This is a genomic window from Metaplanococcus flavidus (genome assembly GCF_042675885.1).
Lineage (GTDB): Bacteria > Bacillota > Bacilli > Bacillales_A > Planococcaceae > Planococcus > Planococcus flavidus.
Genome location: NZ_JBHTKI010000017.1, coordinates 1 through 84,030, shown reverse-complemented (window position 1 = coordinate 84,030; position 84,030 = coordinate 1). Strand labels below are relative to the sequence as shown.

The window sequence follows — 84,030 nt, the reverse complement described above, 5'->3', positions numbered from 1 at the left end:
CAAGCACGCCGCTTTAGCAGCTGCCTAAATTTAAAAAACGGAAAAAATGATCCGAAAAATCGTCTGCACTTTTTAAAAGGGCGATTTATGAAATTGATTCATATAACTTAAATATTAAGAAGAACTTGTGTCATTTTCGTCGTACGCGTATAGTGATAAGGTGTAAAGACACCAAGTCGAATGCTTAGGACAAGGGGAATGGAAATGACCACAATTACTGATACTGAAAAAAATACCGCGCCAATTTCGCGCAATAAATTACTTTGGGTTGCCGGTCTCGGTTGGCTGTTCGATGCGATGGACGTGGGGATTCTATCCTTCATCATCGCGGCACTCCAGCAGGATTGGAATCTGACGACAGATCAAATGGGCTGGATCGGCAGCATCAATTCCATCGGGATGGCTGTAGGGGCATTCGTTTTCGGAATTTATGCAGACCGGGTCGGAAGAAAAAAGATTTTCATCATTACGTTATTACTGTTTTCACTGGCGAGCGGTATTTCCGCTTTCACGACCACACTTGCCGCGTTTATGATTCTGCGGTTTTTCGTCGGCATGGGGCTTGGCGGGGAATTGCCGGTGGCGTCGACGCTTGTATCTGAAAGTGTCCCGGCTAAAGAACGCGGAAGGGTCGTCGTTTTGCTGGAAAGTTTCTGGGCCGCTGGTTGGCTGCTGGCAGCCATCATTTCGTATTTTGTTATTCCGGCATCAGAATACGGTTGGCGCATCGCGTTATTGATCACAGCTTTGCCGGCTCTCTATGCGCTTTATCTGCGGATCAATCTTCCCGATTCACCGCAGTTTACTGCGAAGAAAGACGTTCTTCGTTCCATCAAGGTCAACATCAAGGATGTCTGGTCGAAAAAATATGCCAAAGCCACTTTGATGCTTTGGATCGTTTGGTTTATGGTCGTGTTTTCCTATTATGGAATGTTCTTATGGCTGCCAAGTGTCATGGTGCTGAAAGGCTTTACGCTGATCAAAAGTTTCCAATACGTGCTGATCATGACTTTGGCGCAGCTTCCGGGTTATTTTACGGCAGCCTGGCTCATTGAAAAGATTGGCCGGAAATTCGTTTTGGTCACTTATCTCTTCGGTACAGCTGCCAGTGCGCTCGCTTTCGGCAATGCCGAATCGCTGGCGATGCTGATTACGGCAGGGGCATTCCTGTCATTCTTCAACCTCGGGGCCTGGGGAGCACTGTATGCTTATTCGCCTGAACAATATCCGACTGTCATCAGAGGAACCGGGACCGGAATGGCGGCGTCATTCGGCCGCATCGGCGGAATTTTCGGGCCGCTGCTTGTCGGCTTCATGCTGACAGCGGGTTATGGGGTCAATGTAATCTTCGCGATTTTCTGCGGTGCAATCATTATCGGTGCGCTGGCAGTTGCATTCCTGGGAGTTGAAACAAAGCAGAAAGAATTGGATTAAAAGATTTCACGGCGGCTGTCGGCGGTTTTTCAATTGCTGGCAGCCGCTTTTTATTATTTAGAGAAATAAGCAGGAAAAACAGCATTGATAGCCAATACTTATTAAATGGATTAAATAGAAAAGAGTGTGGGATTATGGAATGGAAAGTATACCCTGATTCATTTGAGTTCAGTAAAAAGGTGGAGCCCCTTCTTTATGAAAATGAAGACCAGTACAGTTTGTTCCTTGGGATACTCAGCCAGATTCAAAATGGCCGCTACGAAGATTATTTTTTGGCATTGGCAGAAGAGGCGGGGGAAATTCTTGGAGTTTGTCTCATGACGCCGCCGCACCCGTTGCAAATCATCTTCTTTAAGGAAGATACCGATTTAGAAGAAACTCTTGCGCTTCATTTGAAAAAAGCGGAACTGGAAATACCGGGGGCCATAGGAGACAAAGAACATGCGGAAAGATTTGCAGGAGCATGGACTGCCTTGACTGGGGCAATAGTAGAACTTCAAATGGACGAAGGTCTGTACCGGATTGATGCGGTGGTTCGGGGTCTTGAAAAGAGCCCCGGAAGCTGGCGGGTTGCGAACAAACAGGATGCGGAATTGCTCGAGGAGTGGTATCTCCTGTTTGAAAAGGAAACAGGCATTGGGGCTTCCAGCCACCGGGACGCTTCGATGAAAATCGAACAATTTCTGGAGGATAAAGAAGTTTATGTCTGGGAAGTTGATGGGCAAATCGTCTCCTGCATGAAAAAATCGCGTCCTTCAAAACACGGCATCACGGTTTCTTTCGTATTTACGCCGAAAGAACATCGGCGTAAAGGGTATGCGCGCACAATGGTGGCGGAAGTGACGGAAGAATTGTTGCTGGAATTCAACTTTGTGATGCTTTATACCGATTTGAAAAATCCTTCATCCAATAAAATCTACAGCGAAATTGGTTATGAGCAAATTGCCAATCCGGTGCATTTGCGATTCAGTTAAGACTGTTATTGAGAATGACAGATGAATATGCTTCATTTTAAGGAACTGAGTTTATAGCGGGGATGGTCGCTGTTTCAGGAAAAGTTGAAGACAGAGATTATAATTCACTGAGCAGGCGTTTGAAGGAATTGATCGTCTCCAACAAATCACTTGGATCAGGAGAAATGTGAATTAGCAAAAGCGGTGCCTTATGGGTGCCGTTTTTGTTTAATCAGTACCAATTTCAATTAAACTAAGCAGGAAATAGAGGGTAATTGTTTTTATATACACAATTAACGAAATCTTAAAGCATAATACAGGGCTAAAAAGGGTAATAAAAAAGACAGTAGGAAAGTTGCAGGAAGGGGCAGTGGGAATGATCCGTTTTGAACGAGTGACCAAGCAGTTTCCGGATGGGACGGAAGCGTTAAAAGATATTTCGGTAGTATTTCCCACCCATAAGCTGACTGTCGTGATCGGACCAAGCGGTTGTGGAAAAACAACGCTCATGAGAATGGTCAATAAATTGGAAACGCCGACGAAAGGCGATATTTTCATAGATGAAAAACCGATTACTGGACTTGAAGAAGTACAGCTGCGCCGGTCGATCGGTTACGTCATTCAGCGGATCGGACTGTTCCCGCATATGACGATAGCCAAAAATGTTTCCCTTGTTCCCCGTTTGCTCGAATGGCCTGAAGAACAAACCGCCAAAAGGGTCGATGAATTATTGAAACTGGTGGGGCTGGCTCCGGATACTTATAAAGAGCGATATCCGCTGGAATTGAGTGGAGGGCAGCAGCAGCGAGTGGGAGTGGTGCGCGCTCTGGCGGGGAACCCGAATATTATTCTTATGGATGAACCGTTCTCTGCACTTGATCCGATCAGCCGGGAGCAATTGCAGGACGATTTAAGGAAACTTCAGCAGGAAATTCAAAAGACAATTGTTTTTGTGACCCATGATATGGATGAAGCATTGAAAATTGCGGATTCGATCATCGTTATGCGTGAAGGGAAAATCGAGCAGGTAGGCACGCCGCAGGAATTGATCAGTAATCCTGCCAATGACTTCGTGGAAAGTTTTATCGGGTTGGATCGGATCAACCGGCAACGTTCATTCGGCGAACGGAAACTTAAGGAATTTTTGGGCGTGTTTGCTGAGAATCCGAAAGAAGGCGCCTTGCAGATCTCCGGAGAAGCGACAATTGATGAAGCGTTCACCGAAATGGAAAAAAGTGGATATTCGTTTTTACAGATTATAGATGGTGGGAAAACATTGGCTTATGCCAATGATCGCGATTTGGTCAAGGCAGCTCTCCGGAAAGAGGAGGCTGAAACAGTATGAGAAACTTTTTTGATACGCTGGTCAGCCGGCAGGATATGATTCAAAGTGCATTTCTGGAACATATCTATTTATCGTTTGTAGCAGTGGCCATTGGCATCGCCATCGCTTTGCCCACGGGAATTATCATTGCCCGTTACCGTCGATATGCGGAACCGATCATTGGTGTGACTGCCGTTTTTCAGACAATACCGAGTCTTGCGTTATTCGGTTTTTTGGTGCCCATCCTCGGAATCGGCTCTCCGACAGCTTTGATCGCACTTATCATTTATGCACTGCTGCCGATTCTGCGAAATACTTATACCGGCATCACTGGAGTTGATGGCTCCACAATTGAAGCGGGACGCGGCATGGGGATGACCCGCACCCAAATACTCAGGCAAATTGAATTGCCGCTGGCGCTGCCGTTCATCATGGCCGGAATCCGGACGGCAACCGTATTGACAGTAGGAATTGCGACATTGGCGACTTTTGTGGGCGCTGGCGGTCTCGGAGATATTATTTACCGGGGGCTGCAATCCTATAATAATTCATTGGTTCTGGCGGGCGCTTTGCCCGTGGCATTACTCGCGATCGGCTTTGACCTGATTCTCAAAACGATTGAGAAAAGGGCGACGCCGAAAGGTTTGAAAAATTAAAAGGGGGAATTGACGATGAAAAAAGAATTGACTGTAATGTTGGCAGCTGGGGCATTGATCTTGTCCGGATGCGGGGGTACCGGAAGTGGTGATACCTCCGATCCGATTATCATCGGAGGCAAGCCGTGGACGGAGCAATACATTCTGCCGCATATTTTGGGGCAGTATATAGAAGCGAATTCTGATTACACGGTGGAATACGAAGATGGACTCGGTGAAGTGTCCATTCTGACGCCTGCACTCGAGCAGGGCGATATCGATCTTTATGTTGAATACACGGGAACAGGTCTGAAAGATGTGCTGAAACAGGAATCCGAACCGGGCCAGTCGTCTGAAGAAGTTTTGGAGCGCGTCCGTGAAGGGTACGAAGAAGAGCTGGATGCGACGTGGCTGGAGCCTCTCGGTTTTGAAAATGGCTATACATTGGCCTTTTCTAAAGACAGTGGATTTGATGCAGAAACGTATTCAGACCTGGCAGAAATTTCCCAGTCGCAGGACTTGAGTTTTGGAGCTCCTCACCCGTTTTATGAACGGCAGGGTGATGGCTACGACGATTTGATCACGACGTATCCTTTTGAATTTTCAGCGACCGACAGTTTTGACCCGGCAATTATGTACGAAGCGGTGAACAATGGCGAGGTCGATGTCATTCCGGCCTTTACGACCGATAGCCGAATCGGGCTGTTCGACTTGGAGACGACAGAAGATGACCTGTCATTCTTCCCGAAATATGACGCAGCTCCAGTAGTGCGGATGGAAACATTGGAAGAATATCCGGAGCTCGAGGATCTGCTCAATGAACTGGCGGGGCAAATCAGCGAAGAAGAAATGCTGGCGATGAATGCCCGTGTTGATGTGGATCAGGATCAACCGCAGGATATCGCGAGAGATTTCCTGGTTGAAAAAGGGTTAATTGAAGAATAATTACAGGCAAATAGCCAAATCCCGCAAACTACTTTGCGGGATTTTTTATGGTGTCCAAGTAAGAATTCGAGTACAATTAAATTGAATGAATAGTCATTCAATTTCGAATGACATTACATTGATTGAATAAAAGAAAACTTATGATGGGGTGGATAGATATGCGTGAAGTGGTAATTGTTGAAGGAGTAAGAACGGCAGTCGGACGGAGAAAAGGTTCGTTTTCGGAAACGCGTCCGGATGAACTGGCGGCGCTGGTGCTGACGGAATTGGTCGAGCGGGCTGGTGTCAGCAAAGGGGATGTGGAAGATATTATCTTGGGCTGCGTTTCACAATCCGGTGAACAGGGAGGCAATATTGCGCGGACAGCGTCGTTGATTGCCGGGTTCCCGGATTTTGTTCCAGGCGTCACGATTGACCGCCAATGTGGTTCAAGTCAGCAGGCTATTCATTTTGGTGCCCAGGCAATTCTGGCGGGCGATATGGATATCGTCATCGCCGGCGGTGTCGAAAGCATGACGCGGGTGCCGATGTTTTCAAATATGCAAGGGGCCAAGCCAAGCAATAAGCTGACGGAGAAATACGAAATCATCAATCAGGGTTTATCTGCTGAACGAATTGCTGGAAAATGGGGTTTGAGCCGCCAGCAATTGGACGAGTTTGCGCTGCAGAGCCATAAGCGTGCGTTGGATGCCATCAATTCGGGCCGTTATGATAAAGAAATTCTGGCTGTCGAAGTGACAGATGAAAACGGCGGCAAACACTTGGTTGCAAAAGACGAAGGGCCTCGCCCGGAGACGTCAATGGAAGTTCTTGGCGGCCTGAAAACGGTGTTTGATGAAAGCGGTGTCATTACTGCGGGCAACGCCAGCCAAATGAGTGACGGCGCATCAGCGGTTTTATTGATGTCACGTGAAAAAGCGGAAGAGCTCGGGGTAAAACCGAAAGCACGTATTATTGCCCGTGCAGTCGTCGGTTCGGATCCGACGTTGATGCTGACGGGGCCGATTGCTGCTACTAAAAAGGTGTTGGCAAAAGCGGAGCTCGAAATTGGGGATATGGATCGCTATGAAGTGAACGAAGCGTTTGCGCCTGTTCCTCTGGCTTGGTTGAATGACATCGGGGCCGATTCTGAAAAATTGAATGTCAACGGCGGAGCGATTGCGCTTGGCCATCCGCTCGGAGCAACCGGCACGAAGTTGATGGTGTCTCTATTGCATGAATTGGAGCGTACCGGCGGCCGTTACGGGTTGCTGGCGATTTGTGAAGGTATGGGCATGGCGAACGCAACGATTATCGAAAGACTATAAAAGACCGGGGGAAAAAAGATGAAAACCAGTGAAGTGAAAGCAATCATCACCGGCGGAGCGTCAGGACTCGGGGAAGCCACCGTCCGCCGCATCGTCGAACGCGGTGGGAAAGCTGCGATTTTCGATTTGAATGGTGAAAAAGCAGCAAAGCTTATTAAAGAACTCGGCGAGGAATCGGTGTGGTATGCGGAAACGGATGTCACCGATGCTGCACAGGTTGAAAAGCAGACAGCAGCAGTTATCGAACGTTTCGATTCGGTGAATCTTGTCGTTAATTGCGCAGGAATTGGAACACCTGGAAAAGTCGTTTCCAAGGGTGAACCACAACCACTGGAGCAATTTGAAAAGGTCATTCGCATCAATCTGATTGGCAGTTTCAATGTGCTTCGCGTGGCAGCGGCCGCTATGCAAAAGAATGAGGCGAATGAAAACGGCGAACGTGGAGTCATCATCTCGACTGCATCTGTCGCCGCATATGAAGGACAAATCGGTCAGGCGGCCTACAGCGCTTCAAAAGGCGGCATCGTTTCAATGACTTTGCCGATTGCGAGGGAATTTGCCCGCGACGGCATTCGCGTCATGGCGATTGCACCTGGGTTGATGAAGACGCCGATGTTTGATGGTCTGCCGGAAGCGGCCATCGCGTCACTCGAATCTGCTGTTCCGTTTCCCGCAAGACTCGGGCGGCCGGCTGAATACGCGCAATTGGTGGAAAGCATCATCGAGAATCCGATGCTGAACGGCGAAACGATCAGGCTGGACGGAGCAATCCGGATGCAGCCGAAATAGGGGGATGGAATAATGGGAAAATATCGATTTGAAGAAGATGAACACGTGATGTTCCGGAAGTCTTTACGGAAATTCCTTGAAAAAGAAGCGGTGCCGCAATACGAGCAATGGGAAAAAGACCGGCTGATTCCGAAATCATTCTGGAAGCGCCTCGGGGAAATGGGTTTCCTGTGTCCGCAAGTGGAAGAACAATACGGCGGGCTCGAGCTTGATTTCCGCTATGCCGTGATCATTGGCGAAGAAATGGAACGCGTAGGCGCCAGCTTAACAGGCGTCGGTTTGCACAACGACATCACAGTGCCGTATATCGAAGCCTACGGCAATGAAGAACAGAAACAGCGCTGGCTGCCGGGTTGCATTTCTGGTGACTTCATCACCGCAATTGCCATGACGGAACCCGGAGCGGGGTCGGATCTGGCGAACATTTCGACCACTGCCGTGCGTGATGGCGACAATTACGTCGTCAACGGCCAAAAGACATTCATTACCAACGGCATCAATTCAACGCACGTCGTCGTCGCAGTGAAAACGGACACTAAAGCGGAATCGAAGCATCGAGGTATATCACTGCTGATGATTGAAGAAGGGATGCCGGGCTTTACGAAAGGCCGCAAACTCGATAAAGTCGGACTTCACGCACAGGATACATCCGAATTGTATTTTGAAGATTGTGTCGTGCCGGTCGCAAATTTGATCGGTGAAGAAAACAAAGGCTTTACTTATTTGATGGAGAAACTTCAGCAGGAACGTCTCGTTGTCGCGATGGCGGCCCAAACCGCTTCGGAAGATATGCTCGAAATGACAGTCGACTACGTGAAATCCCGCCAGGCATTCGGCAAGCCGATCAGCGCTTTTCAGAATACCCAATTCAAGCTGGTTGAAATTGCGACCGAAGTGGAGCTGGGCCATTCATTTTTGGAGTCATTGATCGAAGAGCATATGGCCGGCAAAGATATTGTTTCCAAAGTATCGATGGCGAAATATTGGCTGACAGACACCGCCAAAAGAATATCCGGCGAATGCATGCAATTGCACGGCGGCTACGGTTATATGGAAGAATACAAAATCGCCCGCCGCTACCGGGATATTCCGGTGGCAGCCATCTACGCCGGATCCAATGAAATCATGAAAACCATCGTCGCCAAGCGGATGGGTTTGTAAAAATATGTAAATTATCAATTCGTATCCACGGCAATTGAATAGGCGAGGAATAGCTTTGTCTGCTAATAGTTCATTGCCGAATTAACCATAACAATTAAAATTACAATCGAGCCAAGGAATAATATATAGCTTCCAATTTTAATATCTTTTGACCAATCTTTTATCCCCATTAAAAAGAAGAAACTGCTTAAAGAAATACCAAGATATATAGTTAGCTTCTGGGATGGTTCATTATTGGAGCTATGTATTCCGAATATTAGTGTTGATACAGCTGCAAGTACAATAAAAATTTTTAACATAATAAAATCTCCTTAATCTTAGTAATACCAAAACTCTATCATAAAATTGTTTCGGTTTCAGTGGAGTTAATTTCATGTTTTCTCATTAACAAACCGAAGATTGCAGTGGTCTTTTTTCTTTTCCATCGATTTGGGAACAATTAGTCTTCGTTCCATTTCGGAAATGCGCCGGCGCTGGATGACGCCTAGATATGGAGCAAAACAGCGAAGAGTTGGGCGAAGGTAGTTCGGCCGACTCTTTGCGACGAAGCAGCGCAGCGATGCAGGAGCAAAAATAATAATCGTGCTCCTGCAGTGCTACGCACTTCGTCGCAAAGACATTATCCTCGCAAGCTTCGGTTAATGTCTTCGAAGCTGTTTTGCGGAATATCGATTCTTTAATAGTAGGAAAATCCGAAATCCGCAATTCTTATGCTTGACAGAATAAACAAACTAATTTAATGTAAACTACAACTTGTTGGAAGAGCGGCAAGTCTAATTCGAGAGAAGAGCCCAGAAAAGATGAGAATAGCAGAGAGCAAAATCGAGGATTGAGACGAGTAGGCAACGGTATCTATTTAGAGAGTCAGCGGCTGGTGAGAGCTGATTGGATCCCTTGCGCGAATGGACTTAGGAGAGCTGGCCTGAAAATGGAAATGAGTAAGGCAGACGTATGCCCTGCGTTAAAGGGAAAGGCGTAAAGCCTGTTTGAGTGAGTGCAGAAATGCATTAATGCGTGGTGGTACCGCGGTTTTTTAACCCGTCCCCGCAACCGGATACAGATCCGGTTGCGGGGATTTTTGTATTCAAAAGAGCTGAGGAGAGATGAAAATGAGACGAGAAGAGAGTTTGAGTGAGCACAGAATGTACAATAAATCGCTGGAAATATTGGATGGACAAATGACTGATGGTGAAATAAAAGGGTTTCTTGAAGCAATGCATCAAAGAGGGGAAACGGCAAATGAACTGGTAGGACTGGTCAAGGCCATGAGGTCAAAAGCAGTGACACTGCCCGAAACCAGCGGATCACTGATTGACGTGTGCGGCACCGGGGGGGACCGTTCATTCAGTTTTAACATCAGTACGCTGACGGCTTTTGTCCTGGCGGGTTGCGGCATGAAAGTCGCGAAACATGGAAATCGCAGCGTTTCGAGTAAAACCGGCAGCGCCGATGTTTTGGAAGAGTTGGGCATCGGGACGACAGCAGGCACGGCAACCATTCCGGAGTTGATCGACAAGACGGGAATCGCATTTTTATTCGCTCCGGCAATCCATCCTGCTCTTGGGAAATTGCGAACAGTGCGGAAGAGCATTGCGACGCCGACCATTTTCAATCTGGTCGGACCGCTCGCCAATCCGTTGCCGATCGAAGTGCAGATGACCGGCGTTTACCGCCGGGATATGCTGGAGCCGATGGCAGACGCACTTATGAGACTCGGCAGAAAACGCGGAGTGATGGTGCACGGGGCTGGCGGAATGGATGAACTTTCTCTGGCGGGCACCAATGAATTATTGCTGTTTGATGAAAATGGCAAAAAAGCGATTCAATTTCATCCCGAAGAAGCCGGATTGAAACTTGCGCCAATCGAAGCTGTCAGAGGCGGAGATGCCAAACGCAATGCCGCGATTTTTCTGGAAGTGCTCGATGGCAAAGAGAGTGCGTATCTTGACACCGTAGCGTTGAATGCCGGTGCGGCACTTTTCGCCGCCGGCAAAGCAGGCACGATTGCCGAGGGCGTTCATGTGGCCAGAAAATCAATCGTCTCGGGTGAAACGGCGCGCGTATTCAATGCGCATCGCCAGGCTGTGGGGGTGCTGGTATGACGATATTGGATGAAATCATCGCGGCGAAACGGAAGGAAATAAAAGAATATCAAGGTGTTGAATCAACTTCAGTAAACGGTTTTCCGGGAAAATTCCGCCTGGCGGAGCGGCTGAGAGATGGACGCGGTGTCATCGCGGAAATCAAACGGGCGTCCCCTTCGAAAGGGAACATCCGGATCGACGTTGATGTTGCTGAGCAGGCGAAAATATACGAACGGGCCGGAGCCGCAGCAATTTCCGTCTTGACGGATGAATTGTATTTCAAAGGTTCGATGGCTGATCTGGAAAAGGTGGCACGACTGGTGTCGGTGCCAGTGCTGTGCAAAGACTTTATCGTCGACAGCGTCCAGATTGACCGTGCGAAAAATGCCGGTGCCACAATCATTTTATTGATTGTTGCGGCATTGGAGCAGCGGGAGCTTGAAAAGTTGTATTCATACGCTCAGGCGAAGGGGCTGGAAGTGCTCGTTGAAATCCACGACCGCGAGGAGCTTGATGTTGCTCTTAAATTAGGCGCTGAACTGATCGGGGTTAATAATCGCAATTTGAAAACCTTTGAAGTTTCGCTGGAGCGGACAGCGGAAATTGCTGGACATTTTCCGGACAGCGGGGATTCGCTGCTGATCAGTGAAAGTGGAATCTTTTCCGAAAGCGATGCCTCGTATGCATTCAATAAGGGAGCTTCCGGCATCCTGGTCGGTGAAGCGCTGATGCGCTCGGCGGACGCAGGCGCGTGGATTGAGTCTGTCACTTCTTCGGAGGTGGAGAAATGACAAAAGTGAAAATTTGCGGGTTGCAGGAAATCGAGCATGTACGTGCGGCATCTGAAGCCGGCGCGGCAGGGTTCGTCTTTGCGCCAAGCCGCCGGAAGGTTTCCATCGAACAGGCTGCTCGCCTGGCGACGGAACTGCCTGACTCGGTAGAGAAAATCGGTGTGTTCGTCAATGCTGACCTGGATGAAATTTTGGAGGCGATCCAAAAAGTTCCGTTAACGATGGTGCAACTGCACGGTGATGAAACGGACGATTTGATTCGCAGCATTCCTGTTAAGGTGATTCAGGCGTTTTCGATCCGTGATGCAGATGATGTAAGGAAGCTGGAGCAGTCGATTGCAGATTATGTGCTGGTCGACGCGCCGGGAATACAACATCGCGGTGGAAGCGGCAGAAGGTTTGACTGGACTTTACTGGAACAGGCTGTCATCGAACCAGGCAGGCTGATAGTGGCCGGGGGATTGGACACAGGGAATGTGGAGGCGGCAATCAGCTCGCTTGCTCCATACATGGTGGATGTTTCCAGTGGTGTCGAGACGGACGGAAAGAAAGACGCCGAAAAAATAAAAAATTTTATAAAAACTGTAAAGGGTGATTCGATGCAGCATACAACGGGAACAAAAGAAGAAACAGGATTTTTTGGACGTTTTGGTGGACAATTTGTACCGGAGACATTGATGCGGGCAGTGAAAGAATTGGAAGCGGCTTATGCAGAGGCGAAAGAGGATTCTGACTTTCAGGCAACTTATCATCATTATCTGAAGGAATATGTCGGCCGCGAACAGCCGCTCACTTTTGCAGCAAGACTTACGGAAGCGTGGGGTGGACCGAAGGTATATTTGAAACGGGAAGACTTGAATCATACCGGCGCCCATAAAATAAACAATGCAATCGGTCAGGCTTTATTGGCGATTCGCATGGGCAAACGGAAAATCGTTGCAGAAACCGGTGCTGGCCAGCACGGTGTGGCAACAGCCACAATCTGTGCGCTGCTGGATCTGGAATGCGTTATTTTCATGGGCGAAGAAGATATCAGAAGACAGCAACTGAATGTATTCCGGATGAAACTGCTGGGCGCGAAAGTGGAAAGCGTCACAAAAGGCAGTGCTACATTGAAAGACGCGGTCAATGAAGCCTTGCGCTACTGGGTGTCAAATGTAGGAGACACCCATTACCTCATTGGTTCAGCACTTGGTCCGCATCCATTCCCGACGATGGTCCGCGATTTCCAAAGTGTCATCGGCAAGGAGACGCGCAAACAAATTGTGGAAAAAGAAGGGCGTCTGCCGGATGTTATTTTGGCGTGTGTTGGTGGAGGGTCGAATGCAATCGGCATGTTCCACCCGTTTGTGAATGATGAAGGTGTCCGGCTCATTGGCGTTGAGGCGGCAGGTGAGGGTGTCGATACGAACAGGCACGCTGCGACGCTGACCAAAGGGACGGAAGGTGTGCTTCACGGAGCCTTTATGAAATTGTTGCAGGATGACAACGGACAGGTTCAGGAAGCGCATTCGATTTCAGCAGGACTGGATTATCCGGGAGTTGGTCCGGAGCATGTACACCTGGAGGATATCGGCCGGGTCGAGTACAAAGCGGTAACAGATGACGAAGCGCTGGCTTCTGTCATTACCCTGTCGAGACTCGAAGGGATCATTCCGGCGCTTGAATCCGCGCATGCGGTAGCGGAAGCGGAAAAAGTGGCTGCCGCCATGGGCCCGGAAGAAATCTTGGTAATTTGTGTATCCGGCCGGGGCGATAAAGACATGGCGACCTATGCGGAAAAATTGGAGGGACTGGCATGAAACGATTACAGACTTTGAAGGACGACGGCGGCAAGGCATTCGTCGCTTATATTATGGCGGGAGACGGCGGCTTGGACCGGCTCCGCGGCCAGGTTGAATATTTGCAGGGCACGGGCGTAACGGCAATTGAAATCGGTATTCCTTTTTCCGATCCGGTGGCTGATGGACCGGTGATCGAAGAAGCCGGCAATCGGGCACTCAGCGAAGGCGTGACACTCGATAAGGTTTTATTGGAAATGAAGAGCTGGAATTTCGAAATGAAGATTCCGTTGATTGTCATGACGTACTTGAATCCGGTGCTCCGTTACGGTGCGGAGCGTTTTGCTGCAGCCTGCCGTGATGCAGGAGTTTCGGCGGTCATCATTCCGGATCTGCCGTTTGAGCATCAGCAGCTCGTTGCACCCTACTTAAAAAATGCAGAAATCACTCTGATCCAACTGGTGACGCTCACTACCACTGAAAATCGGCTGCACGATATTTTGAATGCGGCCGAAGGGTTTGTCTATGCCGTCACCGTGACCGGAATTACCGGTGTGCGCGATGAACTGACCCAGGAAGTGAAAGAGTTCATGAAAGTTGTGCGGGCAGAGAGCCCGGTACCGGTGTATGCGGGGTTTGGCATTTCCAGGCAGGAGCATATCGACTTGCTTCGCGACGATGTCGATGGCTTCATCGTCGGTTCGGCGATCGTCAAAGCGTTTCATGACAATAAAATCGGGGACATCGAACCCCTGATCGATGCAGTGACCCGCAGCAACCCGGTATAATGGGTGCTGGAGGGATGTACGATGTTCAAACCAGTCACAGCTGATTTTTTTGATTTGCCGACCTTGGAATTATCGCGGAATCTGCTCGGACAGATTCTTGTCCACGAGATGCCGGGCGGGATTGTTGCCGGCCGCATTGTCGAAACGGAAGCTTATATGGGAGCGGAAGACCGGGCAGCACACAGTTTCGGCAATAGAAGAACCAAAAGGACAGAAATCATGTTCGGCAAAGCCGGACTTGTTTATACGTATCAAATGCACACTCATACCCTGATCAATGTAGTCAGTGGCCAGGTTGACACACCGCGTGCCATTCTCATACGTGCAGTGGAACCGGTTGAAGGCATAGACCTGATGGCGGAACTCCGCGGTCGTCACCTGCCGATCAGGCAATGGACGAGCGGACCCGGAAAACTGACAAAAGCGATGGGCATTACTATGGATTATTACGGCCACCATTTTACGGAGCAACCCTTATATATAGCGCAAGGGGATCCGGTTCATGCCGTTTCAGTCGGACCTAGAGTCGGCATCGGCAATTCGCAGGAAGCCGTCGATTATCCTTACCGGTTTTGGGAACAGGACAATCCTTACGTATCAAAATTCCGTTGAACTCCATGTTTAGTAATATTTATCCGTGGAATAATAAGGGAGAGTTTAAAACCAAAGGAGTGAAAGATAGTGGCAAAAATCGCAACGCTAATAACGAATATGTTTGAGGACGTAGAATATACCGATCCGTCGAAAGCATTCAATGATGCGGGTCACGAAATTTTCACGATTGAAAAAGAAGCTGGCAAAGAAGTGACGGGCAAACAAGGGGAAGCTGTCGTGTCGATCGACAAAGGCATTGATGACGCCGACCCGAATGATTACGATGCCTTGTTCCTGCCAGGCGGGTTCTCTCCCGATCAATTGCGTGCAGATGACCGCTTCGTCAACTTTACGAAAGCATTCATGGACGCGGAAAAACCAGTTTTCGCCATTTGCCATGGACCGCAATTGCTTATTACGGCAAAAGCGCTGGAAGGCCGTGATGCAACAGGTTACAAATCTATCCAGACGGATATGGAATATGCTGGTGCGAAAGTGGTCGATCAGGAAGTGGTTGTTTGCCAAAACCAATTGGTGACAAGCCGTAATCCGGATGACATTCCAGCGTTCAACCGCGAGTCATTGCGCGTACTGGAAGAATATTCATCTAAATAAAACCAATTAATTAATGACCCCGTCAGTTTCGGCTGTCGGGGTTTTTTAATGGGGAAATTAGGGGGCGAAAACAAAAGCTCCGCACTCCGATCCTTCTTGCTTAAATAAGTGGATACTTATACAATAAATGACGAAACTCTTGAAAGCAGGTGCATTTAATGGATTATTTGTCCATGGAATCATATTTAAAGGCAATCAGCGATCATAACCGGATGCTGATCCTGAAATACTTATCGACCGAATCGCTTTGCATCTGTGAATTTACGGAATTACTGGATATGACGCAGCCGGCAGTCAGCCAGCATATGCGGAAATTGAAAACAGCCGGGTTGGTCACCGAAGAAAAGCGGGGACGCTGGACGATTTGGTCGCTCGATGTACGGCATGCACTTTATCCGATGCTGATTCACCTGTTGAGTTTGTTGCCGGAGCCGGAAGTTACTGTGGAATCTTTGGTAGCGGGAGGAAAGAAAGTGGTTTGTGATTAGTAAGATGTGCTGGGATGGGGAAGTTGGGCGCACTCTCCAAACGAAATAAAAAAGTCGTGCCTCTCCATTTTGGGAAGAAACACGATTTTTTTAATCCAGAAACTTGGCCATATAAATCTCGTCGTAATATTTGCCGTTGATGACCATGGAATCCTGGCGAATGCCTTCGGATACATAGCCGGCTTTTTCAAATAATTTTCTGCCCGGCTTGTCATTTTCGACAACTGTCAATTCCAGCCGGCTGATATTTTTGGATGCGGCCCATTCTTCGCCTTTTTGCAGAAGTTTGGTGGCAATTCCTTTTCGCCGGGCGTCCGCCTGGACTCCGATACAGATTTCTGCGCGGTGAGCCGCGCGCTTGGCGGCATTGCCGACTACAGTCAAAAAGCCGACATGTTCGCCGTTCAAAATTGCGATAAAGATGGTGGAATGTCCGCTTTGGCGCCATTCGATTATTTGTTTCCGGACTTTTTGGGTGGACTGGATGCGTTCATCCTTGCCGTATAGCATAAAGTCAGATTCGGCTTCAACTGTTTTCATAAGGGCGGCGAGAGAGCGGGCGTCGCCGTGTTCGGCGTTGCGGATCAGCAAAATATCTTCATCCCCTTTGCCATTATTGGCGTGGGATCCTTTGGAAGCATCGATTCTTTCAAATACGACGTGGCGATTCGTCTCCACTTCACTGACAAAATAACCTGCATCCATCCATGCATGGAAATGCTTGGCGGGTGCTTTGGTTTTTTTCCACCAGCTCCTGTTCAGATAAGCGGCATTGGGCAATTGTTGGCCCATAATCTGTTCAATTTCGTTAAAGCTGAGTTTAATTTTTGCATTAGTGGCAGATGAAAAGTAATTTGCTAACGGAATGTATTTCTTTTCCAAAATTATAGTCAATATTTTCACTTCCCTTCAGAAATTTTTGGATTAATTGTATTAATTATACCATTAGTACTATTACAAAGTATATTATTTTGTTCATTAATGCTAAAAAACTTTTATTCTGAATAAAAAGATTTTATTTTTTATTATTTTTTTCAAAATTGTTCCAACCTAATTACTAAATTTACAATTTAACCTATTTTAGTAATAAAAAAGGCTTAGTCATATAATACTATCAAAAAGTTTTTGATACCACATTTTTTTCAACTAATTAAAACAATGTCTCACAAACCTTCACGCGACCAGTTTATTCTGTTCCATTTATTATGAAAGTTCAGCTGTGCAGGCAATTATGGTAGAATTACACGGAAACCAACTTTGATCAGGAGGCATAAAAATGTCAAAAGTTTTAGTATTAGGCCATAAAAATCCGGACACTGATTCGGTATGTTCAGCTATTTCATATGCGTATCTAAAAAATGAAACAGGAATGGAAGCGGAACCGGTCCGCCTCGGCGAAATGAATAACGAAACGATTTTCGCCTTGAAGGAATTCGGATTCGAAGCTCCGCGCCTGGTAAGACGTGTTTCTGAGGAAGTTTCTCAGGTGATACTCGTCGACCATAACGAGCGCCAGCAAAGTGCCGAGGATATTGATGAAGTCCAAGTGATTGAAGTGGTCGATCATCACCGGATCGCTAATTTTGAAACGACGGATCCGTTATTCTTTCGCGCCGAACCTGTCGGCTGCACGACGACCATTCTTTTGAAGTTGTTCAAGGAAAATGATGTGGAAATACCTGCAAATATTGCCGGGTTGATGCTGTCCGCCATTATATCCGATTCGCTGTTGTTCAAATCACCGACCTGCACAGAGCAGGACGTGCGCGCTGCGCGTGAATTGGCTGAAATTGCCGGAGTGGACGTCGATGCATATGGTTTGGCGATGCTGAAAGCCGGAGCGGATCTCAGCAATAAAACACTGGAAGATCTGATTTCCCTCGATTCGAAAGAGTTTGAAGCGGGAAGCCACCGCTTTGAAGTGGCGCAGGTTAATGCGATTGATGTTTCAGAAGTGCTCGGGCGGCAGGATGAACTGGAAATTCTTATGGCACAGTCAATCACCAACAAGCAACTTGATCTTTTTGTTTTTGTTGTAACAGATATTTTGAATAATGATTCGGAAGCGATTGTTCTTGGCAGAAGATCCGATATTATCGAAGGAGCATTCAAATCGAGTGTAGTGGATAATCGGGTGCTGCTCCCAGGAATTGTGTCACGCAAAAAGCAGATTGTACCGGTCATTACTGAAGCCTTAAGCTGATTCCCATGAGGGAGTCAGTTTTTTTATTGGGAAAGATGGATAGCGCAGGTTCTTAGAAAAAATTGCGGTGTCCAGACTCCAGCGGCCCAGCCCCTCGAGCCGCTTCGGACTTGCCAGTAATGGCAAAGAACGCCATTACTTTCAAGCCCTCCAGCGCTTGTCGGGGCTTAACGGGCGCCGTCGCTTTTCTATTGTCCAGACTCCGGCGGCCCAGCTNGCTTAACGGGCGCCGTCGCTTTTCTATTGTCCAGACTCCGGCGGCCCAGCTCTTCGGGTCATAAGCCAGCCCAACTCCGCGGCGCAGCGCCACTTCGTTGGTCCGTCTTATGCCTTTCAGAGCTTAACGGGCGCCGTCGCTTTTCTTTTCTGCAGGCAGAAAGATTGAGCGCGGCATTTTTGCTTGATATAGTAAGTGGCGAGGTGAATATAGATGTTGAAAATTGAGATCTGGTCTGATTATGTGTGCCCCTTCTGTTACATAGGCAAACGCACATTGGAACAAGCACTTTTAAAGACTGGTTTTAATAATCAGGCACAAATTACATTCAAAGCTTATCAGCTGGATCCGGCGACACCTGAAAATTCAAGCATTCCCGTATATGAAAGTCTGGCCGCCAAATTCGGTCAATCCGTAGAGCATGCAAAGGAAATGACGAAAGGCGTGGCTCTTCATGCGCAAAATGTCGGACTTGAATATGACTTTGACAATATGGTCCAGGCGAATACGCTTGCGGCACACCGTCTCGTGAAATGGGCGGAAACGAAATCATTGGATGCAGCTTTGACTGAGCAGCTGCTGAAATCCTACTTCATCAATGCTGAACATATAGGTGAGCAGGAAATCTTATTGAATAATGCAGAGGCAGTCGGTTTGCCGCGCAATGAAGCGAAAATCGTCCTGGATTCTGAAGATTTCAAGACGGACGTCGAACAGGACATTGCGGAAGCAGGCCAATTAGGCGTGCAGGGCGTTCCATTCTTCGTTATCAATCGTAAATATGCCATTTCTGGTGCGCAGCCACTGGAAGCTTTCGTCGATTCGCTCAAGCAGATCGCTGATGAAGAAGGCTTAAGGCCGGCACTGAAACCGCTTGGTGATAAAGAAACCAGCTATTGTACAGGAGATTCCTGCAACTCGGAGTGAGTGGAGCAGGCAGTTTAATTGACTGAGCTTCCATAAGTAATTAAAATTAGAAAGTCTTTAATTTGAGATAAATAATATCAGGAAATAAAGGAGTTTTGTTTTTCGTGAACGTTTTAGTAGTAAAAGCCAATAACCGCCCCGCATCAGAGGGCATTTCAAGTAAAATGTACGACGTATTTATGGATAATGTGGGAACGGACGCGAACGTTAAAACGTTTGATGTCTTTAAAGAAGATATGCCTTATTTCGGACAGGATTTCTTCGACGCTATGCAAAAATCAGCACAAGCCGAAGAATTGAACGATATTGAACAACGCATTTTGACTGCAGCCAATAAAGCAATGGATGCTTTTCTTGATGCCGATGTAGTGGTTTTCGCGTTCCCATTATGGAATAAAACTATCCCTGCGCCGCTTCAGACTTTCATCGATTACGTCTACCGTGCAGGCGTAACTTTCAAATATACGGAAGATGGCCCGCAAGGTCTTGTACCGGAAAAGAAAGTCATTATTTTGAACGCACGCGGAGGCATTTATTCGTCTCCGGAAATGGCACCAAGTGAAATGAGCGTCAATTATATCCGCATGATCATGAATTTCTTCGGTATCGAAGACATTGAAGAAGTAATTATCGAAGGCCACAATATGTATCCTGATAAAGCACAGGAAATCATCGAAGACGGCATGAAACGTGTCGAAGAGATGGCTCAATCATTTGAAAAAGTAAGAGCTTAATAAACATTCCCCCAAAACCCGGAAGCGCATTTGCGTTTCCGGGTTTTTCTTTGCGCTTATTTTCCGGGAGGAAGGGTACATAGGAGTTAAATAACAATATTAGGAGGTATTACGCGGCGATGAATAATGAAAATTTGAACATTTCAGAATCAAAAGAATCCTATTGGCGAGACTTCAAGGACATTCCCGATTACCCGCAACTGCAAAAAAACGAGTCCACGGAAGTAGGGGTTGTCGGCGGCGGTATTGCCGGAATCATCAGTGCTTATTTATTGGCGAAAGCAGGAAAAAAAGTGACCTTGATCGATGCGGGCAAACTGGTGGATGGCGTTACAGGCTATACGACCGCAAAAATTTCAGCACAGCACGATCTCTTTTATGCTCCGTTGATCAAAATGTCCGGGGAAGTTGAAGCAAAAAAATACTATGATGCCAATTTGGAAGGCCTGGAATTTATAAAGAATACAGCTGAAGAACTCGGCATCGACTGTGACTTCGAACATCAGGATGCTTTCGTTTACGCAAATACGGAAGCCGGGGCGAAAAAAATCGAGGAAGAAGCGGAAGCTTATGAACAGCTTGGTATTCCGGGGGGCTTAGCGAAGCAGGAAGTGGAATTGCCATTTGCCGTGAAAGAAGCCATCGTTATGCGCAACCAGGCACAATTTCATCCTGTGAAATTTTTGGCGGGGCTCGTAAAAGAATTTGAACGCCTCGGCGGAACCGTTTACGAAAAAACACGTGCGATTAAAATTCTCAGCAAAAAAAACCCGGTGATCCAGACGGAAAACATGTCCCATTTATCATGCGATAAAGTGATTGTCGCAACACATTATCCATTCAATGACGCAGACGGGATGTATTTTGCGCGACTGTCGGTTGAACGCTCCTATGTGTTGGCAGCAAAAGTGAAAGGCGACATGCCGAAGCATATGTATATCAGCACCGATATGCCAAGCCGTTCATTGCGCTATACCACAGATGATAACGGAGAGCGACTCTTATTGATTGGCGGGGAAGATCATGGCTCCGGTAAACATACAGGCGATACGATGGAAAATTACAAGAAGCTGGCTGAATGGGGAGACGAATATTTTGGCGTGGAAAGCATCCCTTACCGCTGGTCTGCCCAGGACATGACGACACTCGATAAACTTCCTTACATCGGCACCAGCACCGTGGGTTATGAAAATATTCTCGTGGCAACAGGCTTCCACAAATGGGGCATGGCTCATGGCGCTCTTGCCGGAATGCTGTTGCGCGACCAGGTTCTTGGCAATGAAAACCGCTATGCGTCCCTTTACGATCCAACACGTACGAAGATGAAGGCGGTCGATATGGCAAGTTTCGTGAAAGATAATGCCTCGGTGGCTAAGGAACTGGTCACAGGCAAATTGAAAAAACCGATGAAAACGCCCGATTCCCTTGGCAAAGGGGAAGGGGCGAGCGTTAAAACCTCGAAAGGTGCAGGTGGCGGCTACCGCGACCAATATGGCCAATTGCATCTCGTGGATACCACTTGTACCCATATGGGCTGCGAGACGAAATGGAACGACGCCGAGCGCTCATGGGATTGTCCATGTCACGGCTCCCGCTTCTCCTATAAGGGCGAAGTGCTGGAAGGCCCGGCCGTCAAACCGCTCAAGCGGATTGAGGAGTAGGTATTTGAATAGCGACAAAAAAGGAGCTGCAGATTCATTGCAGCTTATTGAGAAAGGAATATGGAAACCGATATTCCGCAAAACAGCTTCGAAGGCAGTATCCGACGCCTGCGAGGATATTGCCTTTGCGACGAAGTGCGTAGCACTGCAGGAGCACGATTTTAAGGCTGCTCCTGCATCGCTGCGCTAGCTTCGTCGAAAAGACTCGGCCGAACTACCTTCGGCCAACTCTTGGCTCGCGCTGAGCTAACCCGGTCTCGTTTCACTTCGTCCGAGTGGATCTTGCACTTCGTCGGCATTCGCCTGCTCCCCTGGGCGTCTGCGCTGTTTTGCTCCATATCTCAGATTACCTTCTATTAAAGAATACACATTCGGTCAAACCTTTGCGACGAAGCGCAGGCACTGCAGGAGCATCGGGTTTCGAAGCAAGCGAGTAGGCTTAGGCCGCTCCCCGTGAAAGCGTCCGCCTAGAGCGAAATGATTAGAGAAGTTATTGGTTTCTCGACAGCCAAAACAGGAGCTGCAGATTTAACTGCAGCTCCTGTTTCTGTGTTTTTATAAAATTACGCTGGATTGGCTTGGAGTTCCAATGAAATCTTGATGTCTTCGCCTACCAATACGCCGCCTGTTTCAAGAGACTGGTTCCAGGTAAGGCCGAAATCTTTACGGTTTACTTTACCTTCGCCGCTGAATGCTACAACTTCGACGCCCCATGGGTTAACGCCTTTACCGCCGTATCCCACTTCAAAAGTGGCAGGACGCGTAACACCTTTCATCGTCAAATCGCCTGTCAATTCATATTCGTCGTCGCTTTTTTAGCGATTTCGTTTGCTTTGAATGTAATGTGCGGGTGTTGTTCAGCATCGAAGAAGTCTGCTGAACGCAAGTGGTTGTCGCGGTCTTCGTTGTTTGTGTTGATGCTTGCCACGTCGACTTTGAAATCGATTAAAGCGCCTTGAAGATCCGCTTCGTCAGCTTCCACTGTTGCATCGTATGATGCGAAAGAGCCTTTTACTTTTGATACCATCATATGTTTTACCGAGAAACCAATTTCGGAATGTACTGCGTCTACTGTCCACTTTTTCATGTGTAATTTCCTCCAATATTTTTATTTCTAAGCTTACTATAAATCAATAAAACTTTGATGTCAATATACTTTAATTAATTATTCTCGAATTCGAGATAAATATTTTATTGGACTTTTGGACGTAACTGGTCATAAAAGCTTGTCAAATGCTCAAAAAAAACAGATACTATTAGAAGTTAAAAGTTTAGAAGGGATTTGCTTGGAATGACGAAAGAAAGATGGTTATCAGACCTTCGCCGATTTGTGGCGGACAGCCACGTGAAAATCGACGAGCCGCTCTATCTCCATACTCTTACAAAAATGGGCGGACCGGCTGATATTTTTGTATCGCCTACGAATGAAGATGAAACTGCTTACACAGTAAAATATGCTTATGAAAATAATATTCCTCTATTGCTGCTCGGTAACGGCTCGAATATGGTCGTGCGGGACGGCGGCGTGCGTGGAATTGTCCTGAACCTGAAAAGCCTCAATGAAATTCGTATTGACGGACTCGAAGTCTATGCGCAGGGCGGAGCGAACATTAAAAAAGTCTCCAAAGCTGCAGCCGACAATATGTTGACGGGCTTTGAATTTGCCTGTGGCATACCCGGTTCTGTCGGTGGTGCGATGGCGATGAACGCAGGGGCGTACGGCGGTGAGATCAAGGATATAATTATTCAGGCTACGGTTTTGACACCAGAAGGTGAAAAGCTTTTCTTATCAAAAGAAGAACTTGAAATGGATTATCGCAAAAGCGTCATTACAAAGGAAGGATTCTATGTCCTTTCTGCGGAATTTGGTCTTGAAAAAGGAGATCAGAATGTCATCGATGCAAAAATGGCGGACCTTACCTATCAGCGGGAGTCTAAACAACCGCTCGAATTCCCTTCGGCGGGCAGTGTATTCAAGCGTCCACCGGGTAATTTTGCAGGCAAGCTGATACAGGAAAGCGGCTTGCAGGGTAAAGGTTTCGGCGGAGCGGAAGTTTCGACGAAACATGCAGGCTTTATCGTCAACAAAAATAATGCAACTGCAAATGATTATATCCAGACAATAGAAATGGTGAAATCTGCAGTATTTGAAAAGTTTGGCATCGATTTGGAACTTGAAGTAAAAATTGTCGGCGATGACACAGTGTGAGTGAACAACGGGGATCCTTGAAACAGAGGTTCCCGTTTTTTTAATGGCCTAAAAATATGCTATAATTGAATAGTAAAAAACCCGGGGAGCTGATGGAGATAGACTATACAATTAACGGAATGATCCTTATATGCGGCGTTTTTCTCCTTATGGGTGTGCTGATGACAAAAGTTTCAGCACGCGCCGGAGTCCCATCCCTCGTTCTCTTCATGATCATCGGAATGATCCTCGGCAGTGATATTTCAGGACTTATTTATTTCTCCAGCGCAGAAGTTGCCCAACTGGTCGGCGTCTTTGCTTTAATTATCATCCTGTTTGAAGGTGGACTTCAAACCCAATGGAAAAATATACGGCCGGTTCTTGGCGGCTCACTCGTTCTAGCGACACTCGGAGTATTAATCACAACTTCAGTGGTCGCAGTTGCTGCTTATTACGTCCTTGGCATCACAGTTCTTGAAGCCCTGCTGCTCGGTTCGATTGTTGGTTCCACCGACGCGGCCGCTGTTTTCTCGGTGCTCGCTGGCCAAAATATAAAAGGTAGAATCTCTTCGACGCTTGAAGCGGAATCGGGCACCAACGATCCGATGGCGATGTTCCTGACAATCGCTTTCATCCAGCTGATTCTTATTCCGGAGTCCTCTGTCTTTACGATGCTCGGCAGTTTTGTTCTGCAGATGGGTGTCGGGGGGATTCTTGGGATTGTTCTCGGCCTTTTCGCATCGTGGACCATAAATCGAATCAAATTGAACGCATCCGGACTTTATGCGGTGCTGTCTGTTGGCTTTGCTATTTTCATCTACAGTTTTACCGCGATTCTTGGAGGCAGCGGCCTGCTGGCAGTATACCTTGCGGCGCTTGTCATCGGAACGCGCGACTTGACGCACAGTTACTCGATCATCAGTTTCAATGAAGGACTTGCATGGCTTATGCAGATTCTGATGTTCATTATTCTTGGGCTTCTTGTTTTCCCTAGTCAATTGGCTGATTGGGACTTGATCTGGAGAGGTCTGATCCTGTCACTCGTATTAATCTTTGTGGCTCGTCCGATTGCAGTCTTTGTCTCGACGGTCTTTTTCGATTATTCATTGAATGAAAAATTGTTCATGTCCTGGGCCGGTCTTCGTGGTGCCGTACCGATTGTACTCGCGACCTTCCCAATGCTCGCTGGTCTGGAAAACAGTTTCCTGTTCTTCAATGTCGTATTCTTTATCGTTCTGACTTCGGCTTTGCTGCAGGGCTCGACAATTCCATACGTTGCCAATAAGCTGAAACTCAACGGCAGACCATCTCCTAAACGCATCCATTCACTGGAACTGGTGTCGATGGACAAAGCGAATGCCGAAATGCTGGAAGTCGAATTGACGAGCAAGTCGCCGTTCGCCGGCCAGCTTGTGCAGACGATCGGCTTGCCGAAACAAACCTTGATCAGCGCAATCATCCGTTCCGGCAGACTCGTGATGCCAACAGGTACAACAAAACTTAAAGTCGGAGACGTGTTATACGTTTTGACGGAGAAAAAACAAGTTTCAAAAGTGAAGATGGTCCTCGGCGAAGAGGACATCGTAAACTAGCCCGCAAATTTGCGGGCTTTTTTTATATAGAAGGAATCTGTGGGCTTCAGGTCGAATAAAAATAAGATGTTGAAAAGGGGGCGTAAGAAGAATGGATAAAAAGCCGAAAAAGAGAAAATGGCTCAAATGGGTGCTGGGAACAATAGGAGTCTTATTGGCAATCGCCATTATCGGGCTCATTTATGTTAACGCTTACATAGGGAAATCTGAACCGGTGATTAGTGGAGAGATGAAGGTTTCCATATTGGATGAAAATGTTACGGTAGTGCGGGATGGTATCGGCGTGCCGCATATCGAAGCGCAGTCGGATGCTGATTTATATCGTGCGCAAGGGTACGTCGTCGCGCAGGACCGGTTGTTCCAGATGGATATGTCACGCCGCCAGGCAAGCGGTCGTCTTGCTGAGGCGGTTGGAGCTGCGGCTGTCGATACGGATAAATTTTTCCGTACATTCAGTCTGCGCGATGCTGCCGAAAAATCATGGGAAGGATACGATGAAGAATCGAAGCAGGTACTCGAATGGTTCGCAGAAGGAGTTAACGCCTTTATTGGCGAGGCAAAGGAAAATGATACCTTGAGCTACGAGTTCAGTCTGCTGGGCTACGAGCCGGAGGAATGGACGCCGGTCGATTCGCTCGCCATCGGGAAATTCATGGCATATGACCTTGGCGGCAACTGGTCATCGCTTGCGGTGCGTCACTGGGCGCTCGGTGAGTTTCCGGAAGACAAGGCGAAAGAATTGTTCATCAAATATCCGGAAGACGCGCGGTCGGTCATTGAAGCCAACATCGGCCAGCAGGTAAAAGTGGCCGGAGAGTTCGACGCGTCGCTTGTGCCGAATGAATTCAATGGCAGCAATAACTGGGTCGTTTCGGGCGACAAGACAGAAAGCGGCATGCCAATCCTGGCGGATGATCCACATCTCGGTTTGAGCACGCCTTCGATCTGGTATCAGATGCATTTGAAATCCCCGGAACAGAATGTCAGCGGCGTCATTTTCGCCGGAGTGCCAGGCATTATTCTCGGGCACAATGAAGAAGTGGCATGGGGCGTGACCAACGTAGGCCCGGATGTCCAGGATCTCTACATTGAAACGCCGAATCCTGAAGATCCGACTCAATTCCGCTATGACGGCGAATGGGAGCAGGCGGAAGTCCGTGAAGAGCCGATTCACGTGAAAGACGGTGAAACCATTGATTTCGAAGTGGTCGTAACACGCCACGGCCCGATCATTTCAGATCTGCTTTATGACGAAGAAGAACCGGGAGCACTATTCTCGATGCAATGGACGGCGCTTGAGCCGACACTGGAATTACAGGGAGTGCTGGCATTTAACAAAGCATCCAATTGGGACGAGTTTGAAACCGCATTGGAAGATTTCCAGGCACCCGCACAAAACTTCGTCTTTGCCGCAACGGACGGTACCATTGCCTATAAAGCAAATGGCCGTATTCCAATCCGTAAATCAGGAGATGGCCAATTGCCGGTGCCGGGGGATTCCTCCGATTACGGGTGGGAAGGCTATGTGCCGTTTGATGAACTGCCGACAGTTGTGAATCCGGACAGCGGTTTTATTGCCACGGCAAATAATGAAATAGTGGATGATTCCTATGAATACCATATCACTGATTTTTGGGCACAGCCTTATCGTTATGAACGGATTGCGGAAGTGCTGGAAGCATCCGACCAATTGACGCCGGAAGATATGATGGAGCTTCAGATGGATAAGAAGAATCTGTATGCCGAGGAATTTCTGGCAGAAATGATGGACGCAGTCAGAGCAGAAACGGATGAATACGAAGAAGTTCTTGCGCTGCTGGAAGATTGGGATGGAGTGGATCACGCCGACCAGCCGGCGCCGCTCATATTCCATAAATGGATGAAACAGCTGCCGCATACGCTGCTCGCGGATAGTTTCCCGGAAGATGTCTATGACTTGATGCCCGGGAAAAACCACATTACGGATCAGATGATGCGTGATTCGTTTGCCGGCGATGAGGGTGTCTGGGTCAGTGAATACGGAGGCGCGGAGAAATGGCTGACAGATGCGCTGGAAACAAGTTTGGCTGAAATTGAAGACGACTTTGGCGGTGATCCGGGAGACTGGCAATGGGGAGATTATCATCAACTGACATTCCCGCATCCCCTTGCCGGTGCTTCACCGATATTCGAAGGTTTCCTGAATCCGGATCCGCTGCCGCTTGGCGGTTCGAATATTACGGTGCAGGCAGCGGCTTTCGATGAGGAAGGCAATGTCGACCACGGTGCTGCATGGCGTTTTGTCGCCGATCTGTCCGATTTATCGAGTGCCCACCATATTGTCGGACCGGGGCTCAGCGGTCACATGAAATCGGATTTCTTCCATAACCAGGTCGATAAATGGGCACATGGCAATTATCATGAAACACCGATTGACGGTTCGGCAGAAGGCTCGACCTTAACACTCATTGCTGAGTAAGTTATAATGGCTAAATCAGTGGAATTAAAGAATAATGTATATAATCACTTCGGCGCTTTGGACAAGGGCAAAGATTATGCTTCTGCGCACTGCTCGTCGCAAAGGAGGTGCCATCTTCGTATGGCACACCTTGGCTCCCGCAATAAGCCGAGAAGAGCACTCGTCTTATTGCTTCGCTCAGTCCTGAGGCGCGCCGGCGCTCAGAGAAGTCTCTAGAGATATGGAGCAAAACAGCGAAGACGCCCAGGGGGCCAAGCGAAGTGCTGAGATCCACTCGGGCGAAGTGTAACGAGCACGAGTTAGCTCAGCGCAAGCCCCCAGGCAAGCGCAGCTGTTTTGCGGAATATCGACTACTAAATTTATTTATTTTAAACTTATTTTTAAAAAAGATATGGGGTTTTTGATGTGAAAAGGATGTTGGCAGTAGGATTCGGCGGAATGGCCGGCACGCTGCTTCGTGTCTGGATATACGCAGCGGTTCCGGGGGCTTTCAGTCTGTGGGCCGTCAATATTATCGGCAGTTTCCTGATCGGCTTTGCAGTTATGAAACTCAGCGGAAAATCAGCGGAACTGCGGCTGTTCATCTCGACAGGCTTATTGGGCTCATTCACCACCTTTTCGGCCTTCTCGAATGATTGGTTCCGGGAACTTGAGTCTTCGGTCGTGGCCGGTGCTGTTTACGGTGTGGCAATGACCGCAGCGGCGGTGGCAGCAGCAATAGCCGGATTATGGCTTGGCCGGAAAGGGGTGAGGGAATGAGCCTGATTGAAATCGCGCTTGGTGGTTTCCTTGGCGCCATGGCCCGCTATTTGTTCTATCTGGTTATGGAGAACCGCTGGCGGCAACCGAAAATCGCCACTTTACTGGTCAATGTTCTGGGTTCGTTCGTCATCGGCGCTTTTGTTGCCAGTGGCAATCTGTCAGTTTTCTGGCTGACCGGATTTCTTGGTGCGTTTACGACGTTTTCGACGATGGCGCTGGATGCGGTAAAGGATTTCGAGGACGGCAATTGGCTGGCAGGCATTTCTTATCTGGCAGCGAATCTGATTGGCGGCTTGGGATTGTTTGTCCTGGCGTATACAATATTTTAATTAAGAAGAGGCTGAAAACGGATGAACGCATCCGTTTCCAGCCTCTTTTATTTAACGATTATTACAGGGGCATGCACACGCTTAGCCACTTTATGGCTGACACTGCCGAGCACCATTTCCTGAAAACCATTGAGTCCCCGGCTGCCGATAAAAACGATGTCGTAGCTGTTTTCATTGGCGTGGCGGATGATTGTCGGTCCCGGAGTGCCGTGCAGCGTTTTGGTTTCGAAAGGAATATTTGCAGCACTGAAAATTTCTTCAAGCGGCAGCAGCAGTTGGCGCCGGTGGTAATGCATTTCGTCGACTTGTTTGTCATGCATCACTTCTGTTCGCGCTTTTTCATAATCCACTACATAAAGCAAGGTCACGGCAGCATCCTGAAACATTTTTGCCATTTTCAACGCTTCAGCCGCAGCGCGTTTCGAGTGTTCTGAACCGTCAGCCGCCAATAGTATCTTTTGGTACATCCCCATTCCCCCTTCATCTGGAAAACCTTAGAAAGGTTATTCGACAACAAAGCGGATATTTCCTTTTTTCGACTGGATTCAGAACAATCAAATGGACGTTTGACTATTGTGAGCAGGAGGATTACACTAAAGAAAACAATCAAACGATGGTTTGATTGATTCAGGGGGGCACAATATGAAAGAGATTTGCGAAGTATCAAAAGATCATCCTGAAAAAGTGAAGAACGTTCAAAAGCAAATGACGGACCTGTCGGATGTCGCAACTCTCTTCAAGGCATTGGCGGACGAGACACGTCTGAAAATCGCTTTCGCGTTAACAATAGAAGAAGAAATGTGTGTCTGCGATATTGCGGCAGTCATTGATGGCTCCACAGCTACAGCTTCCCACCATCTGCGCTACCTGAGAGACCGGAAACTGGCAAAGTCTGAACGCAAGGGCAAGCAGATTTTTTATTCACTGTCAGACAGACACGTACACCAGCTGGTGACCATTGCACATGAACATGCGAAAGAGGGTGAGGAAATTGGTTAAAACCTATCGCCTTGAAAATCTGTCCTGTACAAATTGTGCCGCTAAATTCGAAAAGAATATCCGCAGCCTGCCTGATATCAAAAAAGTCGATTTGAACTTCGGTGCATCCAAGCTGACGGTGGACGGGGATGTTTCAATCGAGGAACTGGAGCGAGCCGGTGCTTTCGACCATATCCGGGTCTATCCGGAAAAAGCGAGAGTCGAACACACCCCTATCTATAAACGCCGCCAGACAATCGAAACGGCAATTTCATTCCTGTTGCTGATTGCCGGAGTTATCCTGTCTTTCCAGACAAGTGAAGGAGATCCATGGGCAATCGGGCTGTTCGGCGGTTCGATGTTGATCGGAGGCTACCATATGTTCCGTACCGGGCTGATGAATCTCAGCCGCTTTGAATTTGATATGAAAACATTGATGACGATTGCGGTCATCGGAGCAGCAATTATCGGTGAATGGCGCGAAGGCGCGGTGGTCGTGTTTTTATTCGCGATCAGTGAAGCCCTTGAATCCTTCTCGATGAACAAAGCGCGCCAGTCAATCCGCGGACTGATGGATTTGGCGCCGGCGCGTGCATTGATCCAGCGGGGCGGCGAACTGCTGGAAATGGATACGGAAGAAGTCCGGATCGGCGACGTGCTGATCGTTAAACCGGGTCAGAAAATCGCTATGGATGGCGTCGTTTTACGCGGTAAGTCTGCTGTCAATCAAGCGGCCATCACCGGCGAATCGATTCCGGAAGTCAAAACGCCGGGAGCCGATGTTTTTGCGGGCACGATGAACGAAGAAGGCGCACTTGAAGTGACTGTCACCAAACGGGTGGAAGATACAACGATTGCGAAAATCATCCACCTCGTCGAAGAAGCTCAGGCGGAAAAAGCGCCGTCGCAAAAATTCGTCGATCAATTTGCGAAATATTATACACCGGCCATCATCGGCATCGCATTTTTAGTGGCGTTGGTTCCGGGGTATCTGACGGGTGACTGGCAACTGTGGGTTTACCAGGGATTAGCTGTCCTGGTCGTCGGCTGTCCGTGTGCACTTGTCGTCTCAACGCCGGTCGCTATTGTTACGGCAATCGGCAATGCGGCGAGGCAAGGGGTCCTCATCAAGGGTGGTATTCACTTGGAGGAAACAGGGCGCATCAATGCCGTTGCGTTTGATAAAACCGGCACGCTGACAAAAGGCTACCCTGAAATGACGGATGCTATTCCGGAGAAGGGCTACACAAAACAACAGCTGGTGCAGCTGGCGGCTTCAGCCGAAGCGATGTCGCAGCATCCTTTGGCTCGTGCGATCGGAAAAGAAGCTCCGCACATCCTTCCTTCCGAAGGTTTCCAGTCGATTACCGGCAAAGGTGCTTATGCAGAAGTTGAAGGGCAGAGAATCCACATCGGCAGCCTGCTGTGGGCGGAAGAATTCGGCTTGCAGATTCCGGCACATGGCCATAAACTTCAGCAAAGCGGAAAATCGGTCATGGCGGTATTCACGAAGGAATCGCTGATTGGAATTCTTGCCGTCGCAGATGCCGTCCGTACTGAAAGCCCAGGCATCATACAAAAGCTGAAAGAGATGGGTATCGGCAGCACCATTATGCTGACCGGTGACCATCCCGCAACAGCAAATGCCATTGCAGCAGAAATCGGTGTGACTGATGTCCGTGCAGGGCTGATGCCGCAGGACAAACTGTCTGCAGTGCGCGAACTTCAGCAGCAATACGGCCGCGTCGCGATGGTTGGCGACGGCATCAATGATGCACCGGCCCTTGCAGCTTCGACAGTGGGCATTGCAATGGGCGGCGCCGGTACGGATGCGGCGCTTGAAACAGCTGACATTGCGCTGATGGCTGATGATCTTGAAAAACTTCCATATACCATTCGACTAAGCCGCAAAACATTGCGTATAATAAAGGAAAATATCATGTTTGCTTTGGGACTGAAAGTTATTGCTTTGCTGCTGATCATTCCGGGCTGGCTCACTTTGTGGATTGCGATTTTCGCGGACATGGGAGCGACCCTGCTTGTAATTCTGAATGCTCTGCGCCTGGTGAAAGTTCAAAAGTAAGCTATGCATGCTTGGAGGATTTGTATTGAAATTAACTGAGTGGACAATGGAAGAACAGGAACAGTTGATTCATTTTATGACGACGAACTCCTGGCCCTATCATGGCCAGGAGCATCCTGTCCGTGCGTTAATACAAAAGACGATCGAAGAAGGCGGCTATCAGTCTGATCAGGTGACAACATTTTGGGTGGAAAATGATGAAGGTGAGCAAGTAGGCCTTGTGAAAATATTTGATCTGCAGGATGACATCCCGCTATTCGATTTGCGCATTGCTGATCCTTACCGCGGCAAAGGCTACGGGCCAAAGGCGCTAAAAATGACCGCCGATTTTGTTTTTTCGCTTCCTGAAAAGAAAATCCGGCTGGAAGGCCATACGCGACACGATAATTTTGCGATGCGCAAAGCTTTCGAACGCACTGGTTTCGTTAAAGAAGGCCATATTCGCCAAGCCTGGTTTTCCACCAAAGAAAATCGCTATTTCGATGCGGTCACTTACGGCATGACCCGCGAAGACTGGCAGCAGGGGATAACGACGCCGGTCCTGTGGGAAGATACTATAGTGGAGCCATCAGTGCCGCTATTCAATCCGGTACTGCTCGATTTTCCGGAAAGCTTTGAATCCTCCCGGCTTTTGATCCGGGCGCCGCGCCGGGAAGATGCAATCCATAGTTATGAAGCCATCAAGCATTCAATCGACTCGTTGCGGCCCTGGATGCCGTTTGCCCAGAAAAAGCCGGATCTGAAACAGATTGAAGCGAACCTGATCGAAGCGGCTGCTGATTTCCAGCTTCGCAAAGATTTGCGCCTCCACTTTTTCCTGAAAGAAACCGGGGAATTCATCGGGTCAAGCGGCCTTCATCGCATCGACTGGGAAGTGCGGAAATTTGAAATCGGCTATTGGGTCGACAACCGGTTTGAAGGAAAAGGCTATGTGACGGAAGCGGTCGAACGCATTACGCGTTTTGCGTTCGAGGAACTTGGGGCAAACCGGGTGGAGATCAAATGTGATCCGGATAACGTCAGAAGCCGGGCAGTTGCTGAACGGCTGGACTTCAGGCTCGAAGGTATCCTGCGCAATGAAACGATTTCCCGAGTGGACAACAAAGTGCGCGATACATGCGTTTATTCGAAGATTAGCGAGTAACAAAACTGAATGGGCCGGTATATATTTTATTCGGACCGATAAAAGTGCAAAAAAAGAGACGGTGAGGATTGCCCTCGCCGTCTCTTCTTCTATACGCCTTTCCTTCCGGAAATTAAGTTCACGATTAAAATAATAGCTGCTACGATTAATAGAAGGTGAATTAATCCTCCGGCAACGTCCATTAAAAATCCAATCAACCAAATTGCTAAAATAACTATAAGAATAATCCATAAAATACGAGCCATGTGTTCTCACCGACCTTTCTGCTTAGATAGTAATATGTACCCCTGAAAAATACCGAGCAAACCTTTCCTTTTAAAAAAACTCAGCTGATCGCTGAATAAAGCTCAGTTGTTCGCCGGCGGAGGGTATAGTAAACTGAGGATAGCTACGTTAGGGAGGAACGAATTTTGCCTACTCCAAGTATGGAAGACCATATTGAAATCATATACTCATTAATAGAACAGAAAGGCTATGCCCGTGTATCGGATATAGCCGAAGCTTTATCGGTGCTGCCGTCATCAGTAACGAAGATGGTGCAGAAGCTTGATAAGGACGGTTATCTGATCTATGAACGCTACCGGGGGCTGGTGTTGACGCCGCAAGGCCAGAAGTTGGGCAAACGGCTTGTCAAAAGACACGACCTGCTGGAGCAGTTCCTTCGTTTAATCGGAGTCGAAGAAGAACGCATCTACGATGATGTGGAAGGAATTGAACATCATCTGAGCTGGAATTCGATCAATCGCATTGCTGATCTTGTGCAGGTGCTGGAAGAAGATCCGCAATTGATCGAAAAGCTGGAAAAACTCAAGAATGAAGAAAAGAACAGTTAAACAAAACAGGAGGTTTCATTATGCCATTGCATCCAGGTGAAAAAGCAGTATTGAAAGTAAAAGACCGTTCAAGTTCCCAGTGGATCTTAACAGACGGTTCGGGCGATGAAGTTCTGATGAATGAATCGGAAATCGAAGAAGGTCAGGAAATCGGGGAAGAGATTGAAGTTTTCCTTTACCGCAACCGCCAGGGCGGCGTATCGGCAACGCCGATGATTCCGCATATTCTGCCAAGCGTCTACGGCTGGGCAAAAGTGCTGAAAATCTCCAAACGTGAAGGAGCGGTAGTGGATATCGGTACAACTCGTGAAGTGTATTTATTGCCGGCAGATCTGCCGCAATTCGAAGAGCTATGGCCGCAGCCGGGCGACCACATTTTCATGACTTTGCGGACTGACCGTTTCGGCGATTTATACGGACGTATGGCAACAGAAGAAAAGGTCAATGAACTATTTGTTCCTGCGCCGACTTCTGTCTATAATCAGGATTTGAAGGCTCGTGCATACCGCTTGCTGCCGGTTGGGACCTTCATGATTTCCGTTCCTGAAATGTACAGAATCTTTGTGCATGAAACAGAGCGGGAAGAAGAACCGCGCCTTGGCGAAGAAAAAACGGTCCGAATCATTGGCGTCAAAGACGACGGCACATTGAACGGTTCCCTGCTTCCGCGCAAACAGGAGCGTTTATCGGATGACGCAGAAACCATCTTGCGTTATTTGACTGAATCGGGCGGCCAGATGCCGTTCAGTGATAAATCCTCGCCCGATGAAATCCAGGAAATGTTCGGTATGAGCAAAGCAGCATTCAAGCGTGCTTTGGGCAGACTTTATAAAGACCGCAGGATTGTTCAGGAAGAAGGCTGGACGAAACTTCAGCAGCATTGATGCAACCTTTCCGGAGCGGATTCGTATTATTCCTATGAAAGGGGCAATAAAAGATGAAAAAATTGATAGCAATCATAGCAATGATCTTAATCGTATCAACACTTACTCCAGCGATGGCAGCGGCAAATGTCGGCATTAATGAAAAATTGGGTGTGCCGATCGTCGTTTATGGAGGAAATCTCACTGAAGATGAAAAAGCAAGTGTCTCCGATAGCCTGAGTGTTGGAGACGAAGCTGAAGTGGAAGAAATCGAAGTGACCGGTGAAGATCTTGTCACTTACATCAAAGACGGAAACCCGCAATCGCGGATGTTCTCGTCAGCGAAAATTACAAGGGAAGATGAAGGCGAAGGCCTCGTCATCCAGATTGTGACACCGGATAATATTACGCTGGTAACGACCGAAATGTATGCTAACGCAATGCTGACGGCGGGAATCGAAAATGCGACAGTGGAAGTCGCTGCGCCCAAAGCGGTAACGGGCCATTCCGCATTAGTGGGCATTTACAAAGCTTATGAAGTGAACGGTGAACAGCTGGACCCGGAGCGGACAGACGTAGCCAATGATGAGTTGGAAGTGGCCACGGAACTGGCGGAAGATGTGGATGAAGCGAAAGTCAGTGAATTGCTGACCGAGATCAAAAAGCAGATTGCCGAACAAAATCCCGCTTCACGCGAAGATGTGGAACAGATTGTCGAAGAGCAATTATCGAATCTCCAAATCGAGTTAAGTCCGGAAGACCGCCAATTATTGATCGATCTGATGGACCGGATCCGCCAATTGGACATCGACTTTTCGCAATGGTCGACTCAGCTCGAAGATTTGAGTAAGACGATCGAAGATAAAATAGGCGACATCGTCAATGACGAAGGCTTCTGGAACAGCGTTAAGGAATTCTTCAGAAATCTGGCGAACACTGTTCGTTCGTGGTTTAATTAAGCAAATATAAGGAGCGGACAGCCTCGGCTGTCCGCTTTTGTATTTTTAGCAACAAACAGCAAGCCGTTTTCTTGCGGCAGGTTCAAGGGAATGATATTATTTAATTAATATCTCGAATTCAAGATAATTAGAGGAGGTTTTTATTTATGAAACTGGAAGGCATTCACCACGTTTCCGCCATTACTGCCAATGCGGACAAAAACCATGATTTCTTTACACGAATTCTCGGCATGCGGCTTGTGAAAAGGAGTGTAAACCAGGATTCGACTTCATCCTATCATCTATTTTATGCGGATGCGGTCGGTACTCCGGGAACCGATATGACCTATTTTGATATTCCGATGGCCGGACGCACTTATCCTGGCGTTTCCAGCATCAGCAATACTTCATTTCGCGTGAAAAGTGAAAGAGCTTTAAAGTATTGGATTGACCGCTTTAAAGAATTCGATGTGCCGCACGGCGAAATCCAAACGAGGTTCAATCGTCAGACTTTGACTTTTGAAGACTTCGAAGGTTCAAGGCTGATGTTGACGGTTGATGATGGAACAGGCATTGAGTATGGTATTCCGTGGACCAAAGCAGGAATTCCGGAAGACTATGCCATTGTCGGATTGGGCAATGTGCGGTTGACGGTGCGAAAAAAAGACCGGACAGCAGCGGTGTTGACGGAGATTATGGGATTTGAGCCTATTGGATCTTATCCTTCAGAAACAGAAGGAATGGAAGAAATTTTTGTCTATTCGACAGGAAAAGGCGGCCCCGCCGGCGAAGTACATGTAGAGGAACGCCCGGATCTTCCGCCGGAACGTCCTGGGCGCGGCAGTGTGCATCACGTCGCCTTCCGCGTCAAGACCTTCGAAGAATACAGTAAATGGAATAAATACCTTCGGGACAACGGACTCATGACTTCAGGGGAAGTGGATCGGCATTACTTTAAAGCCATTTATTTCAGGGAGCCGAACGGCATCCTTTTTGAGTTGTCTACAGACGAACCCGGTTTTGCAACAGATGAACCACTTGAAAGTCTGGGGGAGAAATTGGCGCTGCCGCCATTCCTGGAGCCTAAACGAACTGAGATAGAAGCTTCATTGCGTCCGTTGAATATCAACAAGCAGTAAATGAGGAGGATAAAAATGGATTTTAAAATGATAGAGCTTGGTCAGGAAGAATTTGCATTCCGTAATGAAGAAAATGGCATGGTCAATGGGGAAATCACTTGGACCCAATTGGCCGATGTGATGATTATTGAGCATACTTATGTTAACGAAAGCATGCGCAATCAGGGTATAGCAAAAAAACTGGTTGACCGCGCTGTCCAGTATGCCCGTGAACAAGGATATAAAATTGAACCAGTCTGCTCATATGTGGTGGCAGTCTTTGAACGCTCCGATGAATATGAGGATGTGAAAGTGTAAATATAGAAAAGTGACGGCGCCCGTTAAGCGCTGAAAGGTATAAGACGGAGCAGCGGCGCGGCGTTTTTTGCCGCAGAGCTGAACCGGCTTATGACCCGAAGAGCCGGGCCGTTGGAGTCTGGCTGTGAAAACACAAAAAAGCAATCCGCCATTCATATGGTTTGGATTGCTTTTTCTATGTTTCAATTATGTAGTTTTTCATAAGTACCTCCAATTTCTTATAGGAATGTCATAAGGAAAACGATACCAGTTAAAATTGAAGCTCCACCTACACCGTACATGAAATCTGATTGGCTAAATACTAAGTTTTTTTCCATTTTATAGAACTCCTTTCAAATGTTTGTAATTTTGTTTGTTACTAAATAAATACCCGGGTAAAAGCAAACTAAACATGTTTTAGTATTTTTTTTAAGGGAATTCTATTCTTATGTAACTATTTATTGTAGCTGTCGTATATTGACCAGAGCGGCTTACAAAAAAGAAGGAGGTTGGCAAAATGAATAATGGTAGCATCAGCAGAACAGGAGAAAGAGTTCTTGGTATTATTGGTATTGTCTTTAACGTTATCGGAATTATTCTATTGGCATGGTTGATCACAAGCATAAACAACTTGGAAGGAACTGCCGAGTTTGAAGAGTTCCAGCAGGATTTCATGAATGATCCCGCTTTTGAAGGGAATCCTGAAGAAGCTCAGATGGTTATGGACCTGATGAGGGAAGGTGCAGGTGTCGTCGGTTGGGTAATAGTTGCGATATTGGTGCTCAGCACTATTTTAGCGATTGTGGCAGTGATGAACTTGAAGAAAACCCGCAGTGCGCAACTTGCAGGGATATTCTTTATACTTGCCGGTTTATTGGCAGGTGTTTTATCACCGACATCAATTCTATTCTATATCGCAGCAATCATGTGCTTTGTTCGCAAACCGCCTATGCGTGAGGACGAGCTGCACAGAAAAGACGACAGATTATACCGTGACGACAATGACGGCAGAAAAGATGATCCGGTTTACCGCGAAGACACTGTCGGCAGAAGAAGTGATTCGGTCAACCGTGAAGACGAAGCTACAAGAACTAGAACAGATGATACGCTCCGTACAGAAGATGCACGACGCGACGATGATTCACCTTATCGTCCATTATAATGAAGTAATTTAAAAGCACCTGCTCACAGAGCGGGTGCTTTTAAATTGTAAACGTATTTGGCTGTCTGGAGCGGATGGCCTTCGAATAGTTCTTCAAACTCTTCGACAAATTCAAAACCGTTGGCTTCATAAAAGCTGCGGCCTTTTTGATTTTCACATTCCACATATACAAATAGGTTGGACCCGTCAAGAAGATAGGTCAAGCCGCTGTTGAGCAGCATTTTTCCGTAGCCATGGCGCTGATGTTCAGGCTTCATGTAAAGAGCGATCAATTCGGCGTCGCCGTCATCGTCAAGCTTGGTGAAATTAGCAAAGCCGACCGGTTCCCCTTCATGTTCAGCCAAAAGCAGAATCGTTTTTTTCAGCCGCATTTCCATCATTGGGACGGAATACGATTTATCTAAGAAGTCTTGCTGTATATTCAATGGGATTATGTCCTGGTAAGTGTCAGTCCAGCTGATATGGGCAATTTCCTGAACAGCTGATATATCTTTTGAAGTACCTGTACGAATCATTCAATCACCTCTGAAATTCTTTTCGTCATCATATCAAAATTCACCATGAATAGCCACTGTTGTGGAATAATAGAGTCTAAAGGGGGGATCAATTTGGCTTGGGAATTATACGAATTCAAAAATCTTACTGTGCTGGAACTTTATGAGATGCTGAAGCTGCGTGTGGATACCTTTGTGGTTGAACAACATTGTCCGTATCCGGAACTGGATGATCTCGACCAGCAATCGATTCATCTGGCATACAGGGAGAATGGTGAAATTCTCGCTTATGCAAGACTTGTTCCGGGAGAAATTAAATACGGTGTGCCATCAATTGGGAGAGTCATCGTAAGCCAGGATGCCAGAGGGCGGGGTCTTGCGAGGGAGCTTGTCCAAAGAAGCATCGATTTCATTTTTACAGAATGGCGATCTGCTGAAATCCGGCTGCAAGGGCAATTGTATTTAAAAGGATTTTACCAATCATTCGGTTTCGATCCAATTTCCGATGTGTATGATGAAGACGGCATTCCGCATCTGGATATGAAGCTGAAAAAAACGGATGCCGGAACGGTTAAATCAAAAGAATAAGGGTATATGTTGTAGAAGACATTATATAGAAGAGGAGTGATCAGATGGCAAAAGGGAAAGGCAGAGGACTGCTGTTGGCAGGTCTGGCTGTGGGAGCTTACAGCTACTTTAAAAACCCGGAAAATCGCGAAAAAGCAACATTGGCTTTCAATAATGCGAAAGAGAAGGTGAATTCATATATGGAATCCCAAAACCTTGAAGAAGATCAAAAAAAGGCTCATGATGGATCCAAGCCTGATGAACCCCGTGAAAACAAAATGGTGTCAGAAGGCGCAATGACGTCGGTGCAATATTATAATGAAGAAGAGCAGCAGGAAGAAGACAAAACAAAATTATCGCCAAACGATACAAGCAAGGAAAAGGCGGAGGATACTGAATCCGTTTCCCCTGACCCAAAAATAAATACCGATAATATCTAAAAGGGTGGTCCATGGACCACCCTTTATTTTTGGTTTCATTTCCGCAAGGTGGCGAAGTTCACTGCAGCGGCGCTTAACAATAACACCCCGCTGGTGACAAATCCGCGGTCAGCGGTGAGCGCCATTGCGCCAGTGAATGAAGAGCCTGCGACTACACCGATTGAGAAGAAGGCATAAAAATAACCGTAAGCTTTGCCCCGGGAACGCTGTGTCGTAGAATCGATCAGCAAGGAATTGATGGACGGAAATAATAATGCAAAACCGATGCCGTAGCTGATCATACTTACATAAAGCAGTGCAGGAGCGGAAACGGCACTCAACAGGAACAGTGCGCTGCCCATGATGAGAAATCCGGTTATCAAAGTGAAGACAGGTTTAACCGCATCGAACAGGCGGTTTATCGGAAGCAGGAACACCAGGATAGCTGCAATGCCGAAAACACTCAATAACAAACCACTCATTTGCTGGGGCAAGCCGAGACCTGATACTTTCAACGGCAGCATATAAGCCAGAACGCCTTGTGAAAACATCAGGAAAAAAGCACCCATGAACGCGCGCAATAAACCGGAGTTGTGAATGATCATATTGAGAGTAAGAGGCTCAGGAGGCAATTCTTTCTTCTTTATAATATTGCGGCTCAAAATGAAAAACGATAGAAGGCCGAGCACCAGCAGTATGCTTCCGGTAACCGCCATGGTGTCAGGTACATTGGTGCGGCTGGAAAGAATGGCCCCATAAGCCGGACCGATAATTGCGGCAAGGCCGACAAAAGCGCCGGATACAGCAGCTCCTTTACCGCGGCGGCTATGGTCTGTGCGATTGGCTAAATAGGTGAAGGCAGCAGGTACGATCAGCCCCGCCGACAAGCCGTGCAGAAAACGGATGGCAAGAAGGCTGTAGGGTCCTTCTGCCAACGAATATGTAAAGAGGAAAAAAGCCGTCAGCAGCAATCCCGCCACAAGAATTGCGAAAGGCCCTTTTCTATCAGAGAAAATGCCGGAAACAACATTTCCGAACGTGTTGGAAAGGGAATACATGCCGACCGCCAAACCAGCCAGAAACGGGGTTGCCTGCAACTCGATCGCAAAAGGGCTGATGATCGGCAATTGGGCAAAAAGATCAAAAAAGGCAAAGAAAATAATGGCGTAGATGAAAATGCGCATTGCTGTTCCTCATTCCGTGGAAATAATAAATGATTAATGGATTAAGATTCACTGTTAAAAGGGTAAATAGAAATAATGAAGCTTATCTTAGTCGGATATTCTTATAAGTCGCTTCGGCGCTTTGGACAAGGCTCCTGCAATAAGCCGAGAAGACCACTCGTCTTTTGCTCCGTCGGCCTTCGCCTGCTCCTGAGGCGCGCCGGCGCTAATAGAACTCTCTAAAGATATGGAGCAAAACAGTGAAAGATCCTGGGGCAAAGGGTTAAATAAGCATGCTCCTGTCTCTGTCCCTGCAACGCTGCGCTAGCTTCGGGACATGAAAGTGCGTTGCATCGCTGACGCTAGCTTCGAGACATGAAAGGGCGTTGCATCGCTTCGCTGCTTCGTCGCAAAGACTTGACCTCGCAAGCTTCGGCCAAAGTCTTAGCAAGCTGTTTTGCGGAATATCGTTATAAAAAATTAGTAATTCAATTAATACATTATACCATTTGGAGGTAAAAAGATGAAAAAGGCAATGTTTATACTGAATCCATCGGCAGGAAAAGAGAAAGCTGCCGATTATAAAGAAAATGTGGAAAAAACACTTAAAGAAATGGGATATATTGTCGATACTAAAGAGACAGCAAAACAAAGCGACGCTACCCGCTTTGCAAAAGAGGCATGTGAGCAGAGATATGATTTCGTAGTGGCAATGGGCGGCGACGGCACGATCAATGAAGCGGTATCGGGTCTGGCGGAGCAACCTCATCAGCCTTTATTTTCTTTGATCCCGCTTGGAACCGTCAATGATTTTGCGCGTGCACTCGGTATTTCTTTAGATCCTGAAGAAGCGATCGAAGCTTTGAAGAGTGGCACGGAAAAAGCCGTTGATATTGCAAAAGTCGAGGATATTTATTTCATGAATATATTGGCAATCGGTGATATAGCGGAATCCACTTCTTCCGTCTCACCGGAACAAAAGACCCGACTCGGTGCAATGGCTTATTTTATAGAAGGAATTAAAGCAATCACTTCAGAAGAAGAAACGCATTTCGAAATTGAGCACGATCATGGAGTTTGGGAGGGTGATGCAAAACTGGTTCTGGTTGCTTTGACCAACTCGGTGGGCGGATTCGAAAGACTTGCGCCGGAGGCTCTGACAGATGATGGCTTGCTTCATCTGTATATCGTGGAAAATGCCAAGCTTGCAGGTTTCATCCGAATCGCAGGAGCATTGTGGAGAGGCAAGCTGGAAGAGGACCCGGCTGTTGAAGCCATCCACACCACAAAAGTTTCCATTAAGACAATAGAGCCTTTACTTTGTAATATTGATGGCGATGAAGGCATTGTAACTCCATTTAAAATTGAAGTTCTGCCACGCCATATCCGGGCTCTCATTCCGCCTGAAAAAGAAGAATTAGAAGAGTAGAATAATGAATTTCCTGTTTCACTGACAATACAAGTGATTTCAGTTATATTAAAAGTGTGTTACTTTTAGAAAGAAAGAGAGATTTTTTATGATAATTGCGGTATCTTTAGTATATATTTAGGGAAGATATTTCCTATAAAATTGTTTGGTAGTGCGTAGGTAGTAGATCATATTACTTAAAAAATTTTATATATTTGAGCATAACTATGTCCTTATTTATTGTTTCAGTATATAGTTAATAAAGTGAATGTAAAAACTTGTGAAAAGAAAGACGGGGAAAAAATGAATATAATTGCTGTACCAACAATTCAAGAAACGATTTCCAAGATTTTCATGGCCGAAAGTGAAAGTCTTAACCAATACGATGGCCTGGAAAGGTTTTTCGAAACCGAAACCCAGTTAATCTACGAAATCCATCACTTAGAAAAAGAAAAAGCAAAAGAGACGCTTCGTGCTTTGATCGATATGATCTCATTGCATGCAGGTAAAGATACGATCCGCGCGATCCGTAACTATTACATAGTTCTTTCTTCCGTCATGGCACGCAAACTTTTTGAAATGCGCGTACCGCCAAAAAAAGCTTTTGCCTTCAATAATGCCTGTATCGAATTAGTGGACAATCGTATGAATGATTCGGAGTTCCTGTATGTAGCTGACGAACTGATCGAATTCTTCATCTCTGTTATTTCGGAACGCAAACAGCCTTCGTTTGGACACCAGACGGTAAACAAAGTTGTTATGTTCATTAATGACGAAGTGGAACGCGATTTATCCGTTGAAGACGTTGCCAAGCATTTCCACATCTCCACGAGCCATCTGTCACGGATTTTCCGTGAACATGCTGGAATCACATTAGTGGAATACCTCAATGTGCGCCGGGTTGAAGAATCGCAACATTACCTTCGCCATTCGGACAAAGGTATCTCAGAGATTTCAAAACAATTCCATTTCTGCAACCAAAGTTATTTCACCCGCATATTTAAGAAATATACGACGGTTACGCCGAAGCAATTCCGCGACAGCCAGCATATTCCTTATTTCAGATATACATTGCCAAACGCTAAGTAAGGAGAAGAAATTCTCCTTTTTTTTATGGATTTTTCTGTTTTAAAGTAGCTAATTGTCCAGACTCCAGCGGCCCAGCTTTTTCTCTTTCGTAAACTGCATTATTGCTGCTGCTCCTGCATCGCTTCGCTGCTTCGTCGCAAGAGATGGCCCCAAAAATTTTGGGTCATCTCTCACTATCGCTCTTCGGATGACGCCACAATGCTGTCAAATCCTTTCTGGAATCTGAAATCCGGACTTTTCACAGTTTGAATTATGCTTATCGTATGCGGTATACTTCTTTATAGTTTAAAAAGGTGAAGGTGACTAATTTGAAAAAGAAATTATTGTTAATGTCGATGCTTACGCTTGCGGTGCTTTTTCTAAGCGGCTGTGCGGCTATTGAAAATAAAGAAGGATTTTTCTATAGCATTTTTGTGGCACCATTTGACTTTTCCCTGGATTATCTCGGGAATCTGTTTAATGGCAGCTATGGACTGGCTATTGTAGCCATCACAGTTATTATCCGTCTCGTCCTGATGCCATTCATGCTGCGTACATATAAGCGCCAGCAGGGAATGAAAGTCAAAATGGACGCAATGCGTCCGGAAATGGAAGATATCCAGAAGCGGCTGAAAGAGACGAAAGATAAAGAAGAACAGATGGCGCTTCAACAGCAAATGATGGGACTTTATAAAAAGTATGAAGTCAATCCATTGAACATGGGCTGCCTGCCGGTAATTATCCAAATGCCGATTGTTATGGGGCTGTACTTTGCGATTCTCTATTCGCCGGAAGTACGGACACATGAATTTATGTGGTTTAACCTGGGTGAACCCGATATTGCTATGACGCTCATTGCGGGTGCCGTTTATTTCTTCCAGGCAAAAGTTTCACTATGGACAATGCCGGAACAACAGCAAAAACAGATGAAAATGTTCATCTATATTTCTCCGGTCATGATCATGTTCATCTCATTCACTTCAATGGCTGCCTTGCCGGTTTATTGGACAGTTGGGGGTATCCTGCTGATTATCCAGACATTCATCGGCCGGAAATTTTATTCCAACCATCCGGAAGTTGCTTTGGAAGCGGTTGAAGGTGAAGAGGAAGAAGAGAAAGAAAAAGTGGATTTGGAAAAGAAAAAATAATGGGAGTTTGCCGGCATCGGATGCCGGCTTTCTTTTTGGGGGTGTTGGAAAGATGAGTTTAAAAATGCTGCAAGGAATTGGAATAGCCACATTAAGCATATTGGCGGTGGTTTTCCTGTTTATGGGGTATATGGATATCGCAGTGCTCTTTATGACAGTATTGTTTGTGATGACCAATACATTCCGGTATCGCCAGATGAAAGCACAGGGCATGGACCGGGAAGCAAAATGGATGCTCGGGATGGCCGTCATCTTCGGAATTCTATTTTTTGTTGTGCTTGGAACAATTCTTTTCTAATAAAAATCCTTCGAACAAAAACAGCGCGTCCCGATTTGGGGCGCGCTGTTTTTCTTTATGCGATACTATTGTATTTAGCCGGGCCTTTTTAAACTGCAGTTGCGGTATTTTGTAATTGCTTTTTGTCCTGCTCGCATTCTTCAAGCAATTTGTCCAAACGATCCATGAGACTGAGAAGGTCGCTTTGTGAAATTTGTTTCATTGTCGCTCAACTCCCTGTAGCGTGTGATACCTATTTATTCGAGGTACATATATCGTTTGTGGGGGTGGGTGAAATTAATAAGAGAATTTTTTTCGGGTCACAATCACCAAAACAACGGCCGGAAATGAGAAAGCAATCATCCCGAGAAACGATAGACCCGGTGAAATTTCATAAAGGAATCCCCCGATGAATGTCAATAGCGCGACGCTCAGGCTCATGGCCACCGCAGCATACATTCCTTGGGCCGCTGGAATATGAAGTGGATCGAGCTTTTTGAATATATAACGTATGAATGCAAAATGGGCGACTCCAAATGATAAGGTATGCAGCACCTGTGAAAAGATGAACACCCAAACAGATGGAAACAGGAAAATGAGGATCCAGCGCAATGTGGAACCAATGCCTGCCAGGAGAAACATCGATGAAACACTCCATCTGTCAAACCATGTGTCTGCCTTGGCAAAAAAGATGATTTCAAAAACGATAGCGACATTCAGGATGATTCCGATGTAGAAGCTGTTGACGCCGATGTCCTGCAAATAGATAAAGCCGTAATTATAATAGGCGGCATGCGCGCCTTGCAATAGGATAGAAACCGATAACACCGTCAGGAAGGCTTTGGATTTCAGCAATTCCCTGACAGCGTCTTTGCTCCGTTTGTTTTTCGGTTCCGGCTTTATTGACAACGGGGCGGGTGAAATGGCTGATTGGGTAATTGCCATGAACAGCAGTCCTGCCATCATGAGCCAAAGGATGGCTTGCTCCTGCCAAAGTGCCGTAGCCGCGCCAACGATGAGTAATGCAACCGTGTAACCGAGAGAACCGAAAGAGCGGCTTTTGCCGTAATGGATACGGTCAGTCTGCATCAGCACCGTTGCGCCGCTTTCCATTGCAGGCAAAATATTCGGATAGATAAAGCTGAACAGCACGGTGATGGCAAATAGCAGCGCGTATGAATTTGCTGGTATGTAAAGCGCCGCACTTACAAGTGAGGCGATTGCAAGAATCTGCATGAGTCGGCCGAGTGGGAACAGGCGTGTCAGCAGAGGAAAGAAAAGGAGAGTGGATAAGGAGCGGGCTATCATGCCGGCACCCATGATGATGCTGGCAGCTGAAACACTGAGCCCTTTATCGTTCGTCAGCCAGCCTGTCCAATAAGGAAGGAAAATTCCCCAGGTAAAGAAAAAAGCGAAGAAATTTAATGACAGCCATCTTTGATTGTTCATGATCGTTACCTCTAATCTTTCAAAAGTCATTTCAAGTATAACGAAAGTTCATTGATATAGGGAGAATTTCAGGCATAAAGGTGATAGAATAATAAAGAACTTGAGAGAAAGAAGGAGAACTATGCAATCTCGTTATTCAATGAACAAACAAAATAAAAAGCCTTATATAAAATGGATCCTGATGGCCGGAGCTCTGCTCATTGCTGCGTCCATTACGGTTTGGCTGTATCTTCACGACTGGAATATGGAACGCAGTCTTGCTGCTTTAACTGGAGAAATTGCGGAGCAGCCAGCGCCCGAACAGAGTGAAGAAGTGCAGGAAGAGGATAACATTGTTCCTGAAGAGAACGCGGAAGATGCTGAAGAAAATCTTCCGGTCACTCCCGGTTCTGAGGAAGAAGCATTGGAAGAAGAAACCAAAGATGCAACGGTGTATCCGGAATCGATTGAATTGCCGGAAGAACCGACTTATATTAATGGGATCTTGATTGCGAACAAACAGCATCCGCTGCCTTCCGATTATGCTCCTGGCGTAGATCCGGAAGCAAAAAGCGCTTTTGATGCGCTGCGGGCGGAAGCTTTGGAGTCGGGAATTGATTTGACTGCCTTCAGCGTATTTCGTGATTTTACTCGCCAGAAGCAATTATACGAAGGGTATGTTGCAAAAGACGGCGAGGAAAAAGCGGACCGTTACAGTGCCCGTCCCGGGTTTTCTGAACACCAGACCGGACTGGCCTTTGATATCGGTGGAACCGGACAGGAACAGCACTGGGCAAAAGCCAGCTTCGGTGATACTGAAGCCGGAAAATGGGTTGCCGAAAATGCGCATCGGTTCGGATTTATCCTGCGATATCCCGAAGGCAAAGAACAAGTGACGGGATATATGCATGAATCCTGGCATTTCCGTTACGTCGGAACACAAGTGGCTACGGAAATTTTTGAAGCGGATATCACATTGGAAGAGTATCTGGAAGCGGAATAACAACTTATTTCCCGGGAAATATATATAGTAAAAGGCACCAAGGAGTAAGCAATGCTTACTTCTTGGTGCCTTTTTGGTTTTTACAGAATCGGTGCCAATAAACGTGCAATGGACTCTTTTGTTTTGATCAATTTTGTTCTCTCATAATAGATTTGCATGGTCAATTCCATCGACAACTCCATGTCCTGATGGAATAGCCGGCCGAGTTCTGTAGAAATATCTTCGTCATAAATGAAAGCATTCACTTCGAAATTTAATTTAAAGCTCCGGACATCGATATTGGCCGTTCCAACAGTGGAGGCTTTGCCGTCCACGACAATCATTTTGGTGTGAAGGAAGCCATTATCATAGATGAATACTCGTGCACCCGCCCGCAGCAACTGGCCGGCATATGAATAGGTAGCCCAGTAGACAAAAGGATGGTCGGGTTTATTCGGGATCATGACCCGAACATCGATTCCTGATAAAGCAGCCACGCGGATGGCATCATAGAAGCTCACATCCGGGATAAAATAAGGGGTTTGAATATAAATATATTTATCGGCCATGTTTATGAGTTTCATATATCCGTCTTTAATCTGTTCCCATTCCTCATCCGGGCCGCTGGAAACGATTTGCATGCTGGTGGTTCCTTTTTCGGCGATTGCCGGAAAATAAATTTCGTCATATTCAATATCCTGGCGGGTGGAAGCCTGGTTCCAGTCACGTATGAAGCGGGTTTGCAACGGGTGCAGCGCACCGCCTTCGACACGAAGATGCGTGTCGCGCCAATAGCCGAATCTCCTGCTGAGTCCGATATACTCATCGCCAACATTGAAACCGCCAATATAACCGATGCATCCGTCAATTACGACGATTTTTCTGTGATTGCGGTAATTCAGACGGGGATTGATCAATGGCATAATGGAAGGGAAGAAAGTTTCCACTTCTCCGCCATACTTAATAAATTCTTTGAAATGCCTTTTGCTTAAAGTCCGGGATCCCATATCGTCATAGAGCAGCCTCACTTTTACGCCTTGTTTCACTTTTTCGACCAGTGCATCCATAATCCGGTTACCTAATTCGTCAAGCCTGAAAATGTAATATTGGATATGTATATGGTGTTTTGCGTTTTCAATGTCAGCCACTAAGGCATCGAATTTCTCCCGGCCATCATTGAAAATTTTGACGTCATTGTTTTGTGTCAGAACCGCGCCATTGTTCCGAAGGTGGAGATAGATCAAGTCTTTGTATTCCTTCGAAGTATGGTTTCTGAAATAGAATGTATTGTCATGCAATTCATTCATCTGATGGGCGATCAAATTCTCGATACCGACCCTGGTACGTCCCTCCCATTTGAACAAAGTCTTTTTCCTCAATTTCCTGCCGAGCAGCAAATAGATGAAGAAACCCGCTATAGGGATGAAAAATAGCACCAAAAGCCATGCCCATGTTGAAGAAGCATCACGCCGTTCCAGGAAAACCAGTGCTGCGGCAAGAAAAATATTCAGTATGAAAATGGTGACGGTTAAAAAGCTGACGATAGTGAAGGTCATAATATTACCCCTTTTTACAAAATGCATTGTGTTTACAGTATAACCCATTAAATTCTTTATAAGAAGATGGGGATTTGAGCAACAAGCTTTGCAATAAAACAAAAACCCGCTTCGTAAGAAACGGGTTTACCGGTTAATTGATTTGTTCCTGCTCCTTCAATTGTTCCACGATGCCTTCAACTTCGGTGCGGCTCATTTTCTCTCTGCCGGACTTTAATGCTCTCAATGTGCTGTGGGCGAGAGCCAATGGAACTTTACAGAACATGAGAATGCGTTTGTTCCGAATCGATTTCACATACAAATCGGCCTGCGCCAAGTTTTCATTGGCATAGTTGAACATATCGTCCCGGGTCCAGCCTTCAGGCACGAAGCTCACTCCGCGTTCGCGGTCTTCATCGAGATTTCGAAGCATATTGACAGCCTGCAGCCCGCGGCCGAAACCGATGGCAAGTTCAGGGTCGGTCTCGGTGTTATCGTGCCATTTCCATAAATCCGACAACATCGTTCCAACGAGCCCTGCAACATAATAAGTATAGTCGTCCAGATCTTCCCGGGTATGGATGACAAATTTCCGGTCAACCCATTTCGCCATGCCTTCTGCCATTTCCGCTGTGGATTCCAAAACTTTCGGTGCAATTTCAGGAGGGCACACGCTGATCCAATCAGCCAGACGGAGACTGACTTCCGGAAGTATATGCTCGTATGGTTTCAGCATTGCTTCATAAGCTGCCCGGTCGAACGGCATGTGAAGCATTTTGCTGGTTTCACTTAATAACCGGCTTTTTACTTCGTCTTCCAGCTCCGGATGATCTTCGATTTCGTCGATTGCACGCATGCAAAGATAAGCTGAGCCGACAGTCTTTTTCAAAACGGGTTCCAAAAAGCTGATGGGAATGAAAAAAGTGCGGCTCGTTTCTTTCAGCATGACCATTGACTCTTTTTGCAGATTCGCAACTTTGCTCATCTCACATTCCTCCTTCTCAATCGATATTCATAGATTATGTATGTATGTTTCCTGACTTCTTCATCTGTATGGATAGAAATTACCTTCTCCTTAAATATAAACCATCTGAGTAAAAAAACAAATGATAATGCGGTTTTGGTGCAGCGGGAAAGAAAAATCCCTTTCCAAAACGATTGTTTGGAAAGGGATGATTATTCTGGGTGGAAATAATTCCATGCTTCCTGGATGCCTCCAGCGCAAACTTTTGAAGCTCTGAAAATCATCGGGCTGTCAGGGCTTTCACGCAGTTCAGGCTGGGCATTTCCGACGATTACAGAAGGAAGTCCCATTGTCAGCATTTCTTTATCATTTCCTGAATCACCTGCAACCAGCATTTTCGCTTCGTGCGCGTTGAATTTGTCAAGAATATATTGAAGGGCTGCACCTTTTCCGCTTTCTGCCGGCAGGATATCGAGATCGCGGCCGCCGCTGAAAATCAGCTTGTGCGGAATTCCTGCTGAAGCCAGTCGCTGTTCAAATTCATGTACTGTGCTGCTATTATCCGCATAAAACGAACAGCGGTTATTGATAGGAAGGTCCTGCTTTCTTAATCCTTCAAAAGAAGAAGCAAGTTGATCGATTGTATCCGGCTGCCAATGCCGCAACATTCTGTTTTCCCAGTCGAGATCTTTTTCAAGAGTGGAACCCAAATGGATTTCTGTGCCCACATCTGTAATCAGCACATCTGGGGCGGGGAGATTTTCTTCTTCAATCAATGACATAGCCGATTGAAAATGGCGTCCGGTGATATAGATAAGTGAAACATCGTACTGCTGAACGGCATAAAATTCAAGAAGATTGTCCAGGCCTTTTCTGTCACCGACTAATGTTCCGTCCAGATCGGTTGCTAACAAATGGGTTGCGTTGTTCATTGTTTACCACCTCATACATTTTCAATACTCTATCTGAAATCGATTTCCAATTAAAATCTTTCTGGGCCACTTCCACAGCCTGGCGGCTAAGTCTTTGTGCCAGCAGGGAGTTAACCGAGATGACTTCCATCGCCACCGCAAGGTCGACTGCGTTTCTGGTTTCCACGAGCAGACCGGTTACGCCGTCCTGCACGACATTTTTAAGGCCCCCGACACTCGAAGCGATGACCGGGCTTCCGCATGCCTGCGCTTCTGCGGCGACCATTCCGAATGATTCATAAAAACTTGGTACAATTGTCGCTGTAGCGGAATTGAAAAGAAGCGCCAGTTCCTCCTGGGATTTGGGTCCAAGGAATTCCACGTGTTCTTCAATGCCGCGCAAGGCTTTTTTGATTTTATGGTTTTTCGGCAGCTTGGTTACGGGATCGATTGCATCGGGTTCGCCGCCTGCAAGCACCAGGCGGGGCCGGGAAGTTTCTGACGTTTTTTCAGCGAGTAGTTTAAAGGCATTGAGCAAGGTGAAAATGCCTTTGGTTTCTTCCAGTCTTCCGGCGAAGACGAATAGAGGGCTGGAATAGCCGAGCTTCTTGCGAATATGGGTCCGGCTGCCGCGTACTCTGAATACTTCGTCAACACCGATGGGGATTACGTTAATGGGAGAAGGAGAATTGACCTGTTTTTTGATCAGGTGTTTTTCGCTGTTAGTCGTTGCCAATACCTGATTGGCTTTTTGCAGAATTACAGTCTCAGCTTGAGTGCGTGTATCATCTTCAATTCCCGTCGCTTCTTCTTTAGCCCAACCAAGTGAATGGGACGTATGGACGAAAGGCAGGTTAAACTCTTCTTTCAATCTTAAACCGATCAACCCAGACAGCCAATAATGCGTATGGACAATATCATAGGTATCGAGCGGCAATGCATCTTTCATTTCATCGTAAAATGCGGAAAGCATCGAATGCATTTCGTTTTTAGAAACAAACCCTTTGTAGCCGGCTTCAATTCGTATGACACGGCAGGATTTGCCGAATTTTTCGATGCGCGGGGCAGAATCTTCACACCAATGTGTGACAACATCCACTTGAACCCCTTTATCTTCCAGTGCAAGTGCCAATTGTTTTACATAATTATTCTGGCCTCCGGCTTGCTTACCACCCAACTTTGCCAAGGGATCTCCATGATCCGAAACAAATAGCACTTTCTTAATCATCGAGTTCATCTCCATTCTCTATTTATGAATCAATTGCTAAAATAATTTGGAACACGTTCTTTGTTTACCCCAAGTTTTAACTCTATAAACATATATTTAGAAAATTAATATTCTTGTAAAAACTTAGAGGACCAGCAGGAAAAGCGCCAGTGTGTACTGGCGCTTTCAAGGTGTTTCTATTAATTGAATAAAATATTATATAACTATTACTAAAACTGCGATAAATTTATTTAGCTAAAAATTTTCCGTGGGAAGGAACGGCTTTGTCCTGGAAATTCTTTGCCAGGTCGACAAGCCCTTCCGCCAAGGCAGAGCCGTATATCGGTTTTCCGTGGCCGGTTACCGCAATAGCTGGCTGTAATCGAGCTAGTTTTACTACGGATTCCCAGGCAGCCCGCCAATCAGTGGTCAGATAGACAGGTGGTCCGCAAACTTCTTTTTTCTGCGTCAACACTTTATAGAGGGAATCCTGTTTGACTGTGACGAATGCGTCTCCGGCAATCAGCAGCTTACCGGCTTTTCGGAACAACGAAACATGGCCTGCAGAATGTCCTGGCGTATGGAACCATTCCCAGCCCGGCATTCCAGGGACCGAGCCGTCTGCCGGCAGTTCTTGCAAATGTTTCGAAATATCGATTGCTTCTACCGGAAATGCTTTAGAAATCTTGGCGACAAGTCCGCCTTCGACCGATGAATCAGGCTGCGGATAATCGGTGATGCCTTTTAAATAGGTGAATTCCAGTGGATGTGCATAAACCGGCACCGGATATTGTTCAAGAATGTCCACGATACTGCCGACGTGATCAAAATGGCCGTGGGTAAGAATGATTGCCTTCAGATTGTGATCCGGGCCAAAACGGTTTTCAGCCTCCTGCAGAATTTTAGCGGCGGAACGAGGCATGCCGGCATCGACCAGAATGTAATCACTGCTCACCTTCGGATTGCCGATGAAAAAAAGATTGACGATCTGGTTGGTGTAGCAATAGACATCCGGTGCGACCTCGACCCCTGCACCACTTTTTATGGAAGTCATCGGCATGATGGCTTCGGTACTTTTACTTTTTTCCATATTAACTTCCTCCTGTCTTCATATCGTTTCTATTTCATGCTTTACCCCCAATTGAAGAAATCGAATCAGAACATGCCTGTTTCGGGAGAAGTTGAGTCTCCTGCAGTTGTGCTTTAAAATGAAATTCAGATAGAGTGAGGAAAAGGTGAAACTATGAAATCAATGATCATTATCGGTGGTGGAATTCTTGGCGCATCAACCGCTTACGAGGCAGCAAAGGCTGGAGCGGAAGTGGTCCTGATCGACCGCGCGGATGCCGGCCAGGCTACCGGAGCCGCAGCAGGAATCGTGTGCCCATGGATTTCCCAGCGCCGCAATAAAGCCTGGTATCATCTGGCGAAAAGTGGTGCAAAATATTATCCGGAATTGATAATAGAATTGGAAAATCTCGGCGAGAGTGACACGGGTTATAAACAAGTTGGCATCGTCAGCATCCATGAAGACAGCAAATTGGACAAAATGGAAGCGAAAGCGCGTGAACGAAAAGAAGATGCGCCGGAAATGGGGACCATCGAGCGGCTGAGCGCGGAACAGACGAAAGTGTTATTTCCGCATGCGGGCACAAACTACGGCTCTCTTTATGTAAGCGGAGCCGCACGGGTGGATGGCCGTGCCGTAAGAGATGCGCTGATCAGCGCGGCCCGGAAGCTCGGTGCCGAAATCGTAGAAGGAAATGCACGGCTTCTGGTTGAAAACAATGAAGTAATTGGTGTAGCCACGGAACACCGGAAATTTTACGCCGACAGCATCGTATCAGCGGGCGGGGCGTGGGCGCCGGAACTGTTCGAATCGATCGGCCTTGCGATGGACGTCGTGCCGCAAAAAGCGCAGATTCTCGAGTTGCAGCTTGAAGAAACGGGGTCGGGCGACTGGCCGGTGGCGATGGTGCCTTTCGGGCAATATATTGTGCCGTTCGCGGATGGCCGTATCATCGCGGGGGCGACCCATGAAAATAACGCCGGTTTTGATGCCAAACTGACGGCGGGCGGCATCCATCATATCCTCGATAAAGTCCTGGATGTGGTGCCCGGTTTGGCTGCTGCCGAACTGAAGGGGGCGAGCACGGGATTTCGGCCCTCGACGCTGAGCGCATTGCCGTTCATCGGCCCGGTTCCTGGACACGCCAATCTGTTTGCAGCGAACGCACTCGGTTCTTCCGGTCTGACAGCTGGACCGTACCTTGGCGCACAGCTTGCAAAACTGGCGCTGGGGAAAGGGACCGACATCGAATTGAGTGATTATGCCATTGAAGGAGCATTTCAGAAAATTATAGAATAAAATGAAAAACCCGCCAATTGGCGGGTTTTATTTTGCATTAATTTTATTGTAGACATCCAGGATAAAATTTTTATAGGGCAGGTCGGGCATTGGCTCAATATTATCTTTGGCGATTTGCGAATGTTTTAAAGCCATTTCATGATTGTCTTGTTTTTCATAAATCAACGCCAGATAAGCATCTTTTTCATAATTCATGGATAAGTCGTAAGGGTGATGGAGGAATTCCCAAATTTTATGGCGTTCCAGCCAGTATAGGGCCTCATCTTCTTTTCCCATTCCGTATAAGGATTTTCCTTTCTCAAGAAAATACTGCGAGGTTTCTTCTTCTTTATATTTCTCCAGATTCTTATCGATAATAGTATTAGCTTTTTCGTAATCATGTGCAAAAGAGTTCAAGTAATGTGCTTCCAATAAATCCAGGGTCATATCAATATCCTGATCATCCGAGAAATCAGCGAACAGCCTCAGTTTATTGACATAGTAATCCTTTCCGGCTTTGTCGCCGGTTAAAATTGCGTGAAAACTCATCACGCGATAAAGGTCGTTTATCCTGTAGAATATTTGATGTTCTTTGGAATAAGAAATGGCTTTTTCTATGATCCGCAAAGCATTTTCATCATCACTAAGAGCAAGGTAGAGAATTGCTTCTGAATAGTCAAAGTCCAGTTTCTTTAACGAATCGAGGACTACATCCCGTTCTTCAAAGGACTTGCGGGATTGCTGAAGCATTTCCAATGATTCAGCATACTTGTGGTCATTGAATTTCAGCATCGCTCGAAACATATGGATGTCAGCGCTGTTATTCATCAAATGCAGATCTTCATACATTTCTTCAGCCTGGTGAAGAAACACTTTCCATCCTTCTTTTTTGGCATAATAAAGACCGCGGCTGTAGATTTCAAGGAGACGTGCAGATTCGTAGCGATGAGGCAATTTGTTAGCGTACGGATTCATCTTGTCGATAATAGTGTCAAAGCCTAAGGATAAATCTTCCAGGGTTTTTTTATAAAGGTCTTCAATTTCCTCCAGTAATTCCCGCAGTTCAGCTGTCGGAACTTCTTCCAGCAACTCATTCCTATCAACACCCAGACGCTCTGCGATATAAGCCAGACTCTCCATAGATGGGTTGGCTTTATTGTTTTCGATGAGGCTGAGCATGCCTTTGGAGAGTTCGGTCCCGGCAAGCGTCTGCAATGTAAGGCCTTTTTCTTTGCGTAATTTTCGGATGCGTTCACCTAATGAAGCCATATTTTCACCTCTTTAAAATCTATATAAGTTGATCTAAAGAATCAATATAAAAACACTTCGGCGCTTTGGACAGGACAAAGATTATGCTCCTGCGCACTGCTCGTCGCAAAGGTGTGCCATCTACGTTTGGCGACCTTAGCTCCCACAATAAGCCGAGAAGAACACTCGTCTTATTGCTCCGTCGGCATTCGCCTGCTCCCTGTGCCGCGCCGGCGCTTGAAGAGTGACTTTTGCGCAGTCAGTCTCAAAGATATGGAGCAAAACAGCGAAGACGCCCAGGGGACCAAGCGAAGTGCTGAGATCCACTCGGGCGAAGTGAAACGAGACCGAGTTAGCTCAGCGCGAGCCAAGAGTTGGCCGAAGGGAGTTCGGCCGACGCTTTGCGACGAAGCTAGCGCAGCGATGCAGGAGCAGCCTTAAAATCGTGCTCCTGCAGTGCTGCGCACTTCGTCGCAAAGACAGTATCCGTGCAGGACACGCCTACTGTCTTCGAAGCTGTTTTGCGCAATATCGGTTCTGAAGAATTATTAGTTGAACTTATATAGTTTAATTATATTAAACTTTTGCTTGCAATGCTATAAAAATCGTGATATATTTTGTTTAATTAAATTAAACTTTCGAAAACGGAGAGTGAAATCAATGAGTGAAGCAGCAAAGCTCAGACGCGCCACCTACCACCTGTACACGTTTACAATCAGCAAGCTTATCTCAACGTTTGGCAGTTCTGTTTATACGTTCGGCATCAGTTTATATGTCCTGGCACTTACCGGCTCGGCCGCCAGCTTTGCCATCAACCTGATTTGCAGCATCCTGCCAAGAACTCTGTTGGCTCCTTTTGCAGGTTATGCAGCTGACAATTATTCGAAAAAAGCGATTGTCATAATTGCCCAGTTTGCCAGTGCCCTGTCTGTTGCCGGTCTGCTCTTCTACAGCATCGTCGCCGGTTTGTCGCTGCCGGCGATTTACACAGCAACTGTGCTCATTTCTGTCAGTTCCATGTTCGCAAGCGTCACGTTTTCGTCATCCATCGCCAACCTGATCGATTCGGACCGAATCCAGAAAGCGATGGGCTTCAATCAATCGGCCATCGCCATCGCAACTATCGGTGGACCGGTAGTCGGGGGGATCCTGTTCGGATTTGTTTCCATGAACGTCTTTCTGATTATCCAGGTGACCGCTTATTTATTGGCGGTGGCTCTTGAAGCGACGATGGATTTCAAACTGTTTACGAACCGCATTGCCGATACGGCCGGAGAAACGAAGAAATCGATGGTTGCGGGAATGAAGGAAGGTTTCTCTTATTTGAAATCGAACCGTGTGGTGATGGTGATTGTCACAGTCGCGGTTGGTGTCAATTTCTTTTTTTCCGCATTGATGATCGGATTGCCATTTATCGTGGTTCAGGAACTCGAAATCCAGGCAACTCATTTCGGGTTTATCGAAGCAATGATTGCTGCCGGGATGCTGGCGTCGTCCATTTATTTCTCGGTGAGAAAAGAAGTGAAATTCCCTTTGCAATTCGCAAAAAGAGGGATTCTTGGCATGTCAGTTTTATTGGCGGGAATGGGCTTGCCGCTCGTGATCGAATTTACGTATGCAGCAGCTGTGGTTTATTATCTGCTTCTTATGCTGATATTTGGTATCACCAACGTGTTCGTCAACACACCGATCGGAGTTATGATGCAAAAGGATGTGGAGGAAGAATACCGCGGACGCGTCTTCGGAATTCTGGAATCGATGGCAATGGCGATGATGCCACTCGGCTATTTGCTGTATGGGCTGCTGTATGATGTAATGCCGGCCGAATATGTCGTCATCGGCAGCAGTATTTGCCTGATCGTATTGACCAGTTACCTGATGAGACCGTCCATTTTGAAACAAGCGCATCCTGAACTGGATAAAAGTGCATTTCCAGTCGCCGCGAAACTTCAGGAATAGAATTGGAAGCAATTAATTGCGAAGAGGTTGCACAGGTTTACGATTATCCAAAAGGGGAAAATCCACAAAGACATAAAAATCTGGAAAGGATGATACCCAATGGATAAAGGTAAAGTGAAAAAAGTCCCTGCCCAAGAGCAGGAGCGCCAGCCGGGCTTTGAAAAAGAAATGGATCCCGCACCCGACTTCAACAAGAACTTAGCGGGGAAAGCACAGCGCCTTCCCGGCAAAAAAGCATTAATTACCGGCGGTGACAGCGGCATTGGCCGTGCAGTCGCAGTGGCATATGCAAAAGAAGGCGCGGATGTCGCCATCATGTATCTGGATGAACATGAAGATGCGGAAGAAACGAAGAAATTGGTCGAACAGGAAGGCCGGAAATGCCTCCTGATTGCCGGTGATATCGGAGAAGAAGACTTCTGCAAAGATAGCGTCCAAAAAGTGGTGGATGAATTTGGCACACTCGACATTCTCGTAAACAACGCTGCAGAACAGCATGTGCAGACTTCGCTGAAAGATATAACGGCAGAACAGCTGGAACGCACTTTCCGCACCAATGTTTTCAGTATGTTCCATTTGACGAAAGCGGCACTTGAACATATGAAACGCGGTGCATCCATCATCAACACGACGTCGATCACCGCTTTCCGAGGCGAGCCGACACTTATCGATTATTCTTCAACAAAAGGAGCAATCCTGGCATTTACCCGCGCGCTATCGGGTTCGTTGGCAGAAGAGGGCATTCGCGTCAACGGTGTTGCACCGGGTCCAATCTGGACGCCGCTTATTCCGGCATCATTCCCGGCAGATCAAGTGGAAGGCTTCGGCACCCAGACGCCGCTCGGCCGGCCGGGACAACCGGATGAACTTGCACCGGGCTATGTATATCTAGCGTCAGACGATTCTTCTTATGTGACAGGGCAAGTATTGCATATCAACGGTGGAACGCCTTACTGAGAAAAAATAAAAGCAAGCACTCCGGTCACGCCGGGGTGCTTGCTTTTTTTGCAGCTAAAGTTTTCGCGGAACCGCGGTACAGCACAATCAGCAGAATGCTGGCAATCGACAATGCACCGGACAGGAAATAGATCGAGCCCGCCTGCAACGTCAGCAGCCATGTAAAGAACAGGGGACCGATGATGCGCCCCATATTATCCATCGAATAAGTCATTCCGGCAGCTGTCCCGTATTTGCCTCCGGATTCCTTCGTAGTCAAAGATACAAGCGCGGTCCGCGACAGCGCGTTGCCCGCGGTGAAAATACTCAATGCCACACCAGCGAATATCAGGCTGGAAGTGAAAGGGAGAAGCAGCAATCCTGCTGCGGCGATGATTTGGGCCCCGATGATCCATTTCGTTTCAGCGCCATCTTTTATTCTGCGGACAACTCCGCCCTGAATCGCAGCATCCACAAAACCGCTGGCGATGAATAAATAACCGAGCTGCAGTGGTGTGATTTCAATCTGGTTAATCTGGAACAGCTGAAATGTCGATTCCAGGCCGGCCAGAAGGAAAGTCACCATGAACGACATCAGGAACAGATAACGGATCCGGAATTGCCATAAAGTGCTGGCGCCTTTTGGCAGCAGAGCACGCTTCGTGGCATCGCCCTGCCGCACAGGTTCTTTCAAAACTAAACTGGCGTAAATCATGAGCAACAGGACCAAGCCGGCAGACACCGTAAACGGCAATGTCAGCGACACGGTTCCAAGCAAACCGCCGATTGCCGGACCGAAAATGAAACCAAGGCCGATCGACATCCCGAGAAGGCCCATGTATTTATTGCGCTCCTCATCTGTTGTGATATCGGCTACATATCCCGTCACCGCTGTGTAAAGGGCGCCAGAAAACAGGCCGCCGATGATGCGCGCCATATAAAGAAGGGCGAGATTATCGAGAAACAGCGAGAACAGGAAAAAGCTCAGGCTGAAGCCTGCGAGTCCGGTCAGGATCAATTTTTTTCTGCCGGTGCGGTCTGACAGTTTCCCCCAGAGCGGAGCGGTAAAGAAGGAGGATAACGCATATATGGTAATGAGGCCGCCGACGTGGATTTCACTGTAACCCTGCTGGACGATCACCTCGGGAAGGATGGGTATGATAATGCCGAATCCCAGATAGACGAAAAACTGGACCGACATCAGCAACAGAATAGTCTTCTTCATAAAATAATTTCCTGCTTTCTAATAAGGCTGTGCTATCAGTTTACATCTGTTCGGTTCGCAGGTAAATGGAAGGAATGAAGATGGTGCTTTTATTAGACGGAAGCAATCGCACTTCAAAGTGGTATTTCCGCACCTCACCGCGAATATTCCGCACCTGACGTCAAATGAATCCGACAAAAAACCCGCTCTCCAAATTAAAGGGAGCGGGTCACACATTATTTTTCCAATTTAACTCTTTGAAGCCGCAGTGCGTTCATGACAACAGATACAGAACTGAATGCCATCGCCGCACCCGCAAGCCACGGAGCCAGAAATCCGGCGGCGGCAATCGGTATGCCGAAGGAATTATAGGCAAGTGCCCAGAAAAGGTTTTGTTTGATGTTCTTCACCGTCATTCGGCTCATGCGCACAGCGTCGACCACGCGCATCAAATCGCCTTGCATCAACGTAATGTCTGATGCTTCTATGGCAATTGCTGTACCTGTGCCCATTGCCATGCCGATATCGGCAGTGGCAAGAGCGGGGGCATCATTCAAACCGTCTCCGGCCATCGCGACTTTACGGCCTTCTTTTTGAAGATTTGCAATAACATCCGCTTTTTCGGCTGGCAGCACACCGGAAATGACATTATCGATGCCCACCTGGCGTGCAATTGCCTGAGCGGTCCGTTCCTGATCGCCCGTCAGCATGACGACGCGTAAACCAAGTTTCTTCATTTCACCTACCGCTTCAGCGGCATTGTCTTTGATGGTGTCGGCAACTGCGATCAAGCCGGCGAATTTGCCGTCGACCGCCATATACATGACCGTTTTGCCGTCCTCTTCAAGTGAGGCTGCCCGGGAATCGTCAATTGTGAGGGATTCCATCAATCTGCGGTTGCCCATCAGAATTTCCCTGCCTTCGACTTCAGCGCGTATGCCGTGGCCCGGCACCGCTTCAAAGCGGCTGACGTTTCTATTGGCAACGCCGTAATCAGCGATTGCCTGCGCCACCGGATGCTCCGATTGGCTTTCTGCGCTTGCTGCGAGATTTTTCAATTCTTCCGGGTCAAAACCGTCTGCTCCAATAAAATCAGTGACGACGGGGCGGCCATTTGTGATCGTTCCCGTCTTATCGAGGACGATTGTATCGATGTGTTTCGTGTTTTCAAGCGATTCCGCTGTTTTGAAAAGGACGCCCTGTTCAGCTGAACGGCCAGAACCGGCCATGATTGAAGTTGGTGTGGCGAGCCCGAGAGCACATGGGCAGGCGATGACGAGAACTGCGATCGTACTTTCAAGAGCAGCCGCGAAATTACCGGGTGCCACAAGAAAATACCAAACAATGAACGTAACAATCGCTATTCCGACGACAATCGGCACGAAAATGCCTGAAATCTGGTCGGCAAGCCGTTGAATCGGCGCTTTCGAACCTTGCGCCTGTTCGACAACCCGAATGATATTCGACAATACGGTATCCTTTCCGACTTTATCAGCTCTGACACGCAAAGATCCATTGGAATTGACTGTAGCGGCATAAACCGGATCGCCGGATTCTTTATCGACCGGCAGGCTTTCACCCGTCAGCATCGATTCATCGACTGCGGAATTTCCGGATATGACAGCTGCATCGACCGGAATGGATGCGCCGGGTTTGATCAATAGAATGTCACCGGTGCGGACTTCGGATATCGGTGTAATGACGGCTTCACCGCTGCGCTCGACCAAAGCGGTTTCCGGCTGCAGTTTCATTAATTTCCTGATGGCATCGGAAGACCGGCCTTTGGCGCGCGCCTCGAAAACTTTGCCGAGCAGGATCAGTGTAATCAAAATCGCACTTGTCTCAAAATACAACCCCATTGCATGGGTACTTCCGAGATGGGCAAAGACCAAATAGACGCTGTAAAAGTAAGCGGCCGATGTTCCAAGTGCAACAAGCACATCCATATTGGCGCTTCTGTTCCTTAATGCGAAATAGGCGCCTTTATAGAATGTAGCGCCGATCCAGAATTGAACCGGTGTAGCCAAAGCCCATTGCACAAAAGGGTTCATCAGAAATTCAGGTACATACATCCATGACGTGAAAGTGAAATGGCTGAACATTGTCCACAGAAGTGGAAGTGACAACGCTGCGGAAATCCAGAACATCCGTGTTTTTTTGCGGATTTCCTGTGTCTTATAATCTTCCGCCTCTTCGTTTTCCTGATTGAGGACGGCGTCATAGCCCATGGACTGAATTTTTTTGACAAAATCTTCGGGTGTTAATGTGTTCGGATTGTATGTGACATGACCGGTTTCCATCGCCAGATTGACATTGGCGAGGTTGACCCCATCCATTTTGTTCAATACTTTTTCGATGCGGGCAGAACAATTGGCGCAGGTCATGCCCTGGATGGTGAAATCCACTTCATCCTGGCGCACCCCGTAGCCCAACTGTTCCACTTTCTGTTCCATGTCTTTTAAAGATGCCTGTTCGCCGTCGTATACCACAGAAGCTTTTTCAGTGGCGAAGTTGACTGTTGCTTCACTGACGCCCGGCATTTTACTCAAGCCTTTTTCGACACGGTTGGCACAGGCGGCGCAGGTCATGCCGGTAATTGCCAATTCAGTTTGTTTTTCGGACATTGTAAACCACTCCTTATACCTTACAGGGGTATATATCACTTTAAAAAAATAACTGCGTTTCCGCAGTTATTATTTTGTCGATACTACATCGTAGCCCTGATCTTCAATCGTTTCTGCAACCTTAGCAGCTTCAAGCGATGGATTCGAGTAGGAAACGTCAACTGAACCGTTTTCAAGCGAAACATCCACTTTTTCAACGCCATCCAATTTCATCACGCTGTCAGTTACCGCTTTTACACAATGCTGGCAGCTCATGCCGCTAACTTGTAAATTCATTGTATTTGTCATATTAAATTCCTCCTTATTATTTTCGCATCATTTTTTGGATTGTGATTAATAACTCATCCAACACTTCTTCGTCGCCGTCTGACAGACGGTCTACGACACAGCCTTTCAAATGGCCTTCAAGCAATAGCTTTGTCACACCGTTCAAAGCGGACTGGGTAGCGGCCAACTGGGTAATGATGTCGTCACAATAGACATCTTTATCGACCATTCCCTTGATGCCGCGGATTTGGCCTTCAACGCGGCTGAGACGATTTGTCAGGTCGCGTTTGACTTCGGGAGGGTGGTGGCTTTTTCTGCACGCTAAATCAGCAACGGGAACTTCTTTCATTAATTCGCTCATTGGCTAATCCTCCATATCTTTTGATATGTCTAATATACCCCTGTTAGGTATACAGGTCAACAACTTTACATTATTGCAACTTTGTAATATAAATGAAAAGTTTAAAAGCTTGAAAAGATGGTATTATATACATAGACACAGAAATGTCAACTATTTCAATGTTTTGATGAATCTATTATGGATTTACATACGTTAATATAAATAGATGGAATACAGAGAGGTGATATGGATGGCGAAACAAGCAGAAGTTCGCAATATCGTTTCAAACTTATCGAAACTGGGAATCCAAGCGAAAATCACTAAATCACGCACTGAATTATTGAAAGCGTTGGCATTGCCCCAACCCCCGCAAACCCAATCCTAATATAAAAACTCCGACGCGTCTCGCGTCGGAGTTTTTATTGGTCGTCTTTATCGCTGCCGAACATATACGTTTTATGATGGAATTTCATGCTGAAGACGATGCCGATTGCCATCATATTCCCGATCAGCGAACTGCCGCCGTAACTGATGAACGGCAGCGGGATGCCGGTAATCGGCAACAGCTGGATCGTCATGCCGATATTCTGGAAAACGTGGAAAGTGATCATGGCGATAATACCTGCACAAACATAAGTGCTGAATGTATCTTTTAATTGCAGCGTAATTTTCGTCAAATGATAGATCAGCATGAAAAACAGGATAATTACGGTACTGGCCCCGATAAATCCGAAATCCTCTGAAATGACAGTAAAGATGAAATCGGTGTGATTTTCAGGAACATACACTTCGCGCCCCTGATAACCTTTGCCGAATACCTGGCCGGAGCCGATGGCATTCATGGCGGCAATCAGGTTATATGCATCTCCGTCTGCGTATGAATACGGGTCAAACCATGTATAGATTCGTGCGAATGCATAGCGCTGGATGCCGAATGTATTAGTTAAGAATTCCTGCATATTAATTGCCATCCACAAGAGGGTCACGCCAATAACAGCCACGCCGCCGAAGCTCGGTAAAATTATTTTCCATGAAATTCCGGCTACCACGATGATCGCCAGGGTAATGGCGATAAAAACAAGAGCTGTCCCCATATCCGGCTGATCAAGAATAAACGCTAAGGGAATCAGCAGTAAAACTCCGATTTTCCCCAATAATATCAAATCGGTTTTAATAGTTTTTAGCGTGAATTTTTCGTGATGTGATGAAATCATTTTTGCCAGTGCTAATATATAGAAGGTTTTCATAAATTCAGCGGGTTGCATATTGAGCACGGGCGTGCGGAACCAGGCTTTGGCACCATTGATGGGTTCGCCGATTTGTTCGGGTCCTGCCGGAGCAATCATCAAAATAAATAGTGACAGAATCCCTAGTCCGTAAAGGTAATAGGCCATTTTCTTGTATTGCTCCGGATCGAAATACATCAGTACACCGATCATGCCGATGGAGAGTATGTAGAACAGTCCTTGTTTTGGCACAAAGTTTGTAAGATATTGTCCTGAGGTCTGCGCAGAAGAAATCGCAACCAGGCTGACGATGAAAAAGAGGAATAATATGAAAGCGAGCGACCAGTCAATCCGGTCGGCAAAGCTTTTATTTGTCTGCATATAGGTTCACCTGTACTTTATATTATTGAGAGTCGGAATACATTATAACTTATTCTTGTAATTTGTGCGCATTACAAAAGTAATGACGCCTATTAAGCCCGGAAGTTTCATATTTACCAGGTCAGCACGTATAATGAAGTGAAGAATGGAGTGAAGGCAATGGTGAAGAAAGTGAATAACATGGAACATTATGTTCAGCATTTATATATCTATTTGAATGATGCTGATCAATTTGCTTTGTTCAGCGGTCTGACCTTCGCCCAGTTCATGGACGCCATGAAGATGCCAAAGAATCTGCTGCTGTTGAAGCATTCCTATGACGATGCTTCATATAATATGCACACGCAAATGGAGTTTGCTTCGCAGGAGGAATTCCCGGCGCTGCGCAAATCCAGGACCGCAAAAGAAGGCGAATTCTGCTGGATCGATTTCCGCAGCGAAAAACAATTGAATTCCCTGACACCTCAGGAACAGGCGGAACTATTGTATATAGGCCATAAGAAAGAGGCTGTGCGTTCGCCTTTTTATTCAACTTTACTGAACGAATTTGTCTATTTATCCACTGAGGATGAACAGACAACCAAAATATATTTCCGCAACCTGGAGCGGATGAACGAGCTGGTGGGCAATTATTTTATCCAGTCGATCAGGCGGGAAGACCACGGCCAGAATTTTTGGCGGCGGAAAGTGAAGGATATGATTCCTGAACTGCCGGATGAAATCCTGAAATCACTGAAAAATTTATACCGCGAAGGCATCCTGATTTCGCTCGCCGATCCGGAAAAAACAAAGAATACGGTTGAATTGCATATCCGTCAGGTGGAAGAAATCTCGTTCATGGATGATTTTTGGTCGGATATCGATAACTATACAAATCAGGAAATTATGCAGAAATTCGTCTATGACCGCAAACTCAAGCAATGGAGTTAAGAAACACGCATTTATATGATGAAAGGCTGCCGGAAGCCGGCGGCCTTTTCTTTTGGGGTTCGACTGTATTTTCCGGCCCTTGCAGGAAATGATTTTCGTCTAATCGGGTTCGTGATAAACTAAAGCATATTGGAAAACGAAATGGGGTATATTGGGATGAAAAAAAAGATTGGTTTATTATATGGTGGAAAATCCGCAGAGCATGAAGTTTCCCTTTCAACAGCACAGGCAGTTACAAAAGCCTTGAATTTTGATAGATACGAAGTTTATCCGGTTTATATCACCCAGGAAGGGGAATGGCGGAAAGGCGCATCTCTTGAGGGGCCGGCCGGCAGCATCGAACAATTGCAGCTGGAACAGGACACCTCTGCACCAAATGACATTTCAGGCTTCCTTCCCGTCGAGCAGGAAAAAGGTCTCGATGTTATTATTCCATTACTTCACGGACCGAACGGAGAAGATGGAACCGTACAGGGGTTGCTGGAAGTCATGAACCTTCCGTATGTTGGAAATGGTGTTTTAGCGTCATCAGCCGGTATGGACAAAGTTGTGATGAAACAGTTATTTGAAATAGCCGGTTTGAAACAGACGCCTTATGTGTATTTTATAAGAAGAGATTGGAAAAATGGACAGGCGGACTTGGTGCGGAAAACCGTTACCGAATTGAACTGGCCGGTCTTCGTTAAGCCGGCAAACCTGGGCTCGAGTGTGGGCATCAGCAGGGCTGAAAACGAAGATGAACTTATTGCGGCGGTTGATGAAGCGCTGAAGTTCGACCGGAAAATCGTAGTCGAACAGGGCGTCGACGCCCGTGAAATTGAAATAGGGGTGCTCGGAAACGATGCACCGGAATGTTCGGTTGCAGGTGAGATCAAGCCGTTAAAAGCATTCTACGATTATCAGGCGAAATATAAAGACGGCAACACGGCTATGATCATTCCAGCCGAACTTGCTGATGAAGTATACGAAGAACTTGTGGAGTCGGCGAAAAAAGCGTTCAAAATCCTGGATTGTTCAGGTTTGGTGCGCGCTGACTTTTTTGTAACAGCGGAGAACGATATTTTAATTAACGAAGTCAATACACTTCCTGGCTTTACGCCGTTCAGCATGTTCCCTCTATTATGGGAAAATACAGGGGTGGCTTATCCGGATCTGATTGGAAAACTGATCGATCTTGCCATTGAACGCTATGAGGAAAAACAATTATTGCAAGTAAAAATGGATTGAGTGGAGATACCGATGAAAAAAAAGATTGAACAAGTAGCCAAATGGCTGGGTGTAAAAACGAATCTAAAGGACATTGAGATTACGGGGGTATCCATCAATACCCGGACGCTGCAAAAAGGAGATCTTTTTGTGCCATTCCGCGGCGAGAAGGTTAACGGGCATCTCTATGTCCGCCATGCGATCGAAGCCGGAGCTTCTGCAGCTCTTTGGCAGCGGGATGAGCCATCGCCTCCGGATGATCTGCCGATTCTGATTGTGGACGACTGCCAAAAAGCACTGCAGGAAATGGCACGTGCTTATCGCGATGAATTGTCTACGACAGTCATTGGCATTACCGGCTCCAATGGCAAGACTTCGACGAAAGATCTGGTTGCCAGCGTATTGAAACCTTATTTCAAGGTGCAAAAAACCCAGGGCAATTTTAATAATGAACTGGGCTTGCCACTGACCATCCTTTCATTGGAAGAAGATACGAAATTTGCAGTGCTGGAAATGGGTATGAGCGGTTTCGGACAGATCCAGTTTCTATCGGAACTGGCGCGCCCGGATTACGCAGTCATCACGAATATCGGTGAAGCACATATGCAGGATCTCGGTTCCCGTGAAGGGATTGCCAAGGCGAAATTTGAAATTACTGCAGGGCTTGAAACGCATGGAAAATTATTCTACGATGGCGACGAACCGTTGCTGAAACCTTTTGTCGAAGATTTTCCGCAGGCGGTATCGTTCGGTTTCGATGATAATAATGAATTGACCGTAACGGATATTCGCGCTACAGAAAACGGAAGCACCTTCATGGTCAGTGGAATTATAGATGCCACATTTACTATTCCGGTCCTGGGTGACCATCAAGTGAAAAATACGTTGTCGGCAATCCTGATTGCGCTGGAAGCGGGATTAACCGAGGAAGATATCCGGAAATCACTCCAGGACGCTGCTCTGACGGATATGCGCATGCAAATGATTCATGCAAAAGGCGGTTCAACATTTATCAACGACGCCTATAATGCGGCACCTTCTTCGATGAAGGCGGCTTTGAACTTCATTCGTGAAACGACGATGAAAGAGGATAAATGGATTGTTCTGGGCGATATGCTCGAACTTGGGGAGCATGAACGCGAATATCATGAGGCGATTGCCAAATCCATCAATTCTGAGATTAACGGTATTTGTCTGTATGGTCCGAAAATGGAGTGGCTTTATACCAAACTTCAAGGAACGTATGAAGGAAAGTTGATCTGGAGCAAGGACGATTATCAACCGATTATCGATTTACTGAAGGGCTCGATTTCAGCAAGATCTGTCATTCTCGTGAAGGGATCGCGCGGAATGGCTCTTGAGAACATCATTGAACCTTTTACCGACAACTGATTGAAAGAAGGTAGCCCGTTGAAAACAGGAGTTTTAATGATTCATGGATTTACTGGAGGACCTTTCGAAGTGCAGCCGTTCGCCGAGTATATAGAAGAAAAAACCGACTGGCTTGTGAAGATTCCGACGCTTCCCGGCCACGGCGGAAGTCTGAACCTCAAGAATAAATCTGCTGAATCGTGGATGATGGCCGCTGAACTCGCATTAAAAGAGTTGAAAAAACAAGTGGACCGCGTAATCATCGTAGGCTTTTCAATGGGTGGCCTCATTGCCATGTATTTGGCATTGCGTTATAAAATTGAGAAATTGGTGCTGTTGAGCGCCGCCGTCAAATACATTAGTGCAGGCCAGATATTGGACGAAATTCGTGTCGCTGCGACCGATGCTGTCAAGGGGCGGCTCGCTCAAAATCCGTTGTTTCATCTTTATGAATATAAATTATTGAATACACCGGTCAGCTCGGCAATTGAATTTTTGCGCGTCGTGAAAACGGTTGAACCATATTACGATAAGCTGACGCTTCCGGTGTGCATCGTTCAGGGCGCAAAAGATGGCATTGTGCCTGTGACAGCGGCTGAACATATATACAATCACCTCGGATCTTTGGAGAAAGAAATTTATCATTCCGAGAACGGCAAGCATCTGATCTGCTACAGTGATGATTGCGATGAATGGTTCGGGCATGTTTTGGGTTTTATGAAAGGTGACGGCGAATAAACTGATTAATGGAACCTTTGCGTATTGATTGCAAGTGGTCTTGAAGCATGTTATTCTATTTGGAGCAATGGATACATTTTTGAAGCACTCTTCCCTGTGAAGAGTATTTTTTTGAGCAAAACGGTTTGTTCTACTTATAGGGCATCAAAACCCGCCGATCAGACCGCTCGGCAACGCCCGAGCTTTTTCTGTTCACACATCCCTCTGAACTTAAAACTACAGAGTATGATTTTCGACGTGAAACTTCCTCATAAAGGCTCGACTTTGTCGCTATTTCATCTAAAATGTACACCATTTGTAAATAAGATGAAGACAAAAGGAGATTGAAAAAATTTGGTAAAATTTTCAGAGTTAAATATTAGCGAAACAACTTTAAAGTCCGTAAAACGCATGGGGTTTGAAGAAGCAACACCTATTCAGGAAGGTACAATCCGCTTAGGAATGGAAGGCAAGGACATTATCGGACAAGCCCAAACGGGAACTGGTAAAACAACTGCATTCGGTATTCCGTTGATCGAAAAGATCGACACTAAAGACGGCAATGTACAAGGATTGATCATCGCGCCAACACGCGAATTGGCAATCCAGGTTTCTGAAGAGCTTTACAGACTGGGCCAGGATAAAAACGTGCGCATTCTATCAGTTTACGGAGGCCAGGAAATCAGCCGCCAAATCCGTGCGCTGAAAAACCGTCCACAAATTATCGTTGGTACACCAGGGCGTCTTTTGGACCATATCAACCGCCGCACGCTTAAATTGGACAACGTTAACACATTGATCCTTGACGAAGCGGACGAAATGTTGAACATGGGCTTCATCGAAGACATTCAAACAATCATGGCAAGTGTTCCTGATACTCGTCAGACATTGTTGTTCTCAGCGACTATGCCGGATGCTATCCGCAGAATTGCAGAGAAATTCATGAAGACTCCAGAAATCGTTAAAATCAAATCAAAAGAAATGACAGTTGAAAACATCGAGCAATTCTATGTTAAATCTGTGGAACGCGAAAAATTCGATGTTCTTTCACGTCTTTTGAATGTTCAACAACCTGAATTGGCAATCATTTTTGGACGCACAAAACGTCGGGTTGATGAATTGGCAAAAGCTTTGAATATCCGCGGCTATGTAGCTGAAGGAATTCACGGTGATTTGAGCCAGGCAAAACGTATGTCTGTGTTGAAACAGTTCAAAGCAGGCAAAGTCGATATTTTGGTTGCAACTGACGTAGCAGCTCGCGGACTTGATATTTCAGGCGTATCACACGTATACAACTTTGATATTCCTCAAGATCCGGAAAGCTATGTTCACCGTATCGGCCGTACTGGACGTGCAGGTAAAAAAGGAGTGGCAGTCACGTTTGTAACGCCACGTGAAATGAGTTACTTGGCAATTGTTGAACGTACTACGAAGAAAAAAATGGAAGCATTGGTTCCGCCGACTGCTGATGAAGCCGTACTTGGCCAAAAGCGTGTCGCAATGGAACAATTGCTTGAAATGACAGAGAAAAACAATCTTGGAGACTATCGCGAATTCGCGACGCAAATGCTTGAACAGCATGATGCAGTCGATTTGATTGCAGCAGCTCTGAAAACAATGACAAAAGAGCCGGAAGATGTTCCGGTTTCAATTTCCGAAGAGCGTCCATTGCCATCACGCGGTGGCGGAGGCTACAAAGGGAAATCGGGTGGATCACGCAGCGGAAGCGGCGGAGGCTATAAAGGCAACCGTTCTTCAGGCTCAGGTTCAGGCTCAGGCCGACCAGCTAGCCGTGGCGCAAGTTCAGGCGCAAGCCGTCGTCGCGAAGGCGGCAGCGGTGCAGCTGGTGGAGGGCGTCCAGGACGCACTCGCCGTCACGAATCTTAATACTGAATGATTGAATAGCCCGTCAGCAGGCAACTGCTGACGGGCTATTTTTTTATAGAAATAATATTTCTGCAGTACGGTGGCTCTGAATCTCTTCATTAAAATGTAATCAGCGAAACATTCTTCCTATTGAATCGTATAGAAGAATGTGAAAGACTGAGAATAAGAAGAATGAAATGGGGAGAGGGACATGAATGACCAGCCAAAAAACAGAATTTCAAGAAAAGGGTTAACTGTATGGAGGATGTACGGAATGATCGAAACCTTTGTCCTGGCCCTGCTGGCAGGTGGAGCAGCAGCGCTGACATTTTTCTTTGAATGGCCTGCCTGGCTTTATGCCATATACGGGGGTGCACTCCTGTTGTTTGCCTTTCTGCTGATTTACCTGTTTCCGAAAATTCGCTGGCAGCGCTGGCGCTACGAAGTGCGTGAACAGGAAATCGAGCTGCAGCATGGCCTTTTCATCGTAACGCGCACTTTGGTGCCGATGGTTCGGGTTCAGCATGTCGATACGGAGCAAGGGCCGATTCTGCGTCGATATGATTTGGCTGAAATTTCCATTTCCACTGCTGCTACCACACATACCATACCGGCTTTGGTCACGTCGGAAGCTGACGAGCTTCGGGGCATGATTTCCGCATTGGCAAGGGTGGCGGAAGATGATGTCTGATATCCGTTATAAATTGCATCCCGTTTCAGCATTTATTAATTTCATGAAAAGCCTGAAAGAGCTGATCATCCCATTTATCGTGATTTTTGGAGTCAATATTTTCAGGGATGGCGGTCTCACTGCGATGTTCACAGGCGGCTGGGTCAGCTTACTGCCTCTGTTGATCGGTCTGGTGGTAGTGTTTTTCTCGCTGATTATCGGAATCATCAAATGGAAGAGGTTCGTTTATTGGTTTGAAGATGGGGAATTGCGGATTGAATATGGCCTTTTTGTAAAGAAGAAACGATACATCCCTTTTGAGCGGATTCAAAGCCTTAACTATACAGAAGGTATTTTTCACCGTCCGTTTAATTTGGTAAAGGTTCGTGTGGAAACCGCGGGTTCCGGCAAAGCCGGAGAAGCGGAAGCCGAATTGACGGCAATCCGCCGCGAAGATGCAGACCGCATCGAGACAGAAATGGAACATGCCAAACACCATCGGTCAACTCCGGTCGTCATGGGGCCGCATGAAGCACAAACAGAAATTTCGGAAGAGGTTGAAGTTCCGCAGAAGAAAGAACTGAAAACCCTTTACCGCATGTCGATGAAGGAATTATTGATACTGGCAACAACATCCGGCGGAATAGGGGTCGTTATTTCGGCAGTGGCGGTCTTCTTATCGCAATTCAGTGAATTGATTCCTTACGAATCAATCTATGAAGAAGTCATGTTGTTCCTGCGGTTCGGTTATCTGATTGTGGCTTTGGCTGTATTTGCAGGTTTGCTGATTGCATGGATAATTTCGGTAATCCTGACGCTGCTGGCAAATTACCAGTTCACCATCCAGGTGGATGAAGATCATATCTTCATCACGCGTGGTCTTCTTGAGAAGAAGAAAATATCGGTGCCATTCAAGCGCATCCAGGGAATAAAAGTTTCGAGGAATCCGCTGCGGGAATTATTCGGCTATGCCACGGTAACTGTTGAAAGTGCAGGGGGTTCCATGGGAGGCAAAGATGAAAAAATCCGCTTGTTCCCGTTGGTGAAAACCGGTCGCATGCTTTCTGTGCTGGAGGAATTGTTTCCGGAAATGGAATTTCAGCCGACATTGGTGAAAGCCCCGAAGAGAAGCGTCCATTTTTATTATCGATTGGACTTTCTTTGGATGCTGCCGTTGATCGGAGTCGTGAGTTATTTCTTCTTCCCGTACGGCCTGTTGTCGCTGCTGATTGTCCCGCCTGTTATCGGTATGGGAATCTGGCAGCATCGTACGACAGGCTACGCGCTGACCGGGAAGCAGCTGACGATGGAATTCCGCGGAATCAGCAAACATACTTTCTTTGTCTGGAAAAAAAGGGTGCAGGCAGTCAACGTGCTGCAGACTTATTTCCAGCGGCGGCGAGATCTGGCGTCAATCCAGGCAACCATCAAATCTGGGATGCTCGGTTATGTCGCCCGCATCAATTATATGGAGAAAGAAGATGCCAGCCGCATTCTCGACTGGTATCACCCAGTACCGATTCAATCCAAACAAAAAGGTCAGCCGGAGTAATTCCGGCTGACCTTCAAGGTGTCGAGAAACCGACAACTTCTCCAATCATTGCGCTCTAGGCGGACGCTTTCCGCGGGGAGCTGCCTAAGCCTCCTCGATCGCTTCGCTCACTGCGGGGTCTCAGGCTCGCTCTGGTTCCCGCAGGAAAGACATTGGCCGAAGCCTGTGAGGGCAAGTCTTTGCGACGAAGCAGCGTAGCGATGCAGGAGCACATCTTTGCTCTTCGCCGCCTGACGCTTCATTCTGTTGTGTGCAGAATGGAAGTATCCACTTTCTAGCTTGCAATACACATAAAGTGTATTCCTTTATAGAAAGTAATCTGAGATATGGAGCAAAACAGCGCAGACGCCCAGGGGACCAAGCGAAGTGCTGAGATCCACTCGGACGAAGTCCCGAGTTAGCTCAGCGCGAGCCCCCAGGCAAGCGAAGCTGTTTTGCGGAATATCGATTTTAATGTTCTTTTCTCAACAAGCTGAAGGTCAGCCGGAGTAATTCCGGCTGACCTTATCTTTTTCCTTTTGCTTTCCAACTAACAATGCGTTTCGGATGGAAGAAGCCGAGCCCGATTAAGAAACCGGTGATCAACCCCGCGATATGGGCAGTCACATTTATGTTCGGTGTCAGGAAAGTAAGAATGACGCTGATAACAAGGATCGGCAGCAGGATCTGTTTTAATTCCGGCAAGGCGCGCCCTCCGTAATACAATAATGCGCCGTATGCACCGAAGACCCCGAAAATCGCTCCGCTGGCACCCAGATGCAGATAATCAGGCGGCTGCAGGAAGTAAGTGGCGATGTTCGCGAATAAACCAGCCATCGCATAGACGGTGATAAAACGGACTTTGCCGACCAGCCGTTCAAGCTCAGGCCCGAACAGGAACAGCGAAAACATATTGAACAGCAGATGCATCAGTCCACCGTGCAGGAACATCGGCGTGATGAAACGCCACCATTCACCTTCGGCAATCAGGAAATTAGCCCCGACACCGTAATTGAAGATATACACGCCGAGCAATGGAATCCATGATAAAATATGTATCAAAACATTAATTGCGATCAATGTGGATACGACGGGATATAAGCGTAAATACTCGGAAAAACTTTCTCTTCGAATAAACATTTCGTCACCTCTGTTTCATATTGGTTATTATACCTTTTTACTGTTTGGGATTGAAAGGAGAAACATCTATGATTACTGGAATCGGACTGGACATCGTCGAAATAGATCGGATCAGACGGCTTGACGGCAAGTCAGCGAAACTCCGTGAACGAGTATTGACGGACTATGAATTGAGGGAATATGAACGATTATCATCCAACAGAAGGACAGAATTCCTTGCAGGGCGTTTTGCTGCAAAAGAAGCTTTCGGTAAAGCGAAAGGAACTGGAATCGGTGAAATGTGTGCGTTTCATGACATAGAAATCAGAAAAGATCCGAACGGTAAACCGTCCGTCTTCTTCAGGGGAGAAGAAGACGGACTGATTTCCATTACACATACAAAGGAATACGCTGCAGCGCAGATCTTACTACAAACAAAGATGCAGGCGGAGGGACACGATGGAGACAAATTACAGACCAACAAAAGCGATTGTTGATCTTTCGGCAATCGATTACAATATAAAAAAATTAATTGAACGGATAGATGGCGCGAGGATGATGGCGGTGGTTAAAGCGGACGCCTATGGCCACGGCGTACTGGAAATTTCGCGGCAGGCGCTGAAGAGCGGAGCCTCGATACTGGCGGTGGCGACACCGGACGAAGCCCTCCATTTACGCAAAAACGACATTGAAGCGGAGCTTTTGGTAATGGGGGCCGCTCCAGTGCGATTTATCAAAGAGGCCATCAAACACGATATCAACTTGACCGCCTACTCGATGGAGTGGCTGGAGTCAGCTGCCGAAGAGTTAAAAAAGGAAACAGTCCCGCTTAAAGTCCATCTTAAATTCGATACGGGCATGCGGCGGATCGGACTCCAGCCGGAAGAAGCGGACGCAGCATTTGATTTTGTCGTGCAACAGGTTTTTCGCGTGGAAGGGATGTACACTCATTTTGCAACCGCTGATGAAGCGGACAATCCTCTTTTTCTTAAACAGGTCGAAACGGTCAACGCCATCAAGAAAAAATGGCAAGGCGGTCCGCTGATGTTCCATGTGTCCAACAGTGCTGCAGCCATCCTTCACCCGGAATTGGCATTTGACGCAGTGCGCACCGGCATCTCGATTTACGGCATCGCACCTTCCGCTTATGTAAAGCGGGAAATGCCATTCGACTTAAAACAGGCGATGAGCCTGGAAACGGAAATCATCCACGTCAAGAAAGTGAAGAAAGGCGAAACACTCAGCTACGGAGCAACTTACACATGTTCTGAGGATGAGTGGATCGGCACTTTGCCGATCGGCTACGCAGATGGATTGATCCGCGGTCTTCAGGGACAGGAAGTACTGGTAAGGGGCAGGCGCATGCCGATTGTCGGACGCATCTGCATGGACCAGTGCATGATCCGGTTGCCTGAAAAATTTCCGACAGGAGAAAATGTGCAATTGCTCGGATCTCAAAAAGATGCAGTTATTCTTATTGAAGAATGGGCAGAGAAATTGGATACAATACCTTATGAAATACCCTGTATTCTGACAAAGCGTGTGCCGAGACAATATATCGGAATATGAAGAACTTCAAGAATTATCTTTCCATAGCATCCCGGGGATGTTAAGATTGTAAACATAGTATAGAAAGAACAGAGAGAACAATGGTATTCCGGAGGTGTCAGCTGTGTACGAGAGATCCAGGACAAAAGAGGTAGTTGTTAAGCTGCCTAAACAATTGATTTCAGAACTTACTACACATTCAGATGAACGGGTTCAGGAAGATGGGGAATATATTTACGTTTCCACTCAGCGTGTCATGAAAAACATGTATGACTCAAATCATATTCGGGAAGCAATGATCAAGGGCTACGTGGAGATGTCACAGATTAATCTGTCGATTTCTTGTGAATGTTCTCATGCAGAGTATGAAGCGGAGCATATGACCGTGCGACTCGTAAGCGGAGGGTGACAACTTGATTGTAAAACGCGGTGACGTTTTTTTTGCAGAATTATCACCGGTGGTCGGGTCAGAGCAAGGTGGTACCCGGCCGGTGCTGGTAATTCAAAATGATATAGGAAACCGGTTCAGCCCAACTGTCATCATTGCGGCAATTACGGCTCAGATCCAGAAAGCCAAACTCCCGACCCATGTCGAAATCGATGCCAAGAAATACGGTTTTGAAAGGGATTCGGTTATCTTGCTGGAACAATTGCGCACGATTGACAAGTCCCGGCTGACGGATAAAATCACCCACTTGGATGAATCTCTAATGGAAAAAGTAGATGAGGCCCTTGAAATAAGTGTCGGACTCGTAAAGTTCTAAAGTATACATACACCTGGAAAACATCCGAAGATGCCTTTCTTCGGGTGTTTTTTGCACTTTTATTGCCATAAAAAGGCAGGGGGTATAAAAAGGATGTGCAAAACGCATATTTCCGATACAATAAAAGATAGAGAGTCTAAAAGTCAGTAGAAGCTGCAGCGGGGAATATAAAGAAGAGTTGCAAGAGCCCAAGGAGGATCCTTCAAAAAATGAACAAGCAGATGGCAAGATATATTCAAGAAAATATGACAGAAATCATTTCGAACTGGCAGGAAATGATGCGCAACGAAAAAGGTGAACGTTCTTTCGAGGTAATGCCTGTGGAGTTGATGGATCAGACAAGCAGGGAATTCGCTGAACTGATGACGTCGAACTTATTGGAAAGCCATCAGGCATATGAAAGCCGTTTGAATGATTTTGCCGAAAAGGTGGTACGTTATGGTTGGTCAATCACATTTGTCACAAAAGCCATCAATCACTTTGGGGAAATTGTCTTTAATGGTATGGAGAGAGACGGGGTTATCACCAATGAGAACCTTCGTGGCTTTACGGAAGAGTTCAACAAATGGATTACGCCCATCCGCGATAGCACTATCGATACATATTCAAAGACTTGGGAACGCACTGTAAGCCTTCAAAAAATTGCTTTACAGGAACTTTCCGCTTCGTTGATTCCAGTGTTTGACAAAGTTTCGGTTATGCCGCTTGTTGGAACAATTGATACCGAGCGTGCCCGCCTTATTATGGAGAACCTTCTCGAAGGTGTAGTGAAACATCGTGCAGAAGTAATTCTGCTGGATATCACCGGTGTTCCGGTTGTCGATACGATGGTTGCTCATCACATTATCCAGGCTGCAGATGCTGTCCGTTTAGTGGGAGCGAAATGTATGCTTGTCGGCATCCGCCCGGAAATTGCCCAAACAATCGTCACTTTGGGCATTAACTTGAATGAGTTCACCACAACGAGCACCTTGCAGCGCGGCGTTGAACAAGCATTGGCTTGGACAAATCGAAAAATTGTGGAGGTTGATGAAGAATGAATGTCCGTATACCGATTTTAAAGTTAAGAGATACATTGATTGTCTCCATTCAATGGGAATTGGATGACCAGACTGCGATACAGTTCCAGGAAGATTTATTGACAAAATTGCATGAAACAAGTGCCCGTGGAGTAGTGATCGATTTGACTTCAATCGACTTTATCGATTCTTTCATCGCTAAAGTTTTGGGAGACGTCATCAGTATGTCAAGTCTAATGGGGGCGCGTGTTGTAATAACGGGTATCCAGCCGGCAGTTGCCATCACTTTGATCGAATTAGGCATTCGACTTGAAGATGTTATGACAGCATTGGATTTGGAAAACGGTTTGGATAAACTTCAATTGGAATTGGAGGCTTAAATATGAGCAACCAATCCTCAGTAGAAATTCAGACAGAATGGGATATTGTAGCCGCCAGACAACTCGGTCGCAATGTTGCAAAAGAGTTGGGTTTCGGCACAGTAGACCAGGCTCGTATCACGACGGCAATCAGCGAGCTTGCCCGCAATATCTATTTATATGCTGGACAGGGAAAGATTGAAATTCAGCGTCTTACAGAGAACGGCATCAACGGCATATTAATTATTGCCGCAGACTCTGGTCCTGGAATTCCGGATATCCGCAAGGTGATGGAAGACGGCTTCTCCACTTCTGGTGGACTTGGAGCAGGTTTGCCAGGCGTCAAAAGGTTGATGGATGATTTTAAAATAGAAACGACCCTAGGTGAAGGGACAGACATAAGAGCTACCAAGTGGCTTCGATAGGGGGGATTCTTTATGGTTCAAAAAATCGGCAGTCAATACAAAGAAATATTGAACCAGTATATGCAGCGCCAATCTGAACAGAATCTGTATGTCGGCCAAAATTTCAGCCGGCAGCTTATTTCTGAAAACACCTCCCCGGAAGACGTCATCAGTATGCACAAAGCCGCAATGCAGGAATTATACGAAGAAATGCCGGATACTGTCTGGCATTCTTTTGACTTCCTCATTGAAATGATGATTAATTATGGGCTGGCTTTGCAGGAGCGCCAAAGTTTGCTCCAGCGGCAGGAAGAGCTTCGCATGGAAATGGATTTGGCAGCGAATGTGCAGGCGACATTATTAAAAACGACAATGCCATCACTTGACGGTTTGGATATCGGTCTGCTTTCAGTGCCTTTGCGCAAAATGAATGGAGACTATATATATTTCATCAGTGATGAAAATGGGCACGCTGGAATAGCTGTAGCTGATGTAATCGGCAAAGGCTTGCCGGCGGCTTTATGCATGTCCATGGTTAAGTTCGGGATGGATAGTATGAACGATTCGATGGCCTTCCCACGGGAAGTTTTGAGCACTATCAATCGGATTGTGGAAAAAAGTGTCGACGATTCCATGTTCGTTTCGATGTTTTACGGCAGATATGAAGCCGAGACCAGTATTCTAACCTATGGATCGGCAGGACATGAACCGGCAATGCTTTATCGTGCGGAGACCGGAGAGTTTGAAGAACTTACTGTGAAGGGGCTGCTTCTGGGAGTTTCTCCAATGGCCACTTACGAAGAAAAAGAAGTTGAATTGAAAAAGAATGATATGGTTATCATGATGACGGATGGTGTAACTGAAGGCCGGACAGCTGAGGGCTTTATTGATCGACAGGTGATCAATGAATTGATCCTGCGAAAAATAGACGAACCCGCTCAAGTCATGGTGCAGTATGTCTACGATGAATTGGTTCGGCTGCAAAATGCTGAATTAAGCGATGATTTTACCTTAGTGATTTACAAAAAAGTCTGATTGTATGTTTGAGGACCATGGCAATGTGGTAAACAAATATACAGTTGCTTTTTTAATTTACGTTAATTATAGAAAAACGGGGTGTCAAATAGATGAATATTCAAGTTGATCTGCAAGAGTCAAATGGAGTCCTGAAAGGACAAATACACGGGGAAATTGATGCACATACTGCACCAATTCTGCGTGACAAATTGGAACCTTATCAAAATGTGGAATCGTTGAACGCTGAATTGGATCTTTCCGATGTAAATTATATGGACAGTACCGGACTTGGAGTGTTTGTGGCTTTTTATAAATCAGTTAATTCCCAAGGCGGACATTTAAAACTAAGCGGTCTGTCTGCTCGTTTAAAACGGCTGTTCGATATTACCGGTTTAGGTGATATCATGGATATCGAATCAGCTGAAAAAGGTGGTAACTAAAATGCGCCCTTTTGATTATGTTGAAATGCGTGTCCCAGCCAAATCCCAATATGTCGGTGTTGCACGTTTGACGATATCCGGATTGGCAAGTCGAATCGGTTTTACTTATGATGACATCGAAGATTTAAAAATAGCTTCAAGTGAAGCTGTAACTAATGCTGTCCAGCATGCATACAGCGATGATGAAGATGGCGAAGTCGTGATCGGCTGCGCTCTTTATGGTGATAAAATTGAAATTATGGTGGCAGACCATGGCCAAAGCTTTAATTTTGAAGAAACAAAAGCAAAAGTTGGTCCTTACCATGATCAGGTTGAAGGAGATTTTCTTCGCGAAGGAGGACTCGGCCTGTATTTGATCGAAACATTAATGGATGAAGTAAAAGTCCATCATCAGGAAGGCGTTACAGTTTTCATGACTAAGTATGTTGGAGGAGAGCAGGTGGAAGAGGATGTCGAAACGATCTCATCCTAATCAGCCTACCAAAGAGCAGGTATTGGAATGGATTGAGGCTTACCAGAAATATGAGGATGAAGAAGCCCAAACGAATTTGGTGAATAATTACAAACGTCTTGTGGAGTCCATTGCCCGGAAATATTCGAACGGCAAATCTTACCACGAAGACATAGCCCAGGTGGGAATGCTTGGGTTATTGGGTGCCATCAGACGGTACGATCCTTCATTCGGACGCAGTTTTGAGGCGTTTGCCGTGCCGACGATCATCGGCGAGATCAAACGTTTCCTGCGTGATAAGACCTGGGCAATCCATGTGCCTCGGAGAATCAAGGAATTAGGTCCGCGCATCAAAGCGACAGTAGAAGTTTTGACAAGCGAGCTTCAGCGCTCACCGCAAGTTTGGGAAATCGCTGAATACCTTGATGTTGACGAGGACGATGTACTGGAAGCAATGGAGATGGGCAAGAGCTATCAGGCCCTGTCCATGGATCATTCTTTGGAAGCTGATTCAGACGGAAGCACCGTAACTTTATTTGACGTTGTTGGACAAGAAGACGACGGTTATGAAAAAGCGGATCAGCGCATGTTGGTGGCAAATGCGATGGATGTGCTTTCCGAACGCGAAAAGCAGATTATCCAATACACCTACATAGAGCAGCTGAGCCAGAAGGAGACCGGTGATAAACTCGGTATTTCCCAAATGCATGTTTCCCGCCTTCAGCGCAAAGCGATCAAGAAATTGCAGGAAGCCATATTAGCGGCGGGTGGAGTTACGTAGTGGAAAAAATCCGTCACAAATATATTGACGCTTGTATTTTCAATGAAGCAAAAAAAGGTAATTTTGAATCTGGAGACAGCTATCACACAGTGTTGACGGAAGATTACTTTATTTGCTCTGTAGCCGATGGTCTGGGAAGCGGACCTGTAGCGAGAGAATCGTCGCAGGTCATTCCGCAAATTCTGAGAGAACATCATCACGAATCAATAGACAGTCTGATGAACCGTTTCAACGGTTTGATGGTTCAGAAGAGGGGCGCGGCAGTAGCTATTTTCAAAGTGGACTTTAAGAACAAAACTCTGGAATACAGCTGTGTCGGAAACATCAGATTCTATCTTTACCGCAAAGCGAATGATGAAATGATCTATCCGCTGCCGGTAATGGGCTATCTATCCGGCCGTCCGCAGAAATTGCATACACAGCTTTACACTTATATGGAAGATGATCTTTTCCTCATCCATTCCGATGGTGTAGAGTTGCGCAATCCGAAAGCGCTTATGCGCAGATCGGGAGTTCCTGAACAATTGTATTATGATATTCTAAGCACCATCCAAACGGGTGATGATGCAACATTCATAACCGGAAGCCTTCTCAAATGAGTTGGCTTCTTTTTTCTGTGGTAAAATGGAATGGAAATAAAGGAGAGTGTTTTGATGGAATTACAACAAATCCAGAACCTGATTGCGAAAGAAACCAGTGTACGCCCAAATCAGGTGGCACAGGTCATAGCCTTGATTGAAGACGGCAATACCGTGCCGTTTATCGCACGCTACCGCAAAGAAGCGACGGGGTCTCTTGATGAAGTGCAAATCAAATCGATTGATGACCGTTATGCTTATATCCAGAATCTCGAACAGCGTAAAATAGAAATCATCCGCTCAATTAATGAGCAGGAAAAACTGACTCCTGAACTGGAAAAGGAAATCCAGGGAGCCACTGTGCTTCAGCGGATCGAAGATCTTTACCGGCCCTTCAAACAGAAACGCCGCACGAAAGCCATTATTGCGAAAGAAAAAGGCTTGCAACCATTAGCCGACTGGCTGTATGAAGGCAATAGCAGAGATGTGATGAAAAAGGCATCGGAATTTATCAGCGAAAATGTGGCCGATGCCGAAGAAGCGCTGCAAGGTGCCCAGGACATACTGGCTGAGACCTTTGCAGACGATGCCGATATTCGTGAAAAAATTCGATATATGACAAGGAAAGACGGTGTTATTGCCACTTCTGTGAGAAAAGGCCATGACGACGACAAACAAGTTTTCGAAATGTATTACGAATATGAAGAAGCGATACAAAAAATTGTGCCACACCGAATTTTGGCCATTAACCGCGGAGAAAAAGAAGATGTTCTGAAAGTGACGATCATTCCGCCTGGCGACCGGATCATAACGTTGATGAAAAGAAAGTGGATTACTGCTTCAGGTGGTTCAAATCCATATTTGGAGAATGCGATCGAAGACAGCTACAAGCGCTTAATTCAACCATCTGTGGAGCGGGAAATCAGAAACGAACTCAGTGAAAAAGGTGAAACGCAAGCAATCCATATTTTTTCGGAAAACCTTCGGAACCTGTTACTGCAACCACCAATGAAAAATAAGATGGTATTGGGCGTGGATCCGGCTTATCGGACCGGCTGCAAACTCGCAGTTATTGACGAAACAGGCAAACTACTGGAAGTAGCCGTTATTTATCCGCATGCTCCGAAAAATGATCACACAGGTGCGAAAAAGACAATGAAGCGTTTCACTGACAAATACCCGATTGAAATCATGGCGATCGGCAATGGGACCGCCTCACGTGAAACGGAACAATTTGTTGCGGATTTTATTGCGGAGAGTTCTCCTGGCATTTCTTACGTCATTGTCAATGAAGCGGGAGCCAGTGTGTATTCAGCGTCAGACATCGCAAGAGCCGAATTTCCAGATCTGCAGGTTGAAGAGCGAAGTGCAGCTTCGATTGCCCGCCGCCTGCAGGATCCGCTGTCGGAATTGGTTAAAATCGATCCAAAAGCAGTAGGGGTAGGACAATACCAGCATGATGTTTCGCAGAAAAAACTGGCGGACCAGCTGACCTTTGTCGTGGAGACGGCGGTCAATCAGGTAGGGGTCAATGTCAACTCTGCTTCTTCATCGTTACTGCAGTATGTTGCGGGATTAAGCAAGACGGTGGCTGAAAATGTCATCAAAGTACGGGATGAAAACGGACGTTTCACCTCAAGGGTCCAGTTGAAGAAAATACCTCGTTTAGGGGCAAAAACCTATGAACAGGCAATCGGTTTCCTGCGAATTCCGGAAGGGAAAAACCCGCTGGACGCCACTGGCATTCATCCGGAAAGCTATACCGTTGCAGAGAAATTGCTGGACATGGTTGGTGCAGATAAGAAAGATGTCGGCAAACCTGAGACTGCCTCGAAACTCGATGGGCTTAACATCAAAGAACTCGCGGAAGAACTGGAAATCGGAGAAATCACATTACAGGATATTCTGGAGGCGTTGAAAAAACCGTTTCGTGATCCCCGTGATGAATTTCCCCAGCCTTTACTAAAAAATGATATTTTGAAAATGGAAGACCTGCTTCCAGGTATGGAATTGCAGGGGACAGTCCGCAATGTTGTCGATTTCGGCGCATTTGTCGATATCGGAGTTAAACAGGACGGCCTGGTCCACATCTCAAAACTGAAAAAAGGATTTGTGAAACATCCCCTTGAAGTTGTGGCTGTCGGTGATATCGTGACGGCCTGGGTTGAAAAAGTGGAAAAAGACAAAGGACGCATCGCTTTAACGATGCTTCAGCCGAAAGAACAGAGTTAATTTTGTGGCCGTTCTGCAATCCGGAACGGCCATTTTCTATAATAATGAAACAGGAGCGGTCGCATGACTGATTACGAACTGACAGGATTAATAAAGGAAATCTCTGAAACGATTTTCAAAAAACCGTTTACCCACCAAGGCCTTTTCAATTCCAGACTGCGGACCACCGGTGGCCGTTATATGCTGCGATCCCACAACATAGAGATCAATCCCGACTCATACAAAAAATTCGGCTATCAGGAATTGGAGGGCATCATCAAACATGAACTCTGCCATTACCATTTGCACCTGGAAGGCAAAGGTTATAAACACCGCGATGCAGATTTCCGGAACCTTTTGGAGGAAACAAATTCTCCGCGGTTTTGTTCTCTTATCGAATCTAAGAAAAACCGTCAGTCTGCAAACCGTTATATTTATCAATGCGTTTCGTGCCAAACCGATTACATCCGAAAGATACGAATGAATACAGCGAAGTATCGCTGCGGCAGATGCGCAGGCAAACTCGCCATGAAATAACGCCAGTAAAATTTATGGCGATATTTTTGCGGGGTGTGAAAATTGCCGCTGCTGAAAAAATATTCCCTGAAACAAAGTCACTGATAATGGAGAAGGGCCTCAATCTTGAGGTCCTTCTTTTTAAAATTCGCCGATTGTAAAATTAAGCTAGACAACTGAAAAAGCCATTCGTGGTACACTCAAAATGTATTTTCCGACCAAAGAAAAACAGAGGAGTGACCACGAATGACCT

The 84,030-nt window shown here is 46.7% G+C and carries 85 protein-coding genes, 1 pseudogene and 1 other annotated feature; of the genes and pseudogenes, 66 read left to right on the top strand and 20 right to left on the bottom strand.

Annotated elements, in window-relative coordinates:
• Positions 1–204: 204 nt before the first annotated feature.
• The 8 genes from ACFQ1X_RS11660 to ACFQ1X_RS11625 all read left to right on the top strand — a co-directional run bounded on the left by ACFQ1X_RS11660 (position 205) and on the right by ACFQ1X_RS11625 (position 8,548).
• A complete protein-coding gene (locus tag ACFQ1X_RS11660) occupies positions 205–1,434 on the top strand; it encodes an MFS transporter (RefSeq protein WP_144841038.1) in 1,230 nt (409 codons plus the stop codon).
• A 134-nt stretch (positions 1,435–1,568) separates the two neighbouring features.
• Positions 1,569–2,408 (top strand): GNAT family N-acetyltransferase, encoded by an 840-nt coding sequence (locus tag ACFQ1X_RS11655; RefSeq protein WP_144841037.1) that lies wholly within the window; start codon positions 1,569–1,571, stop codon positions 2,406–2,408.
• Between the two features lie 355 nt (positions 2,409–2,763).
• Complete coding sequence (locus tag ACFQ1X_RS11650; RefSeq protein ID WP_144841036.1) at positions 2,764–3,732, top strand: ABC transporter ATP-binding protein; 969 nt, start codon at positions 2,764–2,766, stop codon at positions 3,730–3,732.
• The gene (locus ACFQ1X_RS11645) at positions 3,729–4,367 is read left to right on the top strand and encodes an ABC transporter permease (protein ID WP_144841035.1); all 639 of its coding nucleotides are present in this window, start codon (positions 3,729–3,731) and stop codon (positions 4,365–4,367) included. The genes ACFQ1X_RS11650 and ACFQ1X_RS11645 overlap by 4 nt, the downstream gene beginning before the upstream one ends.
• A 15-nt stretch (positions 4,368–4,382) precedes the next feature.
• Complete coding sequence (locus ACFQ1X_RS11640) at positions 4,383–5,291, top strand: glycine betaine ABC transporter substrate-binding protein (RefSeq protein ID WP_144841034.1); 909 nt, start codon at positions 4,383–4,385, stop codon at positions 5,289–5,291.
• Positions 5,292–5,449: 158 nt separating this feature from the next.
• On the top strand, positions 5,450–6,598 hold the full coding sequence (locus ACFQ1X_RS11635) for a thiolase family protein (RefSeq protein ID WP_144841033.1): 1,149 nt from the start codon (positions 5,450–5,452) through the stop codon (positions 6,596–6,598).
• Positions 6,599–6,616: 18 nt separating this feature from the next.
• Entirely contained in the window at positions 6,617–7,387 is a 771-nt protein-coding gene (locus ACFQ1X_RS11630; protein ID WP_144841032.1) for a 3-hydroxyacyl-CoA dehydrogenase, read from the top strand.
• A gap of 12 nt (positions 7,388–7,399) precedes the next feature.
• Positions 7,400–8,548 carry an acyl-CoA dehydrogenase family protein gene (locus tag ACFQ1X_RS11625; protein WP_144841031.1) on the top strand — a complete coding sequence of 383 codons (1,149 nt, stop codon included), beginning with the start codon at positions 7,400–7,402 and terminating at the stop codon, positions 8,546–8,548.
• Positions 8,549–8,610: 62 nt separating this feature from the next.
• Here the strand turns inward: ACFQ1X_RS11625 and ACFQ1X_RS11620 are convergent, their stop codons facing one another.
• Entirely contained in the window at positions 8,611–8,847 is a 237-nt protein-coding gene (locus ACFQ1X_RS11620; protein WP_144841030.1) for a hypothetical protein, read from the bottom strand.
• 517 nt (positions 8,848–9,364) lie between these two features.
• Positions 9,365–9,597 (top strand) — a binding site (T-box leader).
• Between the two features lie 60 nt (positions 9,598–9,657).
• Here ACFQ1X_RS11620 and trpD point away from each other — a divergent pair.
• From trpD to ACFQ1X_RS11585, 7 genes are all read left to right on the top strand, one after another.
• The gene (trpD, locus tag ACFQ1X_RS11615; RefSeq protein WP_144841029.1) at positions 9,658–10,650 is read left to right on the top strand and encodes an anthranilate phosphoribosyltransferase; all 993 of its coding nucleotides are present in this window, start codon (positions 9,658–9,660) and stop codon (positions 10,648–10,650) included.
• A complete protein-coding gene (trpC, locus tag ACFQ1X_RS11610; RefSeq protein ID WP_144841028.1) occupies positions 10,647–11,423 on the top strand; it encodes an indole-3-glycerol phosphate synthase TrpC in 777 nt (258 codons plus the stop codon). Before trpD ends, trpC begins: the two co-directional genes overlap by 4 nt.
• Positions 11,420–13,225, top strand: a complete 1,806-nt coding sequence (trpB, locus tag ACFQ1X_RS11605; protein ID WP_144841027.1) for a tryptophan synthase subunit beta — start codon at positions 11,420–11,422, stop codon at positions 13,223–13,225. Before trpC ends, trpB begins: the two co-directional genes overlap by 4 nt.
• Positions 13,222–13,992 (top strand): tryptophan synthase subunit alpha, encoded by a 771-nt coding sequence (trpA, locus tag ACFQ1X_RS11600; protein WP_144841026.1) that lies wholly within the window; start codon positions 13,222–13,224, stop codon positions 13,990–13,992. Before trpB ends, trpA begins: the two co-directional genes overlap by 4 nt.
• Before the next feature lie 21 nt (positions 13,993–14,013).
• On the top strand, positions 14,014–14,604 hold the full coding sequence (locus ACFQ1X_RS11595; RefSeq protein ID WP_144841025.1) for a DNA-3-methyladenine glycosylase: 591 nt from the start codon (positions 14,014–14,016) through the stop codon (positions 14,602–14,604).
• Between the two features lie 69 nt (positions 14,605–14,673).
• The gene (locus ACFQ1X_RS11590; RefSeq protein WP_144841024.1) at positions 14,674–15,201 is read left to right on the top strand and encodes a type 1 glutamine amidotransferase domain-containing protein; all 528 of its coding nucleotides are present in this window, start codon (positions 14,674–14,676) and stop codon (positions 15,199–15,201) included.
• A 173-nt stretch (positions 15,202–15,374) separates the two neighbouring features.
• Entirely contained in the window at positions 15,375–15,689 is a 315-nt protein-coding gene (locus ACFQ1X_RS11585) for an ArsR/SmtB family transcription factor (RefSeq protein WP_379082649.1), read from the top strand.
• Between the two features lie 90 nt (positions 15,690–15,779).
• Here ACFQ1X_RS11585 and ACFQ1X_RS11580 read toward each other — a convergent pair whose 3' ends face one another.
• Positions 15,780–16,592, bottom strand: a complete 813-nt coding sequence (locus tag ACFQ1X_RS11580) for a GNAT family N-acetyltransferase (RefSeq protein WP_379082646.1) — start codon at positions 16,590–16,592, stop codon at positions 15,780–15,782.
• Between the two features lie 373 nt (positions 16,593–16,965).
• Between ACFQ1X_RS11580 and ACFQ1X_RS11575 the strand changes: the two genes are divergently transcribed.
• From ACFQ1X_RS11575 to ACFQ1X_RS11555, 5 genes are all read left to right on the top strand, one after another.
• Complete coding sequence (locus ACFQ1X_RS11575; RefSeq protein ID WP_144841021.1) at positions 16,966–17,892, top strand: manganese-dependent inorganic pyrophosphatase; 927 nt, start codon at positions 16,966–16,968, stop codon at positions 17,890–17,892.
• 433 nt (positions 17,893–18,325) lie between these two features.
• A complete protein-coding gene (locus tag ACFQ1X_RS11570; protein ID WP_144841041.1) occupies positions 18,326–19,036 on the top strand; it encodes a DsbA family oxidoreductase in 711 nt (236 codons plus the stop codon).
• A gap of 104 nt (positions 19,037–19,140) precedes the next feature.
• A complete protein-coding gene (locus ACFQ1X_RS11565; protein ID WP_144841020.1) occupies positions 19,141–19,770 on the top strand; it encodes an FMN-dependent NADH-azoreductase in 630 nt (209 codons plus the stop codon).
• A 119-nt stretch (positions 19,771–19,889) separates the two neighbouring features.
• On the top strand, positions 19,890–21,431 hold the full coding sequence (locus tag ACFQ1X_RS11560; protein WP_144841019.1) for an FAD-dependent oxidoreductase: 1,542 nt from the start codon (positions 19,890–19,892) through the stop codon (positions 21,429–21,431).
• 4 nt (positions 21,432–21,435) lie between these two features.
• Positions 21,436–21,621, top strand: a complete 186-nt coding sequence (locus tag ACFQ1X_RS11555) for a hypothetical protein (protein ID WP_144841018.1) — start codon at positions 21,436–21,438, stop codon at positions 21,619–21,621.
• 373 nt (positions 21,622–21,994) lie between these two features.
• Here ACFQ1X_RS11555 and ACFQ1X_RS11550 read toward each other — a convergent pair.
• Positions 21,995–22,518: pseudogene (locus tag ACFQ1X_RS11550) on the bottom strand (YceI family protein).
• Between the two features lie 204 nt (positions 22,519–22,722).
• Here ACFQ1X_RS11550 and murB point away from each other — a divergent pair.
• From murB to ACFQ1X_RS11525, 5 genes are all read left to right on the top strand, one after another.
• The gene (gene murB / locus ACFQ1X_RS11545) at positions 22,723–23,640 is read left to right on the top strand and encodes a UDP-N-acetylmuramate dehydrogenase (protein ID WP_144841017.1); all 918 of its coding nucleotides are present in this window, start codon (positions 22,723–22,725) and stop codon (positions 23,638–23,640) included.
• A 92-nt stretch (positions 23,641–23,732) separates the two neighbouring features.
• Positions 23,733–25,211: a potassium/proton antiporter gene (locus ACFQ1X_RS11540; RefSeq protein ID WP_144841016.1), complete on the top strand. Its 1,479-nt coding sequence runs from the start codon at positions 23,733–23,735 to the stop codon at positions 25,209–25,211.
• Positions 25,212–25,302: 91 nt separating this feature from the next.
• Positions 25,303–27,669 carry a penicillin acylase family protein gene (locus ACFQ1X_RS11535; RefSeq protein WP_144841015.1) on the top strand — a complete coding sequence of 789 codons (2,367 nt, stop codon included), beginning with the start codon at positions 25,303–25,305 and terminating at the stop codon, positions 27,667–27,669.
• A gap of 414 nt (positions 27,670–28,083) precedes the next feature.
• Positions 28,084–28,428 carry a fluoride efflux transporter FluC gene (locus tag ACFQ1X_RS11530; protein ID WP_379082665.1) on the top strand — a complete coding sequence of 115 codons (345 nt, stop codon included), beginning with the start codon at positions 28,084–28,086 and terminating at the stop codon, positions 28,426–28,428.
• Positions 28,425–28,760 (top strand): fluoride efflux transporter FluC, encoded by a 336-nt coding sequence (locus ACFQ1X_RS11525; protein WP_379082639.1) that lies wholly within the window; start codon positions 28,425–28,427, stop codon positions 28,758–28,760. Before ACFQ1X_RS11530 ends, ACFQ1X_RS11525 begins: the two co-directional genes overlap by 4 nt.
• 47 nt (positions 28,761–28,807) lie before the next feature.
• Here ACFQ1X_RS11525 and ACFQ1X_RS11520 read toward each other — a convergent pair whose 3' ends face one another.
• A complete protein-coding gene (locus tag ACFQ1X_RS11520; RefSeq protein WP_144841013.1) occupies positions 28,808–29,227 on the bottom strand; it encodes a universal stress protein in 420 nt (139 codons plus the stop codon).
• A gap of 175 nt (positions 29,228–29,402) precedes the next feature.
• Between ACFQ1X_RS11520 and ACFQ1X_RS11515 the strand changes: the two genes are divergently transcribed.
• Genes ACFQ1X_RS11515 through ACFQ1X_RS11505 form a run of 3 tightly spaced genes read left to right on the top strand, consistent with a single transcriptional unit; the run spans position 29,403 to position 32,965 of the window.
• Complete coding sequence (locus tag ACFQ1X_RS11515; protein ID WP_144841012.1) at positions 29,403–29,759, top strand: ArsR/SmtB family transcription factor; 357 nt, start codon at positions 29,403–29,405, stop codon at positions 29,757–29,759.
• The gene (locus ACFQ1X_RS11510; RefSeq protein ID WP_379082662.1) at positions 29,731–31,821 is read left to right on the top strand and encodes a heavy metal translocating P-type ATPase; all 2,091 of its coding nucleotides are present in this window, start codon (positions 29,731–29,733) and stop codon (positions 31,819–31,821) included. Before ACFQ1X_RS11515 ends, ACFQ1X_RS11510 begins: the two co-directional genes overlap by 29 nt.
• A 25-nt stretch (positions 31,822–31,846) precedes the next feature.
• Entirely contained in the window at positions 31,847–32,965 is a 1,119-nt protein-coding gene (locus tag ACFQ1X_RS11505) for a GNAT family N-acetyltransferase (RefSeq protein ID WP_144841010.1), read from the top strand.
• Between the two features lie 89 nt (positions 32,966–33,054).
• Here the strand turns inward: ACFQ1X_RS11505 and ACFQ1X_RS11500 are convergent, their stop codons facing one another.
• Positions 33,055–33,210 carry a lmo0937 family membrane protein gene (locus ACFQ1X_RS11500; protein WP_144841009.1) on the bottom strand — a complete coding sequence of 52 codons (156 nt, stop codon included), beginning with the start codon at positions 33,208–33,210 and terminating at the stop codon, positions 33,055–33,057.
• Positions 33,211–33,375: 165 nt separating this feature from the next.
• Here ACFQ1X_RS11500 and mntR point away from each other — a divergent pair, with 165 nt between their 5' ends.
• The 6 genes from mntR (at position 33,376) to ACFQ1X_RS11470 (ending at position 38,176) form a co-directional block, all read left to right on the top strand.
• A complete protein-coding gene (gene mntR, locus ACFQ1X_RS11495) occupies positions 33,376–33,798 on the top strand; it encodes a transcriptional regulator MntR (RefSeq protein WP_144841008.1) in 423 nt (140 codons plus the stop codon).
• 20 nt (positions 33,799–33,818) lie between these two features.
• Positions 33,819–34,682 carry a CvfB family protein gene (locus tag ACFQ1X_RS11490; protein ID WP_144841007.1) on the top strand — a complete coding sequence of 288 codons (864 nt, stop codon included), beginning with the start codon at positions 33,819–33,821 and terminating at the stop codon, positions 34,680–34,682.
• Between the two features lie 53 nt (positions 34,683–34,735).
• Positions 34,736–35,620 (top strand): DUF1002 domain-containing protein, encoded by an 885-nt coding sequence (locus ACFQ1X_RS11485; protein WP_144841006.1) that lies wholly within the window; start codon positions 34,736–34,738, stop codon positions 35,618–35,620.
• A 146-nt stretch (positions 35,621–35,766) separates the two neighbouring features.
• On the top strand, positions 35,767–36,738 hold the full coding sequence (locus ACFQ1X_RS11480) for a ring-cleaving dioxygenase (protein ID WP_144841005.1): 972 nt from the start codon (positions 35,767–35,769) through the stop codon (positions 36,736–36,738).
• Between the two features lie 15 nt (positions 36,739–36,753).
• Positions 36,754–37,035, top strand: a complete 282-nt coding sequence (locus ACFQ1X_RS11475; protein ID WP_144841004.1) for a GNAT family N-acetyltransferase — start codon at positions 36,754–36,756, stop codon at positions 37,033–37,035.
• 496 nt (positions 37,036–37,531) lie between these two features.
• Entirely contained in the window at positions 37,532–38,176 is a 645-nt protein-coding gene (locus ACFQ1X_RS11470; RefSeq protein WP_144841003.1) for a DUF4064 domain-containing protein, read from the top strand.
• A 23-nt stretch (positions 38,177–38,199) separates the two neighbouring features.
• Here the strand turns inward: ACFQ1X_RS11470 and ACFQ1X_RS11465 are convergent, their stop codons facing one another.
• Positions 38,200–38,691: a GNAT family N-acetyltransferase gene (locus ACFQ1X_RS11465; RefSeq protein ID WP_144841002.1), complete on the bottom strand. Its 492-nt coding sequence runs from the start codon at positions 38,689–38,691 to the stop codon at positions 38,200–38,202.
• A 93-nt stretch (positions 38,692–38,784) separates the two neighbouring features.
• On the opposite strand from ACFQ1X_RS11465, the gene ACFQ1X_RS11460 reads away from it, so the two are divergent.
• Together ACFQ1X_RS11460 and ACFQ1X_RS11455 are read left to right on the top strand one after the other, a co-directional pair.
• Positions 38,785–39,258 carry a GNAT family N-acetyltransferase gene (locus ACFQ1X_RS11460; RefSeq protein ID WP_144841001.1) on the top strand — a complete coding sequence of 158 codons (474 nt, stop codon included), beginning with the start codon at positions 38,785–38,787 and terminating at the stop codon, positions 39,256–39,258.
• Between the two features lie 44 nt (positions 39,259–39,302).
• Entirely contained in the window at positions 39,303–39,677 is a 375-nt protein-coding gene (locus tag ACFQ1X_RS11455) for a hypothetical protein (protein WP_144841000.1), read from the top strand.
• Between the two features lie 35 nt (positions 39,678–39,712).
• On the opposite strand, the gene ACFQ1X_RS11450 is transcribed toward ACFQ1X_RS11455, so the two are convergent.
• Entirely contained in the window at positions 39,713–40,840 is a 1,128-nt protein-coding gene (locus ACFQ1X_RS11450) for an MFS transporter (RefSeq protein ID WP_144840999.1), read from the bottom strand.
• 502 nt (positions 40,841–41,342) lie between these two features.
• On the opposite strand from ACFQ1X_RS11450, the gene ACFQ1X_RS11445 reads away from it, so the two are divergent.
• From ACFQ1X_RS11445 to ACFQ1X_RS11430, 4 genes are all read left to right on the top strand, one after another.
• Complete coding sequence (locus ACFQ1X_RS11445) at positions 41,343–42,248, top strand: diacylglycerol/lipid kinase family protein (RefSeq protein WP_144840998.1); 906 nt, start codon at positions 41,343–41,345, stop codon at positions 42,246–42,248.
• A gap of 282 nt (positions 42,249–42,530) precedes the next feature.
• Positions 42,531–43,316 (top strand): helix-turn-helix domain-containing protein, encoded by a 786-nt coding sequence (locus ACFQ1X_RS11440; protein WP_144840997.1) that lies wholly within the window; start codon positions 42,531–42,533, stop codon positions 43,314–43,316.
• A gap of 308 nt (positions 43,317–43,624) precedes the next feature.
• Positions 43,625–44,443: a membrane protein insertase YidC gene (gene yidC / locus ACFQ1X_RS11435; protein WP_144840996.1), complete on the top strand. Its 819-nt coding sequence runs from the start codon at positions 43,625–43,627 to the stop codon at positions 44,441–44,443.
• Positions 44,444–44,495: 52 nt separating this feature from the next.
• Complete coding sequence (locus ACFQ1X_RS11430) at positions 44,496–44,741, top strand: hypothetical protein (protein ID WP_144840995.1); 246 nt, start codon at positions 44,496–44,498, stop codon at positions 44,739–44,741.
• 276 nt (positions 44,742–45,017) lie between these two features.
• Here the strand turns inward: ACFQ1X_RS11430 and ACFQ1X_RS11425 are convergent, their stop codons facing one another.
• On the bottom strand, positions 45,018–46,169 hold the full coding sequence (locus ACFQ1X_RS11425) for a 3-phenylpropionate MFS transporter (RefSeq protein ID WP_144840994.1): 1,152 nt from the start codon (positions 46,167–46,169) through the stop codon (positions 45,018–45,020).
• Positions 46,170–46,290: 121 nt separating this feature from the next.
• Here ACFQ1X_RS11425 and ACFQ1X_RS11420 point away from each other — a divergent pair, with 121 nt between their 5' ends.
• Positions 46,291–47,151, top strand: coding sequence for a M15 family metallopeptidase (locus ACFQ1X_RS11420; protein WP_144840993.1), 861 nt, complete (start codon positions 46,291–46,293; stop codon positions 47,149–47,151).
• A gap of 80 nt (positions 47,152–47,231) precedes the next feature.
• On the opposite strand, the gene cls is transcribed toward ACFQ1X_RS11420, so the two are convergent.
• From cls to ACFQ1X_RS11395, 5 genes are all read right to left on the bottom strand, one after another.
• Entirely contained in the window at positions 47,232–48,686 is a 1,455-nt protein-coding gene (gene cls / locus ACFQ1X_RS11415) for a cardiolipin synthase (RefSeq protein WP_144840992.1), read from the bottom strand.
• Between the two features lie 133 nt (positions 48,687–48,819).
• The gene (locus tag ACFQ1X_RS11410; RefSeq protein ID WP_144840991.1) at positions 48,820–49,650 is read right to left on the bottom strand and encodes a squalene/phytoene synthase family protein; all 831 of its coding nucleotides are present in this window, start codon (positions 49,648–49,650) and stop codon (positions 48,820–48,822) included.
• A 191-nt stretch (positions 49,651–49,841) separates the two neighbouring features.
• A complete protein-coding gene (locus ACFQ1X_RS11405; protein WP_144840990.1) occupies positions 49,842–50,561 on the bottom strand; it encodes an HAD-IIB family hydrolase in 720 nt (239 codons plus the stop codon).
• Entirely contained in the window at positions 50,506–51,768 is a 1,263-nt protein-coding gene (locus tag ACFQ1X_RS11400) for a glycosyltransferase (RefSeq protein ID WP_144840989.1), read from the bottom strand. The genes ACFQ1X_RS11405 and ACFQ1X_RS11400 overlap by 56 nt, the downstream gene beginning before the upstream one ends.
• Before the next feature lie 226 nt (positions 51,769–51,994).
• Positions 51,995–52,837: an MBL fold metallo-hydrolase gene (locus ACFQ1X_RS11395; protein ID WP_144840988.1), complete on the bottom strand. Its 843-nt coding sequence runs from the start codon at positions 52,835–52,837 to the stop codon at positions 51,995–51,997.
• Positions 52,838–52,990: 153 nt separating this feature from the next.
• Between ACFQ1X_RS11395 and ACFQ1X_RS11390 the strand changes: the two genes are divergently transcribed.
• Positions 52,991–54,115: an NAD(P)/FAD-dependent oxidoreductase gene (locus ACFQ1X_RS11390; RefSeq protein WP_144840987.1), complete on the top strand. Its 1,125-nt coding sequence runs from the start codon at positions 52,991–52,993 to the stop codon at positions 54,113–54,115.
• A gap of 27 nt (positions 54,116–54,142) precedes the next feature.
• On the opposite strand, the gene ACFQ1X_RS11385 is transcribed toward ACFQ1X_RS11390, so the two are convergent.
• Positions 54,143–55,363: a helix-turn-helix domain-containing protein gene (locus tag ACFQ1X_RS11385; protein WP_144840986.1), complete on the bottom strand. Its 1,221-nt coding sequence runs from the start codon at positions 55,361–55,363 to the stop codon at positions 54,143–54,145.
• A gap of 639 nt (positions 55,364–56,002) precedes the next feature.
• Between ACFQ1X_RS11385 and ACFQ1X_RS11380 the strand changes: the two genes are divergently transcribed.
• Both ACFQ1X_RS11380 and ACFQ1X_RS11375 read left to right on the top strand, forming a co-directional pair.
• The gene (locus tag ACFQ1X_RS11380) at positions 56,003–57,301 is read left to right on the top strand and encodes an MFS transporter (RefSeq protein ID WP_144840985.1); all 1,299 of its coding nucleotides are present in this window, start codon (positions 56,003–56,005) and stop codon (positions 57,299–57,301) included.
• Positions 57,302–57,400: 99 nt separating this feature from the next.
• Entirely contained in the window at positions 57,401–58,258 is an 858-nt protein-coding gene (locus ACFQ1X_RS11375) for an SDR family oxidoreductase (RefSeq protein ID WP_144840984.1), read from the top strand.
• A gap of 25 nt (positions 58,259–58,283) precedes the next feature.
• On the opposite strand, the gene ACFQ1X_RS11370 is transcribed toward ACFQ1X_RS11375, so the two are convergent.
• The 4 genes from ACFQ1X_RS11370 to ACFQ1X_RS11355 all read right to left on the bottom strand — a co-directional run bounded on the left by ACFQ1X_RS11370 (position 58,284) and on the right by ACFQ1X_RS11355 (position 62,693).
• The gene (locus ACFQ1X_RS11370) at positions 58,284–59,462 is read right to left on the bottom strand and encodes an MFS transporter (protein WP_144840983.1); all 1,179 of its coding nucleotides are present in this window, start codon (positions 59,460–59,462) and stop codon (positions 58,284–58,286) included.
• Positions 59,463–59,677: 215 nt separating this feature from the next.
• Positions 59,678–62,065: a heavy metal translocating P-type ATPase gene (locus ACFQ1X_RS11365; protein ID WP_144840982.1), complete on the bottom strand. Its 2,388-nt coding sequence runs from the start codon at positions 62,063–62,065 to the stop codon at positions 59,678–59,680.
• A 69-nt stretch (positions 62,066–62,134) separates the two neighbouring features.
• Positions 62,135–62,353 (bottom strand): copper chaperone CopZ, encoded by a 219-nt coding sequence (gene copZ / locus ACFQ1X_RS11360; RefSeq protein WP_144840981.1) that lies wholly within the window; start codon positions 62,351–62,353, stop codon positions 62,135–62,137.
• 16 nt (positions 62,354–62,369) lie between these two features.
• Positions 62,370–62,693 (bottom strand): metal-sensitive transcriptional regulator, encoded by a 324-nt coding sequence (locus ACFQ1X_RS11355; protein ID WP_144840980.1) that lies wholly within the window; start codon positions 62,691–62,693, stop codon positions 62,370–62,372.
• Positions 62,694–62,922: 229 nt separating this feature from the next.
• Between ACFQ1X_RS11355 and ACFQ1X_RS11350 the strand changes: the two genes are divergently transcribed.
• Positions 62,923–63,057, top strand: coding sequence for an Lmo0850 family protein (locus ACFQ1X_RS11350; RefSeq protein WP_379082616.1), 135 nt, complete (start codon positions 62,923–62,925; stop codon positions 63,055–63,057).
• A gap of 34 nt (positions 63,058–63,091) precedes the next feature.
• Here ACFQ1X_RS11350 and ACFQ1X_RS11345 read toward each other — a convergent pair whose 3' ends face one another.
• The gene (locus ACFQ1X_RS11345) at positions 63,092–64,279 is read right to left on the bottom strand and encodes an FtsW/RodA/SpoVE family cell cycle protein (protein WP_144840979.1); all 1,188 of its coding nucleotides are present in this window, start codon (positions 64,277–64,279) and stop codon (positions 63,092–63,094) included.
• A gap of 159 nt (positions 64,280–64,438) precedes the next feature.
• Between ACFQ1X_RS11345 and ACFQ1X_RS11340 the strand changes: the two genes are divergently transcribed.
• The 7 genes from ACFQ1X_RS11340 to ACFQ1X_RS11310 all read left to right on the top strand — a co-directional run bounded on the left by ACFQ1X_RS11340 (position 64,439) and on the right by ACFQ1X_RS11310 (position 72,591).
• The gene (locus ACFQ1X_RS11340) at positions 64,439–65,209 is read left to right on the top strand and encodes a hypothetical protein (protein WP_144840978.1); all 771 of its coding nucleotides are present in this window, start codon (positions 64,439–64,441) and stop codon (positions 65,207–65,209) included.
• 156 nt (positions 65,210–65,365) lie between these two features.
• Positions 65,366–66,436: a D-alanine--D-alanine ligase gene (locus ACFQ1X_RS11335; protein ID WP_144840977.1), complete on the top strand. Its 1,071-nt coding sequence runs from the start codon at positions 65,366–65,368 to the stop codon at positions 66,434–66,436.
• Between the two features lie 12 nt (positions 66,437–66,448).
• A complete protein-coding gene (locus ACFQ1X_RS11330; RefSeq protein ID WP_144840976.1) occupies positions 66,449–67,807 on the top strand; it encodes a UDP-N-acetylmuramoyl-tripeptide--D-alanyl-D-alanine ligase in 1,359 nt (452 codons plus the stop codon).
• 18 nt (positions 67,808–67,825) lie between these two features.
• Positions 67,826–68,524, top strand: coding sequence for an alpha/beta hydrolase (locus tag ACFQ1X_RS11325; RefSeq protein ID WP_144840975.1), 699 nt, complete (start codon positions 67,826–67,828; stop codon positions 68,522–68,524).
• 333 nt (positions 68,525–68,857) lie between these two features.
• Positions 68,858–70,390 (top strand): DEAD/DEAH box helicase, encoded by a 1,533-nt coding sequence (locus ACFQ1X_RS11320; protein ID WP_144840974.1) that lies wholly within the window; start codon positions 68,858–68,860, stop codon positions 70,388–70,390.
• A 190-nt stretch (positions 70,391–70,580) separates the two neighbouring features.
• Positions 70,581–71,060 (top strand): PH domain-containing protein, encoded by a 480-nt coding sequence (locus tag ACFQ1X_RS11315; RefSeq protein WP_144840973.1) that lies wholly within the window; start codon positions 70,581–70,583, stop codon positions 71,058–71,060.
• The gene (locus ACFQ1X_RS11310) at positions 71,053–72,591 is read left to right on the top strand and encodes a PH domain-containing protein (protein WP_144841039.1); all 1,539 of its coding nucleotides are present in this window, start codon (positions 71,053–71,055) and stop codon (positions 72,589–72,591) included. Before ACFQ1X_RS11315 ends, ACFQ1X_RS11310 begins: the two co-directional genes overlap by 8 nt.
• Before the next feature lie 504 nt (positions 72,592–73,095).
• Here the strand turns inward: ACFQ1X_RS11310 and ACFQ1X_RS11305 are convergent.
• Positions 73,096–73,710, bottom strand: a complete 615-nt coding sequence (locus tag ACFQ1X_RS11305) for a rhomboid family intramembrane serine protease (RefSeq protein ID WP_144840972.1) — start codon at positions 73,708–73,710, stop codon at positions 73,096–73,098.
• Between the two features lie 68 nt (positions 73,711–73,778).
• On the opposite strand from ACFQ1X_RS11305, the gene acpS reads away from it, so the two are divergent.
• The 14 genes from acpS (at position 73,779) to ACFQ1X_RS11235 (ending at position 83,798) form a co-directional block, all read left to right on the top strand.
• A complete protein-coding gene (gene acpS, locus ACFQ1X_RS11300; protein WP_144840971.1) occupies positions 73,779–74,186 on the top strand; it encodes a holo-ACP synthase in 408 nt (135 codons plus the stop codon).
• Positions 74,149–75,258 carry an alanine racemase gene (gene alr, locus ACFQ1X_RS11295; RefSeq protein ID WP_144840970.1) on the top strand — a complete coding sequence of 370 codons (1,110 nt, stop codon included), beginning with the start codon at positions 74,149–74,151 and terminating at the stop codon, positions 75,256–75,258. Before acpS ends, alr begins: the two co-directional genes overlap by 38 nt.
• A gap of 103 nt (positions 75,259–75,361) precedes the next feature.
• A complete protein-coding gene (locus tag ACFQ1X_RS11290) occupies positions 75,362–75,646 on the top strand; it encodes a transcriptional regulator (RefSeq protein ID WP_144840969.1) in 285 nt (94 codons plus the stop codon).
• 4 nt (positions 75,647–75,650) lie between these two features.
• A complete protein-coding gene (locus tag ACFQ1X_RS11285) occupies positions 75,651–76,001 on the top strand; it encodes a type II toxin-antitoxin system PemK/MazF family toxin (RefSeq protein ID WP_144840968.1) in 351 nt (116 codons plus the stop codon).
• A 209-nt stretch (positions 76,002–76,210) separates the two neighbouring features.
• Positions 76,211–77,041 carry an RsbT co-antagonist protein RsbRA gene (locus ACFQ1X_RS11280; protein WP_144840967.1) on the top strand — a complete coding sequence of 277 codons (831 nt, stop codon included), beginning with the start codon at positions 76,211–76,213 and terminating at the stop codon, positions 77,039–77,041.
• Positions 77,038–77,400 (top strand): STAS domain-containing protein, encoded by a 363-nt coding sequence (locus ACFQ1X_RS11275; protein WP_071152217.1) that lies wholly within the window; start codon positions 77,038–77,040, stop codon positions 77,398–77,400. The genes ACFQ1X_RS11280 and ACFQ1X_RS11275 overlap by 4 nt, the downstream gene beginning before the upstream one ends.
• Before the next feature lie 2 nt (positions 77,401–77,402).
• Complete coding sequence (locus tag ACFQ1X_RS11270; RefSeq protein ID WP_144840966.1) at positions 77,403–77,804, top strand: anti-sigma regulatory factor; 402 nt, start codon at positions 77,403–77,405, stop codon at positions 77,802–77,804.
• A gap of 12 nt (positions 77,805–77,816) precedes the next feature.
• Positions 77,817–78,818, top strand: coding sequence for a PP2C family protein-serine/threonine phosphatase (locus ACFQ1X_RS11265; protein ID WP_144840965.1), 1,002 nt, complete (start codon positions 77,817–77,819; stop codon positions 78,816–78,818).
• Between the two features lie 92 nt (positions 78,819–78,910).
• Entirely contained in the window at positions 78,911–79,240 is a 330-nt protein-coding gene (locus ACFQ1X_RS11260) for an anti-sigma factor antagonist (protein ID WP_144840964.1), read from the top strand.
• Between the two features lies 1 nt (position 79,241).
• Positions 79,242–79,712, top strand: a complete 471-nt coding sequence (gene rsbW, locus ACFQ1X_RS11255) for an anti-sigma B factor RsbW (protein ID WP_144840963.1) — start codon at positions 79,242–79,244, stop codon at positions 79,710–79,712.
• Positions 79,690–80,472 (top strand): RNA polymerase sigma factor SigB, encoded by a 783-nt coding sequence (gene sigB, locus ACFQ1X_RS11250; protein WP_144840962.1) that lies wholly within the window; start codon positions 79,690–79,692, stop codon positions 80,470–80,472. The genes rsbW and sigB overlap by 23 nt, the downstream gene beginning before the upstream one ends.
• Entirely contained in the window at positions 80,472–81,071 is a 600-nt protein-coding gene (locus ACFQ1X_RS11245; RefSeq protein ID WP_144840961.1) for a PP2C family serine/threonine-protein phosphatase, read from the top strand. The genes sigB and ACFQ1X_RS11245 overlap by 1 nt, the downstream gene beginning before the upstream one ends.
• Positions 81,072–81,125: 54 nt before the next feature.
• Positions 81,126–83,282: a Tex family protein gene (locus ACFQ1X_RS11240; protein WP_144840960.1), complete on the top strand. Its 2,157-nt coding sequence runs from the start codon at positions 81,126–81,128 to the stop codon at positions 83,280–83,282.
• 63 nt (positions 83,283–83,345) lie between these two features.
• Complete coding sequence (locus tag ACFQ1X_RS11235; protein ID WP_144840959.1) at positions 83,346–83,798, top strand: SprT family protein; 453 nt, start codon at positions 83,346–83,348, stop codon at positions 83,796–83,798.
• The last annotated feature ends 232 nt before the right edge of the window (positions 83,799–84,030 follow it).

Coding starts and splice junctions, on each gene's coding strand:
- ACFQ1X_RS11660 (WP_144841038.1), top strand. CDS start 205: ATGACCACAATTACTGATACTGAAAAAAATACCGCGCCAATTTCGCGC.
- ACFQ1X_RS11655 (WP_144841037.1), top strand. CDS start 1,569: ATGGAATGGAAAGTATACCCTGATTCATTTGAGTTCAGTAAAAAGGTG.
- ACFQ1X_RS11650 (WP_144841036.1), top strand. CDS start 2,764: ATGATCCGTTTTGAACGAGTGACCAAGCAGTTTCCGGATGGGACGGAA.
- ACFQ1X_RS11645 (WP_144841035.1), top strand. CDS start 3,729: ATGAGAAACTTTTTTGATACGCTGGTCAGCCGGCAGGATATGATTCAA.
- ACFQ1X_RS11640 (WP_144841034.1), top strand. CDS start 4,383: ATGAAAAAAGAATTGACTGTAATGTTGGCAGCTGGGGCATTGATCTTG.
- ACFQ1X_RS11635 (WP_144841033.1), top strand. CDS start 5,450: ATGCGTGAAGTGGTAATTGTTGAAGGAGTAAGAACGGCAGTCGGACGG.
- ACFQ1X_RS11630 (WP_144841032.1), top strand. CDS start 6,617: ATGAAAACCAGTGAAGTGAAAGCAATCATCACCGGCGGAGCGTCAGGA.
- ACFQ1X_RS11625 (WP_144841031.1), top strand. CDS start 7,400: ATGGGAAAATATCGATTTGAAGAAGATGAACACGTGATGTTCCGGAAG.
- ACFQ1X_RS11620 (WP_144841030.1), bottom strand. CDS start 8,847: ATGTTAAAAATTTTTATTGTACTTGCAGCTGTATCAACACTAATATTC.
- trpD (WP_144841029.1), top strand. CDS start 9,658: ATGAGACGAGAAGAGAGTTTGAGTGAGCACAGAATGTACAATAAATCG.
- trpC (WP_144841028.1), top strand. CDS start 10,647: ATGACGATATTGGATGAAATCATCGCGGCGAAACGGAAGGAAATAAAA.
- trpB (WP_144841027.1), top strand. CDS start 11,420: ATGACAAAAGTGAAAATTTGCGGGTTGCAGGAAATCGAGCATGTACGT.
- trpA (WP_144841026.1), top strand. CDS start 13,222: ATGAAACGATTACAGACTTTGAAGGACGACGGCGGCAAGGCATTCGTC.
- ACFQ1X_RS11595 (WP_144841025.1), top strand. CDS start 14,014: ATGTTCAAACCAGTCACAGCTGATTTTTTTGATTTGCCGACCTTGGAA.
- ACFQ1X_RS11585 (WP_379082649.1), top strand. CDS start 15,375: ATGGAATCATATTTAAAGGCAATCAGCGATCATAACCGGATGCTGATC.
- ACFQ1X_RS11575 (WP_144841021.1), top strand. CDS start 16,966: ATGTCAAAAGTTTTAGTATTAGGCCATAAAAATCCGGACACTGATTCG.
- ACFQ1X_RS11560 (WP_144841019.1), top strand. CDS start 19,890: ATGAATAATGAAAATTTGAACATTTCAGAATCAAAAGAATCCTATTGG.
- murB (WP_144841017.1), top strand. CDS start 22,723: ATGACGAAAGAAAGATGGTTATCAGACCTTCGCCGATTTGTGGCGGAC.
- ACFQ1X_RS11540 (WP_144841016.1), top strand. CDS start 23,733: ATGGAGATAGACTATACAATTAACGGAATGATCCTTATATGCGGCGTT.
- ACFQ1X_RS11535 (WP_144841015.1), top strand. CDS start 25,303: ATGGATAAAAAGCCGAAAAAGAGAAAATGGCTCAAATGGGTGCTGGGA.
- ACFQ1X_RS11530 (WP_379082665.1), top strand. CDS start 28,084: ATGTTGGCAGTAGGATTCGGCGGAATGGCCGGCACGCTGCTTCGTGTC.
- ACFQ1X_RS11525 (WP_379082639.1), top strand. CDS start 28,425: ATGAGCCTGATTGAAATCGCGCTTGGTGGTTTCCTTGGCGCCATGGCC.
- ACFQ1X_RS11520 (WP_144841013.1), bottom strand. CDS start 29,227: ATGTACCAAAAGATACTATTGGCGGCTGACGGTTCAGAACACTCGAAA.
- ACFQ1X_RS11515 (WP_144841012.1), top strand. CDS start 29,403: ATGAAAGAGATTTGCGAAGTATCAAAAGATCATCCTGAAAAAGTGAAG.
- ACFQ1X_RS11510 (WP_379082662.1), top strand. CDS start 29,731: ATGCGAAAGAGGGTGAGGAAATTGGTTAAAACCTATCGCCTTGAAAAT.
- ACFQ1X_RS11500 (WP_144841009.1), bottom strand. CDS start 33,210: ATGGCTCGTATTTTATGGATTATTCTTATAGTTATTTTAGCAATTTGG.
- ACFQ1X_RS11490 (WP_144841007.1), top strand. CDS start 33,819: ATGCCATTGCATCCAGGTGAAAAAGCAGTATTGAAAGTAAAAGACCGT.
- ACFQ1X_RS11485 (WP_144841006.1), top strand. CDS start 34,736: ATGAAAAAATTGATAGCAATCATAGCAATGATCTTAATCGTATCAACA.
- ACFQ1X_RS11480 (WP_144841005.1), top strand. CDS start 35,767: ATGAAACTGGAAGGCATTCACCACGTTTCCGCCATTACTGCCAATGCG.
- ACFQ1X_RS11475 (WP_144841004.1), top strand. CDS start 36,754: ATGGATTTTAAAATGATAGAGCTTGGTCAGGAAGAATTTGCATTCCGT.
- ACFQ1X_RS11470 (WP_144841003.1), top strand. CDS start 37,532: ATGAATAATGGTAGCATCAGCAGAACAGGAGAAAGAGTTCTTGGTATT.
- ACFQ1X_RS11465 (WP_144841002.1), bottom strand. CDS start 38,691: ATGATTCGTACAGGTACTTCAAAAGATATATCAGCTGTTCAGGAAATT.
- ACFQ1X_RS11455 (WP_144841000.1), top strand. CDS start 39,303: ATGGCAAAAGGGAAAGGCAGAGGACTGCTGTTGGCAGGTCTGGCTGTG.
- ACFQ1X_RS11450 (WP_144840999.1), bottom strand. CDS start 40,840: ATGCGCATTTTCATCTACGCCATTATTTTCTTTGCCTTTTTTGATCTT.
- ACFQ1X_RS11445 (WP_144840998.1), top strand. CDS start 41,343: ATGAAAAAGGCAATGTTTATACTGAATCCATCGGCAGGAAAAGAGAAA.
- ACFQ1X_RS11440 (WP_144840997.1), top strand. CDS start 42,531: ATGAATATAATTGCTGTACCAACAATTCAAGAAACGATTTCCAAGATT.
- ACFQ1X_RS11430 (WP_144840995.1), top strand. CDS start 44,496: ATGAGTTTAAAAATGCTGCAAGGAATTGGAATAGCCACATTAAGCATA.
- ACFQ1X_RS11425 (WP_144840994.1), bottom strand. CDS start 46,169: ATGAACAATCAAAGATGGCTGTCATTAAATTTCTTCGCTTTTTTCTTT.
- ACFQ1X_RS11420 (WP_144840993.1), top strand. CDS start 46,291: ATGCAATCTCGTTATTCAATGAACAAACAAAATAAAAAGCCTTATATA.
- cls (WP_144840992.1), bottom strand. CDS start 48,686: ATGACCTTCACTATCGTCAGCTTTTTAACCGTCACCATTTTCATACTG.
- ACFQ1X_RS11410 (WP_144840991.1), bottom strand. CDS start 49,650: ATGAGCAAAGTTGCGAATCTGCAAAAAGAGTCAATGGTCATGCTGAAA.
- ACFQ1X_RS11405 (WP_144840990.1), bottom strand. CDS start 50,561: ATGAACAACGCAACCCATTTGTTAGCAACCGATCTGGACGGAACATTA.
- ACFQ1X_RS11400 (WP_144840989.1), bottom strand. CDS start 51,768: ATGATTAAGAAAGTGCTATTTGTTTCGGATCATGGAGATCCCTTGGCA.
- ACFQ1X_RS11395 (WP_144840988.1), bottom strand. CDS start 52,837: ATGGAAAAAAGTAAAAGTACCGAAGCCATCATGCCGATGACTTCCATA.
- ACFQ1X_RS11390 (WP_144840987.1), top strand. CDS start 52,991: ATGAAATCAATGATCATTATCGGTGGTGGAATTCTTGGCGCATCAACC.
- ACFQ1X_RS11385 (WP_144840986.1), bottom strand. CDS start 55,363: ATGGCTTCATTAGGTGAACGCATCCGAAAATTACGCAAAGAAAAAGGC.
- ACFQ1X_RS11380 (WP_144840985.1), top strand. CDS start 56,003: ATGAGTGAAGCAGCAAAGCTCAGACGCGCCACCTACCACCTGTACACG.
- ACFQ1X_RS11375 (WP_144840984.1), top strand. CDS start 57,401: ATGGATAAAGGTAAAGTGAAAAAAGTCCCTGCCCAAGAGCAGGAGCGC.
- ACFQ1X_RS11370 (WP_144840983.1), bottom strand. CDS start 59,462: ATGAAGAAGACTATTCTGTTGCTGATGTCGGTCCAGTTTTTCGTCTAT.
- ACFQ1X_RS11365 (WP_144840982.1), bottom strand. CDS start 62,065: ATGTCCGAAAAACAAACTGAATTGGCAATTACCGGCATGACCTGCGCC.
- copZ (WP_144840981.1), bottom strand. CDS start 62,353: ATGACAAATACAATGAATTTACAAGTTAGCGGCATGAGCTGCCAGCAT.
- ACFQ1X_RS11355 (WP_144840980.1), bottom strand. CDS start 62,693: ATGAGCGAATTAATGAAAGAAGTTCCCGTTGCTGATTTAGCGTGCAGA.
- ACFQ1X_RS11350 (WP_379082616.1), top strand. CDS start 62,923: ATGGCGAAACAAGCAGAAGTTCGCAATATCGTTTCAAACTTATCGAAA.
- ACFQ1X_RS11345 (WP_144840979.1), bottom strand. CDS start 64,279: ATGCAGACAAATAAAAGCTTTGCCGACCGGATTGACTGGTCGCTCGCT.
- ACFQ1X_RS11340 (WP_144840978.1), top strand. CDS start 64,439: ATGGTGAAGAAAGTGAATAACATGGAACATTATGTTCAGCATTTATAT.
- ACFQ1X_RS11335 (WP_144840977.1), top strand. CDS start 65,366: ATGAAAAAAAAGATTGGTTTATTATATGGTGGAAAATCCGCAGAGCAT.
- ACFQ1X_RS11330 (WP_144840976.1), top strand. CDS start 66,449: ATGAAAAAAAAGATTGAACAAGTAGCCAAATGGCTGGGTGTAAAAACG.
- ACFQ1X_RS11315 (WP_144840973.1), top strand. CDS start 70,581: ATGAATGACCAGCCAAAAAACAGAATTTCAAGAAAAGGGTTAACTGTA.
- ACFQ1X_RS11310 (WP_144841039.1), top strand. CDS start 71,053: ATGTCTGATATCCGTTATAAATTGCATCCCGTTTCAGCATTTATTAAT.
- ACFQ1X_RS11305 (WP_144840972.1), bottom strand. CDS start 73,710: ATGTTTATTCGAAGAGAAAGTTTTTCCGAGTATTTACGCTTATATCCC.
- acpS (WP_144840971.1), top strand. CDS start 73,779: ATGATTACTGGAATCGGACTGGACATCGTCGAAATAGATCGGATCAGA.
- alr (WP_144840970.1), top strand. CDS start 74,149: ATGGAGACAAATTACAGACCAACAAAAGCGATTGTTGATCTTTCGGCA.
- ACFQ1X_RS11280 (WP_144840967.1), top strand. CDS start 76,211: ATGAACAAGCAGATGGCAAGATATATTCAAGAAAATATGACAGAAATC.
- ACFQ1X_RS11275 (WP_071152217.1), top strand. CDS start 77,038: ATGAATGTCCGTATACCGATTTTAAAGTTAAGAGATACATTGATTGTC.
- ACFQ1X_RS11270 (WP_144840966.1), top strand. CDS start 77,403: ATGAGCAACCAATCCTCAGTAGAAATTCAGACAGAATGGGATATTGTA.
- ACFQ1X_RS11265 (WP_144840965.1), top strand. CDS start 77,817: ATGGTTCAAAAAATCGGCAGTCAATACAAAGAAATATTGAACCAGTAT.
- ACFQ1X_RS11260 (WP_144840964.1), top strand. CDS start 78,911: ATGAATATTCAAGTTGATCTGCAAGAGTCAAATGGAGTCCTGAAAGGA.
- rsbW (WP_144840963.1), top strand. CDS start 79,242: ATGCGCCCTTTTGATTATGTTGAAATGCGTGTCCCAGCCAAATCCCAA.
- sigB (WP_144840962.1), top strand. CDS start 79,690: ATGTCGAAACGATCTCATCCTAATCAGCCTACCAAAGAGCAGGTATTG.
- ACFQ1X_RS11240 (WP_144840960.1), top strand. CDS start 81,126: ATGGAATTACAACAAATCCAGAACCTGATTGCGAAAGAAACCAGTGTA.
- ACFQ1X_RS11235 (WP_144840959.1), top strand. CDS start 83,346: ATGACTGATTACGAACTGACAGGATTAATAAAGGAAATCTCTGAAACG.